Source organism: Halotolerantifilum yawarlongkerapense (assembly GCF_054506745.1).
The window spans coordinates 2,823,062-2,938,404 of sequence record NZ_CP199719.1; the positions used below are offsets into that span (position 1 = coordinate 2,823,062).

A 115,343-nucleotide genomic window follows, 5' to 3' on the forward strand; every position below is an offset into this window, starting at 1 on the left:
CAACTATCACTTCACGACCCTCACGCCCAACCTCGGTGTGGTGGAAGGGCCGGCAGGACAGTTTGTCCTCGCCGACATTCCGGGTCTGATCGAAGGGGCGAGCGAGGGCATCGGCCTGGGACACGACTTTTTACGGCATATCGAGCGCACACGCCTGTTGGTCCACGTAGTGGATGTTTCGGGAATCGAGGGGCGAGACCCTATCGAGGACTTCGACGCGATCAACAAGGAGCTATCGCGCTACGGTGATCAACTGAAGGACCGTCCCCAGCTGGTGGTGGCCAATAAGATCGATATCCTCCAGGATGAAGCGCTGCTCACTTCTTTTGAAGATGAAATGCAGCGCAGGGGATTCGAAGTTTTCCGACTCTCCGCCGCGACGACGGAAGGCGTAGATCCGCTGCTCGCACGGATCGCCCAAGTGCTGAACAGCCTCGAACCCATCGAGATGTACGATGAAGAGGATTATTACGTACCGGAGCGCGTCTTCATGACGGAAGACGACATCCAGTATAAAAAAGAAGGCGATGTATACGTGCTCACGGGCAGGACCCTCGAGCGCTTGTTGTACGCCACCGATATGACCAGTTACGAGTCCATGCGCTATCTCCAGAGCCTGCTACTTAAAAAAGGTGTATTTGATCGCCTGAAGGAAATGGGCATCGAAGATGGCGATACCGTGCGGATCATCGATTATGAATTCGAATACTATGCATAATGAGAAGGAGCAGGATCAAAGGATGTTAACAGGAAAGCAACGCAGTTACCTCAAGTCGCTGGCGCATCATAAGAAGCCCGTGGCACAGGTTGGTAAAGCAGGTATCACCGAGGCCTTTATCGCCGAGATGGATCGGATTCTGGAGTCGCACGAGCTGATCAAGCTCAATGTGCTCGAGTCGAACGATCTTTCGGCCGATGATGCGGCCGACGCCCTGTGCGAAGCGCTGGGCGCAGAGTTCGTCCAGTCGATCGGCAACAAGATCTCCATCTACCGTCCCAGAAAGAAGGATCCAGAAATCGTTCTGCCCAGGTAATATGGTATAATGGACTAGGTGGTCAATGTGAATATCTATTGCGTGGGCGGATGCAAACTCGGGATCATGGGCGGTACTTTCGATCCAATCCATTACGGGCACCTAGTGCTCGCCGAGCAAATTCGCACGAAATTCAATTTAGACCGGATTTACTTCATCCCGAGCGGTAATCCACCGCATAAGGATTCCGGTAGGGTTAGCGACAAACGGCATCGTTTCAACATGACGTTACTCGCGACCGTCACCAACCCTCATTTTGAGGTCTCGAAACTCGAGATCAATAAAGAGGGTCCTAGTTATACCATCGATACGGTCAAGGCGATTCTCGGTAAGATCAATGAACAGGATCGGATTTTTTTCATCACGGGGGCCGATGCCCTGCGCGAGCTGGACACTTGGAAAGATCCGGAGGAACTCTTCCGCCTGTGTAGTTTCATAGGGGCCACGCGCCCCGGCTACGACCGGCGCGAGGTGGAGATGAAGATCGAGAAGATGCAGACGGACTATGGCGCCAGCATCGACCTGACCGAGGTGCCGGCCCTGGCCATTAGCTCCACGGAAATCCGTGACCGGGTGCAATCGGGCCTTTCGATCAAGTACCTGGTGCCCGAGAGCGTAGAACAGTATATTTACAAGAACGGTCTGTACATGGACGATGGTGATACCAATGATCCGCAGGATTGAAGAAGCCCTCGAACGCAGGGTGAAAAGGAGTCGACTCGAGCACACCTTCGGTGTGGTCTCCATGGCCAGAGAGCTGGCCAGGATTCACGGCGCTGATGAGACCAAGGCCGAGCTCGCCGCCTACCTACACGATTACTGTAAGTACGATGACGACAAAACGTTGCTGGAGAGTATAGAGGCCGAGGGCTTGTCCGGTGATCGGATCATCACCGCCCAACCGAAGCTCGGACACGGTTATGCCGCTGCCCAGGTGGCCCAACACGAATTCGGTATCGAGGACCAAGAAGTCCTGGATGCCATCCGATACCACACCTTTGGGCGACAGGGGATGGGTCGGCTAGAGAAGATCATCTACATTGCCGATGCCATCGAACCCTTGCGGAACTATCTGCATGTGGATCGCCTGCGGGACCTGGCCAAGCGCAACCTGGACGTAGCCCTGCTCTTCTCCGTCTCGCAGACCATAAAATTTGTGATCGACAAGGGACAGGCCATCCATCCGAATAGCATGGCCATGTACAATGAGCTGATCATCAGCATAGAAAAGGAGGAAAGAGAGATTGTCTGAGAAACTAATGAAAGAAATCGTTAAGATTATCGACGATAAAAAGGGATTTGATATCGACGTTCTCGACCTCAGGGGTTTGACGACCATGACCGATTACTTCGTCATCGCCTCGGGGACGAGCACAAAGCACGCTTCATCGATCGCCGAGGCGGTGGATGAAGATCTGTCCGTTGAAGTGAGCCACAAAGAAGGCATGCGCACGGGCACATGGATCTTATTGGATTACCTCGATGTCGTGGTACACGTCTTCAGTCGTGAAGAACGAGCCTACTATGGGCTCGATAGAATTTGGAGCGATGCAAAAAAAGTGGATGTCGACGTTGACAAGCCCGCTGTAAATGTTTAAAATAAGACATAATTAAAGAAATGACGATGTTGGCGGAGTAGTAGGAAGTCAAGCCGTACCAGAGACCCGGTGTGTGGTGTGAGCCGGGACGGTGGCCTTCCGAACTCATCGTTGGAAAACACATCGACGAAAAGAAGTGGGGCGTCTAGGCGCTCAACTAGGGTGGTACCGCGGGCCGAGTGGCTCGTCCCTAATGAAAATGGTGCCTTTTTTCTTTTTTTGCACCCCGCGAGAACTACCGAAGGAGCGTGTTGAGATGAAATATGATTTTACGGCGATCGAGAAGAAATGGCAAGAAAAATGGGATGCCTCCGGCGTCTATCAAGTGACGGAAGATCCCGAGAAACCCAAGTACTATGCACTGGAGATGTTCCCCTATCCATCGGGCAAGATCCATATGGGTCACGTGAGGAACTACTCCATCGGTGATGTGGTGGCACGCTTCAAGACGATGAAGGGCTACAATGTCCTCCACCCCATGGGCTGGGACGCCTTCGGACTACCCGCTGAAAATGCGGCGATCGCCAACCAGATACACCCCGATGCGTGGACACGTGAGAACATCGACGACATGCGCTTTCAGCTCAAACGGCTCGGTGTCAGCTACGATTGGGACCGCGAGGTGGGTACCTGTTTCCCCGATTATTACAAGTGGACCCAGGACATCTTCCTAAAGTTCTACGACAAGGGGCTGGTTTACAAGAAGAAATCTGCCGTTAACTGGTGTCCTAGCTGTGAGACGGTGCTGGCGAACGAGCAGGTCGTGGGCGGCCAGTGCGAGCGCTGCGATAGTGTCGTGATCAAGAAGAACCTGGCCCAGTGGTATTTCAAGATCACGGACTACGCCGATCGACTGCTCGATAACATCGACACGCTAGAGGGATGGCCGGAGAAGGTTCGGACGATGCAGAAGAACTGGATCGGCCGTAGCGTGGGTGCCTCTTTGCATTTTGATATCGCGGGATCCGACCGTTCGCTGGAGGTCTTCACCACGCGTCCCGATACGCTCTACGGTGCCACCTTCATGGTCCTGGCGCCTGAGCATCCCTACGTGGATGAACTGGTGGCGGGAACCGAGCATGAGACCAGTGTCGAGGCCTTCCGTCAGAAGCTCGTCGCCATGTCCGATGTGGACCGTACGTCGACGGAGCTGGAGAAGGAAGGACTTTTCATCGGTCGCCATGCGATCAATCCGGTTAACGGGAAGAAGATTCCCCTTTACATCGCGAACTATGTGCTCATGGACTACGGGACGGGTGCCATCATGGCTGTGCCGGGCCACGATGAGCGTGACTTTGATTTTGCCAAAAAGTACGACCTCGAGATCGTCCCCGTCATCGCGGCGGAGAAAGGCGTGATCGAGAAGCTCGAAGAGGCCTACAGTGGCGAAGGGTACCTGGTGAACTCCGGTCCCTACGACGGCTTGCCCTCGGGTGATGTGATCGAGAAAATCGTCGATGATCTGGCGAAGCGGGGGATCGGAGATAAATCGGTGAACTACCGCTTGCGCGATTGGTTGATCAGTCGCCAGCGATACTGGGGGACACCCATCCCCATGGTGCACTGTGAAACCTGCGGTGATGTGCCCGTCCCGGCAGAGGAGCTACCGGTGATTCTGCCGAAGGATGTCAAGTTCACGGGTAAAGGTGAGAGCCCGCTGCTTACATCGGAGTCCTTCCTCCACACGGCCTGCCCCTCCTGCGGTGGCTCGGCGCGACGTGAGACGGACACGATGGATACCTTTGTGGACTCCTCTTGGTACTATCTGCGCTACACGGATCCGAAGAATGAAGAGATGATGTTCGATCCGGAGAAAGCGAAATACTGGATGAACGTAGACCAGTACATCGGAGGAGTGGAACACGCCATCTTGCACCTGCTCTACGCGCGCTTTTACAACATGGTGCTACACGATCTGGGGTTCGCACCGACGGAAGAACCCTTCGAGAACCTGTTGACCCAGGGAATGGTGCTCAAGGATGGGACCAAGATGTCCAAGTCGAAAGGGAACGTCGTGAGCCCCGACGAGATCATCAAGAAGTACGGTGCCGATACCGCCCGACTCTTTATCTTGTTCGCAGCCCCACCGGAGCGCGACCTGGAGTGGAGCGATGACGGGGTAGAGGGTGCCTTCAGGTTCCTTAACCGCGTGTGGCGTTTGGTCACAGAGCTGAAGGACCAGGCGGCAGAAGGTGCGATCCAAATCAAGACGAAAGAAGACAAGGCGGTGAACTACAAGCTGCACGCCACGATCAAAAAGATCACGGAGGATGTGGAGGGCCGGTTTAACTTCAACACAGGGATCAGTGCCATCATGGAGTTCGTCAATGACCTCTACAAGTACAAAGAGACCGAAACGCCCGACGGGCCTTTGGTCCAGAGCTGTCTGGATCATCTGGTGGTCCTCTTGGCACCTTTCGCACCCCATATTGCAGAAGAACTGTGGGAGATGCTGGGTCACGAGGGATCCGTTCACGTGAAGGCGTGGCCGGCTTATGACCCTGCGGCTTTGGTGAAGGACGAGATCGAGATCGTGGCACAGATCAACGGCAAGGTGCGCGATCACCTCACTGTGTCGACGGATGCCACCAGAGAGGAACTCGAGCAGATTGCGCTGGCAAGTGAAAAAATCCAGGAGCACATGGAGGGCAAGAACGTGATCAAAGTGATCGTCGTCCCCAAGAAACTGGTCAACATCGTGGTCAAGTAAACCGTAGGATTCCAAAAGGGGGAACAGCTACATGGCAAATAAGACCCATCCTTTATTAGAGAAGTTCATTCCGATCGCCAAGGGCATCGCCGAGACCTTCGGTTCGAACTGCGAGGTGGTCCTCCATGATTTCGAGGACATGCAGAATTCGATCGTGACGATCGAGAACGGTCACGTGACGGGGCGGAGCATCGATTCACCCATGCCAGAGTTTTCCCTCAACAAGATCCGCCAGGGTAAACACGAGCATGATATTATCAATTACACGGGCAAAAGCGTGGTGGGCAGAGAGCTCAAGAGCTCGACCATGTTCATCAAGGATGATGAGGGAAAGGTGCTGGGCTGCCTCTGCATCAATTTCGATATGACCGAATTGATCTCTGCCACCAATGTGCTCCAGGATATCCTGCGCACGGATCGGGATGAGATCAAGGAGAAGCGCGAGGCCATTTCAAAGGTGGGCGACGTGCTCAGCGATCTCGTGCGCCATTCCCTCGATAAAGTGGGCAGACCTGTGATCTACCTGACAAAAGATGAGAAAGTGGAAATCGTGCGCGAGCTCGATGAAAACGGTGCTTTCCTCATCAAGGGGGCCATCGACTACGTGGCCAATGAACTGCAGGTTTCTCGATATACCATCTACAACTACCTCGATGAAATACGCATCGACAAGTAAGAAAAGGAGCGTGTGACAAATGGCTTTACAATCGATTCACTCGGACCAGGCACCAGCGGCGGTAGGCCCTTACTCCCAAGCGATCCAAGCGGGCGGATTTCTGTACATCTCGGGACAACTACCCATGGTACCCGAAACCAAGGAGCTGCTCGTGGAGGATGTCAAGGCCGCGACGAAGCAGTCGCTGGAGAACGCCGGTGCCATCTTGAAAGAAGCTGGCTATGACTTCTCCGATGTGGTGAAAACGACGGTCTACCTGGCCGATATCAATGATTTTGCCGCGATGAACGAGGTGTACGGGGAATACTTCTCCGACCACAAACCAGCCAGGGCCGCCTTTGAAGTGGCGAAACTTCCCCTGGGCGCGGGCGTAGAGATCGAAATGGTCGCCTACAAAGGATAATCGAGAGGCGACAAAAGAGGAAAAGAGAGCGTTGTACCCGTGATCGGGTACAACGCTCTCTTTGTCAGTGGCTTACTCATCGCGGTAGGAAGCATCGCGTCTCGCACCATTTTTCTCGCGTCGCGATCGTTCGAAGGCCCGCATCTTGCGTCGGTAGGAAGTCAGGGCCACCAGGGTGCGCCAAAGGATCAAGGCAATCACGAGCTTCAGCGCGAAGCCCTTGGCTTGCGAAGTCATCCACCGGTCATAGAAGGGTTCTTCCTCGTGCAGAAGGGTGGTCTCAGGGGAGACGAAGAGGCCATCGGTGTAGGCGTTCTTGGCGACGAGGGGTACAGTGGCGATCGAGACATCTCTCGATCGGAAGGTCATGGTGCCGAGGGACTCCCCGGCATTGATCGGCAGGGAGAGGGGATCGTTGATCAATACTGTGCGCTCTAGGGCACCCAGCGATGCTTCTCGGGGAAGCATCTTGGCCACGGTCTCGGCCGGGTAGAGTTCGACGGTGGTCGACTCCAGATCATCGAGGGTAACGGTCTCCACCAGCTCGTCGGACTCAATGAGCACCACGCGCTTGAAGGCTTCGAAACCGTAGTCAAGCAGGCCCACGATGTCGGGGTAGTAGCTATCTGAGCTCGACTTGAGGGTAACGCTGATCACTCGTGTGTCATCGCGCTCCATGGTGCCCACGTAACAGTTCTGGGCCGCGATGGTGTAGCCGGTCTTGATCCCGTCGATCTCGGGGTTGTAAACGGGCACGCGCTCTCCCTTGTAAACCATCGTCGCCCCCACATCGCGCAGTAGCTTGTTCTTTGTATGTAGATAACGGGGCTCTCCCTTCTGCTCTGTGGCCTCGATCGTGTAAGAGGGGGTGGTGGCCAGTTTGCGGAAGGTTGCGTTCTGATAGGCGTAGCGGCCGATAATCGCTAGGTCGCGTGCGGTGGTCACGTGGTTTTCCATCGTGAGTCCATGGGGATTGCGAAAACGACTGGACGTGGCGCCCATCTCTTTGGCCCTTTCCGTCATCACCTCGGCAAAGGCCTCGACGCTACCGGAGTGGTGTATTGCCAGTGCCTCGGCCGCATCGTTGGCCGACTGGACCATCATGGCGTAGAGCAGGTCCTCGACGGTCAGGACCTCACCGGGCTCAAGGGCGATATGACTGCCGTCCACGGCCACGGCCTCGGGGGCGATGGTGACCTTCTCATCGAGGGAAAGGTCCTCGATGAGGATGATTGTGGACAGGATCTTGGTGGTGCTGGCGGGATACATCAGCGTATCGGCGTTCTTTTCATAAAGCACATCGCCCGTATCGGCATCGATCAAGATCGCGGCGTGGGCGCTGAGCGCAGGTGCTTCGACGGCAAAGGATGGGCTCAGGAGGCCCAAGCAAATAAAGACAAGCAAAAGTCTTGTGACTTTCACGGATCATCACCTCTTTCCTTCCTATTATCATGGTATAATGGGGAAAAGTCAAAAGGAAAAATTTGTAAAAAGGAGTGGTGTTGTGAGATTTCGTTTGAAGGGTTCCGACCTGTGGATCCTGTGTCTCTTGGGCTTCGTCTTGATCTTGGCCGGTAAGGGGTATCTGGTGGAGGAGCGGGGAATCCGCTTCGATCAGCAGAAAGAGGGGAGCGCACTGACCGTCAAGTTGCGGCCCAAGATCGAGGTCACCGTGGCCGGGGCGGTCGCTTCTCCAGGGGCCTATGCTCTCAGAGAGGACGATCGCCTCAAGGATCTCGTGGAGATGGCGGGCGGCTACGTGGCGGCCGATGAAGAGCGGATCAACGGGACCCAGGTGCTCGTTGATGGAAGGCGCTATTATATCCCGGCAAAGGATGAGGACGTGGTCTCAGCGGGGGAGGGATTCTTGACCCTGGATGACTTCAACGACCTCGGTGCCGAGGGACTGATGGCCATCCACGGGATCGGACCGGTGACAGCAGAGGCCATTCTCGATCACAGGAGGGTCCACGGCCCGCTGGGATCCTTCGAGGACCTTCTCTCGATCACCGGTATCGGAACGAAAACCTTAAAAGGAATGAAGGGTCTTGACAGGTGAGAGGTGTGGGCGTATGATTCAATAAAAAGCAGGTGATCATTAATGCAAGTCAAGAAAGATTCGGTTGAAAAAGCGATCCTCTTCGCTGCCACACGGGCCTTCGCGAGCGTAGGCTATCGGCGGGCGTCGCTCAGGAGGATTGCCGGCGGAGCGGGGACGACCATTGGTAACCTCTACCATTACTTCGAGAACAAGGAGGCGCTCTTCGACGCTTGTGTACTTCCGTTGATAAAGCGGATCGATGTGCTGCTCACAACGCATCATGCCCTCGATCCGCTACCGGAAGGGATGAACCTCAGTGCATGGCTGACGGATTTCTTTTCATCGCTCGATAGCGAGACCATCGAGCAGACGCGGGTGCTTCTCATGGAAGACCCACCACCGCCCCTCGACCGCCACAGGCGAAAGCTCGAGCAGATGCTCGTTTCGCACCTGCTCGAGGACCACGGGATCGGCGGCGATCTGGTGGGAAGGACCTTGTTGGCGGCCTTCCTATCGGGATTAAGCACATTGCTCGGGGCGACGGAAGACCCCGGTGAACGCGCTCGTGCCATGACTGGACTCGTGATGTTGTACATCGCCGGCATGCCGGGTGTAGGTGGAGAGGGGGAGGAAAGGTGATGGAGACGGTGATCGAAAGTAGGGAGCTGACCTTTGCCTACGGAAAACTTCCCGTTTTAAAGGGATTGAGTTTTCAAGTGAGCCGCGGGGAGATCTTGGGTCTGCTCGGACCCAGTGGGGCGGGTAAGAGCACGGCCACGCACCTCATGACGGGGCTCTTGGACGGATACAGCGGGAAACTGCGGGTTTTGGGACAGGACCCGGCGGAGCGCGGAAAAGCCTTCTACCGTCGCCTGGGTATTGCCCACGAGGTGCCCCGTTTGTACACGCGCCTGACAGGGCGCGAGAACTTGCGCTTGGCCCTGGACCTCCACGGAACCGAGGCTCCCATCGACACTGAAATGAGGGCCCTCGGCCTCGAAGCGGCGATCGACCAGCGCGTTGCTACCTATTCTAAGGGCATGCGGCAGCGACTCGAGGTGATCCGCGCCTTCCTCCACAGACCGGAGCTGGTCTTTCTCGATGAGCCGACCTCGGGACTCGATCCGTCGCTCAAGCGGACGGTGGTCCGCTACATTGAGCAGAAAAGGGGCGAGGGTGCCTCGATCTTGCTCGCCACCCACGACATGACCGTGGCCGAAACACTCTGCGATCGGGTGGCCCTGCTCGATCAGGGGATGATCCGAGCGCTGGACGCGCCCGCCGCGCTCAGGAGCGCCATGGGTTCGCTCAGGTGCTCGGTGGTCGCGCGTGTCGATGGTGCGGTGGAGCGACACGATTTTCCCTTGCAAGGGCTCGAGAGAAACGAGGCTTTTCTACGGTGCCTGACGGGCGAGATCCTTTCCATGCACACTTCGGAACCCACGCTGGACGATGTCTTCGTGGCCGTGACCGAGAAATCCGGTGAGCGCTGATGAAGGGCGTTATCTGGGAATTACGGATGCTCGTGCGTTATCAAATCGTCATGCTCTATGTCGTGCTGACGGTGATCTACGGTTTCCTTCTCTCCTTTTTGGACGTTTCTACGCGCGTATGGTTGTACCCGCTGCTACTCTTTACTGACACCTCGGTCATCGGAATCTTTTTCACGGGTGGCCTCTTCTACTTCGAGCGGACGGAGGGGACCCTTCTCTACCGTCTGCAAACACCGGTGAGCGCCACTCAAAGCTTGTTCGATCGGTCGGCGGCCTTTGGGATCGTGAGTACGATCAGCGGTACGGGTATTGCCCTCATCGGTGGCGTCGCCTGCCGTTGGTACCTGGTCCTGCCCGTACTTTTCATCGGTGCTTACGGTTTTACCTTGGTCGGTTCCTATTTCGCCTTGAAGAACCGGACCATCGCCGCTTATTTTTTCTCCACGCTGGGCTTCGCACTGGTTCTCTTCTCGCCTGTCTTTCCTGCCGTGGGATGGGTGCCGGACACCTGGTTTCGTTTTCTACCGACCCATTGGTTGCTGGTGCTTTTCGAGGCGGCGGTGGCGGACGCTTTGCCGGGGACGACCAGTGTGGTCTTTGGTCTGGCGTACGTGGTAATGGCTATACTGGTCCTACAGCCCTGGGTGGCCGGGAAGTATCCTCCGCTCGTCGTGCGGGGGGAGGTGAAAGATAGATGATCCGTCTCTTGCGTTATGAAGTCCGCGCCCTCTCGAGGGATCGTCTGCTCCTTCCGATGTTGGTCCTGCCCATCGGTATTTTCTATTTCGTGCCCCTTTTATTGGACTTTGTCCCTCAGCTGCTACCGAGGTCTTACCGCTGGTTGTGGGTACGGCCCGCGCTCGATCTGTGGTTCGCCTTCACGCCGGCCTACCTGATGGCCTTCGTCGCCGGTTTTTCGATCCTGGCGGATCAGGACGATGGCGTGATCGGCTATTTGAGGGGGACGCCGCTGGGCACTGGCACCTACGTGTTCATGAAAACACTGCTGCCCATGGCGCTGGCGTTTGTCTACACCGGATGGACGGTTTCCGGTTGGTTGGCACCTGGGGCGCCTATGACGTTACTCATCAGTCTCGGGTACCTGCTGTCGGCTTATCTCTTCACGCTTCTCCTGTGGCGCCTCTCGCCGGATCAGGTGAGAGGGCTTGTGGTGGCCAAGGGCTTGGGTTTTCTGTGGCTGCTCCCCATGCTCCACGTGTACCTTCCATCTCCCTATCATCATTTGGCCAAGATCGTGCCCATGGGCTGGTCGATGGCCGGCGTTCTGACCGGCGATCGTTGGATGGGCCTGGTGGGTATGCTGCAGGCGGCTGTCTATCTCGCGCTCCTTTTCCGATGGCGACGTGACAAACCCTGATCTCTGCGGTATACTGTACTTTGATGAAAAGAGGAGGTGAGGTAGTTTGAGCATAACGAATGAAAATGCGCGGTTGACGCAAATGGTTTCGGCCAGCGGATGAGCCGCCAAAATCGGTCCTGAGACCCTGATGCAGGTTCTGCATCAGCTACCCAAGTTTCAAGATGATCGGCTGATGGTCGGTCTCGATACTGCGGATGACGCCGCGGTGGTGAAGCTCACCGATGAAATTGCTGTGATTCAGACGGTGGACTTCTTCACCCCCATCGTGGACGATCCCTACGACTTCGGTCGGATCGCTGCGGCCAATAGCCTCAGCGATATCTACGCCATGGGGGGCGACCCGCTACTGGCGTTGAACCTCGTGGGCTTTCCCTCGTCGCTGTGTGCCGACATGCTCGGCGACATCCTGAGGGGCGGTGCCGACGTGGTCATGAGGGCGGGAGCCGTGATCGCCGGAGGGCACTCTGTCGATGATAAGGAACCCAAATACGGGATGAGCGTCATGGGCCTCGTCCACCCTGATCGCGTGGTGACCAATGCTGCGGCGAGACCCTCGGACGTTCTGGTGCTCACCAAGCCCCTGGGGACAGGGATTCTGAACACGGCGATCAAGCGGGGACTTATGGATGAAAGTGAAGTTCGCGCGCTCGTGGAGATCATGGTGACGCTCAATGACGTGGCCAAAGAGGCCATGACCAAGGGCGGTGTGAGGGCCGCCACCGATGTAACGGGCTTCGGCCTGATCGGTCACGCCTACGAGATGGCAAAGGCGAGTGGAGTGACCTTGGAGATCGACCATAGCCAGATCCCGCTGATGCCCAGGGTCGTGGCCTTGGCCGAGCAGGGGGTCGGTCCCGGTGGGACCGGGCGTAACAAAGCCTACGCCGGGAAGTATCTTACCGTTGAAGACCATGTTCCCGAGGTCTATTCGGATATTCTGTTCGATCCCCAGACGTCGGGCGGCCTCTTAATGGCCGTGCCAGAGGAATCGCTCGCAACGGTACTGGAGGAACTCGAGAAGAATCTCACGACGGCTTACGCGGTCATCGGTCGCGTGGTTCCATCGGAAGAGAGAGCCATTCGATTGAAATGATTCAAAAATGAAAAGAAGGACCCGGCGGGTCCTTCTTTATCGTTAAAATGGAATGTTTTTACTCTGGGTCGTAATCTTCTGTGATTACTGTGGATTTGCCCGCTTCGTAGTTCTTGAGCATCGTGGCAATCACGGGACTCAAGGCCACAAGGGCGATCAAGTTGGGGATGGCCATGAGACCGTTGAAGGTATCGGAAATGGCCCAAACGACATCGAGCTTGGAGATGGCGCCGACGAAAATCAGACCTACGTATACGATTTTGTAGTATTTGACGGCATCGACGTTCGTGATGTACTCGAAACACTTGGAGCCGTAGTAGTACCATCCGAGAATCGTACTGAAGGCAAAGAAAACGAGACCGAAGGAAACGATGATGTCACCGAATCCAGGAAGACCCTGGTTGAAGGCCCGTGTCGTGAGGGCGGCACCGGATAGACCGTCTTTCACGACCATAAGGCCGGAAGCATCGATCGTGACGATGTCACTGATAAGGATGACAAGAGCCGTCATCGTACAAATGACGAGTGTATCGATAAAGGAACCGAGTGAACCGATGATACCCTGTTTAACGGGATCGTTGTTCTTGCTGGCTGCGTGGGCGATGGGTGCAGAACCCAGGCCGGCTTCGTTGGAGAAGACACCTCGGGCCACACCAAAGCGGATGACTGTACCGAGCAGACCGCCGCCAACGGCTCTTGCGTTGAAGGCATTATCGAAGATCATGGCAAAGGCTTTGGGTAGGAAAGATAGGTTGGAAAAGATAATGATGAGCGAACCGATGATATAGATCACAGCCATGAAGGGAACGATTTTTTCCGTCACGCGACCGATGCTCTTGATACCACCGATGATCACGGCGCCGGCAGCGACCGTGATGACAAGACCTGTGATCACGGGTGATACCTGGATGCTCGTTTCGATACTAGCGGCTACAGAATTAGATTGTACCATGTTACCGATTCCGAATGAGGCCACGAAACCGAAGAAAGCGAAGGCCCAACCGAGCCATGCCCAGTTGCCACCGTACTTCTCTTTCATACCATTCTTGATGTAGTACATGGGTCCGCCGGACTTCTCACCTTTCTCATTGGTGATCCTGTACTTTACAGCGAGCAATGCTTCACCGAATTTCGTAGCTCCGCCGAAGACGGCTGTCACCCACATCCAGAAAACTGCACCGGGGCCACCGGCCGCGATTGCAGCGGCTACACCGGCGATATTTCCGGTGCCGATGGTGGCAGCGAGTGATGTCATGAGCGCCTGGAATGGTGTGATGTCTCCATCGCCTTCAGTGTCTTTAGAAAAGAGCAGTTTGAAGGCGAATCCGAGTTTTCTCAGCTGTACCATCCGGGTGACGAAAGTCAACAGGATACCGGTACCTACTAAGAAGAAAATCATGATTCCGCCCCATGCGAAGCTGTTGATCGATCCGATGATGTCCATCAATGATGCCATAAATAGAAACCCTCCTTTAAGATAGATAAATGCGACCGTTTTCTCGTTTTACTTTAGAATTTATTAAGAAAACGGAATAATTACATTTATTATAAATAAGTATTTGTAATAATTCAACATAAATCAGAAATGCCCTATGTTATAATGAAGGAAATGAACAGACGGACAGGTGATAAAAATGACAGAATTTCGGGCGATCCCGCCGATGGATCGAATTCTAAATAATGAGATAATTAATTACTTCACAAAGTCGTTGGGGCGCGAGCAGACCAAAAAGATCTGCCGCGACCTTCTAGACGACTACCGGAAGGGTCTCGCCAGCGGCCATGCAGAACCCATGGCAGACCAGGACCTGATCGCGTGGCTCGCGAAGGGGCTCAAAGATCACGGCAAGTCCAATCTCCAGCGTGTGATCAATGCCACGGGTGTGATCGTGCACACGAATCTCGGACGCGCGCCCATTTCGGACGCCGCGATCGAACGGATCCGGGAAACAGCAGGGCGCTACAGTACCCTAGAGTACAATCTGGAAAAAGGGCGACGGGGGCGACGCGACGATTTGGTCACGCGGGATCTCTGTAGACTCACTGGCGCAGAGGCTGCCCTCGTGGTAAACAATAACGCGGCGGCCGTCTTCTTCCTGCTCAAGGTTCTGGCCGAAGAACGCGAGGTCATCTTGAGCCGTGGGGAGCTGGTGGAAATCGGCGGTTCCTTTCGAATCCCCGATGTCATGCGTATGGCCGGCACGAGCTTGGTAGAGGTCGGGACCACAAACAAGACCCACCTGAGCGATTACCGCGAGGCCATCGGCGAAAAGACAGCCTTAATCATGAAGGTGCACCCCTCGAATTTTATCCTGACGGGCTTTACCAAAAGTGTTCCCCTGACAGAACTCCGCTCGCTTTGCGACGAAAGAGACCTGATCTTGGTGGATGATCTCGGTAGCGGGAATTTCACGGCCTTGCACGATGAGGAGACGGTGAAAAGCCGCGTCGACGCGGGTGCCGACCTGGTGACCTTTAGCGGAGACAAACTGCTCGGGGCTTCTCAGGCGGGAATCATCGTGGGAAAGGCCGCGCTGATCGAAGGGTTGAAGCGGCATCCGCTCTACAGGGCCCTGCGCGTGGACAAATTAACCTTTGCGATTTTGGAAGTGAGTCTTCAGGCTTATCTGGCCGAGAGAGAAGAGGAGATCCCGATCCACGCTATGGCGGCAAAGTCCCTCGAATCGCTCTCGGCCCGCGCCGAGGCCATCTGCAGGATCATCGATCATCCCGCCCTTTCGGAAGGTGCGATGGAGGCCAAGATGGGCGGGGGATCTTTACCCGGTAAAACCATCGCATCCCACGGATTGGTTCTCGATGGGGAGTGTATCGATACCCTAGCACTCGAGAAACGACTGAGGGAGCAGGCACTACCGATTATCGCGCGATTGTCCGATGGGAACCTCCTTTTCGACCTGCGCACGGTTTTCGAGGACGAGGACGCCTTGCTTGTCGACACACTCGGGCGACTGCTGGAGGAGGCACCGCGATGATCATTGGGACAGCAGGTCACATCGACCACGGGAAGACGACACTAATCGGTGCCCTGACGGGCATCGATACGGACCGGCTCAAAGAGGAAAAACAGCGTGGCATTACGATCGAACTGGGTTTTGCCCATCTCGATCTCGAGGGCGTGGGACGCATCGGGATCGTCGATGTACCGGGGCATGAAAAATTTGTCAAGCATATGGTGGCCGGTATTTCCGCTGTTGACCTGGTGCTCTTCGTGGTGGCCGCTGACGAGGGCATGATGCCCCAGAGCTACGAGCACCTGATGATTCTAAACGACCTCGGTATCGACCGGGGGATCTTTCTTCTCACGAAGGCCGATGCCGCGGATGACGAGATGATCGAGCTCGTCACGATGCAGGTGGAGGAGGCCAAATCGACCACTTCGCTGAAAAACGCCCCCATCCTCACGGTGGATAGTCTGAGCGGATACGGTCTCGAGGAGCTGAAGCGTAGGATCGGAGAAATGACCGAGCCGCGCGATCGCTCGTCGGGTCCCTTTCGACTGCATATCGACCGCGTCTTCACCCTCCAGGGAATGGGCCGCGTGATCACGGGAACCGCTCTCACGGGTAGCGTGAGACCCGAGGACACCCTTACCCTGTACCCCCCGATGAAGAAGGTCCGCGTGCGTTCGGTCCAAGAGCACGGACGGGACGTGGCGGTGGCCACGGGCGGGCACCGTGTGGCCCTTGCTCTCACGGGTGAGGGGTCCAAAGAGCTCGAGCGCGGCCAAGTGCTCAGTTCGCTCGACACACTGGCCCTGTCGGAAGCAGCAGATTGTACGGTCGGTTTTCACGGGGGTTTTGATTTTTCCCTAAAATCCGGCGATCCGCTGCGCGTGAGCGTGGGAACGCTCGAGGTCATGGCTCGGATTTACCTCTATGGACGCGATACCTTGCGCCCTGGGGAAGAGGGATTCTGCCAGCTACGCTTCGCAGAACCGATCCTCCTGTTCCCGATGGAGCAGTTGATCTTGCGTCGTTACTCGCCCGTGACCACCATCGGTGCCGGTCGGGTGCTGCTCCCAACGGCTCCGAAACACAGACGGTACGATTGGAAGCATATGGAGCGTATGGAAAGGCTGGTGAGCGGTGATAATCGGTGCATTCTCCTGGGAGCCCTGGCTCAGGTGGAGCCTTTGAAGCAGCCGGAGGACTTGGTCAAACCCACGGCCATGGAGAAGGAGCAGATCGACGACCTGCTCCATACCCTTGTGGTGGAGGAGAGTGTCCTGCAGATCGCGGGCTACTACGTACGCGCAGAAGGGCTCGTGGAACAGGCTCAACATTTGGTCGATCGTCTCGAGCGTGAGCTCAAGCGAGAACCCCTGCGGATGGGCGTCCTGCCCCTTTCTCTGTATACGGCATATTTCAGTCGTTGGGAAAAAACGTATTTCGATACGCTACTCGCTCGGCTGATCGATGAGGGAAAGATTAGACGGCTTAAAAAGCGCGTGACGCTCCCGGATCACCGACCCGCCTATACGGACCGGCAGGTGAAAGAGCGGGAAACCTTGGTCGCGTACTATAGGGAAGCGGGTAAGACGCCGCAGTCGATCAACGGATTGATCGATATCCTGCACTTGACAACTCACCATGGGGTGATCCTCGAGAATCTCGTTGAAACGGGCGATCTGGTAGCGATCGATGAGGTGCTTTATATGGACAGTGCTACCCATGGCTTGATACAATCAGAATTGATACGGGCGTTTCAGGAGAAGGATGCCCTGAGCCTCGGGGAGGCGAAAGAAAAGATGGGTACCTCGAGAAAGGTAACCATCGCGCTGCTCGAGCATTTTGACACCCTCGGCCTTACCGTGAGGGATGGTGGCGAACGACGACTGAATAAAAAATGGAGTGATACGTAATGGCTAGAAAAATTTTAATCGTAGACGATGAACCGATGCTCCTCAAGGGTCTCACCTTCACCCTAGATCAAGATGGCTTTGAGGTGGATACCGCGGAAGATGGTCGCGAGGCACTGGATAAAGCGCTCAAGAAGGCCTACGATCTGATCATCCTGGATCTCATGCTGCCGGAGATCGACGGGCTAGAGGTTTGCAAGAAGATCCGGGAGAAAAGTATGGTGCCGATTATCATGTTGACCGCAAAGGGGGATGACTCCTCTAAGGTCCTCGGCCTCGAGTACGGTGCCGATGATTATCTCACGAAACCCTTCAATATGCTTGAGCTCAAAGCCCGCATCAAGGCGCTCTTTCGCAGGGTCGATGTGGAGGTACCCAGGGAGACCGGTCATGTGATCGATCTTGGGGCTTTCACCGTGAATACCCTGGGGCGCAAGGTGGAGAAAGGGGACAAGAGCATAGGCCTAACGGCCAAGGAGTTTGATCTCTTGCTGCTCCTCGTCTCGAGTCCAGGTCACGTGTACTCTCGAGAGGAGCTGCTCGAAAAGATCTGGGGATACGAGTACTTTGGCGACGTACGGACGGTGGACGTCCATATCCGACGCCTCCGAGAGAAGATCGAGGAAACATCCTCGCAGCCCGAGTTCATCATGACCAAATGGGGTGTCGGCTATTATTTCAAGGGGGAGTAAACGGTTCATATCGATACGGTGGAAACTGGTCATCACCTATCTGATTTTGATCCTGGCGATACTGCTGTTGGTCTTCGCCTTTATTTACCGCACCATGGTGGACCAGGGGATCGAGGAGAAGCAGGAGAATCTGCTCACCCAAACCAATATCTTCGCCAACCAACTGGTTCCTTTCTACGAGGGACTGGACAACGTGAACACCCGTGATTACGCTGAAGGGATGATCAAGGATTTCAGCCTTGAGATCGCCTCGCGCGTGATACTGATCGATGAGGCGGGGATGGTGATGATCGATGCCCACGAGGATCTCGAGGGGATCGATTTTTCCCATATCAAGGAGGTACAGGAGGCTCTGTCCTTCGACAACAGCGCCAAGTTGTATCAGTCGGAAGACAGCGGCTACCTCATGTACGTGGCGGTACCCGTGGTCTCAGGTGGAGACGGACACGGGGTGCTCTTTGTTTCTTCTGATGCCAATGATCTCTACCAACGGATCCATCTCCTTTTCGCCCGGCTCGGTTACCTGGCAATCGTAGCGGTGGCGGTGGCCGGGATCTTGTCCTACATTTTCGCAAAATTTTTGGCGGACCCCATCAGCCACTTGACCGAGAGCGTCAAGGCCATTACGCTCGGGAAACATAACATCAGTGTATCCGTGGCCGGGAACGATGAACTGTCCAATCTGGGGGCGGCCTTTAACTTGATGGCCCGCCGGCTTGACCAGGTGGACCAGACGCGCAAACGCTTCGTTTCTAACGTCAGTCATGAGCTCAGGACGCCGCTCGCCAGCATGAAGATCCTTTCGGAGTCGCTCCTCGGACAGGAACACTGGGAAGAAGAGATCTACCGGGAGTTCATGACAGATATCAGTGGCGAAGTGGACAGACTCGACCAGATTATCGAGAGCCTACTGTACCTATCTGAGATCGAGAAGGAAGAGCTGGAGCTCGACTACAGTGTTACCTACGTGAACTACTTGATCGAGCGGGTGATGAAAACACTCCGCCCTCTGGCCGATAAGAAGCAACAGCAGCTCACCTTTGAAAACGCCAAGCGTATACAGATCGAGCTGGATCAGGCTAAGATCCAACAGGCGCTGATCAACATCATCGGAAACGCGATCAAGTACACACCCGAGGGAGGGCGGATTACCGTGAGCCTCTACGAAGAGAGGGAACACATTCGTATCGATGTGGCCGATACCGGTCTCGGGATTCCCGAGAAGGATCTGGAGTTCATCTTCGATCGTTTCTACCGGATCGACGAGGCGAGAAATCGGAAGACGGGAGGCACGGGACTCGGGCTATCCATTTCCGATCAGATCGTGAAGTTACACCAGGGCGAAATCCGCGTGATTTCAGAAATCGGCAGGGGGTCGGTCTTCTCGATCCTCTTACCGGCGAACAAACTGTTCGGGGGGCAATGATATGCGTTCACTGAAATGGCGATTCTTGCTTCTGTTCATCGTGTTGTCGGCCGCTGCCTTCTACTATTTTGATCACGAGGTGCCGCAGGTGCAGGGGGCGGCCCTGATCTCCCCCACGAAAGAAACCATCAATCTCAAGACGCGACTTTATTTTGTCGATGGGGACAAACTGAAGTTTGAAAATCGAACGGTCACCGTCCGCATCGGAGAGTTCGAGTCCGGCTTGATGGCGGCCTACCTCGCCGGACCGAAGACCACCAGCTACGGGAGTCTCTTTGGTACAGGTGTTCAGCTGAAGAGCGTGCACTATGCTGAGCACATCGGTTATGTGAACCTGTCTCGTGCCTTCCACGACCTCAATGCCACCGAAGAACAGATGACCCTGTACCTCTGGGGGATCGTCAACTCCCTTACGGAAATCGATCGCGTCTTCTCGGTCCAGTTTCTGGTGGAAGGGGAAAAAGTATCGGGTGAACTGAACGGGTACTCCCTCTCGGATCCGCTTCCGCGTCTCGATAGCTTGATCTACGTCCCCTCTATGAGTCCTGCCGATGTGGTGATCGCCTTCATTGAGGCGGTGAACGGTCGTCGGTATGACCTGGCCTACGAGATGCTTTCCGAGGATAGCCAGCGCGTTCTGGGCTTCGAGGAGTTCGAAATCTATATGGAGGGACACCACCGTACCTTCGATGGTTATGTGAAGGGACTCCACTTCACGCAGTTGTATCGCGGGGAGACCATTGTAAATGTTATTTACGAGAAGATTATCCAGGATGAGCTGGGTCAAGATGGGCAGATGGCCGATCGTTACCTGGTGATCGAAGAGAACAGGGAATGGAAGATCGATCTGCTGCAGAAGATACAAGACGAGGGGATGGCCGAAGAGGTCAACCTGCCTTAGATGGAGGTGCAGAGGATTTGAAGAGTACCGATACGTTGCTCGGCTACACACTGGCCGTGACGGAAACGACATTGAAGGAAGTGGCGGACCTCCTGCATGTGGACGTCTCCCTGATCAGCCGCTGGCAGCATGGCCAGCGGCGGCTGAAGACTTCTTCGGATTATGCGGAAAAACTGGCTTGCTTACTACAGGAACGCGATGCCAGGCTTTTGACGCACCCGGTGACCCGCGCCCTCGATCGCCTGAGCGGTCAAGCGGATGTCTCCGATGCAGACCAGTGGCGCGCGGTGCTCAAGGAGAACTTCCAGAGCCCTTTCACCTCAGAACCTATCCCGCTGATGCATCACGCGCATTTTCGACACCTGTTGGAAGAACCTGTCTTCAGGGGACGTGGTGTCGCTGCCCAGCGGGAGGCGCTCATTCACTTTACCACGCACCTGACCGTGACGCGACGATCGGCACCACTGCAGATCATCAGCGATACCTACCTTGAGGAGTTGCGCAGACCCGGACTTGATCCAGCGGAGCGCCAGCGCGAGCTCCTGAGCTTCGTTTCGAAGGGCGAAGTAGAGGTCGTTCTGACCAATACGGAGGACCCCGTTCGATTGACCGGAGCGATAGACTTTCTACTCCCCCTGATGATTGCACGGCGGTTCAAGTTGTTTGTGGCGCCGGGTAGAACCTGTGATGTGTTTCACGGGACCAAACTCTTGCTGAAGGGACGACAGGCCCTGGAGTTGATCGAGGAGGAGGCCTGCCTAAAACTCGGACAAGCGGCCCTGGTTTCCGAGACCCGGTGGTTTGATCGTGTCTTCGCCTCTGCCGACGAGATCATCCGACGTTTGGAGCGGGATGGCTTAAAATACCTTTCGAAGAAAATTCTCGAGCGAGGGCAGCGGGAAGAGAGTGCCTACTTTTACGCGCCCGAGCCCTTTTTCAGTTCGATGTCCCGAGCCCTGTTGGAAGAGGTCTTGGTGACCAATGAGATCGAAGCGCCCTTACAGGAGGAGGTCCTGGGCCAGCACAGGCGTCTAACCGAAAATTTCGAACAGAACGTGCCGACTGTGAGCAACATCCACGTGTATGACTTCGATCAGTTGCGACACCGCTACCGGTCCGAGCAGATCAAGCAGGAAATCCTGAGCCTTCTGGTGGATCGCCCGATCTACCTATCTCGCGACCAGATGAAACGCCACCTGCAGGAGACGATGGACCGTGTGGAGCGTTTCGAGAACCACCGGTTGGCCGTCAGTCACGACCAGCAGTTTCTGCCCCTCAACCTTTGGGTGAAGGACCATCGGTTTGCCGTGCTCTACGATCTGGGCCAGCATGATATTTTCGCCACCTTCACCGACCCCATGATCGTGGAATGCCTCAAGCGTATCTTCATGAAGCGTTTCAACGAGTTGCCCTCCCTGTACCGTACGCCGGGACAGGTGCGTGAGCGGCTGAACCTGTTGTTGGATGAGAAGAGATGGTTATAATCGGGGAGCCCGCCAGGGGGCCCCTTTTTTTGTCAAACAACTGTCAAAGCGACAAGAGCATGACGTTTGCATGCCAAATGTCCCCGCGGCGAAGGATTGGTCCGCCGGCGGGGTAATAGTTGGGTAGTCAGTGGACTTATCGTAAGGGGAGGAGAAGAGATCATGAAGAGAAAGAGCATCACCGGGTTATTGATCATGCTGTTGATCGGGATGACATTTTCTACTGTCGGGACTTTTGCGGCGGATGAGGGTGCCTGGGTCCTCGTGGAGACGATCCATGAAGATTCACTGGAGAAGATCGTGGCCTACAACAAGAATTACGACGGTATTTACGAGCTGTCGGGACGTTATCAGCCAGGAGACTTTCTCATGACGCAGACCTATGTCGGTGAGGATAGCCCATCCAAGGGACTGCAGCACGGCGAGCACGCTTCTTATCAGGCGACCTACTCGGCACCGCCAGAAGTGTTGGTGCCAGGTGAAGAGCTGCACGTAGCGCTCCATTTTGAACCCCTGTCTGTGGATATGAACTACTACAACTTCGGCATGAGCACAAGAGCGCTTTTCGGCGGTAGTAACCTCGCGAATCGCGATGGCGATTACACCTTTAAGCTCGATAAGAAAGTTGGCCTAGAGCCCATCGAAGAGGATTTGTACTTGGAGATCCCGAGTAGCTGGGAGGGCGAAGAACGCAAGCTTCAACTGCAACTCAACAGTGGCTACGTGTCAATGAAGACGTGGTATGTCTATCGTTATCAAACCGCTCCGGTTGTTCCCGAACAACCGGAACCGGTTCAGGCTTCCGGCGAGATCACGCTTCGCCTCGGACAACCTCATATGATGGTCAACGGTATGACGAGGGAAGTAGATCCCGGTCGCGGTACGGCACCACAGCAGATCGGTGGCAGGACCATGATCCCGATTGCTGCTGTCGTGGAGGCCATGGGTGGCGAAATCGGCTGGGATGGTACCGAGAAGAAAATCACCATCGAGGCCAGGGGCAATCACGTCTCGATGTGGCTGGACCGGAAGGAAATCCAAGCTAACGGTACACAGCTTATGATGGATGTGGCACCAGTGGCACTCAATGGAAGGACCTTTGTTCCCGTTCGCTTTGCGGCTGAGAACCTAGGGGCCCAAGTTGGCTGGGATGGCGCAACGAACACGGTGACGATCCGTTATGGAGAGTAGGGGGGATTTTCCCTCCTTTTTCTTTTGCGTGGATTTCAGCTGTGGTAAGATGGTCTCAGACGATTGAGCATGCAGAGGAGGAAACAAGCGATGCATCCCACGAGAAAACCCTTGAGAGAACAACGCGGATTCAACTTACTGGTCTACAGTGTAACCCTTGTCCTGTCCCTGGTCTTTATCTTTTTTGCGAACCGTGCGCTGGCCGGTGAACTGGATCTATCGGCCAGTGTCGACCGCATGGATGTAGTGGTGGCCAGGATCACGGAGACAGAGACGGTGGAGGCAAGGGATCAAGCCTTCGAACAAGATGCAGAAGAAGCGATTCTTTTCACTGCTGAGGTCACCCGCGGAGGAAGAAAAGGTGAAGTGCTACGAGGTGTCCAGAGCTTCTCCAGTTTCGTGAGAGTCTTACCCGATGCTGTCGAGACGGGGGACAAGGTGCTGCTCTACCGTGTACCCCAGGAGCATTACGGCACGGAGTGGGTTTTCGCCGAGTACATTCGAACCGATGCCCTCTTGATCTTGGGAATCATTTTTGCAGCGCTTTTGCTCTTGTTCGGCCGCCTTCAGGGATTCCAGACCTTGGTCAGCCTTGTGCTCACGGTGATGGCCGTGTTCATGGTCTTTATTCCCGCCGTACTCGCAGGAAAGAACATCTACCTCTGGTCTGTGCTGATCTGCCTTTACATCACAGGGGTGACACTGGTGCTTGTGGGCGGAGCCAACAAGAAGACACTGGCTGCCATGACCGGATGCGTATCGGGGATCGCATTTGCCGCCCTCTTGGTCCTCATGATGGATGGCATCTTGCACCTGACCGGTGTGGTGAACGACGAGTCGGTGTATCTCACGATGCTCGACCCGGAGAACCCGATCGACCTGAAGGCGATTTTCTTCGGTGCGATCCTAATCGGTGCCATGGGGGCAATCATGGATGTGGCCATGTCCATTGCTTCCGCCTTGAAAGAACTGGCGGTGAGCGCTCGGGAGGTCACCTTCACAGGACTCGTGAGGTCCGGTCTGACCATCGGGCGCGATATCATGGGCACCATGGCCAACACCTTGGTACTTGCCTATATCGGCAGCTCGCTGGCCACCGTGCTTCTACTTGTGACCTACTTTCCCGATCCGGTTGACCTCTTGAATCAAGAGATGGTGGTCATCGAGATTCTGCAGGCGCTCATCGGCAGTTTCGCGATTCTATTCACCCTGCCGCTGACCGCTGTGGCCAGTGCCTTTTTCTATACCTACACCGAGGGCCGTTAGCTAAATCATCAAAGAGATAATCGAACAGGCGACTGTAGAGAAAAAAAGAAGGTCCCCTGTCTCCAACCAATTGGCTGGAGACAGGGGGCCTTGTCATTTTTTGTGGCGGGAGCACATGGGAATCGAACCCACCTGGGAAGAGCCTTCTCCCCACACCGGTTTTGAAGACCGGAGGCAACACCAGTCACCATCTACTCCCATGCTATAGCCTAAGTTTAACACATTCGGAGGATATGCAGAACCCCCGAATCTTAGAACCATTCCCTCGACCTGAAAAAGGTCAGCATACCCAGGGCAATGATCAAACAGGCGGCGACAAAGTAGTAGACGCCGTTGGGGTTAGCGAGCCCAGGGAAGTGGGCGAAGTTCATCCCGTAGAATCCCGCGAGAAAAGAGAGGGGGATGAAAATGGCCGAGAAGACCGTGAGGGTAGTCATCACGCGGTTCATATTGTTGTCTACATTGGATTGGTGCACTTCAAAGAGGTTGGAGATCACCTCGCGCTGGATGAGCAATTGATCGTAGATCTGCGAGAGGTGATCATTCACATCGTTGAAGTATTTTCGGACATCTTCCCCAATGTGCTCCACCTTACGAGAGGTCAATTTCATGAGGATCCCACGGAGGGGAGAACTGGCGGTCTTGATGAGCAGCAGCTCTTTTCGGATGGTGTAGAGGTCACCGATCATGGAGTCATCTTCGTCGATGACCGCTTCCTCTACCTGGTCCACCTGGCTTTCGAGCGCCGCTAAGACGTCGAAAAACTGATCGACCAGTCCATCGACCATGGCGTAGTAGAGGTAATCGACCCCGTGATTGCGCACTTCCCCCATGTTTTCCTCGAGGCGAAGCCGTAGCGGATCGAAGACGTCGCCTTGGGTCTCCTGGAAGGTCAGGAGCCAGTTATCCTTCAAGATCACAGAGAGGTGCTCTTTCAAGATCTTCTGATCGCGGTTGTAGACCATTTTGAAGATGCTGAAGAGGTAGTCAGGATGCACATCGAGCTTGGGACGGCTGCTCACGTGGACGATGTCCTCCAGTGTCATCTTGTCGATGTGAAATTGGTTGCCAAGGGTACGGAAGGTGGGGATATGGGTGAGACCATTGATGTTCAGCCAGTGGATCCCGGGCATATCAAAATCGACTTCATCAAGTGAATCCACGGTCCGTCTTTGCAAATCCCGATCATCATAGGATATCCACTCGATGGTGGTGGGTTCTTCGTCGTATTCACCGGTGTACACGAGGGTACCGGGTGGTAGGTTGATTTTTTTCTCCTGCGTCATAAGCGGGCTCCTCTCCTTTTCTGATTAAAATAAGTATAACACAAGAAAAAGAGACCGCCGGTGGCGATCTCAAGATTTCATCAGTCGCGCAGGAGTTGGTCGATCGGGTAGCCCTTCGCGGCGATCTGTCCATGGGTCAGGAGGTACTGGTCCAGTTCCGTGACAAGCCAAATACCATGTTCGGAAAGATAATACCCGTCGAGGGGCCCATCGGCTGAACGGCTCATGAGGACTTCTTCCACGAAGGTATCGGTCTCGATCTCCGTGCTACGGAGCACATCGGCGAGGGGAACCGCTTCTCCTGTTGAGAGGTCAAGGGTCATATGCTGTTGGTGGAACTGGTAGCCGCCGTTTTCATCCTGGTAACTCGAGCTGAGGGATAGGCTCAGGAAATCGTCGTTGGCAAACTGGACGTAACCGTTGATCGTCTGCTCGCTCCCACGGTCGATGATCAGGACGTCCATGACCGCATGGATCTTCTGGTTGATCTTCTCCATGATCGCCTCATCGGGCCATTCGTCCAGGATCATCCTACGGCTCTCCACTTCGCCCAGCGTGACCTCCACGGTCTTCAGCGAACCGGAGTGATCGAGGCCAAAGGGTCGATGACCCTGGATGATGTCCGAACTGCCCATGAAATCTTCATTCGCCAGTTGGCCGTCGAGTGCTTCGGCCAGTTCCGCGAGAGCGCTCAGCGGGTAGTTCTCCATGATGAAGGACAAGCGGGCTCGCTCCTCGGAATCAGGATCCATCATCAGCCCGATGGTCTCGCCCTCGGGTCCGACGAGCAAGGTGGCAATCTGGCGGTCGTACAACCTGCGCAGGTGATGGTGCAACACACCCTCGGGAACCCGGAGCAGGGCTTTCTCGGTGGTGATGGTATCCAGGATCAGGTTCTCATGGTCCACGGGATAGCCATAACCACGGTTTTGCACCTTGCTGTAAAGGCGGGTCAAAAGTTCGAGGTCCTCACCTCCGGTTCCCGCGATCTTCTGCAGACGGGACCAATCTGGCTCAAAGACAGGTGTTTCTTCGTAGCGAACGATGGTCAGGAGCGCGTCGTGAGCCGACCGGTAATCCAGACGCACGCTCTCGGGTTCGATCCGATCGATTCTCTCGGCATCCATGACTCCGCCCATGGTGTCGTTTAGGGCGAAGAGGTAATCGGTGCGATAGACCACCCGATTGAGCCGGTCGATCAACTGGCGTTGTTCGAGGAGGAGGGTGATGAGCGCATCATCCACTGTAGCGGAGGAAAGCTGCTCCTGCTGGCTCGTGAGAAATTGGCCGATGGCCGTGGCAGACGGTGTACCCTCCTTGAGATCTAACCAGGGACCATCGATTAAACGGGGTTCCTCTGTCTGCTCCATCTCCTGTGGCTCTTCTACCACAGGTTCCTCCACCGGTGGGACCTCAGGTTCGGGATCAACTGTTGGTTTCCCTGTCTCGGTACATCCTGTGATCAAGAGAAGTGCTAAGGAGCTGGTGATCAGCAGTCGGGTGTATTTTCTATGGGGCATGAGATCCATCCTTTCTGTTATATGCTCAATCTCCAAGTTAACACAATGCTGTGATTGAGCTGTGAACAGCTCAAGAGAGCCCGCACTCGTCATCGACACACTCGACCTCTATGGTGCAGTGGGTGATCGACTGCTCGGCGAGCGCTTCTCTGATCTGCGCTTTGATCCGGTCGCCGGTGGGCTTTTCACAGGATTCGATTACCACGTGTACCGAGAGCACATGGTGGTTGCTGTCAAGAGACCAGAGGTGCAAGTGATGGAAGGTCCTTACCCCGGGGATTTCCCGCAGCATCTTTTCGATCTGTTCTATAGAAAACGCCGGTGGCACCCCTTGCATGAAGAGATGGAAAACCTCTCGGCCGTTCTGATAGACACGGTGGAAGATCACCAGTGTGATCAAGATAGAGAAGAGGGGATCGAAAATGCCGGAACCCGTCCATTGGATCAGCAAACTGGAGACCAGAAGGGCGCCGGCACCGAAGAAGTCTTCCAGCAGATGCCAGGTGACCATCCGGTCGTTCAGTCCTTTACCCCGCGAGGTGCGGTAAGCTGCGAAACCATTGACGACCAGTGCCACCACCGCAAAACCAGTCATACCATAAGCGTTCGGATCTCCGGGTTCGAAGAGGCGGGGAATCGCCTCTGTCAGGACGAAAAGTCCCCCGGCGAAAAGCACAGCCCCCGTGATGGCGGCGGAGAGAAGGCGGTAGCGTCCGTAGCCGTAGGTGAATAGGGGATCTTCCGCACTGTCTGCCTTCCTTTCGAAAAATGCGGCCAGACCAAGGGAGAGGCTATCGCCAAAGTCATGGAGTGCATCAGAGTAGAGGGCGACGCTGGAAAAGAGTACACCTCCGATGAGTTCGGCGGTTGCGAATAGAAGATTTAAAACGAAGGCGACGAGAATCCCGTTCTTTTGTTCGTGGTTATGGTCGTGAGTGGGCATGGGGTCCTCCTTTATCGGTTCCTTTCGCATAAAGAGATACCCCTTTTCCGCAGTAGAAACCAGAGGACAACTTTTAAGCTATGCAATTTTATGCAATAATATACACAATGACAACGTTTTCACTGTATAAACATCCGGGCAAAGGGGCGGAAACAGGGGATTTTCCAGTAATATTTATAAAAATAAATTTATACTGTTGCATAAATATGAAATTTTGGTACAATAATATTAATTCGAATTCAAAAAAATAATTTCGACCGACGAGGGAGGATTTAACAATGATGAATAAAGAGAAAGTGGTACTCGCTTATTCCGGCGGGTTAGATACATCGGTGATCTTAAAATGGCTTGAGGAAACCTACGACTACGATGTTGTGGCCGTTTGTGTGGATGTAGGGCAGAAGGAAGATTTCGTGGCACTTAAGAAAAAGGCCCTGGGATCAGGTGCCGTGAGCGCCTACGTGATGGACGTGAAGGATGCTTTCGCCGACGTACTGTTCCAAGGGGTTAAGTCTGGAGCCGTCTATGAAGATGATTACCTGCTGGGGACTTCCTACGCACGACCGCTGATCGCGGAGAAGCTCGTTGAAGTGGCTGAGCTCGAGGGTGCAGTGGCCATTGCCCACGGTGCCACGGGTAAAGGGAACGACCAGGTCCGTTTTGAAGCGGGCATCAAGGCCTTAGCGCCTCACCTGAAGATCATCGCCCCGTGGCGTGTGTGGGATCTGAAAAGTCGTGAGGACTGCATTGACTACGCAGTGGAGAAAAACATTCCGATCCCCGTGACCAAGAAGAAAATCTACTCCAGGGATGAGAACCTCTGGCATATCAGCCACGAGGGTGGAAACTTAGAGGATCCGTGGAATGCGCACGAGGATGACGTGCTGATGTGGTGTGTACCCCCACAAAAGGCACCGGATCAACAGGAGAGCGTGACCATCGATTTTGAAGCGGGGATTCCCGTGGCACTCAACGGCAAGAAAATGGGATCGGTGGCTCTCATCGAGGCACTCAATGTGCTGGGTGGCAAGCATGGCGTGGGCATCATCGACATCGTGGAGAATAGACTGGTGGGCATGAAATCCCGTGGTGTCTACGAGACACCGGCCGGAACAATCCTGTTCGAAGCGCACAAGACGCTCGAGAAGCTCGTGCTCGATCGTTCCACGATGGCCTTCAAGAAAACGGCCGCGCAAAAGTACGCGGACCTCGTCTACGACGGCCTTTGGTTCACACCCCTGAAGGAAGCACTCGATGCCTTTATCGACGAAACGCAGAAGAACGTGACCGGCACTGTCAAGATGACGCTCTACAAAGGCTCTTGCACAGCCGTCGCTTCCACGTCGCCCTACTCCCTCTATAACGAAGATTTCGTAACCTTTGGTGAGGACGACGTATACAACCAGCAGGATGCAGAGGGTTTCATCAATCTGTTCACCCTGCCGCTGAAGATTCGTGCGCTGATGGCCGTTCAGTCGTCGGCTGTCCAGGAAAAAGGGGTCAAAATCATATGAAGTTATGGGCAGGGCGTTTTGGGGAGGCTGATCGCAGCCTCCTCGACGCCTTTAATGCGTCGATACACGTGGACAAGAGGTTGTACCCCCAGGACATCAGGGGATCGAAGGCCCATGCCAAGATGCTCGAGCGAATCGGTGTGCTAAAGAAAGAGGAACTGGACTTGATCCTAGAGGGCCTAACAGCCATCGAACAGGAGATGGACGAAGGAACCTTCCACTACGAAACGGCCCAAGAGGACATCCATATGGCCGTGGAGACGGCCCTCACCGAGAAGATCGGCAACGTTGCCGGGAAGCTCCACACGGCAAGAAGCCGTAACGATCAAGTGGCGGTGGATGTCAAATTGTTCTTGCGAGAGGAAATCATCCGCACGGATACCCTACTGAAAGGCTTGATCGAGACGCTGGTGAAGCGGGCGAAAGAGCATCGGGAGACCATCTTGCCAGGCCTTACCCATCTGCAGAAGGCACAGCCGATCCGCCTGGCCTTTCACCTGCTAGCCTACGCTGAGATGTTCAAACGGGACCGCGCGAGGCTTCAAGATCTCAAAGGGCGTGTGAACGTCATGCCGCTTGGATCGGGTGCGCTGGCAGGCACCTCCTACGCTTCGGACCGGGCGTTTCTCTGTGAGGAACTGGGCTTTCAAGCGGTGAGCCCCAATGCCCTCGACGCGGTGAGCGATCGCGATGACACGTTGGATTTTCTCCACGATGCCCACCTGATCATGATGCACCTCGGTCGTTTTTGCGAGGAGATCATCCTGTGGGCGACGGATACCTACGGGTATATCACCCTGAGCGATGCCTTCACCACGGGGTCTTCCATCATGCCCCAGAAGAAAAATCCCGATGCGGCTGAACTCATCCGCGGCAAGGCGGCGGTGGCCGTCGGGCGTTACGCTAGTTTCGGTTCTCTGATGAAGGGACTCCCACTTGCCTACAACAAGGACCTGCAGGAGGACAAGGCCCTGCTCTTCGCGGCTGTTGACGACCTCCAGGCCTCCTTGGAGATTTTCGATGCGATGCTGGCGACGACGACCTTCCACGTCGAGACCATGCGTACGGCCTGCTCTGATGGTTACCTCAATGCCACGGACCTCGCCGACTATCTGGTGGGCAAGGGCCTGCCCTTCAGAGAGGCACACCACGTGGTGGGCAGTCTCGTGGGATTGGCCGTGGACAAGAGTCTACCGCTGGAGGCGTTACCGCTGGAGACCTTGAAGAAGCAGAGCGCGCTGTTCGAGGACGATGTCTACGCCTTCATCGGGCTCGAGGCCTGCGTGGAACGACGGATCTCCCAGGGAGGGACATCCCTGGCGGAGGTGGAGGCTCATCTCAAGACCTTTGAAACATATCTAAAGGATTAATATCAGGATGTCCATACGGGCATCCTGATTTCTTGTGAGGAGAATCGAATAATAGGGTATGTACAGAGAAAGGAGGCGATAAGATGGAAAAATTGACGGTGCTGTGGACAACGGGTGATCCCGATGTGGCGCTGAAGATGGTGTTCATGTACACGCTCAATGCGAAGAAACACGGTTGGTGGAAGGAAATCCGCCTGATCATATGGGGACCGTCGGCCCTCTTGGCCTCGCATGACGAGCGCATCCGTACGGAAATCGAGGAGATGCGGGAGTCAGGAGTTGAATTACTCGCCTGCAAAGCCTGCGCCGATAGCTATGGTGCCACGAAGGCTCTGGAGGATTTGGGCGTGGAAGTCAAATACATGGGCATGCCGCTCACGGAGTACATCAAGGCAGGAGAGAAGATCTTGACCTTTTAAGAAAAAAGGAAAAGCACCTCGCGAGGTGCTTTTCCTTTGTACGATTCATGATTCCTCGAGTTTGATCTCATAGGTGAGGTCGAGGATCTTATTTAGCATATCGATGACACCACAATACCGTTCTTGCGAGAGTTTGACCGCTTTCTCGACCTTGGCAAGGGGCAAATCCTTGCCCTTGAAGATGTAGGTCATGTGGATCTTCGTATAAGTCTTGGGGTGTTCGTCGGTCATCTCGGAGTCCATGACAATCTCAAAGCCATCGTAGGCGACCTGCATCTTCTTGAGGATGGAGACGACATCCATTCCCGTGCACCCGGAGAGGGCCGCCATGATCAGGGGTTTCGGTCTAGGACCGCGGTCTTCACCGCCGACTTCATCGTGGGCGTCCACGATCAGCTTGTGTCCTGAAATTTCCGTCTCGAAGGCCATGCCATCGAGATAAGTGGTCTTAAACGTGTCTTTCATAAGGTTGAAATCTCCTTTCTCACCAGCCTGTTTTCCTTTATATTATACCCCCCGCAAGGGGGTTGTGCACGGATTATTTTAAGGAAAACCCATCCTAGTGCTCGCTTGGTCTTTGCCGAATCACTAATAATTGGTATAATGGATTTATCTTGTGACGAATCGGAGGTATTCAAATGAAAAAACCCTTACTGCGCGAGGGGACGGCCAACGGGCCGACCTATTACGCGCTGAGCATACACATGAAATTCGGAGAGGTTTTACACCTCGACGACCTGACACGCGAGCAGAAGAATTTGTATTATGACCTAGCGCGGAACCCCAGCGAGAGCCTTCTGATCGAACAGGAGGGGGATATCCGGCATCTGATCGGTTCGGATATCGCAAAGATCACATCGAAACGGTACAATGAAACCTACCGCAAGTACATACACCCCGTACGGGGTGCGCTACTATCCGAAAGTCTGATCGGGCGAAACATTTTTTCAACGGTCATGAAGCTCTTTGTCTTTGCGGCCATTCTGGCCGTCGGCGCGGCACTTTTTGGCGCCTTTATGGACGGACAGCTCTTCGATATTCTGGCGGACAAAGCCGTGATGGAAGATACGGTGGCCGAGATCTCGAGGCTCGTGGGACGAATCTTCCGTTGGACGCTATTCCTTCTCTTTGCCCTGCACGTGGCCGATCTCTTGCTACACGAGGGGGAGACCTACCACGTCAACCGGGATGGTACTGAGGTCATCTACGAGACGAAACTCGGCAATCTCTTTTTATCCGCAGGGTTTATCGTGGTGATCATGATCTTCCGCATGGCCCTGACTGTGGCATCGCGCTTTTAACCCCTATAACAAAACCGCATGAAAGCGGGGACGACATTGGTCGTCCCCGCTTTTGATTGTGTGCCGGGCATGGCACCGTTCTAGCAGGTGAAAGTCCTGTCACAGGTAGTTACCGCCAAGTGTAGCGAACCACAAGCCGGAAGCAGCAATGCCAAGGGGGGAGGAAGTGGTGTAGCAAAGCCAGCGAGCCTACGAACAGAAACCGGATACAAGGCTAAATGGCGGGTAAGGTTGCAAACCAAACCGAAGCCCAAAAGATAAACGTAAGGCCAAGAGAGTAAATCCGGAGCTTGTGCGGCGAAAGAACGGTGTCTTACCCCGGGAGGCCTGGGTAGCGTGCGAAAGCACGTGCGACAAAAAGCGTACACCCAGGAGTCAGCTGAGATCATAGTATCCGGGTGCACCACCCGGAAGAAGGATCTAATGTCAACGTACTGGTAAATCGCTGAAAGTAAGATTGAAGTAGTGCGAAACCGAGGATATGCTGAGCAAACAGGAACGTAACCCTGTGGAAGCAGAAGGTAGGTGGGATGGTCTCCGATAACTGTACGGACAGATGGAGGAGCAACAAATGGAAATCATTGATTGGATACTGCAAGACAAGAATTTGGATGAGGCAATCAAAGCGGTCAAGCGCAACAAAGGTGCTGCCGGTATAGACAAAATGACGGTAGATGACCTTGACGCTTATTTCGCCCTGCACAGAGACGAGATCAAAGCTCAAATCCGTGAGGGTAACTACAAGCCAAGTCCCGTGAGAAGGGTCTACATCCCGAAAAAAAAACGGCAAGAAGCGACCTCTGGGTATACCGACCGTAGTGGACAGAGTGATACAACAGGCGACGGCACAGGTGCTGTCAATGGGCTATGACAAATACCTCTCTGACAACAGCTACGGATTCCGGCCGAACAGAAACTGTCACCAAGCCGTCGAAAAGGCACTCCAGTACCTCAACGAAGGTTGCGAGTGGGTGAGCGACCTGGATATCGAAAAGTACTTTGACACAGTAAGCCATGATCGATTGATTTCTATACTCAGAGAACGCGCAAACGACGCAAAAACACTGCGATTGATTCGTCAATTTCTGCGAGCTGGGGTCATGGAGGACGGTTTGGAAAGTCCCAGTGAAGAGGGGGTTCCCCAAGGGGGGCCACTTTCACCAGTACTATCTAACGTCTATCTTGACAAACTTGACAAGGAACTCGAATCAAGGGGGCTCCGCTACGCCCGATATGCCGACGATTGCAATATCTTCGTCCGGAGTGAAAAGGCGGCAGACAGAGTCATGAAGTCCATCACAAGCTGGCTGGAACGTAAGCTACGCTTGAAAGTGAACGCTATAAAGACGAAAGTCGTTCGACCGACAAAGAGCACTTTTCTGGGGTTTACATTCTGGAAAAGCAAAGACGGATGGAAATGCAGACCAGCGGGGGACCGCAAAATGAGACTGTATGAGAAGACCCGTGAAATACTATGCCGGAAGAAAGCAGCGGCAAGGACTATCAAATCCACATTCCAACAACTGAACTGGCTCATACGAGGCTGGGTAAACTACTATAGGATTGGCAGTATGAAGGGATTTCTTGATCAGTACGGTCAATGGCTCAGACACAAGGTGCGAGTAGTCATACTCAAACAGTGGAAAAAGTCTAGGCGTATCTACCTGAATCTCCAGAAACTGAATCGTCGGGAGAAATGTAACTTCACGGACGAGGAGATCAATAGAGTAGCCAACTCTCGGCTAGGATGGTATAGAAGGTGCGGAATGTACGTGGTGAACTACGCGCTGAACCCCAAGATCCTTGGGACCAAGCCAAAAGACCGACCAGGTCTGGTCGATCCTTTGGCGTATTATTTGGGTTCATATGATGCTACGTTGATGTAGAGCCGTATACGTGACCCGTACGTACGGTGCAACGGGAGGGTGTGAGGAGACTCTCACTCTACCTAATTTTTGATCCTACTGGCTATTGATACAGCGGATAAAGGCTTCTACGAGTCGGGGATCCAGCGAATCCCCAGACATTTTCCTGAGGAGAGCCAAGGCATCCCCTTGGCTCATCGCCGGACGGTAGGGGCGGTCAGAGGTCACGGCATCATAGACATCGCAGATTGCTAGAATCTTGGCACCCATGGGGATCTCATCCTCCTTCAGACCATGGTAGCCCTGTCCGTTGAGCTTCTCGTGATGGTAACGGACTAGGGGGAGGATTTCCTTGAAAATCCCTGCCGTGGCTAAGAGGTCTGCACCGATCGTCGGGTGCTGGGCGATGTGTGTGAACTCCTCAGTGGTCAATCGACCGGGCTTGTTCAGGATGTTTTGATCGACACCGATTTTACCAATGTCGTGGAGCTTGGCAGCCAGTTCGAGGCTCGCCACCTCGGGATAGTCGACGGATTTCGCCAGCGCAACAGCGAGCTCGGCCACACGTTCGGAGTGACCCTGGGTATAAGGATCGCTATACTCAAGGGATTTAGCCAGTAGACGTACCATGTTGACGCTACGCAGTTCCACTTCCTGCAGGTGGGTTCGGATTTCACCGGAGAGCCTGTTCACGCTCTTGGCGAGCTGTTGGCTTTCCAGTGTTCCGGAGACTTTGACGTGCTCATCATAGTGGCCCCCGGCGATCCGGTCGATGGCCTTGATGGTACGATCGAGTTCACGCGACTCGATCGATAGGTAGTGGCGGAGGATGGCGCCCACGAGCAGGAGCACGAGGAGCATGCTGGAGACCAGCATGAGGAAGGTTCTGTTCAGATGAACGGCCATCTCCGGTTCCGGGTAGGAGAAGTAAAGCGCATAATCATCTACCAGGGGGTAGGCGAACTCAATGGCATCGGGCTCGAGGCCCCCGATGGCGCGTGGGGTCACATCGGTGAAGGCCAGGATCTCGTCCATCTCTTCGAAAAGACGTTCATCGATGGCAGTACCGATGGCGTATCGACCGACGGGATGTTCTCCGTTGTTGTCGGTCACCTCGGTCACGTGGAGCAAGTAGTCTTTCCCCTTGTGGTGGACGAGGGTGTGGTGGGTTGTTCTATCGGAAAGGCCCACCTGATCGATCGCTTCGATCAATGGCGGGGTAAAGTCGATGTTTTTACTGTATTGAAAGCCGTTGTCACCCATGACGACAACAAAATCTACGTACTTGAATCGGTCTTCTACCAGGTAACCCGCTCCCTCGATCTCGAGAAACCGCTGATCTTGTCGGAGAATGGCCTCGCGGTTGGCGCTCCACTGTGCATTCGTGGCCAGGGTATCGTGTACGGTTTCGTAGTAGAGGTGAAAATAGGCATCTGTCTGTCGGTTTTTCTCTTGGATGGTGCTTTGCACTTGTTCGTTTTCATAATGGTCGAAGAGCACTTGCATGGTCATGCCGAAGAGGATACTGGCGAAAATAATTAGGACCACCATTATCCACAGGATCTTTTTGAACAGCGTCATTCGATAGCTCCTTATTCTCATGTGAATCATTTCAGTATAACACAATCTGAAAGTCCTTCTCAAGCAAGGTGGGGCCCATGCTTTATGTATACTTCACATGAACTTTAGGAATTCTTTAGGATTTCTTAGGCCGCGCAAAAGGAGTCTCCCTTATCATGGGTCTGGAGAAGAAAAGGAGGCGCTTTCATTGAAACCAACGTTACCCGAACTCACTGCCAAGGAAAACCTACTCGGCCGGATCGCATCCGCGATGATCGGTCGTTATAAAATTGTTTATCTCATCATCGTGACGCTCTTGATCACAGGCTTCATGGCCTACCGTGATCTACCCAAGGAAATTGTCCCGGATGTATCGCTGAACACGCTCTATGTGTACACCATGTACCCCGGTGCTTCCCCCGAGACGATCGAGGAACTCCTCGCTGAGCCGGTAGAGGGAAAGCTCGAGGGTCTCGGGGAGACCACTTCGGTGGAAACCTCGATCAACGCGGGCTATTTCCAGACCGTTGTCGGTTTTGAAGAAGGCACCGATATGGATGCAGCAGAACAGCGCGTCCGAAACGCGGTGGCCGAGGTCACTTGGCCCGAGGGCGCTTTTGATCCGGTGGTCGGCATCATCGAGACCGGGGAGATTCCCCTGATGACGCTGACCGTCACAGGAGAATACGATCTGGCCGATCTCAAGCGATACGCCGAGCGAGTAGAATCTGAGATCGATACCGTACCCGGTGTACGGGAAGTACAACTGTCCGGTGGGCGCGACCGTGAGATCCAGCTGATTGCAGACGAACGCGCCATGACCGCCCTGGGGATCACACCGATGCTCATAGAAAGTGCACTGCGTAGCGCCGATGTGACCCTCCCCGCCGGTGATGTGGTTCTCGATGGCGAAGCGGTGACGGTGCGTATCGACGAGCGTTTCCAGAGCCTTGAGTCGCTCGAGCGGCTGATGCTACTCAAGACTCCCGACCGAACAGTGTACCTGCGGGATGTGGCCGATGTGCGAGATGGCTACGAAGAGGAACGCGCTCGATCGCGCGTCTTCATCCGCAGTGACTCCACAGAGAGCACGCCGGCGGTTTACATGACGATCTTACGGGAAAGCGGCTATGACGTGCTCGCACCTTCGGATGCCGTGCACCAGATCCTCGAAGGTGCACCGGGTAACCTTGTGCCCGAGGGGGTCTCCTTGATTGTGACCATGGACCAGGCTGAGGATGTGGCGCGTGATCTATCCACTGTGATCAGCAACGCCCTGGGTGGTCTCTTGACGGTGATCATTGTACTGTACATTTTCATCGGCCTCAATGAGTCGCTGATCGTTTCCATGGTCATCCCGCTCTCCCTGTTCTTGAGTTTCCTGCTTATGCAAGCGACGGGTATCAGTTTCAACACGATCAGCCTCACGGGTTTTATCATCGCCCTGGGACTCCTTGTGGACAATGCGATTGTCGTCATGGAAAACATCGACCGCCTGCGAGAGGAGGGGGTCACACGACTAGAGGCGGCCAGGGCCGGTACGAATCAGGTGGCCCCTGCGATTCTGGCGGCTACCCTGACGACGGTCGGGGCCTTTTTACCCGTGGCCTTCACCGGCGGTTCGATCGGTAAATTTCTCGCTGTTATGCCTCGAACAGTCATCTTCATCCTGCTTTCGAGCTTCGTGGTGTCGATCGTCATCACACCCGCTCTCTGCTCTCGATTGCTTACGCCACTGAAGAAGGAAGGGCGTTCCCGGCTGAAACCGGTCCATCGCCACACCCTCTCGATGCTAGCGATCTTTGCTCTCTCCACGCTGGCCTTCACCGATGAATTTCAGATCACACCCTACACGATTATCGCCGCCATCTTTTTCACGGGCGTCTACGCGGTGAAGGTGTACGCCAAGCACCGTGCCGGTGCAGGTGCTTCCGCGATCACGCGCTATGGGCTCTGGTTGGGCGATATTCTGGTCGATCGTTCCAAAAAGGCCGTTGCCCTGGTCCTGGTGCTAGCCGTGTTCGGCGGAGCGGTCTCTATGGTGATCACCGGACGCCTGCCGATCGAGCTCTTCCCCTATATGGAGCCCGCTTCGATCGTCATCGATCTCGAGGCACCGGTGGGTACCCCGATCGCCGATACAGATACGCTGGTACGTGAGGTGGAATCGATCCTATACGATGTAAAGGCCTTCGACTCCTTCACCAGTACCGCCGGTGGTAACCGTTCGCACCTGGGGACGATCACGGCCGAACTGGTCGATCCAGATGAGCGGACGCTCACGGGTAAAGAGATCAAAGACGCCCTACGGGAAGAACTGGAGCGAATCCCCGGGGTGAGCTTCACGCTGACGGAACAGTCGGCCATGGGTCAGATCTCCGGTGGTGCGGCCTTTAGCGTGGGCCTCAGGGGAGACAATCTCGAAGATCTATCGGAAACAGCGGAGATGTACCTGGCTGTGCTCGGGGAGTTCGACGGCGTCATCGATCCGAGAACTTCCGAGGATGGTGGTGCAGGGGAAATCACGATCCACGTGGATCCGAACCGCGCCGCTTACCATGGGCTCTCCGTGAACCAAATCGCAGGCACGCTCCGCCAGCGGATCTCGGGAAGCACCGTAGGCACCTTTGATGATGGGGATGAGGTGGATATCACCCTCTATTTAGGAGAAGAACGGATCGACAGCCTACGGGACTTCGATCGTATCCGCTGGACGAACGCAGGCGGAGAGACGGTATTCTTTGCCGATGTGGCTGAGATCGAGCGGACCACCGGATCTAGCCGGATCCAGCGGGAGGACGGTTCACGGGTGATCTTCGTGGAAGCCGATCTTGCCGAGGACGTGAACGGTCAAGCCCTGATGGTAGCGTTCCAAGAAGAAGTCGCGCACCTCCACCTACCCCAGGGCGTTGCCCCCGTGGTGGGCGGTGAGGTGGCGGAGCTCAACACGCAGATTCAGAATATGCTGAGGAACTTCCTCATCGCTCTGCTCTTGGTCTATATCGTTTTGGCCGTTCAGTTCAACTCGCTGTTGCAACCGGTGGTCATCTTGGTATCCGTACCCTTCGCATTCATCGGGGTTGTCGCGGGCCTCTTGCTCACGGGCAACGCCCTGGGTTTTTACGCGATGTTCGGGATCGTAGCCCTGGTGGGGATTGCCGTGAACGATGCAATCGTCTTGATCGACTACGCCAATTACCTGCGGACATCGGGAGAAACGCTCCTGATGGCCGTGGTACGGGCGGTGAAGACCCGGTTCATCCCCGTCATCGCCACCAGCCTGACGACCATCGGTGGCGTATTGCCCTTGGCTCTGTACAATGACACCTTTCGACAGCTTGGGGTTGCCCTGATCTTCGGGCTTTTGGCCGCAACGGTGTTGACCCTCTTTATCATTCCCATGATCTACTATAGTATCGAGAAACGTTTCATCCCCAAAGGAGGAGAAGAACATGCGTAAAAAACGCTATCTTATCATCGGTCTGGCCTTGGTCCTTTTGTCGGTCGCCGGTATCACCTATCTCACGGAAGCCGCTCCCATTGAGGAAGCGACCATCGGTCCGAGAGCCATCGCCGTGGCGGTTGCACCGGTCGAACGGGGGAATCTGGATGAAACCCTCTACACCCTCGGCGAGATTGCACCCGCTGCCACCTACCAGGTGGTAGCGGGTGTCCCCGGCGAGATCACCCGCGTGACCGTAGACGTGGGCGACCGGATTGAGGTGGGGGAGGTACTCTTTGAGATCAAGCGCTCCTCTTTTGAGGTCAACCGCTCGACGACCTTGCAGCAGCTCGATGAGGGCGTTGCCCAGGCCGAGCGTCAGCTGGAGCAGGCTGAGGCGCACCTTGAGGACCAGCGGACGCTGTTCCAAGAAGGGGCCACTGCACAGGCGGCGCTCGATCAGGCGGCCCTCAACGCGAAAAATGCACGCTCTGCTTATCAGAATGCCCTGTCCAATCGCAAACAGATGGTGAGCAGTTTCTCAGAACAGCTCGACCAGTACGTGTACGAGAGTCCCATCGATGGGATCGTCGTGGCCGGCTCCCTGGCCGAAGGGCAAATTGCACAGGTGGGTCAGGGGTTCACCCTGATCGCCGGCGATGCCCTGGAGGTCAAGACCAGTGTGAGTAGTCGCTATATCGATCGATTGGCCGTCGGCCAGCGGGCGCACCTGTCCTTTCTCGATAGAGAAGAGCCCGTCATCGCGACCGTGGAGCGAATCGGCCTGCTCCCACAGGGTGGCGTCTACCCTGTGACCCTATCCCTTGAGCAGGTGGAGGGCCTCCTTCCGGGGATGGTAGCGGACATCACCCTGATGATCGGTGGCGTCTCCGATGCCCTGATCATACCGGACAGGGCGCTCCTTTCGAATGGTGAGGGAGGCTATGTCTACGTGGTCGAAGCCGGGACGGCGAACAGACGTCTGGTGGTCACCGGACTTTCAGAAGGTGGATGGACCGTGGTAGAAGAGGGACTTGAGGTCGGTGAGGCCCTGGTGGTCTCCGGTCAAACCTATTTGGATGACGGAGCTTCAGTTGTGATAGAATAGCGATAGGCTTTGGCCACTACTCGTCTGGAGGTGTTGCAATGCAGGACCATGTGCAGTTGTTGGTGCGTCGCATGAAATGGAAGGTCACGCTCGGCTGGTTGGCCGTCTCTATGCTTCCTCTGGTGATCCTGTTGGTTTTTATCGCCACCATGCTAGGGCCACGGTACGGTGTGCCCATACCCACCGGTGCATTTTTTGACCAGGTGGTCTGGCAGCTCGATACCTGGAACGAGGAGGAAAGTGCCTTTCGCGCGCTGAACACCGCACTCTTGGAGGATCCGGAAAGCCTCTTCGAAGGACCTGCTCCGGAGCGACTGGAGACCGTGGAAAATCACCTGATCTTGATCCGGAGGGGCGATGCCGTACGTCCCCTCAACGCTCTGGGAGAAGAGGAGACAGCCCGCCTCAGTGAGAGAATCAATACCGTGGAAGGGCAGGTGTTACCTGCCTACGGTGAAGTGGAAAAAACCCACAATCGTGCTCTGTTCGAAGCCACGGGTTACATTGTGTCGAGACAACTGGACTTTCGATACGAAGACGGGACGCGGGGGAGCGCTTATTTGCTCACCCGTGTGGTCAACATACCGGCTAAGGTGGCCGCCTTCGTGATGCGGTATTTTCTAACGGCCTTTCTATTGATCCTGGGGATTCTCCTCGTGGTGACCTTTCGGTTCACGAGATCTTTCTCGAGACGCCTGGAGCGTATGATGGAAACGACCCAACGCGTAGCGGAGGGCGATTTCACCGTACGTCTCGAGGTGGAGGGCGAGGGGCCATTCGATGCGCTGGCCGAGGAGCTCAACGAGATGATCGAGGGTCTGGCGGAAGCCAAGGTGTTCAGGGAAACCACCGAATCGAATCGTATGACCTTTATCAGTCATCTGACCCACGACCTCAAAACGCCCTTGTCTGGCATCTCGATGCATATGGAGGCCCTTCACGACGGCATCATCACCACGCCCGAGGCACGTCGTCAATCCAGAGCGGATGTGCGACGCAAGATTGGTGAGATGAATGCGATGCTCGCCGAGTTATCGCTATACAATGAATTGGAGTCTGTGAAGGCCCAGTATCAAAAAATTCCAGTGGAGGTGGAGGCCTTCGTGCGGGACATACTCCAGGAATGGCGCTTTGAAGAGCGCGACATTGATATGGTCATCAGGACCGAAGCCGCGGAGAGTGCTATGATCCAGGTGGATCCTGGGAAGATGCGGCGTGTGCTGATCAATCTGCTGGAAAACTGCGTGAAGCATGTGAGGCGAAGGCCGCTGACCATTCACGTGACGGCAAAGACCACGGCAGATTGCGTACAGCTCATTCTGTGGGATGATGGCCCCGGGGTACCGGAGGAAACGGTCCCCCTGCTCTTCGAGCGGTATTACCGCGTGGATCCAGCGCGCAATCAGGATCAACCGGGTTCAGGGCTCGGCTTGTCGATCTGTCGAAAGATCGTACAAGACCACGATGGGCAGATTGTGGCCGATCTCCACCCCGAAGGGGGCCTACGCATGACCCTATCACTGCCGAGAATCGAGGAAGGGGACAGGACGGATGAAACGATTATTGATCATCGAGGATGACGAGGCGATCGGGCGACTGGAGAAAGAATACCTGCAGGTGGCAGGATTCGACGTACATCTTGTCACCGAGGGTATCGAGGGCCGACGCTTGGCGCTTTCCGAAGCCTTCGATCTGATCCTGGTGGATGTGATGCTACCCGGCATCGACGGCTTCAAGCTCTGTGAGTCCATCCGGTCGGTGAAAGACATCCCGCTCATGATCGTCAGTGCCCGGGATTCAGAGATCGACAAGCTCAAGGGACTGGGACTGGGCATCGATGATTACATCACGAAGCCCTTCAGCCCCCATGAACTGGTGGCCAGGGTGAGGGCGCACCTCGCCCGTTATGCCCTCCTGAAAGGCGATTCGGAGAAGGACCGTTCGAAGAAAATCGTAATCGGTGATCTGACCATCGATCCGGAGTCACGCCGGGTGTTTACCGGTGGTGACGAGGTGAACCTGACCGTGAAGGAGTACGACCTGCTCTCGTTGCTGGCCTCCACCCCAGATAAGGTTTTTACAAAGGATGAAATTTTTCTCCGCGTCTGGGGCTATGACGCCGACCAGGATCCGGCCACCCTGGCCGTTCACATCCGCAAGCTCAGGGAGAAAATTGAGTATAATCCTTCAGAACCGCGCTATATCAAGACCGTGTGGGGCGTGGGTTATAAAGTGACAAAAGAAACGCTCTCGGACTAGATCCGGGAGCGTTTCTGATGTCTATAGGAGTACACGAAGCTGGCTATTGGAATTTTTCCAGGACATAGGACCCCTCGAAGGTCCCTTCGGGCTCCGTTTGCAGGGACTGCATTTCGATGCGTAGGATCCCATCTGCAACGCGTGCGTTTCCGCTGATCGAAAGGGTGGTCTCCTCGTAGGTCTCTTCGTAGGAAAAGGTACCGGTGCCCGCGTCATAGGGGAGGGGTGTGCGGGTGAAGTAACCGGCCGTATCACCGAAGACCACGTGTCCGTTGACGAATGCTACGTACACTTCAAGCGTCTGACTCCCGCGCTCCGCCTCACCCTCTCGGGTGTCGACGGTCCGGACGTTCATCATGTAGAGACCGGGGAGGGCGTCGAGGGGCGGGATGCCATCTGCCAGCTTTGGGGCAGTGTTCTTGGTGGCGAGAACGTCAAAGTGGAAGCTGATCATACCGTCGCCCCCGTCGATGACCATCTCGAGCATGGGCGTGGATCCCTCGAAGAAGGCCCGACCCGAGAGGGTGTAGGTGATGTCGAGTTCCGACGCCGTGAGCTCAAAGTGTCCGGTTTCGGGGTCGTAAGGGACACCTGTCAGGATGTCGCTGGTGAAGTCCACGAAGGTCAGGGTGGTCTCGTTCTCCGCCCGCAGTTCCGTGGTGCTCGTACCGGAGACGTTCTGGGGACCGTTCTCGGGATCGTAGACCCGGGCATCGCTTACCGCCGTGTAAAAACCGGCGAGCTGCTGGGTAGTGGGCACACTACCGATAGGCTCTTCCACGGCAGGAGGCATGGGTGGGGAGCCATCTTCTTCTCCCTGGTCTTCCTCCCGCTCCTTCTGCCGCTTGCAGTCTTCGATCAGCATCTGTCGCACCCGCTCTTTTTCGGCGGCCAGGGAAGCCTGGTAATCGCTCTCTGCCAGCTGGACAGCCTCTTCGTGGAAGGCCAGCTCATCTCGAATCACCTCGATGTTCCTATCGAGCATGGCGATCAGGGCATCGAGGGTTTTGTTGCGCAACTGTTGGTCCCTCAGGAGCTGGAAGTCAGCCTCCGAGAGATTGGGGTCGTCCCAGTTGTCCACGGTCTTGACCACGTCGAAGGTTTCTTTCTGCAGGTCGTTGATCAGGTTGACCGTGACATCCTTGGCGGAGAAGCCGCTGTCGAATAGCTCGAGGACCGCTGAGTTGGCGATGCCGGTGGCCCGGTCCGAAGCGCTCTTCGTTCCGGCGGAAGCGTCGGGAGGCGTGAGGCTCTTGAGGACCTTGTAGGAACTGGTCAGCACCTGGACTCCGGCCGTGCCGGTATCGAGGATTTTCTTCACAGCGTCCTTGTTGCCCCTGGCCATTTTGATGGTCGTGTAGGTGACGTAGGAGAGGCGCATAAAGGCCTTGAGGTAGTTGTTCTTCAGATTCCGCACCAAGAGGTTCTTGGTGTTCTTGGCCTCTTGCCGCTTGTACTCCTCGAGAGTGAGCGCCTCTGTCAACTGGTACATGGCCTCGTAGTGGTCGCGGATCTGATCGGAAAAGCGCACGGCCTCCTGTGCTTCAAAGCTCCTGGAGACCAGGTCGATCCGGTCGTCGATATCAGAGTACTTGAGCCAGTCCGAGGCAAAGGCCTCCTCGTTGATGGCGCAGTTTTCATCGGTAAGGCCCTCGGCCGCAGCCCAAGGAAGGGTGGTCGCCGTGAGCGTGAGGATCAGCAGCAGAGCGGTCGTTTTCTTCTTCCGCAGGAAGGCGTACAGCAGAAGAAGAAGCAGGACCAGAACGCCCACGACGGCAGCGGTGATTTTCAACAGCGGTGGCACCGACTCCCTGTTCTCAAGAGGCGTGCGTCTACCATCGGCCTCAACCCGGTAGAGGAGGTCCGGTCGCCCATCGCCCGTGGTATCCCGGTGGGCGGCCAGGAGCGTATCGTCCGCCCCGTAGCGCAGGAGATCCTCGGGCGTGCCGTCGCCTCCTTCATCGAAGGCGGCCACCACCAGCTGGCCCTCGGCATAGTAGAGTTGCAGCTCGTCCCCTGGCATATCGTTCAGATCGAATCCAACGACCTGATCGTAGGGCAGGCTTTCGCCACCGAAGTCCATTTCTTCGGCCAGCGCGGGGGTCGTCGTCAACAGGACCAGGAACAGGGCGAAGAACAAGAAGCGTTTCATGTCGGATCATCTCCTTTTTCAGTTATGGCTATTGTATAGGTACCCGCCGCTTCTCAGGGGGATTTTTTTATATGCGCCCGCGAGAAATTTGATAATACAACTCAAAATGTAACTCTGGTGACAGCCAGAACTCTTCCTCACAGGATATACTGGACCCAACAAAAGAACCTCAAAGGAGTGACGATAGATGAAACGACAAGTGATTGAGATTCATGAGGACAAGTGTATCGGGTGCGGACTGTGTGCTACGGCCTGTATGCAGGGGGCCATTGAGATTATCGACGGGAAAGCGAAGCTCGTCTCCGATAGTTACTGTGATGGACTGGGCATGTGCCTACCGGAGTGTCCGGTGGATGCCATCCACCTGGTGGAGAAGGAAGCCGAGGCCTTCGAAACCACCCGTAAGAACATCAAGGCGAAAAAGGTAAGGACCGGTGGCGGTTGCGCCGGTTCCGCGATGAAAACATTACAACCCGCGGCCACCGTGGGCTTCGGCATGGAGAAGACGAAAGCGGCCGCGCCCAACGAAATGCCCTCTAGATTGGGTCAGTGGCCCGTCCAGCTGATGCTGGTCAACCCTGCGGCACCTTATTTTGAGAATGCCCACCTCTTGATCGCAGCGGACTGCACGGCTTACAGCTACGGGAACTTCCACGAGGAGTTCATCAAGAACCGTGTGACCTTGATCGGCTGTCCCAAGCTCGATGACAACGGGGCCAACGAGGAAAAGATCCGCCAGATCCTAGCGAGCAATGACATCGCCAGCATCACAGTGGTGCGCATGGAAGTGCCCTGTTGCGGAGGAATCATCTCGGCGGTGAAGAATGCCATGTTGTCTTCGGGCACGATCGTACCCTACGAAGAAGTCACCCTGGGCGTGGACGGAAAACGAAAATAATGTGATTTTGCACCTCCTTCTCATTTTCGAGCGGGAGGTGCTTTTTAATTGACCGGATCGGGTAGACGTCCTATACTAGGTGCACAGCAACTATATGCATGACGCACATAGAAGGGAGCAGGAATATGGTCAATCAACCCGTCCCCTGCGGGGGACAGGCACCCAAGATGGAAAAATACATGGAAACCTGTTTGCTCATACTGCTCAAGGAGGCCCCCGCCCACGGCTACGGTCTGATCGAGGGCCTGGCGCCCTTTGGCTACCAGACGGAGGATCTCCAGTTGAGCACCCTCTACCGCAGGCTCCGGCGGATGGAAAACGAAGGCCTTGTGGCCTCCCAATGGGAGAAGGGAGAACAGGGGCCGAAGAAGCGGGTCTATAGCATCACCCTATCGGGAGAACAACATCTCGAGGAGTGGGTGGAGATCCTGCGCGACAGACGCAGGCGGATCGGTCGCCTGATCGAACGTTTTGAAGGGGGCGAAAACGCATGACCTTATGGATCATCTACAGTCTCACGGGCGGGGCACTGGTCTACTCGGCTGTCAAAGACAAGAAAAAAACCAAGAAAGCCTTTCGTGTGGCGGGCAAGGGCCTGATGAAGTCTGCCCCGAGCCTGCTCGGTGTCCTGGGCATCGTGGGCCTCACCTTGGGGATTCTGACGCCGGAGACCATCGGGCGTCTCCTCGGAGAGGGGAGCGGGTGGCTAGGGACCCTGGCCGCGGCCACCATCGGCGCGGTGACCCTCATTCCTTCCCTGGTGGCCTTTCCACTGGCGGGTTCGCTGCTGAGGTCAGGGGCGACGGTGACCACGATCTCGGCCTTTGTCACGACCCTCGTGATGGTGGGGTTTGTCACGGCGCCCTTGGAGATCGAGGCACTGGGCAAGCGGTTCACGCTTCTCAGAAACGGGATCGGCTTTCTCGCCGCCCTCGCCGTGGCCGCTGTCATGGGGGTGGTCTTATGATGGACCAAATCAAGCGTTTCAAACTGCCACTGGCGATCGCGGCGATCTACCTGATCCTCTGGTGGGCCAGGCCCCTGACGGCCGGTCGTTCGATGACGCACCTGGTCCAGTACCTAAAGGAAATGGTCCTGATCATGCCGGCGATCTTTCTCTTGATGGGCCTCATCGAGGCCTGGCTACCCAAGGAGAAAATCCAGGGCTGGCTCGGCAGGGAGGCGGGGATCCGGGGTTTGGCCCTGGCCTTCCTCCTGGGCACCCTGCCCACGGGCCCCCTCTACGTGGCCTTCCCCATGGCCAGCGGCCTGCTGAAAAAAGGAGCCGGCATCAAGAACATCGTGCTCTTCCTGGGCGCTTGGGGAGCCCTGAAGATTCCCCAGCTCATGGTGGAGGCCGAGTTCCTGGGCCCCGCCTTCACCCTGCTGCGCTTCGTCCTGACCTTTGCCGTCCTCCTCTTGATGGGTGTGCTGATGGAGGGATTGGTGGCAAGGGAGTCGATCCCCATGCTCAAACAAGAAAAATGAACCAACAAAAAAAGAGCCGGGTTCGGCTCTTTTTTCAGTAGGCTATAGTTTATCGGCGAGTGCAGTGAGAGCCTCACCCTGCATGCGGTAGACCGTCCACTCGTCCATGGCAATGGCACCCATCTCCTTGTAGAAGGCGATGGAGGTTTCGTTCCAGTCGAGGCACCACCAGTCGAGGCGACCGCAGTCCCGTTCGACGGCGATCTTCCCCAGGCAGGCAAGGAGGGCCTTGCCGTAGCCCTTGCCGCGTACTTCGGGCGTGACATAGAGGTCTTCCAGGTAGAGGTTGGCCTTGCCCAGGAAGGTGGAGAAGTTGTGAAAATATAGAGCGAAGCCCACGGGCCTACCGTCTTCTTCTGCGATGATGACCTCGGCCTGGTGTTTCTCGAAGAGAGACCGGTGGAGGATCTCCTCGGTGGCGGTGACCTCGTGGAGCAATTTCTCGTAGTCCGCCAGTTCCTTGATAAAATGCAGGATCAAGGGGACATCTTTCTCCGTGGCACTGCGGATCGTGAAGCCATCCAGGCTGGTTTCATAGGTTTTGATCATGAATTGGTCTCCTCTCTAGTTTTCTGTCGGGGTGGGAACGATGCCCTCGAGGTCTGCAAACCGGTCGATCATGATATCGGGACCGGCCTCCTGGAGCTGATCGCGCCCGTGGGAACCGGTGGTGATGGCCACGGCAAAGGCGCCGAGGTGACGGGCCACATCGATGTCACGGGTGGTATCACCGATGACCACGATGCGGTCGAAATCTTGTCCGTAGTGAGCTTTGGCCTTCTCCAGGCCGGCCTCTGCGATTTGACGTCGCTCCAGCCCGTCCTCGCCAAAGCCACCCACGGGGAAGTGGTGCCAGACGCCCACCTTCTCCAGTTTGTATCGGGCGCCGACGCTAAGTTCCCCCGTGATGAGGGCCAGCGCCACATCGGTGCGAGCCAGTTCTTCTAGATAGTCGAGCACATCGACATTGGCGCGCCAGATATCGCTCTGCTTGTGGACCTCCAGGTGCTCGGCGTAGAGATCGAGGAATTGTCGCCAGATGGCGTCGTTGTAGGCCATGCCATGGTTGGCAAGCACCTCTTTGAAGACGTCGTGGTCGCTCCGGGCCGAATTGTCCACACCGGCCATAGCATCCTCTGTTCCGAGAAGTTCGTTAAGTGCAATCAGGTAGATTTCATCGGTACGCTCATCCCGTTCGATGAGGGTGCCGTTGATGTCAAAAAAGATCAGTTCTCTCATCAGATCATCCTTCCTTCCTATGCCTTGCGTTCCCTTCTAGTATACCAAAAAAATGGTGTGGCTTCGAAAAGTCTTAAGCCGAGATTAAGAAGTGGCGATAGGTCTTGTGAATTGGGTGTCAAATGGATAAACTGTACAACATAGGAAAGCACAGGGGGAGGTTTTCATGAGACGTTTGTTCTTATTCACGATGATCATTTTCTTGGTATCGGTCGCGGTGGGGTGTGTCGATCGTGGAACGGGTGAGGCGGCCCCACCTGCCGAAGTCGAAAAGGTATTGCCGCCGCTCGAACCGGTCTATGCCGAGGGATCGGAAGAGATCGGGACCGTTATGATCGATCCGCGCATGGAGCTGATGGCCGGCGTCCTCTCGCAGACCAGTTGGGTCAACAGGCGGGGCCCGGAAGGTGAGGGCAATGCCTACTACCGGGCGCTTAAAGATCACTTTGAACCCTACGGAGACCATGAGGCCATGCAGATCGCGGAAAGGTTGACCGGGCGGGGTTTTACCTACGATGCACCACCCCACCTGGCCCTCCGTTTCGGTTGGCTCCCCAGCCTCATGCGTCCCAACGCCTACGGGGACTACCTCACCAATCGGGCCGGTGGCGTCGCGGAGCTGGAAGCCTTCAGGGAAGCCCTGATCGACCTCTACGAGGAGTCGGACTTCGCCAGCTTTTTCAACGACCACCGGGCGGATTACGCGACCTATCTCGATCGGGTGGTCGAGGGCTACGACGCCCGATCGGTGATCGACTGGATGGAGGGTTTCTACGGGACCCAGGGCGAATCCTACCACGTGGTCTTGGCCCCGGCCATGTTCCCCGGTGGCGGCTACGGCGCCACGATCGAGAAAGAGGAAGGGCTTGAGGTTTACCAGGTGGTTCGTGCCAACGGCACCTCCGAAGAAGCGCCTGCCTTCATCTCGGGCAACCAGCTGGCCCTCCTGACCAACCACGAGTGGGGCCACAGTTTTGTCAACCCGGCTGTGGACGAGCATCTGGCCCTCCTGAAAGTGTACCGGCTGCAGGCCTTTTTCGATCCCGTGGCGGGCTACATGGAAAAGCAGGCCTACCCCAAGCCCAGCATCTTTTTCAAAGAGCAGATCCTGCGGGCCGTATCGGTCCTCTGGATCGAAGAAACCTTCGGGGAAGAGGTAGCCGACCAGCAGATCGCCCACGAGGAGAACCGGGGCTTCTACCTGACGCGCTTTACCGTGGAACAGCTGAAGGCGTACCGGGCGGACCGTGAGACCTATCCCACCTTTTCCGAGTACCTGCCCGAGCTTCTCAAAGCCTACGATCTGCATCGCGAGTCGCTGCTCAAGATGGCACCGGAAGGAGGAGACGCATGATCGAACTGATACCCATGACACGGGCGCACTTACCCGCATTGATCCCCCTGATGAAGGAAACCTTTGATCATGACGCCAAGCGATATCTGGGTCCCAAGGCGGTCTCCGGGCCCAAGGGGTACGATGACGGAACACTGCTGACCCAGCATGCGCTCCGACCGGAAATACATCCCTTTAGTATCTGTGTGAACGATGAAATGGTAGGTGCCGTTCTGATCGAAGACCTCGGTTGGAACCGGATGTCTGTTTTCCTATTCTTCATTGCACCTGCTCACCAGAACCGTTCCGTAGGGACGCGCGTTTGGAAACAGGTGGAAAAAATGTACGAGAGCGTGGAGAGCTGGGAGCTCGAGACACCCCTCTACGCAAGGGGCCAGCATCATTTCTACGAGAAAAAATGCGGGTTCAAACCCTTGAAGGATGCCTACTGGGACCGACTACGATTTGAGAAGAGTTCATAGCCAAAGGCAAGACCCCCCACATCTAAGACGCGGGGGGTCTTGCCTTTGGCATGCAATAATCAACCGTCGTCACCTTCATACAGACCAGCTCCACTTTGTCACCTTTTTTTTAAATGCTAGTCAAACGAAGGCTTCGCTTTTCAGCACATCACGCGCTGGTATCCGGTGGGGCAATATTGGTTCATAAGAGATGGCCAGTGCGCGAGCAAGATCTTATGCGATTGAGTGGTGAAAGGCTAAAGACTGGGGTATACTAAAGAGTAGCAATCTGAAGGAGATGAAGACCTTGATGATACCAGTGACTCTACTCATTTTCTTAATCGGAGCCTCCGCTTTTTTCTCCGCGTCGGAGACTGCCCTCATGAGCCTCACGCCCCTGAGGATTCGTCATATGATCGAGGAAAAACGCAAGCACGCCAAGGTGGTCTCGCGTCTGGCGGAGGATCCACCGCGTTTGCTCGGTGCCATCCTGGTGGGCAATAATCTGGTGAACATCGGGGCATCGGCCATCGCCACGGCCCTGGCCATCGATCTTTTCGGGGATGTGGGGATCAGTATCGCCACGGCCTTGATGACCGTTGTCGTTCTGATCTTTGCCGAGATCACCCCCAAATCACTGGCGGCCGAAAAGGCGGAGTCCGTTTCCCTCCGGGTGGCGAGACCGATTCTTTATTTCACCAAGTTCTTCACCCCGCTCGTCTGGCTCCTCACCCGGATCACAGGACTGCTCGTGCGCCTCTTGGGTGGTCACAATGACGGGAACGTTTCGGTGATCACCGAACGCGAACTCAAGACCATGATCGATGTGGGTCACGAGGAAGGCGTTCTCGAAGGCCAAGAGCGCCAGATGATCCAGAACGTCTTTCGCTTCGCAGACAGCCGCGTGAGAGAGGTCATGATCCCTAGGACCGACGCCGTGATGCTGTCCGATGATGCCACCTACGCCGAAGCGATGACGCTCTTCCGAGAGGAAGGCTACTCGCGTCTACCGGTTTACGGGGAACACCTGGATGAGATCCTGGGTGTGCTCCACGTGAAGGACCTGCTCTTTTGCAAGGATCCACAACAGTTCCAAGTGCCCGGGGAGATGAAGCCCGTTTTCTTCACCTACGAGTTTCAGCGCACCCTCGCTGTGCTCGAGGAGATGAAAAAAGAACGCGTGCGCCTGGCCGTGGTCCTCGATGAGTACGGGGGGACGGTGGGCATCGTGACCATGGAGGATCTGGTCGAGGAGATCGTCGGTGAACTGGCCGATGAGTTCGACGAACCGGAGCCCAATGTCGTTTTGATCCGGGAGGGACAGTATATCCTATCGGGGGCCACATCGATCAGCCAGCTGAACAATGAGCTCGGTCTCAGCATCGAGACCATCGATGTGGATTCCATCGGCGGCTACATCACCTACCGCTTGGACCGGCTTGCCGAGAAGGGCGAGGTCATCGATCTCGAGGGATTCACCGTGACGATTCTGGAGGTTTCCCAGAATCGGATCTTACGTCTGAAGATGGATGTCCTAGACTGACATCTTTGATATATACAGGAGCACAAGGGAGATAAGGAGGTATTTATGACGATTTTTATTTTACTCGGACTCATACTACTCGTCGGCATCACCATCGCCGGCATGTACAACGGTTTCGTTCGCCTGCGCAACACTGCCGATGAGGCCTTTTCCACGATGGACGTCTACCTGAAGAAGCGGTACGATCTGGTTCCCAATCTCGTGGAAACGGTCAAAGGTTATGCCACACACGAAAGAGAGACGCTACAGCAGGTGATCCAGGCACGCAATATGGCCATGAACGCCGATAGCCTCGAGGAAAGGCAACAGGGCGAGAACATGCTGTCGGGTACGTTGAAATCACTCTTTGCCTTGAGCGAGAGCTACCCGAACCTCAAGGCCGATAGCCAGTTCCTCGATCTGCAAAAACAGCTCCAGAAGATTGAAGAGGACATCGCACAATCACGCAAGTACTACAACGCTGTCGTGAAGAACCTGAACACGCGCGTGGAGTCCTTCCCGGCCAATCTGGTCGCCTCGGCCTTCGGATTCTCCAAGTACCCATTCTTCACCATCGAGGAGACGGAGCGAGAGAACGTTCGGGTCTCCTTCTAGGAGGCGATAGGATGAGACACATCAGACGCAGCCTACTTTTGACCCTCCTCTTGTTCCTCCTGGCCGTGGGCGGATCCGTCTCCATGGCTTACGATCTGCAGGTGGAGAATTTCCGCGTGCAGATGGAGGTGCAGGAGAACAACAGCTACGACATCCGCGAGTTCCTGGAGGTCACCTTCAACCGCAGTGACATGCACGGAATTTTCAGGGATATCCCCCTGCGGACCTACTACGATAAACCGGTGGATATCAGTGACGTGGCCGTTCCCGGCCATTCCTACGAGACCAGCCGTGAGAACGGTCACCTGCGGCTGAAGATCGGAGATCCCGACACCTTCGTGTCGCAACGGATGACCTACGAGATCCTGTACAACTACGAGGTTGGCGACGATCGCAATCCGGAGCTCGACGAGTTGTATTTTAACATCGTGGGGCCCAGTTGGCAGATGCCTATCCAGCGGACGGAGTTCGAGATCACCATGCCCAAGGCTTTCGACACTTCCGCCTTGAATTTCACCTACGGTAGCACGGGGAGCACGGCGAACGATGCCGTGACCTACCGCGTGGAGGGGAACAGAATCATTGGCTCTCTAGACCGCGTGCTTTACCCGGGCGAAGCGCTCACCGTGGCACTTCCTCTGCCCGAGGGCTACTACACCGAGGTCGAAGAAGAGACCTTCCTCTGGGCGACGGTGCTGAAGTTCTACCCTGTCCTGATCCTGCTTCTCGCGGGTCTCGGGGGCTTCTTGTTCAAACGTTACGGCCGTAACGATCCGATCTATCCCACCGTCGAGTTTTACCCACCCGAGGGACTCACCCCGGCTGAAATCGGGTATATCTACGATGGAGAGGTGGATTCCTACGATCTGACGGCCATGCTCGTCTACTGGGCGGACCAAGGCTATCTGAAAATCATCGAACAGGAGGAAGAGGAGGGTGTGATCTTCAAGAAAACGAAGAACCGCATCTACCTCGAGAAGCTGAAAGATTTGCCTGGTGACCGTCGTCATTTCGAGACCACGTATTTCAATGATCTCTTTGACGAGTACGCCCTGGACAATGTGGTAGATATCCGCGATCTGAAGGACTCCTTCTACAAGACCATCGGTGAGGTCAAGATGAGCTTGGCCGGTTCCTTCACAGGTGATGCATCGCGTCGCGTCTACTCTCGCTCGGGTAAGGGGACTACCGCTGCGATGATTTTCTTCGGTTTTTTACTCTTTCTCCTCGTGGGTCTGGGCATGGCACACCTGGTGGCTCCCTTTGACCTGGGAATCGGTGCGATTCTCGGCGGTATCGGCGCCTTCGTGTTCACGCTGATCTTCGCCGGAGCGGGTTCTAGTTTCTATCGGGCGAAAAAGCGCCTGCCCGGTGATCGGATCAAGACCTATGCCATCGGGATACTCATGACCATTTTCGGTGTCGTGCTGCTCAGTCTGGTCTTCACTGTGGGTACGGTGCACTGGTCCTTTTATCCCGCGGCCTTCTTCGCGGTGGCCTTGATGTACTTGGCCCCGCACGCGAGCAAGCGGACAAAGCAGGGTGATATCTGGATGGCCCATCTTCTGGGCTTCAAAGGTTTCATGGAGAATGCGGAGAAAGACCGAATCGAGACCCTGGTCACGGAGGACCCGGCCTATTTCTACCATATCCTGCCCTACGCCATGGTGCTCGGGGTAACGGACAAGTGGGCCAAGCAGTTTGAATCCATCGCCCTTGACGCGCCCGACTGGTATGACAATCAGAACCGGGTGGGGACCTTCAGTGCCGTCTACTTCGCCTCCCACCTGAATGCAGAGACGCAGGCGGTATCACAAACGATGACCTCTGCCCCCTCTTCGAGCGGTGGTGGTGGATCCTTCGGCGGCGGTAGTGCCGGCGGCGGTTCCGGCGGTGGCGGCGGTGGCGGTTGGTAGACCGACGATAAGCTTATTGAGAATAATAGAAAAGGCCTGCGCTCGAATGAGCCAGGCCTTTTCAATGTTAAGATTTTCTACCTGCAAAGATGATCAGCAGTCCCACGCCGATCAGCAGAAGAGGGACGAGGAATGTAAAGGAGAGGGATAGCACCGAGAGGGAGAGAAAGATCAGCCCCAGTCCCGACAGGATGCTAGCGGCAATCATTACACCGCGTTCCCGGCCGCCGAAAAGGTAGAGCTGAAAGAGACCAACGGCCGGTCCCAGTAAAAATAGCGGCCACAGATGCTGCATGGAGAAAAAAGGGAAGAAGGTCACCGCGAGAAAGAGCAGGCCGTAGGTGGTCAGGATCCCGCCGGGGACCAAGAGACCCGGGTGCCCACCACCGGTGAAATAGGAAAACTCGAAGCTGAGCCCGATGACCACCAGGATCAACGGCCATAGGGAGGAAAGATCCAGGCGGATCCAGCCCAGGTTGCGGAGCAGGAAGAAGAGACCCAGAAGAATGAGCAGGATACCAGGGAGTAGATTCTTTCTCGACATGGTTAATCGTCCTTTCTATCTTTGGATGTGTCTTCAGTCTACAATGGATGGTAGTATTCGTCCAGTCTTCCGAACAAGGTTAAGGTCTTAGGCTGATGGCTTTGCACGCATGCATGCGCTAGCTTTCTTGCCCAAAATGTGTGAAGGTAGAAAAAAGTTGTTTTTGCTGTCGATTTTGGGATAAAGATAAAGGGATTGGAAGAAGAGAGGAGGTAGCAACGTGGAAAGAAGAAAAGGGCATCATCAGGTCCATTGGCTCGTGCTCCTCTTGGCGGTTTCCCTTCTTTTCTGGTGGATGCCCGGACAGGACCTCTCGCCCGAAAGGGAAGCGGTCTATCCGTTGAACACGGGTTGGCTTCTCACTGATGTGGAGGGTCTCGGGGAGCAGTTACCTCCGCTGCCCGAGGAGCTGGCGGTGGCTGCCGGCGAGTCCGTCCGCATCCGGCGGGTGATTCGAGAAGAAGAGATTGGTGGTCAAACCCTACTCTTGAGAGGATCGCTGGCCGATGTCCGCGTTGAGCTGGATGGTGAGCGCATCTATGAAGTGGGTTACAAGAGGGTTGGTTTTCCCGTGCTCCCCATGGTCAGCGCCTGGCACCTTGTGGATTTACCAGACCAGGTAACGGGTAAGGTACTCACCCTTTCCTACAGGTCTCCCTTTGAGCGGATGAGTGGTATCCTGAATGAGGTCCACTACGGTAGCCGCGGCGACCTGCTTTACTGGCTCCTGCGGACGCACGCCTGGTCGCTGGGCATCAGCGGCATGATCCTGTTCATCGGGCTCATCATGATCTTATCCTCCCTGTTGTTCCCGGGAGTCCAGGGGCGCGATCTGCGGTGCATAGGTTTTTTTGCCGGTATCTTGTCCCTCTGGATGCTGGCGGAGACGCGGGTGCTACAGCTTTTTATGGGCGGTCAGCTGGTCTTGGGTGGTTTGGCTTACATCAGCCTATCGCTCTTTCCAGTTCCCCTGTTGGCCTACCTCGGGGAAACGGTCCTGCCCAGGCGCGCCAGGCTACTCATCGGATGCAGAGATCTCTTTCTCTTGAACTTGACCGTCATCCTGTTCTTGCAGTTTTCAGGCATAGCCGGCTTCTTCGCCACCGTGATCATGACCCATCTGCTGATTTTGATCGCGATGCTATTGATCACTTATTCTCTGGTCAAAGAGCGTAGAGACTATCCGGAGAACGAACTGGCCATGCGCTTCGGTAGGGTGCTTCTGATCTTGTTTCCCTTCGGGTTGCTCGAACTGATCAATTTCTATTGGGTCGGTCCCCTCTACACTTCTGTCTTTACGCACGTGGGGATCCTACTTTTTGTCTTCTTCCTGGCGATCGGGTCGATCAAGCGCCTGATCTTGCTCTACGAGAAAAGTTATGAAGCCTCCTTCTTCCAGCATATGGCTTATCAAGACCGCCTAACGGGTGGGGGAAACCGCATGGCCTTCGCCGAGGAGATCGAGTCGCGCTTCACGGTGCCGGATGAGTTACACGGTCTTCGGTTGGCCGTTTTCGATCTCAACAATCTCAAGGAGATCAACGATACATATGGGCACGTGGTGGGGGACGAGGCCATCGTCCACGCCTACACCTGCATCGAGAAGGCCTTCGGGGACAGGGGTAGCTGCTACCGGATCGGTGGTGATGAGTTCGCCTGTCTGTTACCCGGATCGGTAGAGAAGGATTTTCGCAGGGGCCTTGTGACGCTCGATCGTCTTATCAGAGAGGTAAACCGAACCACGGCTTACGCCTTCGGCCTCGCTTCGGGTGGTGTGACCTACCACCGAGAGCTGGATCTGACGGCGGAAAAGATGCTTCACCGGGCGGACCTCGAGATGTACGCGAAAAAGAGACAAATGAAAAGGAGGGCCACGGATCGTTAGATCTCGGGCCCTTCCTCGCGTCGTGAGGGGTGAGCTGACTTGTCGCTTCTCCGCTGTCTGAGGTTTAAGATCGCGATGGATGTCAGGACCAGGGTGATGCCCAGGGCGTGGGTCCAGCCGAAGGCCTCGTGAAAAACAAAAACACTCACGAGGCTGGCCACCACCGGTTCGATGCAGGCCAGGATCCCGGCCTTGCTCGTGTCCATGTACCTCAGCCCCGTGGTATAGAGAACGAAGGGAATCATGGTAGATAGGATGGCCAGGAAAAGCGCGTCTTTCATAAGCCCAGGGGTCCCGCCCATGAGCGCGTAGATCTCATCGGGACGACTAAAGGGAAGCAGGGAGAAGGTCGTGAAGAGAAAGGTGTAGGTGATCACCGTCAGGCTATCGTATTTAGCGATGGCCATCCGTCCGAAAATACTGTACAGGGCATAACAGAAGCCAGAGCCGAGCCCCGTGATCAGGGTGAGGGTACCGATCTTCGGGCTGTCCCCGATGAGACCGGTGATGAAAACGCAGCCTGTGATGGCGAGAAAGACGGAGAAGAGCTTTCGTCTTGTGAGCTTTTCACCGAAGAAGATCCTTGCCATGAGCAGTATGAACACCGGTGAGGTGTAGAGCAGGATGCTGGCCACGGCCAAGGTACTCATTTCCATGGTGTAGAAATACAGGGTGTTGAAGAGCGCGATGCTCGCGACGCCTGTACCCAGAAAAAGCCACAGGTCTCCGACGGCCACGGTGGGTATGCGTCTTCGCGTGATTGCGAAGAGAAGGATGAACCCGACCAAGGCCAGGAGATTTCTGATCTGGGCGATTTGTATCGGCTGGAGACCACCGGCGCCGAGTGGCTTAATGAAGAGTCCGATTACTCCCCAGCAGATGGCCGCCCCGAGGATCATCAGCGGAGCGAGTAGCGTCTGTTTCTCTTCAACCATGGGTTCACCTCCAGTTGTCCTTAAGATCTGGTTGACCAAGTATTCACACTATTCTACATCCCTGTGTCTTCCGAGGCAAGGGGCAATCGGTCGCAGGAGAAAAGGTAGGCTCATCTTCTCGAAAATTTGCGTTTTTTTGAAACTTTTTGCCCTCAAAAGGTGTCATACGTATGTATAGCCCTGCTCGCAAAGGGGAGTTGTCTTTTTCAGTAGGACCCACCGGACGATCCGGTGGACCGACCCTTGGCGGTCGAGCTCCTGTACCTGGGTGTTTCTCCACCTTGATGAAAAAAATGGCAGCTGATAAAAAAAATCCCGTTCGAGGACCTACCGCACCCCTGTGTACAGAGCAGCCAAGGGTTGGTCAAGGTGACAAGGGAACTGCATATCCACCCTGTCGATGGGTATACCATCCACTAGAAGGAGGGGTTCGATGTTCCGAATCTTATGGCGCTTTCAACTGATCTTTTTCATCCTCATTGAAGTGGGGACCTTTTTCTATTTCAAACCGAGCAGTCTGGAGGACTTCCTGTTCATCTGGACCATGCTCTCGCTCGGCTTTATGCTCGAGCGCATCCTGCGCATCATGCGCGAGGGATTGCCCCATCAACCCGGTGTATCCGACATGATGAGCGGCATGGGGCAGAGCGAACAGGTCCGTCGTCTGAACCTAGCGGCTGCATTTTCAACGGTACGCGATCGAGAGGGCTTCGTGGGGGGCGTGACCTTTCCCAGGGTTTGGTTTTTCCTGATCAACCTGGTAGCCTTCGTGGCCAACTTGCTTTTCTAGAAATGAGGGAGCGAAATGATTCGGTATACCGAGGAACTCAGACACTATAGCGACCTATTGGACCTCTATGATCTGCTGAGCTGGCGGGAGCACCTGGGGCCCGGTGGAGAGGAAAAGCTCCAGCACGCCCTGAAGGGCAGTTATGCCGTGTGCCACGCTTATGCCGATGAGATCTTGGTGGGCACCGCCCGCCTGGTCTCCGACGGAGCGCTACACGCCTATCTCTGTGGGGTGGGGGTACGCAACAGCCACAGGGGTCACGGGATCGGTGCTGAGCTGACCCGACGCTTGGTGGAGAAAGCTGCCGAGGGAGGGATGCATGTACAACTGCTCTGTGAAGCGTCCCTGGTCTCCTACTACGAGGACCTGGGCTTCGCCTCCTTCGCCGTCGGCATGCGCCGCTAATAATCGGATGGACAATGGGGACATGATCCCGTTGTCCATCTTTAAAGTTCCTATGAACGGAGAAAGGAAACGACATTGAAGAAGCTGATCATACTGTTTTTCCTGATGACTATTCTAGCCTTGACCGGCTACTACCTCGCTGGTGATAAGACGGCGGTGGATGCACTGGCCTCCTATTCGACGGCGGCGAACCTTGAGCTCCTCCACGAAGAAGCTCTCGGGGAGGAGACGCTTCTGTTCTACCGAAGGGAGGAGGGGCTGGGTACTGCCGTGGCCAAAAAAACCTTCAACGGATACAAGATCGTCTACAGCGGCTACCAGGGGGACCTGATCACCACCATCGAACGACTGGGGATGAGCGACATGTACTTTCCCAGTGTGGAGGGCACCAAGCCCCTTTTCTTTGGTGTGATCGCCAAACATGGTGTCGATCATCTGACGGTGGTTTCGCGCGAGACCCATGATAAAGTCACTGCGCGCTTGATCGAGAAGAAGGACTACGCCTTCTGGATCGCAGATATGACCGGATTCACTGGTTCCCGCTTCGCGATCAACGCCTACACAGAAAGCGGAAAGCAAGTACTCAGCCAAGAGAGAAACATCTCGCCCTGGCGTGTGGAGCAGAAGACCTTTCCAAAGCTCTACTGAGAAACATACATAGAAAGAACGGACGGAGACCCCCTGATGAGGGTTTTCGTGCTTTCGTCTCATTTTTTGTACAAAAGCGTGACCCGATCTTGGTAAAAGTCGATGAGCCCCTCATCTCGCATCTTCCCCAGTTCGCGGGAGAGCGAGGGGCGCTGGACGCCCAGGTGATCGGCCCACACCTGGCGGGAGTGGGGGAGGGTGACCACGGGCCCCTCTTGCTCGCGGAAGAGTCTCTCGAGATCCGTCAGGATATTCTCCCTTAAGGAGCGCGTGCCAACGGTAGTGAGCTTTCTGCCCAGGATCGTGGCGTTCTCCGAGAGCGAAAAGATGAAGGTCTTGAGAAAGTGCTCGGACTGGCGGCAGAGGGGGAAGATGACCTCCTTGTCAAGGTGAAGGACGCGCGCGGCCCCCCGGGCGGTGATGGTCATGGGATAGTGGTTGTGGCTACCGAAGAGGAGGTTGGCCCCCAGTGTGTCACCGGCTTCAAATAATGAGACGGTGAAGACGTTGCCCGAAGCCTGGATGCTCTGAGCCTCCAGGGTACCCGAGAGGACGAGGTCGTAGGTGCGACAGGTGTCCCCCTCAAAATAGACCACTTCCCCCACGCCGTAGGACCGGATCTTCAGGTGACCGTCGGATTCCAGGGTGCCTAGTGTCTGCTCCTCAAGGTCCTTGAAGAGTTGTGTTCGATAGTCGATCATAGGAACCTCCCGCTTGTCTGCCTTTTTGTCTATCTTTTTTCATTATACCCAATGGTAGTGTCGCTCACAATGCAAGGGTTGAAGAAGCTGGTCTCTTGCGTAACACAGGTTACCTCTTTTGAGACATCACTCTCCTATAATGAGAGTAACGAAACTCAAAAAAGTAGAGGTGTTTGATGATGAAACAATGGATGAAGAAGAAAAACCTGTGGATCCTCATGATCATGGTCGCTGCACTTGCCCTCGGGAGAACGGTTTTATTCAGAACCGGTGACGTCGCAGCAGTCGGTGCACAGGACCAGCGGATCGTTTCCGAGCTACTTACTGTCATGCCGAAAACCGTTGAGGAAACGGTGGACTACTTGGGAACGCTCGAGAGTGAGCATCACGCCACGATCAGCCCCAAGGTCACTGCCGATGTGTTGGTGAAGGCGGTGCAGGAGGGAGACTTCGTGAAATCTGGTGAAAAAATCCTGCAGCTCGATACCGCGCAGCTCGAGGCCAAACAATCGACCCTCGAGGCCAAGCGCACCACTCTGCAGACACAGGCCGCCTTTGTCGACGACCAGGTGACTACTTTCTACAGCCAGAACCCCATCGTGTCGAAAATCCGATCCCTCGAAGTCAACCTGGCCTTTCAAAGGGAAGAACTTTCGAAGATCCAGGCGCTCTACAACGCCGGCGCGACCTCTGCATCGGCTTACGACCAAATGTCCCACCAGGTGGATCTTCTGGCCCTGCAGTTGGCTGAGCTCAGAAGCACCGCGGAGGTCCAGTACGAGGGTCTGGTCCAAGAACGGGCGATGACCGGACGTCAGATGGAGGAGCTCGAGGCGGGTCTCGAAGAGACGGCCCTATCCATCGCCGAAGCCACGATCAAGGCGCCCTTCGATGGTGTGGTCACGGCTTACCATGTTAACGAGGGCGACTTGGCCATGCCGGGTAAGCCGGTCGTTACCTTATCGGGCACCGATTCTCTCAAGGTGACCTTGCAACTTTCTGAAGGAGACCTCGTCAGACTCGAAAAGGGAACCCCTGCGATTCTATCGGTAAACGGTGTGGACCACCAGGGTGAGGTGAGCAGCCTGGCGGCCATGGTGAATCAGAAAACACGCATCGGTACCGCCGAGGTGAGCTTTACAGATCCGGGTTCCGTCCAGTCACCCATGGGGTCGAGTGTAGCGGTCACCCTGATGCTCGACCAGCATGAGGAGGCAATCTTTGTCCCGCGCTCGGCCATCAAGGTGCTCGGCGGAGAAGAGGTTGTCTACGTGGCCGATGCCTCGGGCCTAGTCTCAGAACGGCAAGTGACTACAGGTGTGGAGATCAACCAGGAGGTGGAGATCACCTCGGGTCTTAGCGGCGGTGAGCGCATCGCCATCCGCGGTGTGGAGAGTCTTTTCGATGGTGCCGAGCTCTACACCCTCGACGGGGAGGTGTAGTCCATGTCCTTCGGACGTTTTTCCATTGAAAAGAAGTATGTGATCCTTTCCTTGATGATCGCCATCGCGATCTTCGGGCTCTACGGCAGGGCCACGATGAACACCCAATTATCACCGGACACCACGCCGCCCATGGTCACCGTGGTCGCTGCTTACCCCGGCGCACCCGCCCTGGATGTGGCCACGGATATCGCCGTGCCCATGGAGGAGGCCTTTGCTAAGCTCGAGGGCATCACGGACATCCGCTCGACGAGCCAGGACTTCATCGGCATCTTCCAGTTGACCTTCGATTATTCGACGGACGTGAACCAGGCGGCCATCGATATCCAGAACACCATCACGCGGATCAAGCGCGATCTGCCCGAGACAATGGAGGAACCCCAGGTCCTCAAGTTCTCGACATCGGACCAGCCGATCTTGACCATCGCCGTCGGGTCCGATCGCCTGGAGATGGAGGCGCTCCGCCAGCTGACGGAGGGAAAGCTATTGACGGAACTGCAGTTGGTCGAGGGCGTGGCTGCTGTCGAGGTCTTCGGTGGCTATCAGCCCGAGATTCAGATTGCACTGGATGACCATGCGCTGCGGGCCTACGGTCTCACGCCCGAGCGGGTGGCCGGCACCCTGGCTGCCTACAACATCACGGCGCCCGGTGGACAGATCACCTACGGTGGCAGAGAACTGCTCATCCGCGTGGAAGATGGCTATGACGATCTGACAGTGCTAGAGAACCTGGGTATACCGGTGGACGGCGGAGATGTCGTGCCCCTTTCGGAGATCGCAGCGATCAGCCTGGGGGCCGAGGAGAAGGAGAGTGCCTATCGCCTCGGTGATGAGGAGGCCCTGGCCCTGTCCGTGACGAAAAAAATCGACGCCAACACCGTGACCGTGATCGAACGATTGCACGGTCGGATCGGCGAACTGGAACGAGCCTACCCCAATATCCAGCTGAAAGTGGCCAACGATGATGCGATCTTTACCAACCAGATGGTGGACAATATGACCTCGAGTGTGGTCATCGCCATTGTGCTCACGGTGATCGTGATCCTCCTCTTCATCGGCCATATCTCCCAGTCCCTGGTGGTCTCGATTTCCATGCCCATGGTGTTCCTGAGCACCCTCGGTCTGATGAGGGCCTTCAATATGGATCTGGATCTCGTCACCCTTTCGGCCCTGATCCTATCCATCGGTTTCGTGGTGGACGGTGCCATCGTGGTGGTCGAGGCCATCACCGACCACCGCAAGAAGGGCAAGTCGGTCGTGGCCGCGGCCATCGATGGAACGGCCGAGGTGGCCCTGCCCAGCATCGCCGGTGTGACCACCACGCTGATCGTGCTGGTGCCCCTGCTCTTCGTCCAGGGCTTCGTGGGCGAGATGTTCCGCCCGCTGTCCATGACGCTGATCTTTGCGCTCAGCTCCTCCCTGGTCGTGGCCCTGCTCATGATCCCACTCCTCTCCGTGCTGCTCGATCCCCTCAAGATGCCACGGACCGAGCATGCGATCGAGAGAGTCGCGGGTCCCTTCAACACCGTGATGGACAAGCTGATGTACGGTTACCTGGCCCTGTCCGAGAAGGTCCTGGCCAACAAGAAAATGGCCTATCTCTTCCTTGTGATCGCACTTGCCGCCAGCGGCGCCTTTCTCAGGCTCAACGGTATGGAGATGCTTCCCAAGTTCGATAGTGGCGTCACGTACGTGACCCTGGAGATGACACCGGGCACACCGATCGATGAGACGACGGAGGCCTTCGCTCATCTTGAGTCCTTTCTATCCGCGGAACCCTCGGTGGTCTCCTTTGACACCAAGATCGGCAGGGAGAGCGGGACGACCCAAATGGGGGATTTCGGTATGATGGGACCGGACCAAGGACTCATGACGATCCAGTTGTCCTCGAGAAAAGAACGTGGTGAGACCATCTGGGGCTTCCAATCCCGCCTGCGCACCGAAGTCGAAGGCACACCAGGTGTGGGTAGGTACGTGGTGAAGGAAAAGGGTGGGACGGCCGTGACGAGTGCGGCGGCACCCCTGGCCGTGAAGATCACGGGAGCGGACCTCGATGTGCTCTACCACCTGGCCGACGAACTGATGGTTAAGATGGAGGCCGTTCCCGGCACGACCAACCTTTACACGAGCTATAACGACAACTACGAACAGATGACGCTGTCGCTCCATGGCGCCCGCATGAAGGAACTAGGTCTATCCTCGGCCGATCTATCGCGCCAGCTCTACGGCGGCATGGCCGGGATCGAGGCTACGTCCATGAACCTGGAGGGACAGGAGGGTCTATCGCTGAACGTGCGACTGTCCCATACACCGGAAGCGGACCTGGGCACCCTGATGACCATGCGCATCTTTACGCCCCTCGGCGTGACGGTCCCCCTTTCGGTTGTAGCCGAGGTAGAGGTAACGGGCAGGTCGAACTTGGTGGAGCGCGAGAACTTGAACTACGCTGTGAAGATCCTGGGCTTCACCGAGGACCGGGCCTTCAGCCATGTGGTGACGGATGTGCAGGAAGCCATCGATGGGATGCAGCTACCCGGTGGCTACCAGGTCACCTTCACGGGAGAACAGGAGACGCTGACCGAATCCGTGGGGGATATGGTCTTTCTCTTGTCCCTGGCCATTGCCTTTGTGTATCTCTTGCTCGTACCCCAGTTTAAGTCCTTTCTCCACCCGCTGACCATCATGATGGCGATTCCGCTCGTGGTGATCGGTGTAGCCCCGGCCCTCGCGATCAGCGGTAAGGTGATGAGCATGCCCGTGCTCCTGGGTCTGATTCTCTTGGCCGGCACCGTGGTCAACAACGCTATTCTGCTGGTAGATGCCATCAACCAGAACCGGGAGAACGGATTGACACTGCACACCGCCATTGAAGAGGCGATTCGATCCCGGTTCCGACCGATCATGATGACCGCCATCTCCGATGTGGTGGGGATGCTCCCGCTGGCCCTCCAACTGGCGCTGGGATCCGAGCGGTTCAGCCCCCTGGCCATCACGGTCATCGGTGGCATCACCGCGGCGACTTTCCTGACCATTGTGGTCATCCCCCTGATCTATGCGACCTTTGAAGGTATCAAGGAGAAAAGACTCATCCGCAGAAAACTAGCCAAGGAGGCGACAGGCTCATGACAAAACGCAAGGCAATCCAACTCTTCTTCCTGCTGCTTTTCTTGGTGCTGGTGGCGGTGGGGAGGATCCAGCTTTGGCTGGCCATCTTCCTGTCGACCCTGGTCCTCACGCCCTTCTTAGGGCGGATCTACTGTGGGTACCTGTGCCCCATCGCGACCCTGACGGAGGCGGGTCGACCGCTGGCGAAAAAGAAAAAGTGGCCCACACCCAGGTGGCTTCACTCTCCGATCACCCGCCTGCTGATACTCCTGGTCCTCCTGGCCACCATGGTCCTGAGCGCAAGGGCAGGAAAAAGGTGGCCGATCCTTCCTTTTTTCGTCGCGGTCGGCGTGGTCTTGTCCCTCTTCTTCGAGGAAGCCCTCTGGCACCGCTACCTGTGCCCTTACGGGACTTTGTTCTCATGGATAGGGAAGTTGACAAGGAAAGGCTACGCCGTGAAAACGGACGCCTGTGTGGGCTGCGGGAAGTGCGTCGAGGTGTGTCCGGCCGATGCGATCAGAAGCGATGGCCGGCAAGCATCGATCGACGGATCCGAATGTCTCTTGTGCGGTGCTTGTGCCGCTGTTTGTCCCGCGGAGGCCATATCAAAAGCTTAACAAAGTTCCCCCTGTGACGCTCCTCTCTTGTGTTAAAATAGGAAGAAAAGGGGGAGTGTTCACATGAAAAGAGCTATGGGTCTGCTGGCCCTCGTCCTGATCCTCTTCATCGGTTGTTCAGACGATACACCGGCGGACGAGCCGATCGAACCGGATCCCTTCTCGCTACAGTTGTCCATCGACACCTATCGGGACGGCCTCGAGGCCTCCTGGCCCTTCGAAGAGGCCTTTGAGTGGGTAGAGCCGGAGGGGGAGAAGGGCGACCACCGGGTTCAGGTGTCGGAGCACATCAGCGTGGCACTCAGTCAGTTCTATGCCGATCGAAAGACCATCGATTATATCACCATTGAGGTGGAGGAAGAGATCGACGAGGAAAAGCTCGAGCGGATCGCGGCCTACTTCTACGGGACCGTGGATGACCGCGACCTGACACCGCACTGGGAAGAGGTTTTTCACGAGATGGACCTGGGTGGCATGTACTACGAGCCACCCTACCGGCTCGACCTGGTCTTTGATGAGGCGGACCACTATGCCGAGGTGCATATCAGCACGGCAGCGGTGGAATGAAAAAAAGCGGGTGTCCCGCTCTTCCGAGGAAGAGGTGGGAACACCCGCTTAACCTTTGCAGGTCAATCGATCGGCTCCGGCCGATGGTAGTAATAGCCCTGTATGATGTGAAAGCCCGCCGCGGTGATGCGTTCCTTCTCCTTGCGCGTCTCCACACCCTCGGCGACCAGGTGGTAGCCGTGGCTGTCGGCCAACTGGACGAGAAAGGTGAGCAGCTGGTAGACCGCTTCGTCTGTGGTGGCCTGGCGGATAAAGGAGCGGTCGATCTTGAGCTCGTCAATGGTCATGTAACGTAGGTAGTTCAGGGAGCTGTAACCCGTGCCGAAGTCATCGAGGGAAATACCGACACCCAGGGCACGTAGCTTGGAGATCGTCCGCTCCACCGCTTCGATATCCGCGATGAAAATATCCTCGGTGATCTCGAGCATCAGGTGTTTCGCGGGTACCTGGTGACGGGCCAGCGCTTTGGTGATGGTCTCCTCGAAGCCCGACTCGAGGAAGAAGAGCGGGGAGATGTTCACGGCGATGGTGATCTGCTCGCCGAAACGCTTTAGGATCTGGTCATGCTGTGCGAGCACGCGGTTCAGCATGTAACGGCCGAAGGAACCCGTGAGATTGGCGTTGTCGATCGCCGGTATGAAGCGGCCGGGCGATACCTCACCCAGTTCGGCGGATGTCCATCGTGCCAGCGCCTCGACCCCCACCACCTCTCCGGTGTGGGCATTGGTCTTGGCCTGATAGACCGGGCGGATCTCACCTTTTTCGAGGGCCTCTTTCACCGCCTCCCTTAGGGCGACTTCTTTCTCGATGGATTTGGCCATCTCATCGTGATAGGTGAGGGGCTTGAGGTCCCCGATGTCCTTGGCAAATTTCATGGCCATGGTGGTGTGGTTGTAGAGGGTTTCGAAGCCCAGGCCGTGGTCGGGATAGTGGGCGATGGCGGTGTGGAAATCGATGGCGTGGTTGACCCCGGTGATGGTGATGGCGTCATTGAGAGTCTTTCGCACCAGTTCCAGTTTGTCGTGGAGACGCTTGGCCTTGTATTCGGAAATCCAGAGGGAGAACTCGTTGCCACCGGTCCTTGCGAAGAGCCCCTCGCTGGAGAGGTGATCGGCCAGGTGCTGGCCGACCTCGGTGATCAGATCGTTGGCTTTTTCGTAGCCGATCATGGCGTTGATCACCTTGAAGTCCGCCAGGTCGAACTGCACAAGGGAGCCGGTGTAGGACCGGCGGATCGATTCGTTGAAATGATCCCTGAGCTTGTTGCGGTTGGCAAGGCCCGTCAGCTCATCGTTAAAAGCGAGGTAGGCGATGCGATCGGCGTGGGCCTCGAGGTCATCGCGCGCTTCGGTGATGGCTCGTACCATGTTGTTGTAACCACTGACCAGCTGTTCGACCTCATCGCCCCTGGCACTGGCGGTGACGGGGTAGTAGTATCCGTCTTCCACAGCGCGCATCCCCTTGGAGACCCGGATGATGGGCTCCGTGATCCGGTTGACGTACAGCATGGCAGCGGAGACCCCGAAGAGCAGGAGCAGCACGGAGACGATGAACAAAAGACGCAAGATATCGTCGGCCCCTCTGTTGAAGTCCGATCGGTAGGCGGTGGCCACCACCACCCAGTCCCAGGAGGGGTCGTACTCAGCATAGGTTAGTTTCTCCCCGATCCGGTCGGAATCGGGGTAGGCCCAGTGGTAGCGGACGAAGCTCCCACCGTCGATGGCGGCGGTGATCTGTTCTTGGACGAAGTGAAAATCGGGGTCCGTGGGGTCGGCGACCTCCCAGACCCGCTGGCCCTCAAGGGTAGGGTGCATGATTTCCGTTCCCTCCAGATCGTATAGGATCAGGTAGCCGTTGGGACCTAGGTCGATGTTGCCGTGCAGGGCACGGGTTCCATCGGACTGGAGGGGGCCGAGGAGTTGGATTTTGATTTCTTCTATGGCCCGTTCTTCGTTCAACGTACCGTTCACCACGGCCCGGTGCTTGGCATCGATGAGCATTCGCGCCTGTTTGACAGCGTTGACGAGAATCGTAGCGCCGCGTGCATCGAGCTCGCGCTTGGCGATGACATATCCCGCGAGTCCCACGGACAGGGTGGCCACGAGCAGCAGACCGGTCACGAGAGAAAGCAGTCTTTTGTTGAGTGAGAATTTTTTCCACGACTTCAGATCCACCAGCTGCACCACCCTTCCTGCGTTTCTTTCAATAAAAGATCCATTCACATTTCATTATACCGTTTTTAACCTGTCGATGATAGGGTGTCCAGAAAGGGCTTTGGGGAGATTTTTTCCATCTTGAAACTATTTCACCCGCTGGTCCGTCTTATGGGTGAAGGCGATGACAACGAACAAAGGAAAAGACGCAGGAGAGATGGCATGTTAAGAGAGTATTTGATCGAAAAACAGGCCGCCCACTATCGGGCGGCCTACAGTTACACGAAGAATAAGGAGGATGCACTCGATGTTCTTCAGGATAGTATCGAGAAAGCCTTGAGATCTTATGGGAAGAAGGTGAGACCAGACCACCTGAACGCTTGGTTTTACCGGATTTTGGTGAACACGGCGATCGACTACCTCAGGCGCAGGAAGAAAGTCCTTCCCCTGGCGGAGGAGACCCTAGAAGCACTCGGTGCAACAGAGGACCGCTATGAGAATTTGGATCTCAAAGAAGCGCTAGAAGCCCTACCCGAGCCCTACGTGGGGATCGTCCACCTCAGGTTCTATGAGGACATGAAGATCGCCGAGATTGCCGAAGTACTGGGGGAAAACGAGAACACGATCAAAACGAGACTATACCGTGGACTGGCGCTCTTGAAAGTGGAGATGGAGGAAGAGAACCATGCGTAGACCGGAAGAAGTGAAGCGTAGCCTGATGGATATCGAGGTGCCGAAAAATCTGGATCGTCTCGTGAGACGAACGATCGCAGGCACCGAAGCCAAGATGAGAAGGGAACGACGCAGAAGATGGATGGGCGCTAGCGCCGCAGCCTTTGTGCTCTTCCTGGCCAGTGTGAACATCGACCGCGATTTCGCCCAGTCGCTATCAGAGGTACCCGTGCTTGGAACCATGGTCCGCGTGCTTTCCTTCCGGTTCGATGGCTTGGAGAATGAACACGTGCAGGCCTCGATCGAGACACCGGTGATCGAGGGCCTTGAGGACGAGACCCTCCAGCAGGCGCTCAACGACAAATACATGGAGGAATCTCGGGCACTCTACGCGTCCTTCATGGAGGAAATGGGTCCGATCATCGAGCAGGGGGGGCACATGGGCGTGGACAGTGGTTACGTGGTGGAAACGGATACCGAGCGGATCCTTTCCATCGGCCGCTATGTGGTCAACACCGTGGGGTCTTCCTCGACGACCTTTCGCTACGATACGATCGACAAGGAGGAGGGGCTCCTGCTCACGCTCCCGAGCCTTTTTGCGGACGATGCTTACGTGGAGCGGATCTCTTCCTACTTGAAAGAGGAGATGCGCACGCGCGTGGCTTCGGATGAAGGTCAGATCTACTGGATCGACCATGACATGCAAACGGGTTTCGAAGCCATCGATCCGAACCAGTCCTTCTTCCTGACGGCCGAGGGAAGGCTGGTCATTGTGTTCAACAAGTACGAGGTGGCACCGGGATTCATGGGTGTCCAGCGCTTCGAGATCCCCACGTCGGCGATCGAGGACCTGCTCGTGAGCGATCGGTACATCCAGTAGTAACTCTCCTGGGCTCCCTGCACTGTGGGGAGCTCATTTTCGTTGCGGTTGAGTGGACCTTTTGCGGGTAAATGTTAGGCAGAAGGAAACGAGAGGAGTCGATGGATGATGAAGAGGAAGATCCTAATCTATGGAGATTCGAATACATGGGGATACCGGGCGACTGATGGCGCGCGCTTTGGCGACGAGGTCCGTTGGACGCGAGTGCTATCGCGTGAATTGGGACCGGACTATGAGGTGATCGAGGCTGGGCTCAACGGTAGAACCACGGTGTTTGAAGATCCGCTCGGGGAAGCCCGGTCCGGCCTGGCGCTACTCTTCCCCACGTTAAAAAGCCAGGGACCGCTGGATCTGGTGATTTTCATGCTGGGGACCAACGACCTGAAGCGTCGGTTCGGGGCTACTCCGGAAAATGTGGTGGAAGGACTCCGGCGGTTGATCGAGCGGGCGCGTCAGGTGCCCTGTTGGCATGAAAAACCCCGGTTCTTGATCCTCGGTCCACCGAAGATTCGATCGGAGTACCGCTCGACGGATGCACTCGGCGAGATGGGTTCCGATGCCGACGTTCGGTCTGAAGTGCTCTTGGAGCGAATGGGGGAGATGGCATTGGAAGAGACGATTGCGTATTTTGACGTGAACGGTGTGGTGACCACCACGGAGATGGATTACCTGCATCTCGACCAGAAGAGCCAGCGACCACTGGCGGAAGCGGTGGCAAAGGTGGTTCGGGAGGTGGTCGCGTGAACCGGCATACCTTCACACTCGGTCGTATGGTGGATCCCAGGTATCCAACGAACCGGTATATGCTACTGATCGCGGTGCTGGCCATGATCGCCGGTGGTGTGTACACGGCGGATTGGATCGCGGGTCTACTCTACGGCGTGGGTTTCTTCATGACCTGGGCCCTGGCGCGGGAGTTGGATCCGGCGCACGATCACTCGGCCTTCGTGTCGGGTGCGATCTACCTCGCCATCCTTCCCTTTTTCGACGGCCTTTCCCTGGGGCCGCTCTTTCTACTCTTGCTCCTCCACCGGCTGCTCACCCGGATCTGCGGCAAAGAGCCGACGGGAGTCGATGCCGTGGCGATCATTGGTCTGCTCTTGTACCTGACCATCGCGGGGCAGCAAACCGTCTACCCGCTGCTCGCATCGATCGCCTTTCTCTTCGCCTACGTACGTTACGAGCGCAGCCCCCTCTGGGGAATCGCGACCTTGTTCGCCATGGCCTTCTCGATCGTGGCTCTGCTGATGTGGGGGCTTGATCCGGTCGTCCCGGCGGCCACCGGATTTGTCACCATCGGTCTTGCTCTGTCGCTGCTCGCTACCCTTCTCCACTACCGGTGGACAGCGGGGGAGTCCGATGCGACGGATGATCTGGGAGGGCATGTGTCCATCAAGTGGGTGCGACTGGGCACTTTTTTCTATGCGGTTGGGCTCATTATGCTGATGTTCACGGGCGGTCGTTCCCTCGCCACACTGTGGGTGCTGCAGTCTGTCACTCTGGGTGTTGGCCTCTACGGAATCCTAGGAAAAAGGGCTGGGTGAGCCCCACAGGCATGGCGTGAGAAGTGTAGAGAAACCTCTGGGGGAAAGGCTCTCCGGAGGTTTTCCTTGTCATCATGAGACGGATGTCGAAATAAGTTCTTAAAATGAACTCATTGTTCACATTACTGTGTTATGATGAGAAAAAACATGCAAAGAGGATGGAGAAAAGGACGGTGGGAAAGGTAGGGGCTTCTTGCATCCTACTCCATTATTTCGTATATCTAATTATTTTCCTTAAATGAATAGATACTACTTTTTGTTCTTGTTATAGCGTGCTATGATAGAGAAAAGAGAAGGATTTCCAATAATCCTGATTTGCTCCATTCTGACCAGTGAGTGAAAATTGACGGCGAAAAGGGTATGACGAAGGCAGTAGTCATGAAAGGACGCAGTGCGGCGTAGGATCCTAACAGGAGGGTGTTTTGTATCATGAAAGTCAAGCTCACGGTAAAACTCAAACTGATCATTGTCATTTTTGTAGCACTGACCATCAGCTCCCCGATCTCCCTCTTCATCCAGCGGATTCTGTCACAGTATGTACTGAACTACCTGGAGTTCATCCCCGACAGCATGGGGGTGTACATCAACTATGTGATCAGTATGGTCGTGACGATCGGTCTCTTGTTGGCAGCGGTAAACGTGATTGTCCTCAAGCCGATCCAGAAGGTCAGAAGTTCCATGGAGGTGGTCTCCACGGGTGATTTTCAGAACGAACTGGTGATCAAGACGCGCGATGAACTCGAGGAGCTCTCGAAGACCTACAACAGCATGCTGACCCTCACTTCCTCGGCGCTCAGCGATGTGAAGAGCGAGACGGACGCGGTAGCCAGGGAGCAGGAGAACATGACTTCTTACACCGACCAGATGTCCGAGATCAACCGTGCCGTGGCATCGAAGGCCGGGTCTTCCGAGGAACTGATCGGCGAGCAGAAGCGCGTGATCATCAACGTGAGCCAGACTCTTCTGGAGTTGTCTTCCCTCGTCCAGATCTCCAAAGAAAAGGCAGTGAAATCGACCGAGGTCCTGGGGAAAGCCAAGGAAAAAGCCGTCGGTGGGGTCGAGGTTGTCTCCTCATCGGTAGAAGACATCCAGTCGATCAACAATGCCATACAGGAGAGTACCCACGAAATCAAGAAACTAGAGCAAGTATCCCAGGATCTCACAGGTTTCATGGAATCCATCGAGAAAATCGCTCATCAAACATCCCTCTTGGCCTTGAATGCATCCATCGAGGCAGCCAGAGCTGGTGAACACGGAAGGGGATTCGCTGTGGTGGCTACTGAAATCGGAAAGTTGGCCCAAGAAGTCGTTCGGATTCTGGACCAATCCAATCGCCTGACCTCTGAGATCACGACCAACGTCACGAGCGTAGTCTCCCAGAACAACCGAAATGCAGAAACGCTCAAAAGCGGCGTGGTGCAGTTGAACGAGACGATCGGATTCTTCAGAGAGCTGGAGACGACCGTAAAAGAGGCCATGGTTCGTTCGGAGGAGATCAATAAGATCACTTCAGAGGAAGTGGCTACTTCTGAACAGATCATCCAGTTCATCGATGAACTCAGAAAGTTGGCCGAAGATAATCTGGTACAACTCAACGAGATGAACAGCGATGTCGAGTCCCAGAGTGAAATGGTAACCCTTATTGTGAAGAAAAACAAAGAAATGAGCCAGGCCATGATCCGCTTGCTCGGAATCATCGGACACTTTAAATTGAAAGAGGTGCCAAAACAGTGATCTATCAATTGAACGGGAGCATCAACGCGAGCAATGCCTTCGAGACGAAGGAAGCACTTTATGGGATGATCGACGGTAGGGAGGACCTGATCATCGATATGAGTCAGGTGGATTTGGTCGATAGCACGGGGCTGGGGGTTCTGGTTTCCGTGCACAAGCGCCTGCAGATGGAGGACAGATCCCTGATCCTCAGGCATGTGAGCGGCAAGGTGAGAAATGTCATGAAGATCACCATGCTCGATCAGATCATCGGTATCGAATGAACAGGTTGGGAAGGATCGATCGTCACGTCCGGACGACAGAGGAAATCACGCGAATCGCTGAGTCGGACGAACTAAGAGAGCTGGTCGGCGCGGATTTGCTGTTCCAAGTTCAGATGCTGATCCTAGAGGCCGGGAACAATGCCCTCGCCGTCTCGGAGAAGGGAAGCGACATCCAGGTGACCTCCACTGCGGAAGCGGTCATCGTGTCGGTCACAGATTATGGCCCAGGATTCTCTTATCCCGGGTCTCTCGAGCAACAAAAGCGGTATTTAAGACACAATCCCTTATCGACCAGTGGACGGGGCTTGGTCTTGATCGCGTCCCTGGCCGATGAGGTGGTTTACACCGACCGGCAGGAGCTTGTGATGCGGGTTTTTGCCACTTAACACCTGATCTCATGGGCACCCGTGATCCGATAGGATCCGGGTATTTTTTTTATGTCATTCAAACACCAAGACGCCTCCCGATCGACTGCTGGTCTTGGTAGGGGAACGAGCCCTTGATCCTGCGGATAGGCGTGACTATGTGCTGAAAAAAATTTTTTAAAAATAGAATTTTTTTACAAAAAAGCACTTTCATCGCAGACTTGAGTGTGCTATCATATTAACATAATATTCATAGGTCTTTGGAGCCATGACCCACCGGCTTACATACGAACCAGTTAAATGGTGAGATCCTGCGGCATCTTCCCAAGGAAAGCTGTCGCGGTTGATATAAATGATTTGGGCAGGGAATAGAGGGGTGATTGTTCACCTGATAATAGGTCTGTTCCTTTTTTTAACGAGAGTAGGTGAAATAATGGTCTATGTTGTGAATGAGCCGATCAGTGCCTCCAATGCCTTTGAGATGAAGGAAACGCTCTATACGCTCATCCATGATGCGGATGATGATCTGATCTTGGATTTGACGCAGTTGGATCGGATCGACAGCACGGGATTAGGCGTGCTGGTCTCCGTCTACAAGCGACTGCAAGCGAAGAAAAGGCGGTTGATCCTTCGAAACGTGCACGACAATCTGCGGCGTGTTCTGGAGATCACCATGTTAGATCAGGTCTTAGAGATCCGGTGATGAATCGCTCTCTTACCGTTTTTTTCAGGTGATGTACAAAGGATGCAACGGTTTATGCTTTGCAGGTGGAAGCATCATGTATTGTATCGTTAAAAAACAGGAGGCGCCCGGAAATCCCTTGAAGGATTCTGGCGCCTCCCTTATTCGTTGCAGCGGGGTGCGATCGTTAAAGGGCATGGGGCCCGGCATTCTCTTCTGCGTACCGACAGCTCCTCGTCAGCGGACAGTCTGCACACTGGGGCTTGGCCCTGCAGTAGGCTTTCCCGTGACGGATGATCCGGGCGTGGAAGTCGCCGTAGGCATCGACCCTGTCCCTTCCTTCGGTGTCAAATTGGCCCTCGACCTTGCGTCTCAGCCCCTCATAACCCTTGGGCAGCTTGTATCCGAGGCGCGAGAGGAACCTGCGGGTATAGGTATCCACCACGAAATAGGGCATGCCCAGGGCATAGAGCAGGATGGAATCGGCTGTTTCGGGTCCGACGCCCTTGAGGGACAGGAGTTCCGACCGTAGCTTGTCGGGTGCCGTGCGCTTGAGGGCCTCGAGGCCACCCGGGTGCTCCTGAAACCATGTGGCCAGTCGCTTGAGGCGCTGGGCTTTTTGCCGGTAGAGTCCACTGGGGCGGATGCGTTGCTCCAGATCATCGAGCGGCAGATCCAAAATTTGCTGGGCGTCGATGAGTGGAGCCAAATTAGCGAGCGCTTTTTCCACGTTGGTCCACGCTGTGTTCTGGGTCAAGATCGCACCGACCATCATCTCGAAGGGAGTATCTGCCGGCCACCAGTTCTGGTGGCCGAAGGTTTCCTCAAGGAGACGGTCGATGGTCTCGATCGAGGGTGGGAGACTGAACCAGCGGACGCGGCGGTCGGGGACAAACCCGAACTTTTCCACGAGGGCCGTGGAGGCCTGGTTGCCCTCCTCCACGTGAACGTAGGCTGCCAGGTCCTCTGTGCGAAGCTCTTGGATGATAAAGGCGGTGAGGTCGGAGGCATACCCCGCCCCGCGGTGTTCAGGCTTCACATACAAAAACCCGATGGCTCCGTCATCGTGGGTAATGGCCCAGGCCACCAGCTCGCCGTCGACCCGGACACCCGCGTGGTGGCCTCGCTTGATCCGACTGATGACATAGTCTGTGTCTGTGAAATCACCGTAGGCGTGTGATGACTGGATGACCTCGGCATCAGCGACATCGAGGGGGGTCACATGGGAGCGGACTGGTGGTAGGGTCTGGTCACGAGGGAGTTCGTACCGCATGCAGATCAGCTCCCTGTACCGATTCCCATGGGGATCGATGAGTGGGACCATCCAGTCCTCAATCACGGCATAGTGGTGGTAAGCTGCCGGTATGCGGGCGAGTAGACTCGAGAGGTCGCCATCACGATTTACCCGCAGGTAGATCCACGGGCGGTCGCTCACACCCACGTCGAGCCGGCTTTTCTTCTCCACGAGGCGAAAGATTGGCGGATGTTGGTTTAAAAAATAGCGTGCGTTTTCCATTGTCTTCACTTCTATTGATCCTGTGTCAATAATAGAAGCGCAGGAGTCGCGTCTTGCTATAGGCACCGGCGCTTTCCATACTCTTTTTCGAATTGTGGTTGTAGTACCAGCAGCCGGAGATTACGGTTTTGCCCTGGCCCTCCATCATCTCCTGGAGGGTCTTTAGGATACTGGCGGCGTAGCCTTTCTGTCGGTATTGTTCGAAAACGAACATCCCGATGCTGGCGTAGTCGGTCAGGATGCGCCCGTGTTCTACCACACCGAAACCCACGTGGACCCCATCGTCATAGACGAGGTAGACCTGCAGGTCCTCGGTGCCAGCCAGGATCTTCTCAGCTTCGTTGCCATCGAAAAAATCCTCGGTGAGATCGAAGAGGGCCACGTCTGCTTTCGTCAGGGCAGGCATTAAGGTCAAGTACTTTCTTCTGTTGTTCTTGACGGGTTTATCCGTGTAGAGGGAAAAGTAGGCCTGCTTCTCCATGCGGACGTAGTTGTCGATGGCGTGGCTGAGGAAGAACTCATCTCCCGTGGGAACAAAGGCGTTGGTGACCTGTTCGTAGCGCTTGATGGCTGCGAACAGGTCCTGACCACGATCGGCGTGCTTGGTATCTACGTGGAAGAGGGTGATCGTGTGCTTGTCGAAGATGGCGAGGAAACCGATGGCTTCGCCGTTTCGGTCGATCCGGTAGTGGTTGCTATCGAGCACATGTTTCTCCCAATAGGAATCCACAGTGATCTGGTGTTGGCGGTAGTGGGTTTGTACAGCCTGTGAGATGTCGTTCCAGTGGCAGCGGTTCAATGTGATGGGCATGCAGAGACCTCCTCCGGCTAGGTGTTGTTTGTCTTCATCGTCTTCTGTGGTTCTATTGTAGCAGATAGGGCTGCGGTGGGACAGCGAGCGTTCTTTCAGTTGGCACGATTAAATCAGATTCCCTTTTCCACGAGCCAGCTCATCAGCGTTTCTTCTCTGGAGACCAGGGAGATATTTTCTGCGTGCTTTCCGAGGTGGATCTCGGACAGAATCTCTCCATCGGCCATGAAAAGGACGCGGTGGGCTCGAGCGGCCACCCGAGCATCGTGGGTCACGACCATAACGGTGGTGCCCCGAGCATTGAAGTCGGAAAAGATGCGCATGACCTCGTCGGTGGCTCCAGAGTTGAGGGAACCGGTGGGCTCATCCCCGAAAAGAATCTCGGGATCGTTGATCAGGGCCCTGGCGATGGAGACCCGTTGGAGCTGGCCACCGGAGGCCTCGGTGATCCCGTGGTCGGCAATACGATCGATGCCCAGTTCCTCGAGCAGGACCCTGGCCTTCGCCTGGATGTTTTTCCTGCTCTTCTGACCGGAGGCGAAACCGGGGAGGATCACATTGTCGAGGAGTGAGAGATCTTTCATGAGGTGGCTCTGCTGGAAGACAAAACCCATCCGGTGCAGGCGTAGATCCGACAGGGTGTGGTCCTTGGCTTCGTGCAGGGGCATGTCGTCGAAGTGCACCTCGCCCGAAGTGGGTGCATCCATACCGCTGACCTGATAGAGAAGCGTGGATTTCCCGGAACCCGAGGGCCCCATGACGGCAACGAACTCCCCGGGATAGACAGCGAGGTCCACATTCTTCAGGGCGTGGTACTGGTGGTGTGGACCCATGTGGAAAATTTTGTTGAGGCCCTTGGCCTCCAGAATGGGTTTCATCATGTTGTGTTCCTCCTATTGGACGAGCTGGCGGGCGAGCGTGGCCTGCCGTTTTCCGTTGAGACTGAGTGTGGTGGTGATGCTCACGACGGTGAAAAGAGCGAGGGGAAGCAGGATCAGGGTTTGGACCGGTTCGATGATGAGGGTCAGTTCCGATGCCCCGAGAATGGCGCTGGTGGCACTGATGAGTCCCTCGCCCAAGGTGACCGAGGCCAGCGTACCGAGCAAGATCCCGGTGGTGAGGAGGGTGAGCATCCGGATCTGGTACTGACGTGCGATCCGCTTACGGGTGAAGCCAATACTCTTTAGAATCGCCATTTGTCCCGCCTCCTTGGCCAGGAGCATCTTGAGAAAGAGCGCTGTGATGAGCGCGCCGATGGCAAGCGCTGCAGACCCGGTGACCAGAGTCACGAAGAGGAGGCGGTCCCGGGTGCCACCGAGGGTTTCCTCGAGATAGGACTCGATATCCGTCACTTTGACGGCGGGATACAGGCTTCCGTAGCCAGCGACGGTGTCAGAGATCCTGTGGCCATCGCTCAGGTCTGCGTAGACCACATACCAGAGGGCATCGCCCGCGCCGAGGGAAGCCTCGGTCTTGGCGGTCTTACCCCCGTTGGTGATGTCCTGGTAAAGACCGGTGATCAGGAGCTGGTGTACGCCCGCCGGACCCTCCAGTCGAAGGGTGTCACCGGTGGCAAGCGCCAGACTATCGGCGGCCAGTTGGGAGAGGGCAATTTCGTCCTCTCCAACGGGTGGCCGTCCCTTGGTGTAGGCGAGGGGGAAGAGGGATAGGTCGCCCACCTCAACGGGCAGACTCTCGGGTTCCCCGTCGGGGTTGGTCGTCTCCATCCGGAAGGTACGGAGGACGGCATAGCGGTCGATCACTTCATCGGCCGATAGCGTCTGCTCGAGACGCTGGAGAAGCCCTTCCGTATCGGGCTGGCTGCGCAGGTCCATCCGCAGGTCGCTGGTGCTGACCCCCATGTAGTGGGCGAAGGTGGGGGAGGAGAGGGTGTTGTAGAGGTGTAGCGGCAGGATGAGAAGGAAGGAGGCGATGAGGAAGATCACGACGATCAAGAGATGGGAGCGGAGATTCGACGCCAAGGCCTTCCAACCCAGGAAGACGTCCACGGGTATCCCCCCGCTCTTAGTGAGCCCGCCTCTCAAGGTGTGCGTATCCGGTCGCTTGGCCCCCTGCTGGGTGAGTGCGCCGAGGACCGATTGTTGCTTGACGCGTCGGAGGATGACCAGGACGCCAATCGCCACGAATCCGATGAGCAGACCAACACCGACCAGCGGGAAGAGGCGGGTGGCGAAGGAGGGTGAGACACGCCCCATGAATCGGGTGATATTCTTTGTGAAGAAAGGTCCGGCGGCCAGGGAGGTCAGATAGCCGGAACCCACGGCGAAGAGGGTGAGGAGCATGTACTTGCCGAGGTAGAGGGAACGGATTTTAGTGGAGCGAATGCCGATGGCCTTCATGGCGCCGATTTCGCGTATGTCCTCTTCCAAAGTGGCCAGCAGGGTGTAGCGCAGGCACAGTAGACCGATCAAGGTCAGCAAGAGACCCGCTAGGAGGAAGACGAGGATCAGGATACCGTCGGTGAGTCCGTTGATCATCCGAAAGAGACGGATATCAACGGCCGGTCCGGTTTGCGGCCCCCCGGAGTCGGCGTATCGCCTGGCGAAGTCATCGATTCGCTCCTCGCTATCGAAGCGGTAGGAAACCAGGTGTTCACGCGCTGGGAAGAGGCCGGAGAGCCGGTTGAAATCCTCGTCGGAGACGAGGAAGCGCTTGGAGCTCACCAGCGCCGGATTCATCTGACTGTCCCGGAGAAAGACAGCAATGCGAAAGGTCTCTTCGAAGCCGGTGCCCCGCACGGTCACCGGATCACCGATCTCGAGGTCGCGCGCCGATCGAAAGTGCAGGGGGACCCCAATCTCGCCGGAAGCGATTGTTGCCGGTTCGTTATCGGGCCCCAGGAGGTAGTCGAAGGCGTCGGGCTGCTTGACCAGACTCATGTCCATGACGCTCCTGGCCTCCGAAGTCCCCAGGTCACCGAGATAGAGCTGGCTCCCGTCGATGCTGATCATCTCCTGGATTTGGTGGTCTGAGATGTAGTCCACCTCGCTGTTGAGGGAGTCCAGACTTCCAGTGGACAGGGCACCGGCGTGCATTTGAACGAAGTGTGGGGTCTCAGCTGCGGTGGTGAGCTGGTCGATACCATCGAGGAGCACGGTGGTAAGGAACAGGGCGCTGGCGATCAAGAGACTCGAGAGAAACAGGAAGAGAAAGAGGGTCAGGTTGATCACCTTGTTGCGTTTGAAATCATTGAGAAAGAGTTTGACGGTCATGGGAAACCTCCAGTGAAGCGAAGCCTTTGCTTCTTGCGAGTAAAAGAGAGAGGAGCATGAGCAGAAGTCCGATGAGGACAAACATCAGGCCAATGCCGCGGGTGCTACCGGTACCGATGCTATGGCCGATGGATCCGGCCAGTGGTCCACCGGCCACCATAAGGGGGTTGAAGACGCGATCGGCAAGAATGCCGGCGCTCGCGTAGGCCAGGAGGTAGCCGAGCTGGGAGACCATACCGACCATGCCCCATGCGCGCCCCTGTTCCCCAGGGGGAATCCTGCGTCTGAGGAGGACGTCGGCGCTCGAGTTGATTGTGGGTAGGGTGGAAAAGATGAGGAAGGTGGCTCCGGTTAGGACCAGGAGATGGGTTGTGCTACCGAGCAGTAGGACGAAAAGCCCGAGGAGAAAGAGGCTCCTGCGCAAGAGTCTAGTGAGCGATCCCTTGATCCCACGTGCCCCGAGTAGGAAGCTGAAGGTCAAAAGCCCGACGGCGCCGGTGGAGCGGATGAAGCCGAGGACCTGGGCATCGGCCGTATCCAGTAGCATCGGTGTGTAGAGCGTCTGGACGGAGCCGACGAGAAAGGTGACGACCGAGAGGAGGTAGACCACCGTGAGCGATCCCTCGTGTCGCTTTAGGATCCGCCATCCATCCTGGAGAAAGTGAACACCAAGAGGAGCTGTATGCTCTTTGTTTTTGATGGCGGGTAGGAAATACCTCAGGATGAACAGGGTGGATAGCGTGATGAGAAAGGTAGCCACGTCGAGCCACAGGATGAAGACGAGCCCGCGGGTAACCAGGAGGATACCGGCCAGGGCGGGGGCGAGAAGGTGACTGGCGGCACCCGCCACTTGCATGAGGCCAGCGGCCCGATCGTAATGCGCTCGGTCGAGTAGATCGGTGACCATGGCCTTATAGGCGGGAGTCAGGAGCGCACCAAAGAGGGCGCTGATGGTGACACCGATCATCAGGTTGGGGAGCGATAGGCTTCCCCGGGACAAGTGCCACAGGATCCACAGGAGTCCTGAGATGGACAGGCCATCGGCGATCAGCATCAAAAGACGTCGGTCATGTCGATCGGCGAGGGTGCCGGCGATGGGACCCAGGAGAATGGGTGGTAGAAAGGCGGCCAGCATGACCAGCGAAACATCGGTGGCCCTCTGGTTCTGTTGAAAAATGTAGACGGCCAGGGCAAAGGCTGTCATCCCGCTGCCCACACCGGAGATCATCTCACCGGCCCAGAGTAGCAGGAAAGGCCGGCTCAGTTTGAGGGGGGAGGTGCTGGTGTGCTCCACGGCGCATTCACGTCCTTTCGGCGAGCGATCGACCACCGTAGCGCAGCACAGACTCCATGAAAGCCAGGCTACCCGGTCTAGCGCCGAGACCATTTTCCATGAGGCCGATGAAGGCCTTCATTCGGCGCGTGACTTCTACCTCCGACCAGGTGAAGATTCCCTCGTCAAAGAGGAAGGAAGCAGAGACGAGCAGCAGTTCCATGGTTTCACCAGGGTAGTCGGTAGCGAACAGCCCTTCGGCGATGCCCTCTTCGATCAGAATTTCCAGCAGGGGGGAGAGCCTTTGGATGGTCCGTGTCAGGCTCCGGAGGTGCATCTTGGCGTTTTCTGCCTCGTGGAGGCTGTCGAGCAGGAGCTCTTGTTCTCTGGGGACGTCACCACCGGGTGGGAGGAAGAGCGCGGTCATCTTCTCCGCTGTGGTAAGGTCCTGATCCTGCACGATGGTCTCGGCGTAGCGGGTGATCCCGTCGATGGTCGATTCGATCATGGCATCGAGCAGGGATTCTTTGGAGTCGAAATAGTAGTAGAAGGTTCCTTTGCCGATGCCTGCTGCCTCCAGAATTTGCTGGACGGTGGTCTGCTCATAGCCGTGGGTGTAAAAAAGGCTGGCGGCCTTGTCGAGGATCTCCTGTTTTCGAACGCTATAGTTTCTTGCCATCTGAACCTCCTAAAGCAATCATCCCCCGCAGGATGCGGGAAAAGACGTAAGATTTTTTGTACCGACGGTCGGTACAAGGACAATGTACCACATCGTGCAGGGGAAAATGGCCTTTGCATAGAAGCTTAAGATTCTTCTAAGGTACAGTACATAGACTCGAAAGAACAAAAAAAGAAATCGCCCGCGGTCGAGGTGACCACGGGCGATCGATCTTTCGATTGACAGCTATGGTGTTACTGTTGGTTGAGCCCGCTACCGTCTCGGAGCATCATGCCGCGTCCGCCGGCACCGCCACGCCCCTGGCCAAATCCTTTGGTCTCAGCACCCTGGGCAGGACCACGCCCGACACCCTGGCCGGGTACGAAGTCTTCATCGGCGGTGAGGGCGCGGCCGAAGCCGATGCGGGCCTGCTGGCCGATAAAGGCCGGGTTTTCAGGATCACAAGTACCATCTTCGAGATGTTCGAGGATCAGATCGGCCTGTTCTTGGCTGATCAATCCTTCAGCCAGTTTTTCCTCGACGACGGCGGTGCGGTCTTCTACGCTCCACAGGGGATAAGTAGCGTCTGCAAAGGCGAAGGCACCCATGCCGATGGTCATGATGCCGACGAGTCCGAGTACGAGCATTCTGTTTCTTTTCATTTTCATTACCTCCATTTGTTTGGTTGGTTGATCTTGACCTCAGTCTACCGGACCTTTGTGTCAGGTTCGTGGCATTGGATGATAGGGCCTTTTTGAAGTCAAGATTTCTTCTTATTGCTTGGATCCTGACTACAAGTCTAGTGTTCTTCTGTGGCAGTTTTGCGTCAGACGCAAGAAGGATCCTTCTTTTGGGGTGTCCTGGATAAAGGGTGGTGTGGGGACAAAAAAGAAAAGTCCTCCTTCCGATAGCGGAAAGAGGATAGGCCTTATCCGGACGTGGGGGCGGTGGTCTCTCCCGAGATCAGTTTGGGAGCGTAGGTCTTGGTGATCAAGGGTCGCTCTTCTTTTTTCAGCAGGGCCATCAGGTGGTCTGTGGCGTCGACGATCATCTTTTCCCGCTCTTGGTGGAGGGTGGTGAGCAAGGGGGAGAAGAGCTCTCTGCCGGGGAGGTCGTCGAAGCCCACGATGGAAAGATCGCGTGGAATCTCGATGCCATGGTCCTGAAGTCCTCGAATAAGGCCCATGGCCGCCATATCCGAAATGACGAATAGGCCCGAGAGTGATGGGATGCGGTCGATGAGAGAGGGGGCCAGCTGTCTACCGGCTTCAAAATGCGACTCTGTCAGGTAGAAGGTGGGGACATCAATGCCCTGGTTTCGATAGTAGGCGGCAAAGCCTTCCTGACGCTCCCAGATCTCATCAGTTGATCCGTGATCACGGTGAAGACCCACTAGGCCCACGTTCCTGTGGCCGAGGACGGCCAGGTGTTCGGCGGCCATAGCTCCTCCGGCTCGGTTGTCGGTGATGAAGCGCGCCTGCTCGGTTTCTTGTGGTGGGGCCACGTGAAAGAAAACCGTGGGAATCTCGAGGGCGGCGAGGGTCGTCTCGGAGAGCTGTTGGGGGTAGGCGGCGATGAGCAGACCGTCCACCTTTCGGTGGGTGGCCAGACGCAGGGCGTGGCTGGCATCGGTATCCACCAGGGGGTCGAAGGCCACGATCGTGTCGTATGCCGAGGCTGAGAGCTGGCTCTGTACAAGGGCGATCAAGTGGTGCAGATAGGCGTGGTCGTGCTCGTCACAGGTGGGCAGGATCACACCAACGGTCTGGGTGCACTGGTTCTTTAGGCTCTTGGCCCGGGCGTCGGGTCGATAGCCCAGGGTCACGGCCATCTGTCGCACGCGTCGCTTCGTGCTCTTTGCGACTCGGTCGGAGTTCGCAAGGGCTCGGGACACGGTGGAGTGGTCAAGGTCCAGGGCCCGGGCGATGTCCTTAATCGTGACGCGCACGACGGTGCTCCCTACTGAGCCCAAAGACAATGGCCAGGATCATCAGCGCTGCGATGAGATAAGCATAGGGCAGGATTCCGATCCCGAGTTGGTCGGCGACGAGTCCCACGAGCTTCTGGCTGGACATGGCGCCGAGAGCGATAAAGAAAAAGATCCAAGTGGTGATGGTGCCGATATGGCGGGGAAAGAACTCACCGGACAGGATGATGAAGATCGGGAACATGCCGGCCAGGCCCAGGGCCATGAGGATGAGGGCCAGGATGGTCATGTAGGGCCCGCGGAAGAAAAGCCAGAGGATGGCGGCGGCCAGGTAAAAGAGGCTCGTGCCCTGCATGAAGCGCATGGTGCCCACCCGGTCGGCGATCTGTCCAGTGAAGAAGCGACCGATGGTAAAGGGCAGCCAGAAGAAGGCGGTGATCAGGCTGTAGTTGATCAGCTCATTGTCACCAAGAGCCTTCCAGTACTCTGAGGACCAGGAGCCGGCGGTGAACTCGGCCAACGGGTAGGCCAGGATGAAAAGCGCGAGTAGGAAGAAGGAGGGACCGAAGGGGAAGCGCTCGCCCCTGTCCGCAGATTCTTCCTTCATGGACTTGAAGGGGATGGTGGTGACGAAGATCCCCATGGCGATGACGGCCACGGTGATGAAGAGGTAGCCGGATTTCCAGTTGCCCGTGGCCAGGGCCGCCCGTGCGGCCAGGGGGGCGCCCACTGAGCCGAGGCCGAAGAAGGCGTTCATGAGGCTCATGCGTTTGTTCTTGTTCACTTTGCTCATCATGTTGACATAGGCCGACAGGATGTTTTGGTAGAGCCCATAACTCATACCAGTGAAGAGGACGCCGGCGTAGAGGAAATAGGTGGTGGTGGTCAGGGTGATAAAAGCATGGCCCGTGAGCCAGAGACCCGTGGCCAGGATCAGGACGCGCTTGACCCCCAGCCGGTCGAGGATCTTGATCCGAAGGAGCAGACTGGTGATGACACCGATCTGCAGGGCAATCATGATGTTGCCGGCCTGGCTATAGCTCAGTCCGAAGCTGGCCCGCACGTCGGGTAGCATGGCGAAGAGCATGTTGGCGGCGAGGCCGATGAGGAAGAAGGACAGATAACCGATGGTGATTTCTTTTTTGTGCATGGGCGCTCCTTTGTACACACGTGTGTATGCTTTTCTTCCATTCTATTCTTTTTGTCCGGAGGTGGCAACCGCTCCCTACACATTTCCCCGATCAGATATGTTCGGATCTCACTGGGGAAAAATCCGTTTTTCTTGTAGGTTCGCGCGGGTCCGGCTGTTCTACAAGTTCTATAGAGGAACAGGCTTCGAAGGCAGAGATTTTGACGAGCTCGTTTTGGCTGCGTTCTTCTTCTTATAGATCTTCAGCGATCTGGCTGTTTTAAGCGGCCAAGTGAGTAGATTGTTTTGACGTCCAACCGTCGGTCGGCATATAATGAAAGGGTATAGAAAAAAAGCGCTGATCTAGAAACGGTGCGCAGACGGAAGATATTGAGCTTCTAGGGGAGGTCCCCGTGAGTGTTGAGAAGAAAGCAACAGATAAAACTGAAAATGCGCAAGAGCTCAAGCGACTGCGGAAGATCACAGACGAGATGTTCGATCTCGTCTGCGTGGTGAGTCTGGAGGGGCGATTCGAATGGGTCAGCAGGTCCCATGAGACGCTGGGCTATATCCAGGACCAGTTGCTGGGTGAGTCTGCACTGGACTACGTTCATCCCGATGACCAGGAGAAGGTAGCGAGGGATTTCAGCGCATTTTTAAAAGCAGGCAGGGAGACGGCCAAAATTTCCTATCGCTATCTGAAGGCAGACGGTTCTTACCTTTGGTTCGAGACCATGGGGAAATTCCTCTACGATGCCGCGGGAAAACAGAAATCGATTCTCTTTAGCTCGCGGGATGTCTCTGCCCGGATCGAGGCCGAGCGACACCTGAGAAAAAGCGAGCGTGAAAAACGCGCTCTTGTGGAGAGTTTCAATGAGATGATTTTTGTCATCGATGAGCATCTCGTCTATCGAGAGGTGTTTTCTCATGAGAAAAATGCCCTCTATATTGAGAAGGAGCACATAGTCGGCAAACACATTGGGGACATCGGTTTTCCAGAACCGGCTGTTAGCATCATTGAGGATGCATTGGTACATGTGCTCCAGACGCTGGTGCCCGAACGCATCGAGTACTATTTCGATTTTCCGGATGGAAGGCATTGGTACGATGCGCAGATTTCTCCGATGCGGGGGATCGATGGACAATCGGGCGGCGTGATCTGTGTCGTCCGTGATATCTCCATGCGCGTCGAGGTAGAGGAGGCGCTCCAGGCCGAAAAGCAGCGGCTCACGCATATTCTGGAAGCCACTCGGGCCGGTACCTGGGAGTGGAATGTGCAGACAGGAGAGCTGATCTTAAACGAACGGTGGGCCGAGATCATCGGTTACCGTCTCGAGGAGCTGGAACCTGTGTCGATCGAAACCTGGCAGCGTTTCGCCCATCCGGAGGATCTCAAGAAATCCGAAGAGGCCCTAAACGGTCTCTTTGCCAAAGAAGTGGATTACTACGACATGCGCCTCCGCATGCTTCATCGCGATGGGCACTGGGTGTGGGTCGCCGACAGGGGGAACGTGATTTCCTGGAACGAGGCGGGCGAACCCCTCAGGCTTTCCGGGACGCATATCGACGTGACGCAAGAGAAGAAAACGAGCGACGCCCTTCAAGAACGGACGGAGGAGATGGCGCGCTTTTTCAAGGTCAATCTGGATCTCATGGCCATTGTGGATAGCGAGGGTCGGTTCGTGCGGGTGAACCGTGAGTGGGAACATGTACTGGGTTATGCACCCCATGTCTTGGTCGGGCAGAAGTTCATGGATTTCGTCCACCCAGACGATCTCGCTATGACCGAATCGGTGTTCGAGGCCCTACCGAACAGGGGTGAAGTGAAGGGTTTTATCAACCGTTACCGATGTGAAGGCGGGGGCTACAGGAGTATCGAGTGGCGTTCGCAGGTGCACGGGGGACTCTTTTACGCCGCGGCACGGGATGTGACACGTCAGCAGGAGGAACGAAGTGCTCTCCGCCAGATGGTGAAGACTTCCGGTTATTTCCTGGGTCTTCATTCCGAGGAGCTCGATTACCAGAAGATCACGGATGAGTTCTTGTCCCTTTGCGATGGCAAGGCGGCCTTCTTTAATCTCTACGATGCGGATGGTAAAGCCTTTATCACCATGGCCCTTTCCGGCAACGACAAGGTGCTGAGGCGCGCGACAGAGATGCTGGGCTTCGCGATCAAGGGAAGCAGCTGGCCCCACAATCCCCTTCGTGCGGAACAGATCAAAGATCAGATTACCACACGCTTTGATTCCCTATCCGATCTAGCAGGAGATATTCTGCCGAGGTCAGTGGTGCAAGCCATCGAGCGAACCTTTGGCGTGGGAGAAACGGTGATCGTCAAGATCATGCGCAAGGGTCGGATGCTCGGCGACTTCACGTTGGTGATGGGCAGGGGCAAGTCCTTTGATCAAGAGGAGATCGCCGAGATCTTCAGCAACCAGTTGGGTCTGGCCATCGACCGCCACCGTGCAGAGCTGGCATCGGAAAAAACGAGGGACGAGCTCGAACGGAGCGAGGAGCAGTACCGTACCCTGGTGGATGAAATCGACCAGGGGCTGGCCCTCTACGAGCTGCTCTTTGACGAGGAAAATGAGCCCGTGGACTTCAAGATCCTGAGCGTCAACGGTGCTTTCGAAGTTTTGTCCGGAAGAAGTCGCGAAGCGGTGGTCGGGAAGCGGGCGAGCGAAGTTTTTGCGGATTCTTACGCCCTATGGCTCGAGCGTTTCGCGCGCGTGGCCCTCACGGGTGAATCTGCCCATTATGAGGATCACGTACCGCAAGCGAATCGCTATTTCAGTATTCACGCCTACTGTCCGAAACCGGGGTACTTCGCGGTGCTCATGGAAGAGATTTCCGAGAGACAGCGGTTGAAAGAGCGACTGGCGGCTCGAGACCGTCTCCTCACGAAACTCTCCGAGCAGGTGCCCGGCGGCATCTATCAGTTTAGGAAGGCACCAGACGGCACCTTCTCCTTCCCTTTTGCCAGCGAGGGGATCGAGGTTGTTTACGGACTGACGCCCGATGAGATTATGGCCGATGCCGATGCGGTCTTCGCTCGTGTTCATCCCGACGATATCTTACATCTGTACGCGTCCATCAGCGAATCGGCCGAATCGATGTCCATTTGGAATGAGGAGTACCGCATTCTGCTTGACAATCAAGAGATCCGCTGGATCCAAGGGTCTGCAAGACCAGAAGAGCTGGAGGATGGTTCGATCCTCTGGTACGGCTATATCAGCGATATCACGGAACTCAAGTCCAAGCAAAATGAGATCGAGTACCTGAGCTTCCACGATTCCCTGACGGGGCTTTACAATAGGCGCTACATGGAGGATGCCATGGGCCGGCTCGATCACGGACGACAATTACCGCTATCTGTGATCATGCTCGATGTAAATGGTCTGAAGCTGATGAACGATGCCTTTGGCCATGCAGAGGGTGATGCACTGCTCGAGGCAGTGGCCCGTATCCTGAAGAAAAGTTGCCGTGCAGACGATCTGATCGGTCGTGTGGGCGGGGATGAGTTTCTCGTTCTCCTCCCCATGACCTCAGAGGCAGAAGCAGAGAGCATTCTCGATAGGATCTTGAAGGTCGCAGAGGAGGAGACGGAAGGCATCCTCCCGGTGTCCGTGGCTGTGGGTCTGGCCACGAAAACAGAAACCGATCAGTCCCTGGAGGCAGTTCAGAAGCATGCGGACCATCAGATGTACAAGGACAAGAGAAAGCGCGGGCGAGCTGCCCGCAAAAAGGCCGTGGCGCTCGTGGTGGACCGATTAGAAGCAACGATCCCCACGGAGCGTGCCCATCTAGAAGGGGTAAGAGACCACAGCCTCAAGCTTGCAAAGGCCCTTGGCCTTCCGCGGGAGGAGACCGAACGGATCGGTCAGGCGGCCCGCCTGCACGATATCGGAAAGGTAGCCCTACCGGCAGGCCTATTGAACAAAGAGGGCCCATTATCCGCGGGCGATCGGCGGCTGGTCGAACAGCACGCGGAGATCGGTTATCAAATTCTACGGTCTGTGGAACACCACGCACAGGTGGCTGAGATCGTATGGCACCATCACGAGCGCTGGGATGGTAAGGGTTACCCCCTGGGGCTCAAGGGAGAAAAAATCCCTCTGGCCTCCAGGATTCTGATGGTAGCCGATGCCTATGAGGCCATGACCGGAGAGCGGAGCTACAAGGAGAAGCTGTCGTGGGAAGAGGCTTTAGATGAGTTGCAGCGGTGTGCCGGTACGCAGTTCGATCCGAAGCTCGTGGAGGTCTTCAACCGCATGATGAAGGGTCGAAAGCACTAGACAAACAAGAGAAGATGGGATACCGTGGCCACTGGGTACGGTGTTCCTTTTTTGTGGAAAAGGAAAAATGGATGCTCGCGACCTTTTGCTGAAGACCGATGGTGAATTCCACTGCTGTGTATCGTATACTAGAAAAGTAGAGAAAGGGAATACCGGGGAGGGAGAGAGGCTATGCGTGGCAATGAAAACCGTTTGAAAGAAGCGATTGTGGTGATTCTCAAGGAACACAGGCGCAGGAAGATCTCCCTGATCGAGCTGCAGGAAATGATTTCGCATCGCATCGCACCGCAGCCCTCCTATGAAGAGCTGTACCGAGCGATTCACGAGTTATTGAAAGAAGGCACGCTTTCCCCGATCGCGAGTTCCGGCTACACAACGCATAAAGAAGCGCTCCCGAGAGCGCTCCGCATTCATACCGATCAATTATTCCGCGCCTTTCGCATGGATCTATCGAACACCCGGCTGACCCTGCATCCGAAGCTTTCGCTTGATGTGTACTATCACAAGAGCGAGGCGACCTGGTACCGTGACAAGCCGTGGATCCTGGCGATCGATGCCTACTTGCGACGCAGCGGTCTGCCGCAGGACGTGGGCACTGTAGCCGAGCGTTCTTTCGAGATCACGGGCAACGAGAAGTGGCTGGACGAGCTCGGTGGCATGCAATTGATCGAGCGTCTGGGGATCAAGGATGACTTGCTCCTGATCCGAGAGGTCGAGCCGATGGCCTTCGGTCTCAATAGGAGCGTCCGTACGGCTGACCAAGGGCATCATCTCATTGTGGAGAACAAGTCGATTTTCTTCCGTTTGCTCGACTTGCTGCAGGGGTCTCGGTACGAGACCTTGATCTACGGAGCGGGTTGGCGTGTAGTTTCGGGGATCGATGCCTTTCGTCGGCAGTACCCGTCGGCTTCCGGGACCCACCGGTTCGCCTACTTTGGCGACCTCGATCGAGAGGGGATTGCCATCTGGCACGCCCTGTCCCGAGTGTGCGATACCAGCCCGGCCCCGACCTGGTATCGGTCGCTCCTGGACTGTGAAGCTGTACCGGGCAAGGAGACACACCGCAGGCGACCGGATGCGGAGCAGGCCTTTTTGGCTGGGCTCCAGGTGGGAAAAGAAGAAGGCGAGCGGATCATTTCCATCTTGGGAACGGACCACTACATACCGCAGGAGGCGCTTGCACAGTCGGCGATCGAGGCGCTGATGGGGGGACAACATGTTTGATGAACAGGCTGTGATCAAGAACTACCGGGACCGGATCAAACGGTTGGCCCTCTTCGAACCGCTCTTTGGATTGCAGAGCAGGCGAATGAAGGACGCAGAAGATCGGCCGGTGGACCTATTTGAACTGGGGATTTTGACGCTTCTTTTCTTTTTCGAGCACAAGCTCAACCGGAGCCACCACGCGGGCGTGGAGGAGCTGGCCGTCTTTTTGTCCGGTCGTCTAGAAGGGCGCTACCGTTTCGACCACAAGGGTTACCTTTCCCTGGCGCGTGAGATGATCGGCACCTTCCGTCCGGCGAGCGGGAGACGCCTGTCCAAAACCTTTTACGACTATGAACAGGGGAAGGAGGATACCTTTTACTATTCGATCCTCAAGGCCGGCCTCTCGCATATCGAGCAGAACAAGCAGTACTACGAGCTGGATGAAGACGGCCTGGAGCTGGTCTTCTCGACGAACGAGTACTATGCGGAGTATCAGATCTCCATCAGCCAGATGCTCCTGCGCAAGCAGCTCGAGAAAGGGGAGTTCATGTCAGCCCTTAGGCAGATCGAGGAGATGCGTCTGAACGTGGCCTCTCTGAACGACCGGATGAACCGGCTGGGCGTAGAGATCAATCGCAACATTACCTCAGACGAGGTGCTGAAGAAATACCAAGAGCTGATCACAGACATCAACAGACGGCTCGAAGTGGAAGATGTGGAGTTCGAGTCCCTGGCGACCTTCGTACAGGAGACCGTGGTTCGATTGGAGAACAACCTGCGGAGCGATCGCGATCGAGAAGTCTTTCGGCAGGCCATGCGTGTGAGCCGCGAACTGGGCGGCGTGCACCGCCAGCATAACGAGCTGCTCGGTGAGAGCATCAAGCTCAAGCGTAATACGCTGGTCGCGGCGAAGGAGTCACTTTATTACCTGGGTGTGGAATCCTTCAATTTCAACCGCGAGCTCATGGCCAGGGTCATCTCTGAACCCCTGCCGGTGGATACGCTCAGGACCCTGTCCAAGCCCTTTCTCATGTTGGAGCACACCGTCATCTGGTCCCCCTTGAGCGTCTTCTTTCCACAGCGGGTGATGAACAGAGACGAATCGGAGTTCACCGGCGCCTATGCCCAGGTCGACGGGCACAAGGAAGAGGAGGCCAACCGCATGGCCGCGCTCTATGGCAAGCTGATGTCACTCTGTCTAGAGGAGACCGATGCATCGGGTCGACTGCGTCTTTCGGACCTCGTCGACCGCCTCGAGCAGCGACAGGACCCAATCTTGACCACGCGATACTTCTACGATTTCTGGATGGTACTCCATCAGTTCTCGCCGATCAGCGTGGCGGATGGGGAGGGTGAAAGCTCCCACCTGGTCCTTAAAGAAGCGCTGGAGCTCCTCGAGGGCCGCTACCGGGAGATTCGGGTCCTGGAGACCGATCGGACCCTCTGGGCCGCCGACCGATTTGAGATCAACGATCTGAACATGATACTGGAGGTAAATGATGACGTTTCGTAACGAACAGATCCTACAGGCCTTTCGCATCTACACGAAGCTCAGCCACGGGGGTAGTTGCAGTCTGGAAGAGCACAGCGAGTTCTTTCTCGACGATGGTGTGCGTGGCCTGGTTGAACAATTTGCCGAGGAGGTAAACTGTACGGTGGTCGTCACCGGGGATCGGCTACTTTTCATCCCCATGGTGCAAAATTCCCCCTTCCATATCTCCAACGAACGGCTCAAGGTCGAGCACCTGCCGAAAAACGCACTGAACGCCGACATCTATCTCATGTACTTCTCCATCATTTCCCTCTACGGGATGTTTTACGATAGTTACCACACGACAGAGCCGATCCTCGAGTTCACCACAATGGGTCTCTGGCTCTCGGCGGTCAACGAACAGGTCGAGATGCTCTCTCGCCACGACGAAGAAGTGCTCCTCTACCGGCAGCGGGAGATGAACTACAATTGGAAGGCCATCGTGGACAAGTGGTTGTCGCTGGACGATACCAACGAGCGTGCCAAGAAACAGGATGCGCGAACAAACAGCCGATTGAGCTTTCTCAATACCGTGAAGCAGTTCCTCCTCTTGCAAGAGCTGGTGGTGGATCTCGGTAACGGGGAGATCGCATTGACGGATCGTTCCAAGGATATCGTTGGAAAGTACTACATGGACTCGGAATACAACCGTGAAATCCTAGCGTTTCTCTACGGTGTACAGGAAGAAGGTGCCTGATGGCCACGATAGCAAAGATTCGCCTGTGCAATGTGCTCTACGAGGGCGGGCTGAAACGGTATAACGACGAGACCTTTTTTCTCGATGGACTGAACACGGCCTTCTTGCTGGAAAACGGCGGAGGGAAGACGGTGCTCGTCCAGATGATCCTCCAGGCCGTGCTCCCTCGTTCGGAACACGCGGGTCGCAAGATCCACGAGACCCTGGCCCTCAGCTCGGGGGCCACACACATCGCCGTCGAATGGATCCTGGACGAGCGACCGAGGCGCTACCTGCTGACAGCGGTGACGCTGTTCTTGAAATCCTCTGGCAAACTGGAATCCTATCATTTTACCGAGGAGTACGAGGAGGGCCATGCCCACGACCTGGAGTCGCTTCCCCTATCGGTGGAGATGAGCGATGGCGCTATGCGCCCGGCTTCCCACGGGGAGATGCGGGACTATTATCTCAAGAGAAAGAACGAGGCGATCCTGGCCCGCACCCACGATACCCTGAAGGACTACCACCAGCACCTGGAGTCCTTCTACCACATCTCATCGGGGGAGTGGCACAGCATATCGAAGATCAATTCTTCCGAGGGCGGAATCGAGGCCTTTTTCGATGATGCGGCGACGACCTCTCAGCTGGTGAACAACCTCTTAATCCCCACGGTAGAAGAAGCGATCGAAGGCATGAGCGCAGAAGTTTTTACAGAGATTTTCGAACAGCACAGACAGCATCTGAAGGAGTACCGCAGACTGATCGGCGTGATCGATCAGAACCGATTGATCCAGGGCAAGATCGATGACTACGTATCCCGCTACGGCGTCTACCAAGAGGCCAGGGAAGCCTACGATGCGGAGAAATCCGTGATGAGCGGTCTTTATGATCAGGTATCGCTCGAGCGCGAACAAGCGACCGAAGCCCTGCAGAACACCGCATCAGATCTGGCGATGCTCGAGGCGGGCGTGCACGACCACAACAAAAGAGACAAGGCCCTGAGGGTGGAGCGAAAGCGACGGTCTCATGAGGCACGATATGCTGAGCATCGGGTCGTCTCCACGGAGTACAATAGCTTTATCGAGGGATTGGAAAAAGAACAGGCTGAGCTCGATGCGCTCGAGCTAGCGGCCAAACTCCACGATGCCAGAGAAGAAGAGGAGCGGGCCGAGCAGTTGGAGGAGCAGATTGCGATCCTCGACTCCGAGGTCGATGTCCAGGAACTGATCGAAAAACGAGAAGGTCTCCTCCGGCAGATCGCCCATTCCTACGCGGTGGAACGCGCCTCCTTGAGCGAAAGCATCGCTGGCTTGTCCGATACACTTGCAGACCAGCGGATTGAACTCGACGGGGAGAAAGCCGTCATTTCTAACCTGCGGGACCGGGAGAAATCGCTTCTGGGTCGTATCGAGAGGCTGGCGGCCACGGCCGACCAGCTCGATCTCGCGGTGAAGGAAACGGAACGCGATCTGCCCGGCTTAGAGGGCCCCGATCATGTGGAGTCTTTCTTGCGACGCCAGAAGGAGCGGCTCGTGCAATTGGAGCAGAAGCTGGCCGAAGGACACCAGATGGAGAACGAGCTAGCGGCTGAGCGGGTCCAGGTAGACGAAGAACTCCAGGATGTGACCGATCAGATCGGGAGCCTGGAATCGAAAATCGATCTGAAGGTCAATGAGATCAATCGGATCGAAGGGCGGTCCGCCGGACTCTACGAGCGCTATCTGCTCCTCACGGACAAGGGGACCACGAACAAGAACCTCTACACGGATGCCCACCAGGTACTGTCGACGCTCGAGCGCGAACTGACCCAGCTGGGAGAGGAGCGTGAGAGGGTGATCCGCGATGAGTCCACGGCAAATCACCACTTCCACCGCTACGAGGGTGTGGAGCGTTATGTGGCCGATCCCCGTTTTGCCGAAGAAGTAAGGCGCTGGCGTTCTCAGTTCGGTTTGCTCGAGTGGGGAGCAGACTATCTAGAGGACCATGTGGACCAGGAGCAGCAGGTGAAGCTGATCGCCGCATATCCCGAGTGGGCCATCACGCTGGTCTGTCTTTCTTCGGAGCGCGAGTCGTTGGTGCGCAAGGTCCGTTTGTCATCGGTGAAAAAGGAACACCCCGTTCGCGTGATGACGGATCTGGAGGTGATCGAGCACCTCCAGGGCGCGGCCGAAAGCTCGCCCGGCCATCGGGTCTTCCCGGGGCACTGGATTGAGAATCTAGATCCCGGTATATTCGATACATGGCGCGGTGCCATCCACGAAGAGCTGGTCCAACACCAGGAGCGCAGACGAACCCTGGATGAGCGCTTCAAAAGGCTACAATCGCTGACCGATGAGATCAGAGGATTCTTTTCTGAAACAAGCCGGGAGGCCTACGATGTGCTGAGGGAGTCGCTGGCACTGGCGCGTGAGGAGCGGGCCGGTTTGAAGGAAAGCGCGACACTGCTCAAACGTCGTCTCCAAGAGATCAGGAGTCGCCTCAAGACCTGGCGTGAGCAGGAAAGGATTCTGGACCAGGAAAAAGCTGCTCTCGAGCGATTTATCAGGGACGCCCAGCGGATGGCCAGGGATCTAAAACGGCTCGAGGAGGCCACGCGGGAGAAAAGTGTCCAGCGGGAGAAGCTGGAGGAACTCCTCCGCTCACTGGCATCGCTTGCGTATCAGCTGGCCCAGCGAGAAGAGAAGATCGAGACCCTGGCAGTGGAGCGTCAAAGACGTGAAAACGATCTGACCCTTCTCGAGCGGTCGGATGGCTACAGGGAAGTAAAGGATCTGGAGCCGCTCGTGAGCGGAGAGGATCGGTCGATCCTTCGGCAGCGCGTGGACCATGTCGACCAGCTGCTCGGGGACCGACAGAAAGAACGGGGTGTTTTGGAGCGGGAACGCGCCGACGCTCAAAAGAAAGGTAGCCGGTTTCGAGAGGAGGCCCAGGGCATTGCGGGACGGGCGCAGATTGATCTGGCCACCTTTGAACCCCTTCCCTTTACGGAGACCGTGGTCAGGCGACTCGAGGAAGGCAAGGACGCCGTGGCAAAGATGAACAGGACAGAAAAGACGGTGAGAAGCCGTCTGGCAACCGCACGCGAGAAAATGGACGCGGTGCATGCCGAGTGGCGCTTGCTGCTCGAAGAATTCCATGAAACCTTCGGAGAGATGATCACCTTTGACCATCCCCTGGAGATCGTCGAACGTGACCTCAAGGCGGAAGCGGAAAGACTCGCGAGGGAGAAGCGGCGCCTGCTAGAGGAGGAGAAAAAACAGGCGATCCTAGCGAAGGAGATCGACCTGATCCTACAGGATCTCGCCGTGGAGAACCGGACCTATGGCTTTCTCTCGGAAAAAATCGAATCGGCCCCCCCCACGGAGTCCCTGTGGAATGATTATCGCTACCAGCGGGAGGCCACGGTGGCGTCCCGCATCGAAAAACTGAAGGTCCACCGGGAAAAAGTAGCGGCGGCCGGTGAGCGCAAGGATGAGATGAAACGTTCCTTCCGACATTTCTGCGAGCAAAAAATCCACGACCCCAAGCTCAAGCACAGCACGCTGGCTATTCTCGAGGGTCGGGATGATTACGACGAGCTCTTGCAGTGGCGAGAGCAGGTGAAGAAAGGAATCGGACGTGTGATCGAGATCTCTGAGCATAGCCTTAGGGAACATGACGAGGAGATTGTGAAGCTCATCGATCGCTTGTACGTCTTCCTCACACGGATCTTGTCGGAGCTGGCAATCATCGAACAGAAAACCTGGGTGACGTTCAAAGAAGACCGAAAGAAGATCTTCAAGATCACGGCCCCCGAGGTAGCCGAGAGCAAGGGGAAAGAGGTGATCCGCGAGCACCTCGTGTGGATGTCCACGCAAGTGCAGGAATCCGAGTACAAAAAAGACGATGGAACGGAAGATACGGAGCGGATGAAAAAGGAAATCGGCCGGTGGATGTCGACGAAGGTGCTATTGGGAAAATTCTTCGGCGGAAAGGAAATCAGCGTCAAGTGCCGCAAGGTGACCAACGATCTGATGATCTCCAGCTCCCTAACGGACTGGAGCCACTCGAACAAGTGGTCGGGTGGCGAGAAGTGGTCCAAGAACATGACCCTCTACCTGGGCATACAGAATTATATTGCGGAGAAACGCTCGGCCGATGACCGGCGGATGAAGCGGATGCGAACGGTTCTGCTCGACAATCCCTTTGGCGCGGCATCGAGCCACCACGTGCTCGAACCGGTGTTCTTGATCGCTGAGCAGCTGGGCTATCAACTGATCGCCTTCACCGCACACGCGGAGGGCAGGTACATCAGCGATTACTTCCCGATTGTATTCAGCTGCAAACTGCGAGCGAGCCATGCACCTGGCAAGCAGGTGATGACCAGAGACCAGCAGATCCGTTACGCTTATCTGGAGGACCACGCGCCCACCACGCTACGCAGGCTCAACGAGGAACAGGAAGAACAGTTGTCGCTCTTCGGCGTCTGATGAAGCCCTCTGCCTGTTGGTGGAAGAGAATGGACGACAGCACAGAGAGACACCCTGGGTCCAGACCCAGGGTGTCTCTTTCTTTAGTGCGCCCGGCATGGGCGATAACCTGGTGGTGAAGGTCCACTAGGCGTTCGGTAGTAGGAAGCGGTAGCCGAAGGCAAGGGTGTCCATCGCGAGGCGTTCTGACGGGCAAAGTTCCGGGCCGACGAACAGAAATCTCATATAAGGGCAAATCAGGAGGACGACGTATTGAAAGCAGACTGCCGAAAGGGCTGCCTGCAAAGGGATCGTGCGGAACTTAAAAGAATATGCAGGAGAGCAGAGCGTCGATGCTCGGAAAAAGTCGCGAACAAGAGGGTGCCGAGGACCTAATGCATGAAGGAAGTCAAAGCCTATGGCATAAGTTGGCTGAATCACTACCACATCACATCGATCAAGAATACACTTGGGAAAATTCAGGCTGTGCTACTGGCGAATGGCCGGAAGCCCGGTACGGACACGTTCCATCACAAACGAAAAGCTCGTACAGGCAGGATATTTTGAAATCCTGAAACAGTACGAGCGATTATGAAAGCACTTAAGCGATTGAACCGCCGCGTACCGAAGGGTACGCACGGTGGTCTGGGAGGTCTGCTTGTGAACTGTGTCCGTTTACATCGCGTCGAGCACGCGCTGGAAACGATGGGTCAGGGCATCGAGCTCTTCCTGGGAGATCCCCAGTTTCTTGTCAAAGGGAGCCCCTAGGGTCACGACCTCGAGGCGGTCCGGACGGATCAGGCGGATGAGCCGTTCCAGCTCCTCGATGGAGGCCTCGGAGTCATTGTGATTTTTGATCATGGTGATCTCCAGGATGAAGGAGCCTGGGTACTGGCGGTTAAAGGCGGCCATGCCGGAGAAATGTGCCTCCAATGTGTAGCCGGGCAGGGGTCGCTGCATCTTTTTAAAATCGGTCTCGGTGACCGTCTTGATCTCACAGATGACCTCGTCGCAGGTGTTGGCGATGTGGCGGTAGCGGTCGTCGTTAAAGAGGTAGCCGTTGGAAAGCAGTCGGACCTTGCACCCTTTGGAGTGGATGCGGCGGATGATCTCTTCGAGTGCCGGGTGCACGAGACCCTCGCCGGCGGGGTTGATGAAGACGAGATCGATGGATCGGCTCTCCAGGGTGTCTTCAAGCGCCTCCAGCATGCCTTCAGTCCACGCCAGGGGCTGGATCTCGTCGGTCTGGTTGTCCGTTCGCTCGATCGGGCAGAAGATGCAGTTGAAGTTGCAGTAGCGCTCGGGAAGCACATCGATCTCGAGGACCTTCTGATCATCCTCCCGGTAGATGCCCTTGATGGTGAGTTCGTCCATGGGTCCTCCTTCTTTCAACCTATAGTGTGATTTCGGGGTGGTCACGGTCGAGCAGGTAGACGGTGCTGTCACCACCCAGTTTCTCGGAGATGTTGGTCTCGAGAAAGAGGAGGGCTTCTTTTAATGCGTCCAGTCGGTCTAGGTCGACCAGCTCGACGGCGAGAAAGGCCTTAGTCGTCTCTTCCGTGAGCATGGTGCGGACGGATTCTCTCCAGTTCCAGCACCGGCAGACGGCGCCAGCGTCGTCTTTGTAGACCACCTCGTCGGGATAGGGCGGTTCGCTCTTGTTGGACCCCAGGGTCGTGAAGGGCTCTTCACCAGTGGCGGTGGTAAGCCTCAGATCTCCCTGGAACGTATCGATGTCCTCCCCACCATTGGGCAGGGCATAGATCATGGAGCAGGCGTTGTAGATATCCACGAGGGGGTTGATGGTGGGCAGTGTGTCACCCTTGGCCACTCGCTTGAGAAGGGCTTCGATGGAAGAGCGGGCACCTTTTTTGGTTTTGAACTGGCCGAAGGCATCGCGCCAGACGCCGACCACTTCGTTTTTGCTGATGGGGTCTAGGGGGACGTGCTTGGCGACGTGGGTTTCCGCTTCGCGGAGCATGGCCTCGTAGGCACTTTTATCGTCATAGGTGTTGTCGATGCCCCTCACGACGATGACGCCGATCTTGGCCTCGGGAAAAATCGACCAGAAGTTCTTTTCGATGGTAAATTTCTTCATGTGGTGCCTCCTTAACTGGGTATGCTTCTTCGACCGATAACCCCGACGGCGGTCTTCGGTCGTAGGGGGAGGTGCGGGTTGTTGGTCAGAAAAAAAGGGTGCGCCCGGGGATCTACGCGGCAGACCACCCAGGTTTTCCTCCTTACGTGTCACTATCCAAAGCGGTTATGCGATTTTTCTCGGACCAGCCGACCGGGCGGTCGCGGAAGCCTCGAAAACCTAGCGATGAGAATTCTTCGGTTCAATGATAGAAAAGATGCACACAATTGTCAAGATAGGGAAGGTGTCCAATTGAGGTTTAAAAAATAAAAATGGAATCATTTGTAATGAAAAGGTCACAAACAAAAGGGGGGAACTGTGTTAACATAATATCAATTATGTGTTTAGGGATGCAGAGATCGATGAGTCGATCGATCGAGAAAGGACCAAGGAATGGACAGAGAAATCGAGAGAGAGAGGGTGCAGAACCCGATGGGGTCCGCACCCATCCCGGGCCTCCTGCTCAAGATGGGGGTGCCCATGATGTTTTCGCTGGCCCTACAGGCGGTGTACAACATCGTGGACAGTTACTTTGTGAGCATGATCCCGAACAAGGGGGACCTGGCGGTGAATGCCCTCACCCTGGCCTTCCCCATCCAGATGTTGATGGTGGCCGTGGGTGTGGGGACGGGTGTGGGTGTGAGCGCCCTCCTGTCTCGGAGCCTGGGTGAAAACAATCGAGAGAAGGCCGGTCGGGTGGCCGGCAACGGCCTGTTCCTTGGTCTGGTGTCTTCTCTCGTTTTCCTTCTCTTCTCCCGGGTGGGGGTCCTCCCCTATCTGACTACGCAGACGTCAAACCGCGAGGTGCTGCAGATGGGAGCGGACTACCTGGGGATCACCACGAGCTTTTCCTTTGGGGTCATGGTATTTGTGATCTATGAGAAACTCCTCCAGGGTGCAGGGCGGTCCATGCTGTCCACCACGGCCCAGGTGTCGGGTGCGCTGACGAACCTGGTGCTTGATCCGATCATGATTTTCGGCCTCTTGGGGATGCCGACCCTGGGCATTCGCGGGGCGGCCTACGCCACGGTGATCGGCCAGTGCGTGTCGCTTGTCGTGGGCTTATTCTTTCACCATGGCCTGAACAAAGAGGTGAAGACGCGTCTCGTCCATCTGATCCCCCGGCGACAGATCGTCTGGGAGATCTACCGTGTGGGCATCCCGGCCATCCTCATGCAGGCCCTGATGTCCGTGATGAACTACGGTGTGAACATCCTTTTCGGTGCGGTGTCGGTGGCGGCGGTGACAGCCTACGGGGTCTACTTCAAGATCCAGCAGTTCGTGGTGATGGCGGCCTTTGGGATGAACAATGCCATGGTGCCGGTGATTTCCTTTAACCACGGCAAGGAGGACCACGACCGGGTACAGGAGGGGATTCGCTATGGTCTTTTGTATCTGCTCCTCATCATGGGAACCGGCGCCTTTGCCCTGCAGTTTTTCGCAACAGACATCATGGGTCTTTTCACATTGTCGGAAGAGGTACAAATACTGGGTGTTCGGGCCATCCGGATCGTGACCCTGGGCTTTCTCTTTGCCGGTGGCAACATTGCCTACCAGGGGATCTTCCAGGCCCTCCGTCGCGGCGTGCACGCCCTGGTGATCGCCTCTCTGCGGATGATCATAGTGACCCTCCCCCTCCTGTGGTTTTTCTCCACCAGGCCCGGAGCACCGCATACGGTGTGGTTGGCCTTTCCCATCGCAGAATGTGTGGCCTTTCTCATCGCCCAGGTGCTGATGAAGCGAGTGCTGGCGAGCGAGCGACCGGAGCAGACAGAAGAATGGGTTTACGCGACCAAACAGAACGGATGAGGACCCGGCGTTGCCGGGTCTCTTTTCATGTCTACGTTTGAACAGCGGTTGGACTGGGCATAAGATAAGATAAATAGTTTTCACCTCGCTCTTGTTCTGACGAAATAACGCCACAAACCATATTATGCTGTAAGAAAGGTACCAGTAGAACGTTGAAAGTGCGTAGGGTATAGCAGAAGGAGGAATCACTATGTTGTATATGGCATTACTCATCCTACTTGTACTGGCGGGTCTTTGGTATCTTAGGGACGACAAGCAGCAGTCCCACCAGTAGTCATTCGCGATAGCTATTGTCCCGTCTGCATGGCGGGCTTTTAGGAGAGAAATCGATGAAAAGGGTTTTCGATAGCCGAGAGTCTCAGACGGTCCATCTGACGCTGTACGGTCAAGGTTTTGGAGCGGTGGAGGAGTATCGCAAGGTTTCATTAGAGGGTATAGAGCAGGAGTTGGTGCTCCAGGATGTGCCGCGGAGAATCGAGCAGGATTCTTTGGTCCTGGAGGGGGTCAAGGTCCTCGGTTATACCTTTGCCTTTGATCCGATCACGGGACAGGGGTTACTCGATCGTTACCTGGGAATGGACGTGTACCGGAAGCTGGAGGGGGTGCGAGAGAAGCGTGCCTATCGCCTTCATGCGGTGGAGAGCGACGGGTGGGTCCTGGTGGAGGATCTCGAGACGGGGGAGGTGTCCTTTGCCCCGGGTCGCGAACTCTTGCTTCCGAAGATCCCCGAAGGATGGTCGCGAGAACCGATGATGATCTGTCGGCTTGTTCCTGAGGCGGCCGAAAGAATCCGGATGCACTACCTCACTAAAGGGGTTCGTTGGCATGCGCACTACACGGTCCGCCTATCGGGCGAAGACCTGGAATTGACCGGATGGGCTCAGATCGAGAACCGGTCCGGCAAGGATTTTAAATCGGTTCACTTGCGTCTCGTGGCAGGGGACGTGCGCCGTGTTCGGGAGGAGGAAGATCCTGCCGGGCAGGAGCGCATCTATGCAGCTTCTCTCGCGGCGAGCGAGGCATCTCCTGGGCTCGAGGCCTACGGGGATTATTACGCCTACGCCCATCCCGAACCGGTGACCCTCGTGGAGGGACGTGAAGAGCAAGTTCGTTTCTTGCACAAGAGATCCGTGGCCTATCGCAAGCACTACGAGCTGAACCTGTACTCGGGTGAGGCGGAAGTGATTCTGACGCTGGTGAACGATGGCCGGTCGGGACTTGGAGAGCCGCTGCCCGCGGGCCGGGTGAAAGTCTATGATGACTTGGAGGATTCGGATGTACTTGCCTTTATCGGTGAGGATGCGATCGATCACACACCTGTGGAAGAAGAGATTCGCTTGTCTATCGGGCGCGCCTTCGATGTGCACTTTGATCATAAACTGATGGAACGAAAAAAATCCGGAGGCTTCGAGTATTACCAGTACGCCTGCGAGATCCGCAACCACAAAAGACAAGGGGCAGAGGTGCACGTGGCGCCGCAGATCTGGGAGACCTGGGAGATGGTGCAGAGTTCCCACGACTACGAGACGATCAGCAGTCGGGAGATCCGGTATGTCGTCCAGGTTCCGGCGGGGCAAACGGTGACGGTGCGGTATCTCTACAAGGTGGACCGTCGGGTGGAGCTCACGGTCAAGGGACGCGAGTAGGAGGGAATCATGTACACGGAACTGTACTGGCCGGGATGCAAGGCCCGGCTGATGGATGCGACCTTCGGCGGCCAGGATGCCTATTTTGTCACGTGCTCCTTAGAGGAGGCCGAGCGCCAGCTTTTCCCGCGTTTGACGCATGAGCAGATCCGCAGGTGCACGGGGGATTACGATCCGGAACCCAAGGAGGGCATACCCTCGGACAAGATTTGCGCCCTTGTGGCTGTCGATCTGAGCGTGATCAGTGCCCAGCCCTGGTGGTTTCCCTACGCGGGCCAGTGGAATGCCTACAGCCCTTTCAGGGCGGTCGAGGAAAAGGAGCGCGAAAGTTTGGAGGATCTGATGCGCGCGGTTAGGTGAAAACCTGCTCTCCGGCTGGTTCGGCTGGGGAGGTTCTTTTTTTTTGCGGCCTTGTTCGGATAGTCGAAGGCTGTGGATAAAATGGGTTTTATCGATCGAAAAAGTGCGGAAAATATGGATTTTCCTGCAAAGGATGCCAGTGAGGGGTTCCTCAAGAGGGGTGAAAACGGTATAATGAGATTAATTACTTTTAGTCATACAACGAGGCATTCGAAGGATAGATGAAGCAGAGGGGTTGTCGCATCGTGTTCAAACGGATCATCAAGTTCTGGGGTCTTTCTAAGCATCAGACGTTTCATGAGTCGACTTCGCCGCACCAGGAGTCGATCTATGTGGCGAGGGCATTTTTAATCTTTGGTATCCTCTGGGTGGGGTTGACGGATCGGATCCTTCATTTCGTTATTCGCGACCAACAGCTGGTGGATCGTTTGCAGACGATCAAGGGCTGGCTCTTCGTGGTGCTCACGGCCCTCTTGATCTATCAATTGGTGCGGAAGAAAGCGGATGAGCGTGTTTCTTATGTGGAGCAGCTCAGGCAGGCCTACGATTCCTTGGCCGATGCCCATGCGGAGCTCGAGGAGCTGAACGCGAGTCTCGAGGAGACACAGGGTCATCTGATCCGGGAAAAGTACCACGCAGAGCATTTGTTGGAAATGGCCCCTGTGTTGATCGCGACCTGGCACCGCGATGGACGGCTGCATACACTGAACAGTTACGGGCAGAAGTTGTTCGGTTACTCGATCGAGGAGCTTCGCAACCTCAAGTGGACGGAGCTCGTGCCGGTCATGACCCTAAAGCATGAGTCCTACCATACGATGAAGTACATACAAGATCACGTGCGTACCCACGAGCTGAGCAATATGGATCTGCATTTGTGCGATCGCCAGAGAAGTCCGGTGGATGTGTTGATGAACACATCAAAGCTGACGAATGAGCTTGGCGAGATTTCCTATATGACCGTGGGTGTGGATATGACAGAACAGAACAAGATGATCAAGAGCATCGACCGGATGACCTACGTGGATTTCTTGACGTCCATCGGGAACAGGCGTCTGTTGGAACAAGAGGCCAAGGAGCGTATCGAGGAAGAAATCCCCTTTACCCTGGTGTTCTTTGATGTCGAGGGGTTCAAAGCGATCAACGATCACTACGGGCATTCTGTGGGGGATCATCTGCTACAGCAGGTGGCCATGTGTTTGACGGATTTTGCGGGTGAACATGATGTGGCCGCCCGAATCGGTGGGGATGAGTTCGGTATGCTGCTTTACGACCAGGGGTCAAGGGTGGTGGGGGAAAAGCGCATCCAGGCGTTGAAGGAGACCCTCTCATCAACCTTCGATCTCGATGGTGAGGAGCGAACGCTGGGTTACCGCTTCGGTGTGACGGGTTATCCGACAGATGGCAGCAGTGCGATCGTGCTCTTTAAGAATGCGGACCTAGCGATGAACGAGGCCAAGAAGCGGCAGGAAGAGACTTGTATCATTTACTCGGAGTCGCTGTTCACCCAGGAGGCAAAGCGTCTCAGGATTTTGAATGAGATCGATAAGGCGATCCGGGAGGATCATTTCTCGATCGTGTTGCAACCGATCTACAACCTGCGCACAGGGATGGCAGCAGGAGCGGAGATCCTGGTGAGGTGGACGCACGAAGAGATGGGCGTGATCAGTCCCGCGGAGTTCATTCCCATCGCCGAGGAGACGGCATTGATCTTGGAGATCGATCGCTGGGTGATCGATAAGGCGCTGGAGGCCATCGAACCGCTCCAGCGTAAGTACGGGCCGGCGTTTACCCTTTCGCTGAATTTATCGGCGCACACGTTAATCAGTAAAGAAGTGGTGCCGATGGTCAGCGGCCTCCTTGAGAAGCACAGGGTGCCGGCAGAGTCGGTGATCTTAGAGATCACGGAGACGGCGGTCATCGCCGATGTGGACCGCGCGGTAAGCCAGGTGGAGAAACTGAGAAATTTGGGGCTCTGTATTGCCCTGGATGATTTTGGTACGGGCTACTCTTCGCTGTCTTATCTCAAGATGCTACCGATCGACCATGTGAAGCTGGACAAGAGTTACGTGGGCAAGATCAGTGTGACGCTGATGGACGAGAAGATCATCAGTAGCCTGGTGGCCCTGTCCCAGGACATCGGTTACCAGGTGGTGGCCGAGGGAATCGAGAAAAGGGAGCAGCTGGACTTTCTAGTGGATCTGGGTTGTGATTTTGGTCAGGGCTACCACCTGGCCATGCCAATGACCCTGGAGCGGTTGATGGAACAGGACAACAGGAGTATCCTATAAGCTTGAGAACGGGCCAAATCCCCGGTGTTTGCTGGAATAGCAAATGCCGGGGATTTTTTATGATTTTTGCCTAGTGACGAGATAGCGCCACTTTAGCTTGTAGGATGGATATGAAGATGGAAAAAGTCGAAGAACTGACAAAAATCGACAAAAGTAGACCCAAGATCTTGCAGGAGTTTTCAGAAAACTTGTAGAAAGAGGAAGGGAGGAAAGAGATGGGCATCATGACGGCAGAAGTGATCGTTGGTAGTGAGCATACTTTTCGCGATGGAATCGATCCCCTGGTTCGGGTGGAACTTTGGGAGAACAGCCGACCGGCTTGGTTGATCCGATCGGGTTATGACGAGGTGGAGGTTCGCATGATCCCGACGCTAGAGCACATGGTCGAGGATCTGATGCTTTTCATCGGCCTGCACGTGCTAAGGGACGAGGGCTTACGTCGCACGGCAGACCAGACGATGAAGCGGGGCACACTGCCTGACCTAGCGTTGTACGATGCCTTTGACGCACAGTCCAGAAAGGATCTTTACAAACAGTGCAGGGGCCTGCGTTATCCCTTGACCCTGATCTTTTTGGTTTTCGATACCTCGAGCCTGTCTTACATCAAGGAGATTCTGGCGGGCTATGATATCAGCGTTAGGGTATTCAGGGAAGACCGTAAAGCGCACGAGGCTTTTGTACGAGAGGAGAAGGTGAACAGATGAAGTTTGGGATCAGAACACCGAGTCTGAAGAAACGGATCAAGGCCAGGACCAGCATCAAGCGCAATATCGTCCACCGGGCGGGTATCAAGATGCCCAGGGGCATGGGCTGGGCCAGAAACCCCAAGAAGTATGCCTACAACAAGGTGTACAACCGAACGAGTTTCGATATTTTCAAGCTGATTAAAAAACTTTTCACCTGACCAAGCAAAAGGGAGGCGGTCGTGATGTTGTGGATCATTCTGGCGTTCATATTGGGCCTACTACTCGGGGGCATGGCCATGACGGCCATGATCGCCGAGGGGTTCGTGGAAGTGGAGAAGCGGAAGAGCGTAGGGAAGTAGGGATAGGTGGTTTCTCAATTATGATATGAAAAGCTATGAATGAGAGATATGACTGATTACAAGAGAAGGATTTTCTGAAACTAGAGTCTAGTAATAGCACCTAAGCGAAGGAAGGAAAGATGAATGAAGATGATTGGAGACATTCTCGTATCTACAGTAGTTGCGCTTAGTGTGATCATGATGGAGAAATTAGTTGAACATTGTTACAGAAAAAAAGTAGACTATTACAGCTTAACGAGTGAGGTTTTATCCTCTGTAAAATTTTACAATAACTTGATGCGAAGTACCATGCCTATGAGTGAAGCATCGTTGACTCGAGAGAATGAAAAATCTAGCGAGGCTCAAAGAGTGTTCCGAGAACTGGCGACACGTACTTTTGCCTTTAACAATACGCTGAAGTTTCAAAAATTATGGCAAGTGATTGGCATACCAAGCCATGAAGACTTAAGTGAGCTAGAGAGATGTTTACTCTTCCTCTCCAACAGTACAGGTTGCTATAGTGATAACAATGAGAATAATATCTGTGATCGGAGAGCATTCAAGAGAAAGAAACATCAGATACTTGAGATCTTGAAAATTCGGAATGAAAGTTAGAGGTGATTGAATGACTGCATAACAGCTAAGCCAAAGGACGTTATGGGATACTTAGTGGAAAAAGGCCTATACTCCAGTGACAATAGAAAAGGAAATCCACTCAGGAAAGATTTGAGAAGACTTCGTGAGAGAAGTCTATTAAATATGATTCGAGGCCTTGATTACTTCGAAACCGGGAAGAAGACATTTTGGACTTTTAGAAAGGTGGATAGTAGTAATGGTATGTAAGCGCATCTAAAATCGCGGGTTATAAATGTGGTGCATTTGAATCGCTGCTGTTGATACTGATGTACAAAAACGAAACGAGATTACTGATGGAGGAGGATATTGATGAAGGTCTGGATGATCAGAGCAGGTGAAGGTGCTTACTTGATAGATGAGTTTCTCAGTCAAGGTATTGCCACTATGGGTTGGAATGAAGTCGGAGATCTTAGACACCTCGATGGTCGTGAAAAGATTAAGCAGGCATTGCGAATGGCATATCCCGATTTCAAGAAAGGGAAAACCAATCAAGCTGCATCGCAGCTTTACAAGTTTGCTCACGAGATTCATATGGGTGATCGTATTGTGACTTATGATCCTTCACTAAGGATTTATCATCTGGGAAATGTTGTAGTGGCCTATCATTTCACCCCTGGCGAGCGTGATCATGATCACGTGCTACAAGTGAGTTGGAACGAAAAAATCAGTCGTGACGCTTTATCTACACGGGCGAAGAATCATCTTGGATCGATCATGACATTGTTTGAAATTAGTGAGGAGATCAAGCGAGAATTTTTCACCCTCTTAGAATCAAGTGATAAAATGACATCTATAGTTGATGACGAAGAAGAGTATGACGAGATCACCGATGATACGATTGAGAAGGCTCATGAATTCATCAAAGATAAATTCCAGGATCTCGACTGGGAGCAGATGCAGGAACTCGTAGCCGGTATTCTTCGTGCGATGGGTTATAAAACACAAATCTCGAAAAAAGGTCCTGATCGCGGACGCGACGTAATTGCCTCACCAGATGGTTTAGGATTAGAGGAACCGAGAATTATCGTAGAAGTGAAGCATCGAAACAGTGCAATGGGAGCGAACGAAATTAGAAGTTTTACCGGCGGATTGCGAACGAGAGACAAGGGACTGTATGTCTCTATTGGTGGTTTTTCGAAAGAAGCTAAATATGAAGCAGAGCGGTCGAACATTCCAGTCACTTTAGTGGATGCCGATGCATTGGTGTGACTAATCAATCAATATTACGATGCTTGCGATTCTGATACGAAAGCCTTGGTACCGCTGAAGCGAATCTATTGGCCGGTTAAGTGATCAAGCTGAGATAAGGGATCTCTTTATGTTCATAATTATATCCTTGACGATATGATAGATACTTTTTTATTAGCTAAGAGCATTTACAGGCCTTGTGTTTTTCATCTGAAGAGTTTTTGGTGAACTTCAGTCAGATGATTTGTTAGACGTTCAGTAACAATCAACGCCTCGTAGGATAGGATGAAATCATAAGTGGAAAACGGCAGAGTGATCAAACTTCACATCCGCGGAAGAGGACAAAAACAGTTGAAAAGTGCGGAGCTGAGCAATTGGACAGGTCAAGCCTATATTGGTAAGAGACAACATGTATCCATTTTTGATGGCATTGATGAAGCTCACGTGCCGGGAATCTATTTCGTCCTAAACAAAAGCCAAGAACAACTAAAACAGAGAATCTACATAGGCGAAGCTGATGACGTGGCAGAACGACTAAAGAGACACAAAATTCACTAGATTGGTGGGAAGAGTTTATTGTCTTTCTCAATGAAGATAATTATCTCAATAAGCCCATGTGAGATACCTTGAGTGTAGGTTACATAATCTTGCGATTAAGAATGTCACCATGCTTCAATAGAGAACAGTAACGTTCCGACAGGGTCAAAGCTACTAGATAGCGACATTGACGAGATGGAAGACTATTTGGACAACATGCAATTTATGATCAATCAATTGCAGTTGTTTCAGTTGATTGAGCCAACGATTAAGAGAAATGAGGAAATATAGTTAGTGGGATTGGCCAAATTCTTTCTGGCGGTAGGTAAAGAAAACGTCGATGAAATGGAAAAGCCGCTGATGGCACAGCTAGAAATTGTTGATGACGGTTATCAACTTCTCAAGGGATCTTATTGTCGTATCAAACCGAGGGGAAGTTTTACAAACATTGTTATATTAACTGTTATAGCTCTCTCTGATTGACCATGCCTTGCTCACTAGTTTTGCCGCACGGTGCTCTCTTATTTTGCCGCGGATTTTTTAAATCTTAGCAGCGAAATGTCGCTGCTAAGTGGGGGAGCGTCAAGGCATCTCCCCTTGAATGACTGTTCGAATCATGTGATCATCAATCAACTGTTTCGCTCGCTGTGATGCGAAAAGCAAAGCATGCGTACACAGTTTGTTGATTGCTCGAGGAGTGCCGGCGCTATAGAGAAATATTTCTTCTAGAGCCTTCTCCGTAAAGATCTCGGTTTTACCTCCTGCATAGCTCAGATGTGTACTCATGTACTCGGTCATTTGAGATAAGTCCATCTGTGGGATTTCACACTTGATATCAATCCGCTGTCGGATCGCAGCATATCTCTTGAGCTTCAATTTGTCCCATAGTTCATTTTGGCCAGAAAGAATCAAAGCCATTGGCTGATAAGAGTCCATCCGGTAGTTCAACAGAAATCGGATCTCTTCAAGTGTCTCCTTATCAAGTAGATGCGCTTCGTCGACCACAGTAACTACTTTTTTTCCATACACACCCCGAATGATCTCAAGCTGTTGGTGCAATTGCCGTCTGGAGTCTCCTCTGTAAAACTTGGATTCTACGCCTAACTGGTCCAAGAGGCCTTTGTAAAACCAACGAGGGGTCAGTTTGGAGTCCGATAGGTAAAGGAACTCATACTCCCGACTGGGAAGTGACTCTGAGAGTCGTCTCAGAGCTGTTGTCTTACCGCATCCCACATCAGAGGTGACGACTGCAAAGAGTTGTCTCGATGAGGCATATTCAAGCCTAGACAGAGTCTCATCAAGCATACTCGAAAGGTACAGGGACTTTGTTGGAATCTGACTTGAGAAAGGTGTATGCTTCATTTCGAAAAAGGTTTCATACATGTGCCTGGCCCTCGCGGATACTTCTGAAAACGACCGCTACATCCTTGCGTGTACGACCCGTGATATTAGCCTCATTAAGTCCATCGAGAAGCCTTGAACGATTCGTATCTATCGTTTGTTTCGAGGGCTCCAACTCACGCTTAGCACCGCAGTTCGGGCCGATTTCAAGCTTCTTCACTTTAAACGGTTTGAAGTCCTTATGATGGATCTCCACCTCATCCATCCAGGTGGCATCGTAGTAGACCTCGACTGTTCTTCCAATCAGTGTAAGACCTACTTCATACTTGCCACCATTGAAACTGATGCATCCCGTCTTATCTACCTTGCGGGTTTCGGTATGTAGGAATGCACTCCTGAGATCATCAACGTCTATGAATTTGAGAGGCCTCGAATCGGTTTTGAAAGCTACCCCAGGTGATATGCCCTTTAATCCCGAGTGGGCTGATTTATGATAATGCTCATCTATCCATAGCTGGAGCATTTCATTGAGCTCTTCGAGCGACCTCGGCTTCTCTAGAGCGACTTCCGAGAGGAAGGATTCGATTCTTCGGTTGAAGGCTTCAATTTTGCCTTTCCCTTCGGGATGATACGGTTTCGATTTGATATGCTTGATTGTCAGCTTGGCACAGGCTTTTTCCAAGTGGTTGGACCGATACTGCTTGCCATTATCAACATAAATCGCATCCGGTTTTCCATAGTGAATAATCGCGGTTCTAAGGGTATCTTCAACGATCTCGGCCTTCTGGTTTTCATAGAACTTAGTAGCAACTATGTACCGGGTTGCGTCATCGATAAATGCAGACAGATATACTTGTTTCTTCTTCCCCTGATCACCAATGGGAAGAAAGGGTCCATACTTGATATCCCCTTGATACAGCATGCCACGGTGTTCTTTTGCAAACCGTCTGCTGGCAATGCCTTTTTTCGTGTACATACGCATCTGTTTGGCGCCGTAACCGGCTTCTTGCAGGTGGCGTTGTAAGGTGCTTCGTTTGATATTATCTTTTTCAATCAAACCCTCTAGCTCTAAGATGCGAATCAAATCGCCCACACTACGAGATGGGTTCTCGCGGCGAAGTACGATTGCCTCCTTCACGATTGCATCGAAGTTTGTAGGAAGGGTGTCACTTTTCTTACGGTACCCTGCCTTGGGTTTGAGCCCTTCAAAGCCATCCTTTTGGTAGGCTTCGAGGTAACGGCCAACGGTTCGGTAAGAGACAAGATGCTTTCTGGCGATCTCCTTTTTCCTGTCGACAACGTCTGCATACGGAAGGTTTTCTTCCAAGAGCGGCATGATCATTTGCATACGTTCAGCAGCAATGTCATCGCGATTTTTCTCGTTCACGAATCAGTACACTCCCTTTCATTTTTACTTAAGGAAAGTATACCGCGGTCTCGCTTGCAAGGCATGCAAACTGGGTGTGTCACACCTAACCGCCCTCGATGATCAACCGGTTCAACAGGGTTAACCATCCAGGACCATGTTGTCTGAATTTCTGGAGTAAAGAGCACCGCTCAAGTAGCGAGGGGGATTCAAGATAATTGGAGTACCATGAACGTTGCAAAATGGCCTCTGCCATTTTACTGAAAGACCGAAAGAAAAGTAACCAGCGCTGACGCGTGGTAGGTGGCGCTGGACAATGATCTTGACCACCATCGATTTCCTTCTCGATCACTTTCGATTCATAGTGTTTGAACGGCATCATGAAGTCAGGAAGCTCTTGATGGATCAGACCACACTCCATGCACCGAAGCCTTCTGATTCTGTACGTTCGGCGCTCTCCATTGTCCATGATGCACTTACGGTTTCTCGTATCTCGAACCTTCATGTAGCCTCCGCAAATGGGGCATGGTAAAAGCTCTTTACTCCTAATGAAAAATATCAATTTCAGGATTGTGCTCAACCTCATAGAGTGATATCATTATCATGGTTTTGGAACACCACTTTACGAGGGACAATCTTGCCGGAGAGTCCTTGTGAAGTGGTGTTTTCCTTTTTCACCTCATTACCAGTTAATCATTACTGATAATAGATTACTATGCCGTCTGTGGCAATACAAGAGAGCAAAAATGTCTGCTCCTGGACAATGCCACAGAGCAAGGCGAGGTCAAATCAGGAGAGCAGAAACAATTAACCTCTTCAATGATTTGATCGAAAAAGGGTTACTACTTCCATCAAAGTATGAAGGTGCATTTATTACGAAAGAAGACATTCTATTCAGCCCTTCATCATCAGCAGCTGCTATTGTGAAAGCAGGAGCGATGAATGGTCCGAAGTCATGGAAGACAGAGGACGGTAGGACACTTGATGAAGTGGAGAACGGAGAAGTAAATGCATAGAAATGAGCACATTAACACCACGGCATAATTTTATAATAAAAGTTGATCTATCAGTGTCTGCCTTGTTCCAAAAATGATATGATGAGGACAGTGAAACTGGATCTATTTTTGGAGCGTGATGGATGATGATAGAAAAATATTCTGCTGGAATTGTAAAAAGATCTACATTTTTTCGTGAGACCATGGAAGTAGGAACATTGAAATCACAAGGATTGAGCGATTCGGAACTAAAAGAAGAGTTATTTGAAAAGAATTTCCTTAGGATTACACCTGAGAGGAGAAATCGAGAAACTGCTTCGGCGGTTATGTCTCGTATCCAGTCGCTGAGTGATGACGAGGTGAGATTATTAAGCAAAGGAACCTTGGATGAGAAGAAAGGCATCACTTTGCTTTCAATTATGAAGACAGAGCGGATTTTTATGGATTTTATGAGTGAGGTTTGGGTTGAAAAGATTCACCTTGGACAAACTACTCTAGATGAAGGAGATTTTAATCTGTTTTTCCGTAGAAAAGCCGAAGAGAGCGAACACGTAGCCCGTTGGAAGCCTATCACTATCAATAAGATCAAGCAGGTCATGAAGAAAATCTTAAATGATCTTGGCTTTGTGAGAGGAAAAGGAAAGAGTGTTGAGATTTTGATCTCATTATCCTCATTACAGTTTATTGATGCAATTAGTGATGAGCCACGAATTGTTAAAGAAATTTTTGGAGGAGATTTGTAATGAAAAGGATTTACGTGCGACTGGAGAAACTCCTCCAACGGATACGAGAAAAAAACTTTCGTCAGAATAAAGGACTGGGAAACGAGATAGGTTTTCATATCTTTGATTATAATCCCGAGGATGAACTGATCGTGAGAAATCGGATTGCATACATCAAGGAACAGACGAAGCACGATCCCTTTGAGATTCAAGAGTTTGATTTGTTTCAGATCATGGTAGAGATTCTTGAAGAAAAGAAGTATTTAGAGAAAACATTTGTTATGGAAAAGAAGAAAGGGACTGAAAAGATACTAGTTCCCATCCGTCGAGCTCTACGTGTGAATCAGAACGATGATTTAATCGTGCAGTACATTAAAGATCGAATTTCTGATAACGCGATTGTCTTCTTAACAGGTATTGGGAAAGCGTGGCCAATTATACGATCCCATACTGTGTTGAATTCCCTCCATGCTGTAGTAGAGGATGTCCCACTGGTCATGTTCTTCCCTGGGACATATGATGGACAAAGCTTGATTCTTTTCAATGAGTTTAAAGATGATAATTACTATAGAGCGTTTCGATTGATTGAAAGGTAGGCGTTTCATATGAGAATCTATGATCTTTTTCATAAACCTATTGATCGTGATATTAAAGGTGTTATTAAAGTAGAACAAAATGATGAAATGAATATGAAACAAGAATTAGACGAGTATGTAGTGACACGCGAGTTGAAAAAACACATAGATCACTTTTTCACTTCCTATGGAAAAGGAATTGATGAAGTGACTGACAAAATTGGAGTATGGATTTCTGGTTTTTTTGGTTCTGGGAAATCGCATTTTCTGAAAATTCTATCATATTTACTTGAGAATAAGAAGATTGATGAAAAGTTGCCCATAGAGTACTTTGAAGAAAAGGTTGATGATCCATATCTTCTTGCAAATATGAAGAGAGTCTCTGAGTTCAACTCAGATATAATCTTGTTCAAAATTGATTCGAAAGCAGATGCTGATTTAAAAACAAGTAAAGAAGCACTTGTAAAGGTATTTAATAAGGTTTTTAATGACCATTTAGGTTACTGCGGTAGCATTCCGTGGTTAGCAGAAATCGAACAAAGAATGGATCTAGAGGGTCATTACGATGTTTTTAAGAAAAGATACAATGAGTTGAACAATGAATCTTGGGAGTCGGCAAGAAACGAAATATATTACGCCGAAGACGATTTCGTCGAATTATACTCTTCCATTACTGGAAAGAATCTTGAAGCTACTCACAAGTGGTTTAGTAGAGCTGAAGATAATTATAGTTTAAGTATCGAGAAGTTCTCAAGATCAGTAAGAGAGTATTTAGAGACGAAAGATGAAAACTATAGAGTCGTATTTCTTGTAGATGAAATGGGACAATACATTGGTGATGACACAAGCTTAATGCTAAATCTGCAAACAATCGTTGAGGATTTGGGTTCAGTATGTGGTGGTCGTGCATGGGTTGTAGTTACCTCTCAGCAAGATGTTGATTCAGTAATTAAAGTGATAGGGCGAGATTTTTCTAAGATACAAGGTCGTTTCAACACTAGACTTAACATGTCTTCAGCGAATGTGGATGAGGTGATTAAGAAACGATTGCTTAGAAAGAGTGAAGTAAATGGTACGATTGACACCCTGAGAATGCTCTACCAAGACCATGAGTCCATCATTAAAAATCTACTTGTCTTTTCTACCAAGACTCCCAATATGAAACGACATAGATCTGCAGAAGAGTACGTTGAGGTATACCCCTTTGTACCCTATCAGTTCTATTTATTACAAGAGGTGTTTAACTCTATACGGACTCATGGAGCCAGCGGTAAACATCTATCTGAAGGGGAACGTTCATTGCTTTCGGCTTTTCAGGAGTCTGCTGTAAGGTTTAAGGAACAGGACCTTCATTTCCTTATGCCATTTTATGCATTTTACCATACAATTGAAAGCTTTCTCGATCACGACATTAACATCGTCGTGCAAAGAGCCATCGATAATGATGCTTTAGAAGATTTTGATGTGAATGTACTGAGACTTCTTTTTCTCATCAAGTATCTCGGAGACAAGATGCCACCGAGTTTGGAGAATATTACGACGTTAATGGTCGATGGTATCGATGTAGACAAACTAGAATTACAAAAACGTGTGAAGAAGTCTCTT

At 54.7% G+C, this 115,343-nt stretch carries 104 protein-coding genes and 1 tRNA gene (2 of these 105 running past the window's edge); 76 read left to right on the forward strand and 29 right to left on the reverse strand.

Features of this window, described 5'->3' with window-relative positions:
- From obgE to ACULM0_RS13825, 8 genes are all read left to right on the forward strand, one after another.
- Positions 1 to 718, forward strand: the 3' portion of a protein-coding gene (gene obgE, locus ACULM0_RS13790; RefSeq protein ID WP_463678118.1) for a GTPase ObgE. Its footprint begins 557 nt before the window's first position; 718 of the gene's 1,275 nt are visible here — the last part of the coding sequence; its start codon lies off the left edge, out of view; it ends in the stop codon at positions 716 to 718.
- Between the two features lie 22 nt (positions 719 to 740).
- Complete coding sequence (yhbY, locus tag ACULM0_RS13795; RefSeq protein WP_463678119.1) at positions 741 to 1,034, forward strand: ribosome assembly RNA-binding protein YhbY; 294 nt, start codon at positions 741 to 743, stop codon at positions 1,032 to 1,034.
- A 27-nt stretch (positions 1,035 to 1,061) separates the two neighbouring features.
- On the forward strand, positions 1,062 to 1,718 hold the full coding sequence (gene nadD, locus ACULM0_RS13800) for a nicotinate-nucleotide adenylyltransferase (RefSeq protein ID WP_463678120.1): 657 nt from the start codon (positions 1,062 to 1,064) through the stop codon (positions 1,716 to 1,718).
- Entirely contained in the window at positions 1,702 to 2,286 is a 585-nt protein-coding gene (yqeK, locus tag ACULM0_RS13805) for a bis(5'-nucleosyl)-tetraphosphatase (symmetrical) YqeK (RefSeq protein ID WP_463678121.1), read from the forward strand. The genes nadD and yqeK overlap by 17 nt, the downstream gene beginning before the upstream one ends.
- Positions 2,279 to 2,632: a ribosome silencing factor gene (gene rsfS, locus ACULM0_RS13810; RefSeq protein ID WP_463678122.1), complete on the forward strand. Its 354-nt coding sequence runs from the start codon at positions 2,279 to 2,281 to the stop codon at positions 2,630 to 2,632. Before yqeK ends, rsfS begins: the two co-directional genes overlap by 8 nt.
- 256 nt (positions 2,633 to 2,888) lie before the next feature.
- On the forward strand, positions 2,889 to 5,342 hold the full coding sequence (leuS, locus tag ACULM0_RS13815; protein ID WP_463678123.1) for a leucine--tRNA ligase: 2,454 nt from the start codon (positions 2,889 to 2,891) through the stop codon (positions 5,340 to 5,342).
- A 31-nt stretch (positions 5,343 to 5,373) separates the two neighbouring features.
- Positions 5,374 to 6,018 carry a helix-turn-helix transcriptional regulator gene (locus ACULM0_RS13820; RefSeq protein ID WP_463678124.1) on the forward strand — a complete coding sequence of 215 codons (645 nt, stop codon included), beginning with the start codon at positions 5,374 to 5,376 and terminating at the stop codon, positions 6,016 to 6,018.
- Between the two features lie 19 nt (positions 6,019 to 6,037).
- Positions 6,038 to 6,421 (forward strand): RidA family protein, encoded by a 384-nt coding sequence (locus ACULM0_RS13825; RefSeq protein ID WP_463678125.1) that lies wholly within the window; start codon positions 6,038 to 6,040, stop codon positions 6,419 to 6,421.
- A 72-nt stretch (positions 6,422 to 6,493) separates the two neighbouring features.
- Here ACULM0_RS13825 and ACULM0_RS13830 read toward each other — a convergent pair whose 3' ends face one another.
- Positions 6,494 to 7,843, reverse strand: coding sequence for a D-alanyl-D-alanine carboxypeptidase family protein (locus ACULM0_RS13830; RefSeq protein ID WP_463678126.1), 1,350 nt, complete (start codon positions 7,841 to 7,843; stop codon positions 6,494 to 6,496).
- Positions 7,844 to 7,925: 82 nt separating this feature from the next.
- Between ACULM0_RS13830 and ACULM0_RS13835 the strand changes: the two genes are divergently transcribed.
- The 6 genes from ACULM0_RS13835 to selD all read left to right on the forward strand — a co-directional run bounded on the left by ACULM0_RS13835 (position 7,926) and on the right by selD (position 12,429).
- Positions 7,926 to 8,480 (forward strand): helix-hairpin-helix domain-containing protein, encoded by a 555-nt coding sequence (locus tag ACULM0_RS13835; protein WP_463678127.1) that lies wholly within the window; start codon positions 7,926 to 7,928, stop codon positions 8,478 to 8,480.
- 42 nt (positions 8,481 to 8,522) lie between these two features.
- Positions 8,523 to 9,101, forward strand: a complete 579-nt coding sequence (locus ACULM0_RS13840) for a TetR/AcrR family transcriptional regulator (protein WP_463678128.1) — start codon at positions 8,523 to 8,525, stop codon at positions 9,099 to 9,101.
- On the forward strand, positions 9,101 to 9,955 hold the full coding sequence (locus tag ACULM0_RS13845; RefSeq protein ID WP_463678129.1) for an ABC transporter ATP-binding protein: 855 nt from the start codon (positions 9,101 to 9,103) through the stop codon (positions 9,953 to 9,955). Before ACULM0_RS13840 ends, ACULM0_RS13845 begins: the two co-directional genes overlap by 1 nt.
- Positions 9,955 to 10,653 carry a hypothetical protein gene (locus ACULM0_RS13850; RefSeq protein ID WP_463678130.1) on the forward strand — a complete coding sequence of 233 codons (699 nt, stop codon included), beginning with the start codon at positions 9,955 to 9,957 and terminating at the stop codon, positions 10,651 to 10,653. Before ACULM0_RS13845 ends, ACULM0_RS13850 begins: the two co-directional genes overlap by 1 nt.
- Positions 10,650 to 11,333: a hypothetical protein gene (locus ACULM0_RS13855; RefSeq protein WP_463678131.1), complete on the forward strand. Its 684-nt coding sequence runs from the start codon at positions 10,650 to 10,652 to the stop codon at positions 11,331 to 11,333. Before ACULM0_RS13850 ends, ACULM0_RS13855 begins: the two co-directional genes overlap by 4 nt.
- Before the next feature lie 82 nt (positions 11,334 to 11,415).
- Complete coding sequence (gene selD, locus ACULM0_RS13860) at positions 11,416 to 12,429, forward strand: selenide, water dikinase SelD (RefSeq protein ID WP_463679890.1); 1,014 nt, start codon at positions 11,416 to 11,418, stop codon at positions 12,427 to 12,429.
- Between the two features lie 58 nt (positions 12,430 to 12,487).
- Here selD and ACULM0_RS13865 read toward each other — a convergent pair whose 3' ends face one another.
- The gene (locus tag ACULM0_RS13865; protein WP_463678132.1) at positions 12,488 to 13,885 is read right to left on the reverse strand and encodes an alanine/glycine:cation symporter family protein; all 1,398 of its coding nucleotides are present in this window, start codon (positions 13,883 to 13,885) and stop codon (positions 12,488 to 12,490) included.
- Between the two features lie 178 nt (positions 13,886 to 14,063).
- Here ACULM0_RS13865 and selA point away from each other — a divergent pair, with 178 nt between their 5' ends.
- The 8 genes from selA (at position 14,064) to ACULM0_RS13905 (ending at position 24,268) form a co-directional block, all read left to right on the forward strand.
- Complete coding sequence (selA, locus tag ACULM0_RS13870) at positions 14,064 to 15,422, forward strand: L-seryl-tRNA(Sec) selenium transferase (RefSeq protein WP_463678133.1); 1,359 nt, start codon at positions 14,064 to 14,066, stop codon at positions 15,420 to 15,422.
- Positions 15,419 to 17,311 carry a selenocysteine-specific translation elongation factor gene (gene selB / locus ACULM0_RS13875; RefSeq protein WP_463678134.1) on the forward strand — a complete coding sequence of 631 codons (1,893 nt, stop codon included), beginning with the start codon at positions 15,419 to 15,421 and terminating at the stop codon, positions 17,309 to 17,311. The genes selA and selB overlap by 4 nt, the downstream gene beginning before the upstream one ends.
- The gene (locus tag ACULM0_RS13880) at positions 17,311 to 18,000 is read left to right on the forward strand and encodes a response regulator (protein ID WP_463678135.1); all 690 of its coding nucleotides are present in this window, start codon (positions 17,311 to 17,313) and stop codon (positions 17,998 to 18,000) included. Before selB ends, ACULM0_RS13880 begins: the two co-directional genes overlap by 1 nt.
- A complete protein-coding gene (locus tag ACULM0_RS13885) occupies positions 17,972 to 19,426 on the forward strand; it encodes a sensor histidine kinase (protein ID WP_463678136.1) in 1,455 nt (484 codons plus the stop codon). Before ACULM0_RS13880 ends, ACULM0_RS13885 begins: the two co-directional genes overlap by 29 nt.
- 1 nt (position 19,427) lies before the next feature.
- Positions 19,428 to 20,327 carry a GerMN domain-containing protein gene (locus ACULM0_RS13890; RefSeq protein WP_463678137.1) on the forward strand — a complete coding sequence of 300 codons (900 nt, stop codon included), beginning with the start codon at positions 19,428 to 19,430 and terminating at the stop codon, positions 20,325 to 20,327.
- Positions 20,328 to 20,344: 17 nt separating this feature from the next.
- Positions 20,345 to 21,811, forward strand: coding sequence for a hypothetical protein (locus tag ACULM0_RS13895; RefSeq protein WP_463678138.1), 1,467 nt, complete (start codon positions 20,345 to 20,347; stop codon positions 21,809 to 21,811).
- A 162-nt stretch (positions 21,812 to 21,973) separates the two neighbouring features.
- On the forward strand, positions 21,974 to 23,002 hold the full coding sequence (locus ACULM0_RS13900) for a copper amine oxidase N-terminal domain-containing protein (RefSeq protein WP_463678139.1): 1,029 nt from the start codon (positions 21,974 to 21,976) through the stop codon (positions 23,000 to 23,002).
- 90 nt (positions 23,003 to 23,092) lie between these two features.
- Positions 23,093 to 24,268 carry a YibE/F family protein gene (locus ACULM0_RS13905; RefSeq protein WP_463678140.1) on the forward strand — a complete coding sequence of 392 codons (1,176 nt, stop codon included), beginning with the start codon at positions 23,093 to 23,095 and terminating at the stop codon, positions 24,266 to 24,268.
- A 103-nt stretch (positions 24,269 to 24,371) separates the two neighbouring features.
- On the opposite strand, the gene ACULM0_RS13910 is transcribed toward ACULM0_RS13905, so the two are convergent.
- The 4 genes from ACULM0_RS13910 to ACULM0_RS13925 form a co-directional block, all read right to left on the reverse strand.
- A tRNA-Sec gene (locus ACULM0_RS13910) sits at positions 24,372 to 24,467 on the reverse strand.
- 52 nt (positions 24,468 to 24,519) lie between these two features.
- Complete coding sequence (gene corA, locus ACULM0_RS13915) at positions 24,520 to 25,554, reverse strand: magnesium/cobalt transporter CorA (protein ID WP_463678141.1); 1,035 nt, start codon at positions 25,552 to 25,554, stop codon at positions 24,520 to 24,522.
- Positions 25,555 to 25,634: 80 nt separating this feature from the next.
- Positions 25,635 to 27,074 carry a hypothetical protein gene (locus ACULM0_RS13920; RefSeq protein WP_463678142.1) on the reverse strand — a complete coding sequence of 480 codons (1,440 nt, stop codon included), beginning with the start codon at positions 27,072 to 27,074 and terminating at the stop codon, positions 25,635 to 25,637.
- A 70-nt stretch (positions 27,075 to 27,144) separates the two neighbouring features.
- Complete coding sequence (locus tag ACULM0_RS13925) at positions 27,145 to 28,017, reverse strand: cation diffusion facilitator family transporter (protein ID WP_463678143.1); 873 nt, start codon at positions 28,015 to 28,017, stop codon at positions 27,145 to 27,147.
- Between the two features lie 278 nt (positions 28,018 to 28,295).
- Between ACULM0_RS13925 and ACULM0_RS13930 the strand changes: the two genes are divergently transcribed.
- The 3 genes from ACULM0_RS13930 (at position 28,296) to ACULM0_RS13940 (ending at position 31,320) form a co-directional block, all read left to right on the forward strand.
- Entirely contained in the window at positions 28,296 to 29,531 is a 1,236-nt protein-coding gene (locus tag ACULM0_RS13930; protein ID WP_463678144.1) for an argininosuccinate synthase, read from the forward strand.
- On the forward strand, positions 29,528 to 30,901 hold the full coding sequence (gene argH / locus ACULM0_RS13935) for an argininosuccinate lyase (RefSeq protein ID WP_463678145.1): 1,374 nt from the start codon (positions 29,528 to 29,530) through the stop codon (positions 30,899 to 30,901). Before ACULM0_RS13930 ends, argH begins: the two co-directional genes overlap by 4 nt.
- An 83-nt stretch (positions 30,902 to 30,984) precedes the next feature.
- A complete protein-coding gene (locus ACULM0_RS13940; RefSeq protein WP_463678146.1) occupies positions 30,985 to 31,320 on the forward strand; it encodes a DsrE family protein in 336 nt (111 codons plus the stop codon).
- 45 nt (positions 31,321 to 31,365) lie between these two features.
- Here the strand turns inward: ACULM0_RS13940 and ACULM0_RS13945 are convergent, their stop codons facing one another.
- A complete protein-coding gene (locus ACULM0_RS13945) occupies positions 31,366 to 31,785 on the reverse strand; it encodes an OsmC family protein (RefSeq protein ID WP_463678147.1) in 420 nt (139 codons plus the stop codon).
- Between the two features lie 173 nt (positions 31,786 to 31,958).
- On the opposite strand from ACULM0_RS13945, the gene ACULM0_RS13950 reads away from it, so the two are divergent.
- The 3 genes from ACULM0_RS13950 (at position 31,959) to ACULM0_RS13960 (ending at position 34,507) form a co-directional block, all read left to right on the forward strand.
- Positions 31,959 to 32,621 carry a hypothetical protein gene (locus ACULM0_RS13950; RefSeq protein ID WP_463678148.1) on the forward strand — a complete coding sequence of 221 codons (663 nt, stop codon included), beginning with the start codon at positions 31,959 to 31,961 and terminating at the stop codon, positions 32,619 to 32,621.
- A gap of 571 nt (positions 32,622 to 33,192) precedes the next feature.
- The gene (locus ACULM0_RS13955; RefSeq protein ID WP_463678149.1) at positions 33,193 to 33,492 is read left to right on the forward strand and encodes a hypothetical protein; all 300 of its coding nucleotides are present in this window, start codon (positions 33,193 to 33,195) and stop codon (positions 33,490 to 33,492) included.
- On the forward strand, positions 33,449 to 34,507 hold the full coding sequence (locus tag ACULM0_RS13960; protein WP_463679891.1) for a reverse transcriptase domain-containing protein: 1,059 nt from the start codon (positions 33,449 to 33,451) through the stop codon (positions 34,505 to 34,507). Before ACULM0_RS13955 ends, ACULM0_RS13960 begins: the two co-directional genes overlap by 44 nt.
- 75 nt (positions 34,508 to 34,582) lie before the next feature.
- Here the strand turns inward: ACULM0_RS13960 and ACULM0_RS13965 are convergent, their stop codons facing one another.
- Positions 34,583 to 36,067 carry an HD-GYP domain-containing protein gene (locus ACULM0_RS13965; protein ID WP_463678150.1) on the reverse strand — a complete coding sequence of 495 codons (1,485 nt, stop codon included), beginning with the start codon at positions 36,065 to 36,067 and terminating at the stop codon, positions 34,583 to 34,585.
- A 187-nt stretch (positions 36,068 to 36,254) separates the two neighbouring features.
- Between ACULM0_RS13965 and ACULM0_RS13970 the strand changes: the two genes are divergently transcribed.
- Genes ACULM0_RS13970 through ACULM0_RS13985 form a run of 4 tightly spaced genes read left to right on the forward strand, consistent with a single transcriptional unit; the run spans position 36,255 to position 42,855 of the window.
- Positions 36,255 to 39,506 carry an efflux RND transporter permease subunit gene (locus ACULM0_RS13970; RefSeq protein WP_463678151.1) on the forward strand — a complete coding sequence of 1,084 codons (3,252 nt, stop codon included), beginning with the start codon at positions 36,255 to 36,257 and terminating at the stop codon, positions 39,504 to 39,506.
- Positions 39,499 to 40,596 (forward strand): efflux RND transporter periplasmic adaptor subunit, encoded by a 1,098-nt coding sequence (locus ACULM0_RS13975; protein WP_463678152.1) that lies wholly within the window; start codon positions 39,499 to 39,501, stop codon positions 40,594 to 40,596. Before ACULM0_RS13970 ends, ACULM0_RS13975 begins: the two co-directional genes overlap by 8 nt.
- A gap of 38 nt (positions 40,597 to 40,634) precedes the next feature.
- On the forward strand, positions 40,635 to 42,176 hold the full coding sequence (locus ACULM0_RS13980; protein ID WP_463678153.1) for a HAMP domain-containing sensor histidine kinase: 1,542 nt from the start codon (positions 40,635 to 40,637) through the stop codon (positions 42,174 to 42,176).
- A complete protein-coding gene (locus tag ACULM0_RS13985) occupies positions 42,148 to 42,855 on the forward strand; it encodes a response regulator transcription factor (RefSeq protein WP_463678154.1) in 708 nt (235 codons plus the stop codon). The genes ACULM0_RS13980 and ACULM0_RS13985 overlap by 29 nt, the downstream gene beginning before the upstream one ends.
- A 43-nt stretch (positions 42,856 to 42,898) precedes the next feature.
- On the opposite strand, the gene ACULM0_RS13990 is transcribed toward ACULM0_RS13985, so the two are convergent.
- Entirely contained in the window at positions 42,899 to 45,007 is a 2,109-nt protein-coding gene (locus tag ACULM0_RS13990) for a hypothetical protein (RefSeq protein WP_463678155.1), read from the reverse strand.
- A gap of 187 nt (positions 45,008 to 45,194) precedes the next feature.
- Here ACULM0_RS13990 and ACULM0_RS13995 point away from each other — a divergent pair, with 187 nt between their 5' ends.
- The 4 genes from ACULM0_RS13995 to ACULM0_RS14010 all read left to right on the forward strand — a co-directional run bounded on the left by ACULM0_RS13995 (position 45,195) and on the right by ACULM0_RS14010 (position 47,393).
- Complete coding sequence (locus tag ACULM0_RS13995) at positions 45,195 to 45,905, forward strand: ATP-binding protein (protein ID WP_463678156.1); 711 nt, start codon at positions 45,195 to 45,197, stop codon at positions 45,903 to 45,905.
- 125 nt (positions 45,906 to 46,030) lie between these two features.
- Positions 46,031 to 46,399 carry a PadR family transcriptional regulator gene (locus tag ACULM0_RS14000; protein WP_463678157.1) on the forward strand — a complete coding sequence of 123 codons (369 nt, stop codon included), beginning with the start codon at positions 46,031 to 46,033 and terminating at the stop codon, positions 46,397 to 46,399.
- Positions 46,396 to 46,872 (forward strand): permease, encoded by a 477-nt coding sequence (locus ACULM0_RS14005; protein ID WP_463678158.1) that lies wholly within the window; start codon positions 46,396 to 46,398, stop codon positions 46,870 to 46,872. The genes ACULM0_RS14000 and ACULM0_RS14005 overlap by 4 nt, the downstream gene beginning before the upstream one ends.
- Positions 46,869 to 47,393 (forward strand): permease, encoded by a 525-nt coding sequence (locus ACULM0_RS14010; RefSeq protein ID WP_463678159.1) that lies wholly within the window; start codon positions 46,869 to 46,871, stop codon positions 47,391 to 47,393. The genes ACULM0_RS14005 and ACULM0_RS14010 overlap by 4 nt, the downstream gene beginning before the upstream one ends.
- A gap of 42 nt (positions 47,394 to 47,435) precedes the next feature.
- Here ACULM0_RS14010 and ACULM0_RS14015 read toward each other — a convergent pair whose 3' ends face one another.
- Together ACULM0_RS14015 and ACULM0_RS14020 are read right to left on the reverse strand one after the other, a co-directional pair.
- Positions 47,436 to 47,942, reverse strand: a complete 507-nt coding sequence (locus ACULM0_RS14015) for an N-acetyltransferase family protein (protein ID WP_463678160.1) — start codon at positions 47,940 to 47,942, stop codon at positions 47,436 to 47,438.
- A 15-nt stretch (positions 47,943 to 47,957) separates the two neighbouring features.
- Complete coding sequence (locus ACULM0_RS14020; RefSeq protein WP_463678161.1) at positions 47,958 to 48,632, reverse strand: HAD family hydrolase; 675 nt, start codon at positions 48,630 to 48,632, stop codon at positions 47,958 to 47,960.
- Positions 48,633 to 48,798: 166 nt separating this feature from the next.
- Here ACULM0_RS14020 and ACULM0_RS14025 point away from each other — a divergent pair, with 166 nt between their 5' ends.
- From ACULM0_RS14025 to ACULM0_RS14045, 5 genes are all read left to right on the forward strand, one after another.
- A complete protein-coding gene (locus tag ACULM0_RS14025; protein WP_463678162.1) occupies positions 48,799 to 49,986 on the forward strand; it encodes a DUF4932 domain-containing protein in 1,188 nt (395 codons plus the stop codon).
- Positions 49,983 to 50,447: a GNAT family N-acetyltransferase gene (locus ACULM0_RS14030; protein ID WP_463678163.1), complete on the forward strand. Its 465-nt coding sequence runs from the start codon at positions 49,983 to 49,985 to the stop codon at positions 50,445 to 50,447. The genes ACULM0_RS14025 and ACULM0_RS14030 overlap by 4 nt, the downstream gene beginning before the upstream one ends.
- A 289-nt stretch (positions 50,448 to 50,736) precedes the next feature.
- Positions 50,737 to 51,969, forward strand: coding sequence for a hemolysin family protein (locus tag ACULM0_RS14035; RefSeq protein ID WP_463678164.1), 1,233 nt, complete (start codon positions 50,737 to 50,739; stop codon positions 51,967 to 51,969).
- Positions 51,970 to 52,014: 45 nt separating this feature from the next.
- Positions 52,015 to 52,563: a LemA family protein gene (locus tag ACULM0_RS14040; protein WP_463678165.1), complete on the forward strand. Its 549-nt coding sequence runs from the start codon at positions 52,015 to 52,017 to the stop codon at positions 52,561 to 52,563.
- 11 nt (positions 52,564 to 52,574) lie between these two features.
- Positions 52,575 to 54,479, forward strand: coding sequence for a DUF2207 domain-containing protein (locus tag ACULM0_RS14045; RefSeq protein WP_463678166.1), 1,905 nt, complete (start codon positions 52,575 to 52,577; stop codon positions 54,477 to 54,479).
- 67 nt (positions 54,480 to 54,546) lie between these two features.
- On the opposite strand, the gene ACULM0_RS14050 is transcribed toward ACULM0_RS14045, so the two are convergent.
- Positions 54,547 to 55,023 (reverse strand): LiaI-LiaF-like domain-containing protein, encoded by a 477-nt coding sequence (locus tag ACULM0_RS14050; protein WP_463678167.1) that lies wholly within the window; start codon positions 55,021 to 55,023, stop codon positions 54,547 to 54,549.
- Positions 55,024 to 55,243: 220 nt separating this feature from the next.
- Here ACULM0_RS14050 and ACULM0_RS14055 point away from each other — a divergent pair, with 220 nt between their 5' ends.
- On the forward strand, positions 55,244 to 56,908 hold the full coding sequence (locus tag ACULM0_RS14055; RefSeq protein WP_463678168.1) for a GGDEF domain-containing protein: 1,665 nt from the start codon (positions 55,244 to 55,246) through the stop codon (positions 56,906 to 56,908).
- Here the strand turns inward: ACULM0_RS14055 and ACULM0_RS14060 are convergent.
- A complete protein-coding gene (locus ACULM0_RS14060) occupies positions 56,905 to 57,843 on the reverse strand; it encodes a DMT family transporter (RefSeq protein ID WP_463678169.1) in 939 nt (312 codons plus the stop codon). The genes ACULM0_RS14055 and ACULM0_RS14060 overlap by 4 nt on opposite strands.
- Positions 57,844 to 58,276: 433 nt before the next feature.
- Here ACULM0_RS14060 and ACULM0_RS14065 point away from each other — a divergent pair, with 433 nt between their 5' ends.
- The 3 genes from ACULM0_RS14065 (at position 58,277) to ACULM0_RS14075 (ending at position 59,686) form a co-directional block, all read left to right on the forward strand.
- Positions 58,277 to 58,633: a hypothetical protein gene (locus ACULM0_RS14065; RefSeq protein ID WP_463678170.1), complete on the forward strand. Its 357-nt coding sequence runs from the start codon at positions 58,277 to 58,279 to the stop codon at positions 58,631 to 58,633.
- A gap of 15 nt (positions 58,634 to 58,648) precedes the next feature.
- Positions 58,649 to 59,038: a GNAT family N-acetyltransferase gene (locus ACULM0_RS14070; RefSeq protein WP_463678171.1), complete on the forward strand. Its 390-nt coding sequence runs from the start codon at positions 58,649 to 58,651 to the stop codon at positions 59,036 to 59,038.
- 75 nt (positions 59,039 to 59,113) lie between these two features.
- A complete protein-coding gene (locus ACULM0_RS14075; protein ID WP_463678172.1) occupies positions 59,114 to 59,686 on the forward strand; it encodes a hypothetical protein in 573 nt (190 codons plus the stop codon).
- Between the two features lie 59 nt (positions 59,687 to 59,745).
- Here the strand turns inward: ACULM0_RS14075 and ACULM0_RS14080 are convergent, their stop codons facing one another.
- Entirely contained in the window at positions 59,746 to 60,387 is a 642-nt protein-coding gene (locus ACULM0_RS14080) for a Crp/Fnr family transcriptional regulator (protein WP_463678173.1), read from the reverse strand.
- 176 nt (positions 60,388 to 60,563) lie between these two features.
- On the opposite strand from ACULM0_RS14080, the gene ACULM0_RS14085 reads away from it, so the two are divergent.
- The 4 genes from ACULM0_RS14085 to ACULM0_RS14100 all read left to right on the forward strand — a co-directional run bounded on the left by ACULM0_RS14085 (position 60,564) and on the right by ACULM0_RS14100 (position 66,118).
- A complete protein-coding gene (locus ACULM0_RS14085) occupies positions 60,564 to 61,829 on the forward strand; it encodes an efflux RND transporter periplasmic adaptor subunit (protein WP_463678174.1) in 1,266 nt (421 codons plus the stop codon).
- A 3-nt stretch (positions 61,830 to 61,832) separates the two neighbouring features.
- Entirely contained in the window at positions 61,833 to 64,955 is a 3,123-nt protein-coding gene (locus ACULM0_RS14090) for an efflux RND transporter permease subunit (protein WP_463678175.1), read from the forward strand.
- The gene (locus ACULM0_RS14095; RefSeq protein WP_463678176.1) at positions 64,952 to 65,551 is read left to right on the forward strand and encodes a 4Fe-4S binding protein; all 600 of its coding nucleotides are present in this window, start codon (positions 64,952 to 64,954) and stop codon (positions 65,549 to 65,551) included. Before ACULM0_RS14090 ends, ACULM0_RS14095 begins: the two co-directional genes overlap by 4 nt.
- 63 nt (positions 65,552 to 65,614) lie before the next feature.
- On the forward strand, positions 65,615 to 66,118 hold the full coding sequence (locus tag ACULM0_RS14100; RefSeq protein ID WP_463678177.1) for a hypothetical protein: 504 nt from the start codon (positions 65,615 to 65,617) through the stop codon (positions 66,116 to 66,118).
- A gap of 62 nt (positions 66,119 to 66,180) precedes the next feature.
- Here the strand turns inward: ACULM0_RS14100 and ACULM0_RS14105 are convergent, their stop codons facing one another.
- The gene (locus tag ACULM0_RS14105; RefSeq protein ID WP_463678178.1) at positions 66,181 to 68,292 is read right to left on the reverse strand and encodes an EAL domain-containing protein; all 2,112 of its coding nucleotides are present in this window, start codon (positions 68,290 to 68,292) and stop codon (positions 66,181 to 66,183) included.
- Positions 68,293 to 68,493: 201 nt separating this feature from the next.
- Between ACULM0_RS14105 and ACULM0_RS14110 the strand changes: the two genes are divergently transcribed.
- From ACULM0_RS14110 to ACULM0_RS14145, 8 genes are all read left to right on the forward strand, one after another.
- Complete coding sequence (locus tag ACULM0_RS14110) at positions 68,494 to 68,964, forward strand: sigma-70 family RNA polymerase sigma factor (RefSeq protein WP_463678179.1); 471 nt, start codon at positions 68,494 to 68,496, stop codon at positions 68,962 to 68,964.
- A complete protein-coding gene (gene rsiV / locus ACULM0_RS14115) occupies positions 68,957 to 69,823 on the forward strand; it encodes an anti-sigma-V factor RsiV (protein WP_463678180.1) in 867 nt (288 codons plus the stop codon). The genes ACULM0_RS14110 and rsiV overlap by 8 nt, the downstream gene beginning before the upstream one ends.
- A gap of 105 nt (positions 69,824 to 69,928) precedes the next feature.
- On the forward strand, positions 69,929 to 70,567 hold the full coding sequence (locus ACULM0_RS14120; RefSeq protein ID WP_463678181.1) for a GDSL-type esterase/lipase family protein: 639 nt from the start codon (positions 69,929 to 69,931) through the stop codon (positions 70,565 to 70,567).
- On the forward strand, positions 70,564 to 71,367 hold the full coding sequence (locus tag ACULM0_RS14125; RefSeq protein WP_463678182.1) for a hypothetical protein: 804 nt from the start codon (positions 70,564 to 70,566) through the stop codon (positions 71,365 to 71,367). Before ACULM0_RS14120 ends, ACULM0_RS14125 begins: the two co-directional genes overlap by 4 nt.
- 429 nt (positions 71,368 to 71,796) lie before the next feature.
- Positions 71,797 to 73,101: a methyl-accepting chemotaxis protein gene (locus ACULM0_RS14130; RefSeq protein WP_463678183.1), complete on the forward strand. Its 1,305-nt coding sequence runs from the start codon at positions 71,797 to 71,799 to the stop codon at positions 73,099 to 73,101.
- Positions 73,098 to 73,364 (forward strand): STAS domain-containing protein, encoded by a 267-nt coding sequence (locus ACULM0_RS14135; RefSeq protein WP_463678184.1) that lies wholly within the window; start codon positions 73,098 to 73,100, stop codon positions 73,362 to 73,364. The genes ACULM0_RS14130 and ACULM0_RS14135 overlap by 4 nt, the downstream gene beginning before the upstream one ends.
- Positions 73,361 to 73,750 (forward strand): ATP-binding protein, encoded by a 390-nt coding sequence (locus ACULM0_RS14140; RefSeq protein WP_463678185.1) that lies wholly within the window; start codon positions 73,361 to 73,363, stop codon positions 73,748 to 73,750. Before ACULM0_RS14135 ends, ACULM0_RS14140 begins: the two co-directional genes overlap by 4 nt.
- Before the next feature lie 331 nt (positions 73,751 to 74,081).
- Positions 74,082 to 74,432: an STAS domain-containing protein gene (locus ACULM0_RS14145; RefSeq protein WP_463678186.1), complete on the forward strand. Its 351-nt coding sequence runs from the start codon at positions 74,082 to 74,084 to the stop codon at positions 74,430 to 74,432.
- Between the two features lie 166 nt (positions 74,433 to 74,598).
- Here ACULM0_RS14145 and ACULM0_RS14150 read toward each other — a convergent pair whose 3' ends face one another.
- The 9 genes from ACULM0_RS14150 to ACULM0_RS14190 form a co-directional block, all read right to left on the reverse strand.
- Positions 74,599 to 75,927: a GNAT family N-acetyltransferase gene (locus tag ACULM0_RS14150; RefSeq protein WP_463679892.1), complete on the reverse strand. Its 1,329-nt coding sequence runs from the start codon at positions 75,925 to 75,927 to the stop codon at positions 74,599 to 74,601.
- A 25-nt stretch (positions 75,928 to 75,952) separates the two neighbouring features.
- Positions 75,953 to 76,738, reverse strand: coding sequence for a GNAT family N-acetyltransferase (locus tag ACULM0_RS14155; RefSeq protein WP_463678187.1), 786 nt, complete (start codon positions 76,736 to 76,738; stop codon positions 75,953 to 75,955).
- Between the two features lie 113 nt (positions 76,739 to 76,851).
- The gene (locus ACULM0_RS14160) at positions 76,852 to 77,619 is read right to left on the reverse strand and encodes an ABC transporter ATP-binding protein (protein ID WP_463678188.1); all 768 of its coding nucleotides are present in this window, start codon (positions 77,617 to 77,619) and stop codon (positions 76,852 to 76,854) included.
- 12 nt (positions 77,620 to 77,631) lie between these two features.
- Entirely contained in the window at positions 77,632 to 79,971 is a 2,340-nt protein-coding gene (locus ACULM0_RS14165; protein ID WP_463678189.1) for an FtsX-like permease family protein, read from the reverse strand.
- Positions 79,946 to 81,265: an MFS transporter gene (locus ACULM0_RS14170; protein WP_463678190.1), complete on the reverse strand. Its 1,320-nt coding sequence runs from the start codon at positions 81,263 to 81,265 to the stop codon at positions 79,946 to 79,948. Before ACULM0_RS14170 ends, ACULM0_RS14165 begins: the two co-directional genes overlap by 26 nt.
- A gap of 7 nt (positions 81,266 to 81,272) precedes the next feature.
- Positions 81,273 to 81,923: a TetR/AcrR family transcriptional regulator gene (locus tag ACULM0_RS14175; RefSeq protein WP_463678191.1), complete on the reverse strand. Its 651-nt coding sequence runs from the start codon at positions 81,921 to 81,923 to the stop codon at positions 81,273 to 81,275.
- Between the two features lie 233 nt (positions 81,924 to 82,156).
- A complete protein-coding gene (locus tag ACULM0_RS14180) occupies positions 82,157 to 82,564 on the reverse strand; it encodes a hypothetical protein (RefSeq protein ID WP_463678192.1) in 408 nt (135 codons plus the stop codon).
- 266 nt (positions 82,565 to 82,830) lie between these two features.
- On the reverse strand, positions 82,831 to 83,850 hold the full coding sequence (locus ACULM0_RS14185; RefSeq protein ID WP_463678193.1) for a LacI family DNA-binding transcriptional regulator: 1,020 nt from the start codon (positions 83,848 to 83,850) through the stop codon (positions 82,831 to 82,833).
- A complete protein-coding gene (locus tag ACULM0_RS14190) occupies positions 83,834 to 84,979 on the reverse strand; it encodes an MFS transporter (protein WP_463678194.1) in 1,146 nt (381 codons plus the stop codon). The genes ACULM0_RS14185 and ACULM0_RS14190 overlap by 17 nt, the downstream gene beginning before the upstream one ends.
- Positions 84,980 to 85,371: 392 nt before the next feature.
- Between ACULM0_RS14190 and ACULM0_RS14195 the strand changes: the two genes are divergently transcribed.
- The 5 genes from ACULM0_RS14195 (at position 85,372) to ACULM0_RS14215 (ending at position 97,135) form a co-directional block, all read left to right on the forward strand.
- Positions 85,372 to 89,253 (forward strand): PAS domain-containing protein, encoded by a 3,882-nt coding sequence (locus ACULM0_RS14195; RefSeq protein WP_463678195.1) that lies wholly within the window; start codon positions 85,372 to 85,374, stop codon positions 89,251 to 89,253.
- A 171-nt stretch (positions 89,254 to 89,424) separates the two neighbouring features.
- The gene (locus tag ACULM0_RS14200; RefSeq protein WP_463678196.1) at positions 89,425 to 90,477 is read left to right on the forward strand and encodes a DUF2399 domain-containing protein; all 1,053 of its coding nucleotides are present in this window, start codon (positions 89,425 to 89,427) and stop codon (positions 90,475 to 90,477) included.
- The gene (locus ACULM0_RS14205; protein WP_463678197.1) at positions 90,470 to 91,972 is read left to right on the forward strand and encodes a replicative DNA helicase; all 1,503 of its coding nucleotides are present in this window, start codon (positions 90,470 to 90,472) and stop codon (positions 91,970 to 91,972) included. Before ACULM0_RS14200 ends, ACULM0_RS14205 begins: the two co-directional genes overlap by 8 nt.
- Positions 91,956 to 92,687, forward strand: a complete 732-nt coding sequence (locus ACULM0_RS14210; RefSeq protein WP_463678198.1) for a DUF6063 family protein — start codon at positions 91,956 to 91,958, stop codon at positions 92,685 to 92,687. Before ACULM0_RS14205 ends, ACULM0_RS14210 begins: the two co-directional genes overlap by 17 nt.
- Positions 92,687 to 97,135 (forward strand): coiled-coil domain-containing protein, encoded by a 4,449-nt coding sequence (locus tag ACULM0_RS14215; RefSeq protein WP_463678199.1) that lies wholly within the window; start codon positions 92,687 to 92,689, stop codon positions 97,133 to 97,135. The genes ACULM0_RS14210 and ACULM0_RS14215 overlap by 1 nt, the downstream gene beginning before the upstream one ends.
- Before the next feature lie 654 nt (positions 97,136 to 97,789).
- On the opposite strand, the gene ACULM0_RS14220 is transcribed toward ACULM0_RS14215, so the two are convergent.
- Together ACULM0_RS14220 and ACULM0_RS14225 are read right to left on the reverse strand one after the other, a co-directional pair.
- The gene (locus tag ACULM0_RS14220) at positions 97,790 to 98,488 is read right to left on the reverse strand and encodes a radical SAM protein (RefSeq protein ID WP_463678200.1); all 699 of its coding nucleotides are present in this window, start codon (positions 98,486 to 98,488) and stop codon (positions 97,790 to 97,792) included.
- Between the two features lie 19 nt (positions 98,489 to 98,507).
- On the reverse strand, positions 98,508 to 99,212 hold the full coding sequence (locus ACULM0_RS14225; protein ID WP_463678201.1) for a B3/B4 domain-containing protein: 705 nt from the start codon (positions 99,210 to 99,212) through the stop codon (positions 98,508 to 98,510).
- 432 nt (positions 99,213 to 99,644) lie between these two features.
- Here ACULM0_RS14225 and ACULM0_RS14230 point away from each other — a divergent pair, with 432 nt between their 5' ends.
- The 10 genes from ACULM0_RS14230 (at position 99,645) to ACULM0_RS14275 (ending at position 109,222) form a co-directional block, all read left to right on the forward strand.
- Positions 99,645 to 101,060 (forward strand): MATE family efflux transporter, encoded by a 1,416-nt coding sequence (locus tag ACULM0_RS14230; protein ID WP_463678202.1) that lies wholly within the window; start codon positions 99,645 to 99,647, stop codon positions 101,058 to 101,060.
- A gap of 329 nt (positions 101,061 to 101,389) precedes the next feature.
- A complete protein-coding gene (locus ACULM0_RS14235; protein WP_463678203.1) occupies positions 101,390 to 102,706 on the forward strand; it encodes a DUF4139 domain-containing protein in 1,317 nt (438 codons plus the stop codon).
- A gap of 9 nt (positions 102,707 to 102,715) precedes the next feature.
- Entirely contained in the window at positions 102,716 to 103,066 is a 351-nt protein-coding gene (locus ACULM0_RS14240) for a hypothetical protein (RefSeq protein ID WP_463678204.1), read from the forward strand.
- 245 nt (positions 103,067 to 103,311) lie between these two features.
- The gene (locus ACULM0_RS14245) at positions 103,312 to 105,354 is read left to right on the forward strand and encodes a putative bifunctional diguanylate cyclase/phosphodiesterase (protein WP_463678205.1); all 2,043 of its coding nucleotides are present in this window, start codon (positions 103,312 to 103,314) and stop codon (positions 105,352 to 105,354) included.
- A gap of 215 nt (positions 105,355 to 105,569) precedes the next feature.
- On the forward strand, positions 105,570 to 106,058 hold the full coding sequence (locus ACULM0_RS14250; protein WP_463678206.1) for a hypothetical protein: 489 nt from the start codon (positions 105,570 to 105,572) through the stop codon (positions 106,056 to 106,058).
- Positions 106,055 to 106,258: a hypothetical protein gene (locus ACULM0_RS14255; RefSeq protein WP_463678207.1), complete on the forward strand. Its 204-nt coding sequence runs from the start codon at positions 106,055 to 106,057 to the stop codon at positions 106,256 to 106,258. Before ACULM0_RS14250 ends, ACULM0_RS14255 begins: the two co-directional genes overlap by 4 nt.
- Before the next feature lie 264 nt (positions 106,259 to 106,522).
- Positions 106,523 to 106,993 (forward strand): hypothetical protein, encoded by a 471-nt coding sequence (locus tag ACULM0_RS14260; RefSeq protein WP_463678208.1) that lies wholly within the window; start codon positions 106,523 to 106,525, stop codon positions 106,991 to 106,993.
- A 330-nt stretch (positions 106,994 to 107,323) separates the two neighbouring features.
- Positions 107,324 to 108,223, forward strand: a complete 900-nt coding sequence (locus tag ACULM0_RS14265) for a restriction endonuclease (protein ID WP_463678209.1) — start codon at positions 107,324 to 107,326, stop codon at positions 108,221 to 108,223.
- A gap of 276 nt (positions 108,224 to 108,499) precedes the next feature.
- Entirely contained in the window at positions 108,500 to 108,760 is a 261-nt protein-coding gene (locus ACULM0_RS14270; RefSeq protein ID WP_463678210.1) for a GIY-YIG nuclease family protein, read from the forward strand.
- A 273-nt stretch (positions 108,761 to 109,033) separates the two neighbouring features.
- A complete protein-coding gene (locus tag ACULM0_RS14275) occupies positions 109,034 to 109,222 on the forward strand; it encodes a hypothetical protein (protein ID WP_463678211.1) in 189 nt (62 codons plus the stop codon).
- 99 nt (positions 109,223 to 109,321) lie between these two features.
- On the opposite strand, the gene ACULM0_RS14280 is transcribed toward ACULM0_RS14275, so the two are convergent.
- The 3 genes from ACULM0_RS14280 to ACULM0_RS14290 all read right to left on the reverse strand — a co-directional run bounded on the left by ACULM0_RS14280 (position 109,322) and on the right by ACULM0_RS14290 (position 112,032).
- Positions 109,322 to 110,122: an ExeA family protein gene (locus ACULM0_RS14280; protein ID WP_463678212.1), complete on the reverse strand. Its 801-nt coding sequence runs from the start codon at positions 110,120 to 110,122 to the stop codon at positions 109,322 to 109,324.
- Positions 110,115 to 111,467, reverse strand: a complete 1,353-nt coding sequence (locus tag ACULM0_RS14285; RefSeq protein WP_463678213.1) for a DDE-type integrase/transposase/recombinase — start codon at positions 111,465 to 111,467, stop codon at positions 110,115 to 110,117. The genes ACULM0_RS14280 and ACULM0_RS14285 overlap by 8 nt, the downstream gene beginning before the upstream one ends.
- An 85-nt stretch (positions 111,468 to 111,552) precedes the next feature.
- Positions 111,553 to 112,032: a DUF6431 domain-containing protein gene (locus ACULM0_RS14290; protein WP_463678214.1), complete on the reverse strand. Its 480-nt coding sequence runs from the start codon at positions 112,030 to 112,032 to the stop codon at positions 111,553 to 111,555.
- Positions 112,033 to 112,099: 67 nt separating this feature from the next.
- On the opposite strand from ACULM0_RS14290, the gene ACULM0_RS14295 reads away from it, so the two are divergent.
- The 4 genes from ACULM0_RS14295 to brxC form a co-directional block, all read left to right on the forward strand.
- Positions 112,100 to 112,462: a DUF4357 domain-containing protein gene (locus tag ACULM0_RS14295; protein ID WP_463678215.1), complete on the forward strand. Its 363-nt coding sequence runs from the start codon at positions 112,100 to 112,102 to the stop codon at positions 112,460 to 112,462.
- A gap of 122 nt (positions 112,463 to 112,584) precedes the next feature.
- Positions 112,585 to 113,184 (forward strand): DUF1819 family protein, encoded by a 600-nt coding sequence (locus tag ACULM0_RS14300; protein WP_463678216.1) that lies wholly within the window; start codon positions 112,585 to 112,587, stop codon positions 113,182 to 113,184.
- Entirely contained in the window at positions 113,184 to 113,759 is a 576-nt protein-coding gene (locus tag ACULM0_RS14305; RefSeq protein ID WP_463678217.1) for a DUF1788 domain-containing protein, read from the forward strand. Before ACULM0_RS14300 ends, ACULM0_RS14305 begins: the two co-directional genes overlap by 1 nt.
- Positions 113,760 to 113,768: 9 nt before the next feature.
- A protein-coding gene (brxC, locus tag ACULM0_RS14310; protein ID WP_463678218.1) for a BREX system P-loop protein BrxC crosses the window boundary here: on the forward strand, positions 113,769 to 115,343 show its 5' end (the start). 2,028 nt of this gene lie beyond the right edge of the window; only the first 1,575 of its 3,603 coding nucleotides appear in the window; the start codon lies at positions 113,769 to 113,771; the stop codon falls past the right edge of the window.

Excerpts from the sequence above, each read along its gene's own strand:
- ACULM0_RS14220 (WP_463678200.1), bottom strand. The coding sequence starts at position 98,488 with ATGGACGAACTCACCATCAAGGGCATCTACCGGGAGGATGATCAGAAG.
- ACULM0_RS14025 (WP_463678162.1), top strand. The coding sequence starts at position 48,799 with ATGAGACGTTTGTTCTTATTCACGATGATCATTTTCTTGGTATCGGTC.
- ACULM0_RS14020 (WP_463678161.1), bottom strand. The coding sequence starts at position 48,632 with ATGAGAGAACTGATCTTTTTTGACATCAACGGCACCCTCATCGAACGG.
- ACULM0_RS14305 (WP_463678217.1), top strand. The coding sequence starts at position 113,184 with ATGAAAAGGATTTACGTGCGACTGGAGAAACTCCTCCAACGGATACGA.
- selA (WP_463678133.1), top strand. The coding sequence starts at position 14,064 with ATGACAGAATTTCGGGCGATCCCGCCGATGGATCGAATTCTAAATAAT.
- ACULM0_RS13945 (WP_463678147.1), bottom strand. The coding sequence starts at position 31,785 with ATGAAAGACACGTTTAAGACCACTTATCTCGATGGCATGGCCTTCGAG.
- ACULM0_RS14070 (WP_463678171.1), top strand. The coding sequence starts at position 58,649 with ATGATTCGGTATACCGAGGAACTCAGACACTATAGCGACCTATTGGAC.
- ACULM0_RS13855 (WP_463678131.1), top strand. The coding sequence starts at position 10,650 with ATGATCCGTCTCTTGCGTTATGAAGTCCGCGCCCTCTCGAGGGATCGT.
- ACULM0_RS13985 (WP_463678154.1), top strand. The coding sequence starts at position 42,148 with ATGAAACGATTATTGATCATCGAGGATGACGAGGCGATCGGGCGACTG.
- ACULM0_RS14265 (WP_463678209.1), top strand. The coding sequence starts at position 107,324 with ATGAAGGTCTGGATGATCAGAGCAGGTGAAGGTGCTTACTTGATAGAT.
- ACULM0_RS14095 (WP_463678176.1), top strand. The coding sequence starts at position 64,952 with ATGACAAAACGCAAGGCAATCCAACTCTTCTTCCTGCTGCTTTTCTTG.
- ACULM0_RS14290 (WP_463678214.1), bottom strand. The coding sequence starts at position 112,032 with ATGAGGTTGAGCACAATCCTGAAATTGATATTTTTCATTAGGAGTAAA.
- ACULM0_RS14210 (WP_463678198.1), top strand. The coding sequence starts at position 91,956 with ATGATGACGTTTCGTAACGAACAGATCCTACAGGCCTTTCGCATCTAC.
- ACULM0_RS14030 (WP_463678163.1), top strand. The coding sequence starts at position 49,983 with ATGATCGAACTGATACCCATGACACGGGCGCACTTACCCGCATTGATC.
- ACULM0_RS13925 (WP_463678143.1), bottom strand. The coding sequence starts at position 28,017 with ATGCCCACTCACGACCATAACCACGAACAAAAGAACGGGATTCTCGTC.
- ACULM0_RS13965 (WP_463678150.1), bottom strand. The coding sequence starts at position 36,067 with ATGACGCTGTTCAAAAAGATCCTGTGGATAATGGTGGTCCTAATTATT.
- ACULM0_RS14240 (WP_463678204.1), top strand. The coding sequence starts at position 102,716 with ATGTACACGGAACTGTACTGGCCGGGATGCAAGGCCCGGCTGATGGAT.
- ACULM0_RS13905 (WP_463678140.1), top strand. The coding sequence starts at position 23,093 with ATGCATCCCACGAGAAAACCCTTGAGAGAACAACGCGGATTCAACTTA.
- ACULM0_RS14215 (WP_463678199.1), top strand. The coding sequence starts at position 92,687 with ATGGCCACGATAGCAAAGATTCGCCTGTGCAATGTGCTCTACGAGGGC.
- ACULM0_RS13975 (WP_463678152.1), top strand. The coding sequence starts at position 39,499 with ATGCGTAAAAAACGCTATCTTATCATCGGTCTGGCCTTGGTCCTTTTG.
- ACULM0_RS14035 (WP_463678164.1), top strand. The coding sequence starts at position 50,737 with ATGATACCAGTGACTCTACTCATTTTCTTAATCGGAGCCTCCGCTTTT.
- yhbY (WP_463678119.1), top strand. The coding sequence starts at position 741 with ATGTTAACAGGAAAGCAACGCAGTTACCTCAAGTCGCTGGCGCATCAT.
- ACULM0_RS14160 (WP_463678188.1), bottom strand. The coding sequence starts at position 77,619 with ATGATGAAACCCATTCTGGAGGCCAAGGGCCTCAACAAAATTTTCCAC.
- ACULM0_RS14190 (WP_463678194.1), bottom strand. The coding sequence starts at position 84,979 with ATGCACAAAAAAGAAATCACCATCGGTTATCTGTCCTTCTTCCTCATC.
- ACULM0_RS14200 (WP_463678196.1), top strand. The coding sequence starts at position 89,425 with ATGCGTGGCAATGAAAACCGTTTGAAAGAAGCGATTGTGGTGATTCTC.
- ACULM0_RS14045 (WP_463678166.1), top strand. The coding sequence starts at position 52,575 with ATGAGACACATCAGACGCAGCCTACTTTTGACCCTCCTCTTGTTCCTC.
- ACULM0_RS14100 (WP_463678177.1), top strand. The coding sequence starts at position 65,615 with ATGAAAAGAGCTATGGGTCTGCTGGCCCTCGTCCTGATCCTCTTCATC.
- ACULM0_RS13850 (WP_463678130.1), top strand. The coding sequence starts at position 9,955 with ATGAAGGGCGTTATCTGGGAATTACGGATGCTCGTGCGTTATCAAATC.
- ACULM0_RS13900 (WP_463678139.1), top strand. The coding sequence starts at position 21,974 with ATGAAGAGAAAGAGCATCACCGGGTTATTGATCATGCTGTTGATCGGG.
- leuS (WP_463678123.1), top strand. The coding sequence starts at position 2,889 with ATGAAATATGATTTTACGGCGATCGAGAAGAAATGGCAAGAAAAATGG.
- ACULM0_RS14110 (WP_463678179.1), top strand. The coding sequence starts at position 68,494 with ATGTTAAGAGAGTATTTGATCGAAAAACAGGCCGCCCACTATCGGGCG.
- ACULM0_RS13980 (WP_463678153.1), top strand. The coding sequence starts at position 40,635 with ATGCAGGACCATGTGCAGTTGTTGGTGCGTCGCATGAAATGGAAGGTC.
- ACULM0_RS14015 (WP_463678160.1), bottom strand. The coding sequence starts at position 47,942 with ATGATCAAAACCTATGAAACCAGCCTGGATGGCTTCACGATCCGCAGT.
- ACULM0_RS14255 (WP_463678207.1), top strand. The coding sequence starts at position 106,055 with ATGAAGTTTGGGATCAGAACACCGAGTCTGAAGAAACGGATCAAGGCC.
- ACULM0_RS14080 (WP_463678173.1), bottom strand. The coding sequence starts at position 60,387 with ATGATCGACTATCGAACACAACTCTTCAAGGACCTTGAGGAGCAGACA.
- rsiV (WP_463678180.1), top strand. The coding sequence starts at position 68,957 with ATGCGTAGACCGGAAGAAGTGAAGCGTAGCCTGATGGATATCGAGGTG.
- ACULM0_RS14225 (WP_463678201.1), bottom strand. The coding sequence starts at position 99,212 with ATGAAGAAATTTACCATCGAAAAGAACTTCTGGTCGATTTTTCCCGAG.
- ACULM0_RS13990 (WP_463678155.1), bottom strand. The coding sequence starts at position 45,007 with ATGAAACGCTTCTTGTTCTTCGCCCTGTTCCTGGTCCTGTTGACGACG.
- ACULM0_RS14010 (WP_463678159.1), top strand. The coding sequence starts at position 46,869 with ATGATGGACCAAATCAAGCGTTTCAAACTGCCACTGGCGATCGCGGCG.
- ACULM0_RS13825 (WP_463678125.1), top strand. The coding sequence starts at position 6,038 with ATGGCTTTACAATCGATTCACTCGGACCAGGCACCAGCGGCGGTAGGC.
- ACULM0_RS13930 (WP_463678144.1), top strand. The coding sequence starts at position 28,296 with ATGATGAATAAAGAGAAAGTGGTACTCGCTTATTCCGGCGGGTTAGAT.
- ACULM0_RS14155 (WP_463678187.1), bottom strand. The coding sequence starts at position 76,738 with ATGCCCATCACATTGAACCGCTGCCACTGGAACGACATCTCACAGGCT.
- ACULM0_RS13940 (WP_463678146.1), top strand. The coding sequence starts at position 30,985 with ATGGAAAAATTGACGGTGCTGTGGACAACGGGTGATCCCGATGTGGCG.
- ACULM0_RS14230 (WP_463678202.1), top strand. The coding sequence starts at position 99,645 with ATGGACAGAGAAATCGAGAGAGAGAGGGTGCAGAACCCGATGGGGTCC.
- ACULM0_RS14260 (WP_463678208.1), top strand. The coding sequence starts at position 106,523 with ATGAAGATGATTGGAGACATTCTCGTATCTACAGTAGTTGCGCTTAGT.
- ACULM0_RS14175 (WP_463678191.1), bottom strand. The coding sequence starts at position 81,923 with ATGGCAAGAAACTATAGCGTTCGAAAACAGGAGATCCTCGACAAGGCC.
- ACULM0_RS13950 (WP_463678148.1), top strand. The coding sequence starts at position 31,959 with ATGAAAAAACCCTTACTGCGCGAGGGGACGGCCAACGGGCCGACCTAT.
- ACULM0_RS14150 (WP_463679892.1), bottom strand. The coding sequence starts at position 75,927 with ATGGAAAACGCACGCTATTTTTTAAACCAACATCCGCCAATCTTTCGC.
- ACULM0_RS14005 (WP_463678158.1), top strand. The coding sequence starts at position 46,396 with ATGACCTTATGGATCATCTACAGTCTCACGGGCGGGGCACTGGTCTAC.
- ACULM0_RS13840 (WP_463678128.1), top strand. The coding sequence starts at position 8,523 with ATGCAAGTCAAGAAAGATTCGGTTGAAAAAGCGATCCTCTTCGCTGCC.
- ACULM0_RS13820 (WP_463678124.1), top strand. The coding sequence starts at position 5,374 with ATGGCAAATAAGACCCATCCTTTATTAGAGAAGTTCATTCCGATCGCC.
- ACULM0_RS14060 (WP_463678169.1), bottom strand. The coding sequence starts at position 57,843 with ATGGTTGAAGAGAAACAGACGCTACTCGCTCCGCTGATGATCCTCGGG.
- ACULM0_RS14040 (WP_463678165.1), top strand. The coding sequence starts at position 52,015 with ATGACGATTTTTATTTTACTCGGACTCATACTACTCGTCGGCATCACC.
- ACULM0_RS13865 (WP_463678132.1), bottom strand. The coding sequence starts at position 13,885 with ATGGCATCATTGATGGACATCATCGGATCGATCAACAGCTTCGCATGG.
- ACULM0_RS14000 (WP_463678157.1), top strand. The coding sequence starts at position 46,031 with ATGGTCAATCAACCCGTCCCCTGCGGGGGACAGGCACCCAAGATGGAA.
- corA (WP_463678141.1), bottom strand. The coding sequence starts at position 25,554 with ATGACGCAGGAGAAAAAAATCAACCTACCACCCGGTACCCTCGTGTAC.
- ACULM0_RS13995 (WP_463678156.1), top strand. The coding sequence starts at position 45,195 with ATGAAACGACAAGTGATTGAGATTCATGAGGACAAGTGTATCGGGTGC.
- argH (WP_463678145.1), top strand. The coding sequence starts at position 29,528 with ATGAAGTTATGGGCAGGGCGTTTTGGGGAGGCTGATCGCAGCCTCCTC.
- ACULM0_RS14050 (WP_463678167.1), bottom strand. The coding sequence starts at position 55,023 with ATGTCGAGAAAGAATCTACTCCCTGGTATCCTGCTCATTCTTCTGGGT.
- ACULM0_RS14235 (WP_463678203.1), top strand. The coding sequence starts at position 101,390 with ATGAAAAGGGTTTTCGATAGCCGAGAGTCTCAGACGGTCCATCTGACG.
- ACULM0_RS14205 (WP_463678197.1), top strand. The coding sequence starts at position 90,470 with ATGTTTGATGAACAGGCTGTGATCAAGAACTACCGGGACCGGATCAAA.
- ACULM0_RS13890 (WP_463678137.1), top strand. The coding sequence starts at position 19,428 with ATGCGTTCACTGAAATGGCGATTCTTGCTTCTGTTCATCGTGTTGTCG.
- ACULM0_RS13845 (WP_463678129.1), top strand. The coding sequence starts at position 9,101 with ATGGAGACGGTGATCGAAAGTAGGGAGCTGACCTTTGCCTACGGAAAA.
- ACULM0_RS14140 (WP_463678185.1), top strand. The coding sequence starts at position 73,361 with ATGAACAGGTTGGGAAGGATCGATCGTCACGTCCGGACGACAGAGGAA.
- ACULM0_RS14130 (WP_463678183.1), top strand. The coding sequence starts at position 71,797 with ATGAAAGTCAAGCTCACGGTAAAACTCAAACTGATCATTGTCATTTTT.
- ACULM0_RS14300 (WP_463678216.1), top strand. The coding sequence starts at position 112,585 with ATGATGATAGAAAAATATTCTGCTGGAATTGTAAAAAGATCTACATTT.
- ACULM0_RS14180 (WP_463678192.1), bottom strand. The coding sequence starts at position 82,564 with ATGAAAAGAAACAGAATGCTCGTACTCGGACTCGTCGGCATCATGACC.
- ACULM0_RS13955 (WP_463678149.1), top strand. The coding sequence starts at position 33,193 with ATGGAAATCATTGATTGGATACTGCAAGACAAGAATTTGGATGAGGCA.
- ACULM0_RS14165 (WP_463678189.1), bottom strand. The coding sequence starts at position 79,971 with ATGACCGTCAAACTCTTTCTCAATGATTTCAAACGCAACAAGGTGATC.
- ACULM0_RS13880 (WP_463678135.1), top strand. The coding sequence starts at position 17,311 with ATGGCTAGAAAAATTTTAATCGTAGACGATGAACCGATGCTCCTCAAG.
- ACULM0_RS14090 (WP_463678175.1), top strand. The coding sequence starts at position 61,833 with ATGTCCTTCGGACGTTTTTCCATTGAAAAGAAGTATGTGATCCTTTCC.
- yqeK (WP_463678121.1), top strand. The coding sequence starts at position 1,702 with ATGATCCGCAGGATTGAAGAAGCCCTCGAACGCAGGGTGAAAAGGAGT.
- ACULM0_RS14085 (WP_463678174.1), top strand. The coding sequence starts at position 60,564 with ATGATGAAACAATGGATGAAGAAGAAAAACCTGTGGATCCTCATGATC.
- ACULM0_RS14065 (WP_463678170.1), top strand. The coding sequence starts at position 58,277 with ATGTTCCGAATCTTATGGCGCTTTCAACTGATCTTTTTCATCCTCATT.
- selB (WP_463678134.1), top strand. The coding sequence starts at position 15,419 with ATGATCATTGGGACAGCAGGTCACATCGACCACGGGAAGACGACACTA.
- ACULM0_RS14250 (WP_463678206.1), top strand. The coding sequence starts at position 105,570 with ATGGGCATCATGACGGCAGAAGTGATCGTTGGTAGTGAGCATACTTTT.
- ACULM0_RS14145 (WP_463678186.1), top strand. The coding sequence starts at position 74,082 with ATGATTTGGGCAGGGAATAGAGGGGTGATTGTTCACCTGATAATAGGT.
- ACULM0_RS14280 (WP_463678212.1), bottom strand. The coding sequence starts at position 110,122 with ATGTATGAAACCTTTTTCGAAATGAAGCATACACCTTTCTCAAGTCAG.
- ACULM0_RS14120 (WP_463678181.1), top strand. The coding sequence starts at position 69,929 with ATGATGAAGAGGAAGATCCTAATCTATGGAGATTCGAATACATGGGGA.
- ACULM0_RS13920 (WP_463678142.1), bottom strand. The coding sequence starts at position 27,074 with ATGCCCCATAGAAAATACACCCGACTGCTGATCACCAGCTCCTTAGCA.